Annotated in this window: 111 protein-coding genes, 3 pseudogenes and 1 CRISPR repeat array (1 of these 115 running past the window's edge); of the genes and pseudogenes, 74 read left to right on the forward strand and 40 right to left on the reverse strand. The window is 43.1% G+C overall.

Annotated elements, in window-relative coordinates; translation table 11 throughout:
* A partial coding sequence (locus tag OKC24_RS08575) for a hypothetical protein (protein WP_265464971.1) occupies positions 1–347 on the reverse strand: 347 nt, incomplete at its 3' end.
* A gap of 16 nt (positions 348–363) precedes the next feature.
* Positions 364–558, reverse strand: a complete 195-nt coding sequence (locus tag OKC24_RS08580; protein WP_125281773.1) for a hypothetical protein — start codon at positions 556–558, stop codon at positions 364–366.
* A gap of 571 nt (positions 559–1,129) precedes the next feature.
* On the opposite strand from OKC24_RS08580, the gene cas1f reads away from it, so the two are divergent.
* The 10 genes from cas1f to OKC24_RS08630 all read left to right on the forward strand — a co-directional run bounded on the left by cas1f (position 1,130) and on the right by OKC24_RS08630 (position 14,438).
* The gene (gene cas1f, locus OKC24_RS08585; RefSeq protein ID WP_131276430.1) at positions 1,130–2,098 is read left to right on the forward strand and encodes a type I-F CRISPR-associated endonuclease Cas1f; all 969 of its coding nucleotides are present in this window, start codon (positions 1,130–1,132) and stop codon (positions 2,096–2,098) included.
* Positions 2,095–5,487 carry a type I-F CRISPR-associated helicase Cas3f gene (gene cas3f, locus OKC24_RS08590; protein WP_131276428.1) on the forward strand — a complete coding sequence of 1,131 codons (3,393 nt, stop codon included), beginning with the start codon at positions 2,095–2,097 and terminating at the stop codon, positions 5,485–5,487. Before cas1f ends, cas3f begins: the two co-directional genes overlap by 4 nt.
* 9 nt (positions 5,488–5,496) lie before the next feature.
* The gene (locus tag OKC24_RS08595; protein ID WP_130145891.1) at positions 5,497–6,804 is read left to right on the forward strand and encodes a type I-F CRISPR-associated protein Csy1; all 1,308 of its coding nucleotides are present in this window, start codon (positions 5,497–5,499) and stop codon (positions 6,802–6,804) included.
* A complete protein-coding gene (gene csy2 / locus OKC24_RS08600; RefSeq protein ID WP_130145893.1) occupies positions 6,804–7,688 on the forward strand; it encodes a type I-F CRISPR-associated protein Csy2 in 885 nt (294 codons plus the stop codon). The genes OKC24_RS08595 and csy2 overlap by 1 nt, the downstream gene beginning before the upstream one ends.
* A gap of 27 nt (positions 7,689–7,715) precedes the next feature.
* Positions 7,716–8,732: a type I-F CRISPR-associated protein Csy3 gene (gene csy3, locus OKC24_RS08605; protein ID WP_265464972.1), complete on the forward strand. Its 1,017-nt coding sequence runs from the start codon at positions 7,716–7,718 to the stop codon at positions 8,730–8,732.
* A 2-nt stretch (positions 8,733–8,734) separates the two neighbouring features.
* Positions 8,735–9,352, forward strand: a complete 618-nt coding sequence (cas6f, locus tag OKC24_RS08610; protein WP_130145897.1) for a type I-F CRISPR-associated endoribonuclease Cas6/Csy4 — start codon at positions 8,735–8,737, stop codon at positions 9,350–9,352.
* A 131-nt stretch (positions 9,353–9,483) separates the two neighbouring features.
* Positions 9,484–10,208: a CRISPR direct-repeat array (repeat unit 28 nt; unit sequence GTTCACTGCCATGTAGGCAGCTTAGAAA).
* A gap of 576 nt (positions 10,209–10,784) precedes the next feature.
* A complete protein-coding gene (locus OKC24_RS08615; protein WP_130145899.1) occupies positions 10,785–11,783 on the forward strand; it encodes a putative oxygenase MesX in 999 nt (332 codons plus the stop codon).
* 72 nt (positions 11,784–11,855) lie between these two features.
* On the forward strand, positions 11,856–12,884 hold the full coding sequence (locus OKC24_RS08620) for a methionine synthase (protein ID WP_131276426.1): 1,029 nt from the start codon (positions 11,856–11,858) through the stop codon (positions 12,882–12,884).
* 205 nt (positions 12,885–13,089) lie between these two features.
* Positions 13,090–13,581 carry a flavin reductase gene (locus OKC24_RS08625; RefSeq protein ID WP_130145903.1) on the forward strand — a complete coding sequence of 164 codons (492 nt, stop codon included), beginning with the start codon at positions 13,090–13,092 and terminating at the stop codon, positions 13,579–13,581.
* 44 nt (positions 13,582–13,625) lie between these two features.
* Positions 13,626–14,438, forward strand: a complete 813-nt coding sequence (locus tag OKC24_RS08630; RefSeq protein WP_130145905.1) for a sulfite exporter TauE/SafE family protein — start codon at positions 13,626–13,628, stop codon at positions 14,436–14,438.
* 328 nt (positions 14,439–14,766) lie between these two features.
* On the opposite strand, the gene OKC24_RS08635 is transcribed toward OKC24_RS08630, so the two are convergent.
* Positions 14,767–15,228, reverse strand: coding sequence for a DUF441 domain-containing protein (locus OKC24_RS08635; RefSeq protein ID WP_035361800.1), 462 nt, complete (start codon positions 15,226–15,228; stop codon positions 14,767–14,769).
* Between the two features lie 269 nt (positions 15,229–15,497).
* Here OKC24_RS08635 and OKC24_RS08640 point away from each other — a divergent pair, with 269 nt between their 5' ends.
* Entirely contained in the window at positions 15,498–16,214 is a 717-nt protein-coding gene (locus OKC24_RS08640) for a pseudouridine synthase (protein ID WP_130145907.1), read from the forward strand.
* Positions 16,215–16,279: 65 nt separating this feature from the next.
* On the opposite strand, the gene OKC24_RS08645 is transcribed toward OKC24_RS08640, so the two are convergent.
* From OKC24_RS08645 to OKC24_RS08655, 3 genes are all read right to left on the reverse strand, one after another.
* A complete protein-coding gene (locus OKC24_RS08645) occupies positions 16,280–16,723 on the reverse strand; it encodes a GNAT family N-acetyltransferase (protein WP_130145909.1) in 444 nt (147 codons plus the stop codon).
* 93 nt (positions 16,724–16,816) lie between these two features.
* A complete protein-coding gene (locus OKC24_RS08650; RefSeq protein WP_005008965.1) occupies positions 16,817–17,164 on the reverse strand; it encodes a type II toxin-antitoxin system RelB/DinJ family antitoxin in 348 nt (115 codons plus the stop codon).
* Positions 17,165–17,286: 122 nt separating this feature from the next.
* Positions 17,287–18,192 carry a pseudouridine synthase gene (locus OKC24_RS08655; RefSeq protein WP_131276548.1) on the reverse strand — a complete coding sequence of 302 codons (906 nt, stop codon included), beginning with the start codon at positions 18,190–18,192 and terminating at the stop codon, positions 17,287–17,289.
* Between the two features lie 138 nt (positions 18,193–18,330).
* Here OKC24_RS08655 and tsaE point away from each other — a divergent pair, with 138 nt between their 5' ends.
* The 4 genes from tsaE (at position 18,331) to hfq (ending at position 22,341) form a co-directional block, all read left to right on the forward strand.
* Entirely contained in the window at positions 18,331–18,801 is a 471-nt protein-coding gene (gene tsaE, locus OKC24_RS08660) for a tRNA (adenosine(37)-N6)-threonylcarbamoyltransferase complex ATPase subunit type 1 TsaE (protein ID WP_130145911.1), read from the forward strand.
* Positions 18,798–20,786, forward strand: a complete 1,989-nt coding sequence (gene mutL, locus OKC24_RS08665) for a DNA mismatch repair endonuclease MutL (protein WP_265464973.1) — start codon at positions 18,798–18,800, stop codon at positions 20,784–20,786. Before tsaE ends, mutL begins: the two co-directional genes overlap by 4 nt.
* A gap of 6 nt (positions 20,787–20,792) precedes the next feature.
* Positions 20,793–21,737: a tRNA (adenosine(37)-N6)-dimethylallyltransferase MiaA gene (gene miaA / locus OKC24_RS08670; protein WP_005008976.1), complete on the forward strand. Its 945-nt coding sequence runs from the start codon at positions 20,793–20,795 to the stop codon at positions 21,735–21,737.
* Between the two features lie 94 nt (positions 21,738–21,831).
* Positions 21,832–22,341 carry an RNA chaperone Hfq gene (gene hfq / locus OKC24_RS08675; protein WP_265464974.1) on the forward strand — a complete coding sequence of 170 codons (510 nt, stop codon included), beginning with the start codon at positions 21,832–21,834 and terminating at the stop codon, positions 22,339–22,341.
* Between the two features lie 99 nt (positions 22,342–22,440).
* On the opposite strand, the gene OKC24_RS08680 is transcribed toward hfq, so the two are convergent.
* Together OKC24_RS08680 and OKC24_RS08685 are read right to left on the reverse strand one after the other, a co-directional pair.
* Positions 22,441–23,754, reverse strand: coding sequence for a peptidylprolyl isomerase (locus tag OKC24_RS08680; protein WP_130145919.1), 1,314 nt, complete (start codon positions 23,752–23,754; stop codon positions 22,441–22,443).
* Positions 23,754–26,198, reverse strand: a complete 2,445-nt coding sequence (locus OKC24_RS08685; protein WP_130145921.1) for an LPS-assembly protein LptD — start codon at positions 26,196–26,198, stop codon at positions 23,754–23,756. The genes OKC24_RS08680 and OKC24_RS08685 overlap by 1 nt, the downstream gene beginning before the upstream one ends.
* Before the next feature lie 120 nt (positions 26,199–26,318).
* On the opposite strand from OKC24_RS08685, the gene OKC24_RS08690 reads away from it, so the two are divergent.
* The 28 genes from OKC24_RS08690 (at position 26,319) to pyrF (ending at position 48,411) form a co-directional block, all read left to right on the forward strand.
* On the forward strand, positions 26,319–27,332 hold the full coding sequence (locus OKC24_RS08690) for an aminoglycoside phosphotransferase family protein (RefSeq protein ID WP_265464975.1): 1,014 nt from the start codon (positions 26,319–26,321) through the stop codon (positions 27,330–27,332).
* Complete coding sequence (murU, locus tag OKC24_RS08695; protein ID WP_130145925.1) at positions 27,332–28,021, forward strand: N-acetylmuramate alpha-1-phosphate uridylyltransferase MurU; 690 nt, start codon at positions 27,332–27,334, stop codon at positions 28,019–28,021. Before OKC24_RS08690 ends, murU begins: the two co-directional genes overlap by 1 nt.
* An 83-nt stretch (positions 28,022–28,104) precedes the next feature.
* Positions 28,105–28,737, forward strand: a complete 633-nt coding sequence (gene rsmG, locus OKC24_RS08700; protein ID WP_130145927.1) for a 16S rRNA (guanine(527)-N(7))-methyltransferase RsmG — start codon at positions 28,105–28,107, stop codon at positions 28,735–28,737.
* A gap of 25 nt (positions 28,738–28,762) precedes the next feature.
* Positions 28,763–29,545 (forward strand): ParA family protein, encoded by a 783-nt coding sequence (locus OKC24_RS08705; RefSeq protein ID WP_130145929.1) that lies wholly within the window; start codon positions 28,763–28,765, stop codon positions 29,543–29,545.
* Positions 29,542–30,429, forward strand: coding sequence for a ParB/RepB/Spo0J family partition protein (locus tag OKC24_RS08710; protein ID WP_131277670.1), 888 nt, complete (start codon positions 29,542–29,544; stop codon positions 30,427–30,429). The genes OKC24_RS08705 and OKC24_RS08710 overlap by 4 nt, the downstream gene beginning before the upstream one ends.
* 31 nt (positions 30,430–30,460) lie before the next feature.
* Positions 30,461–31,102: a MotA/TolQ/ExbB proton channel family protein gene (locus OKC24_RS08715; RefSeq protein ID WP_131277668.1), complete on the forward strand. Its 642-nt coding sequence runs from the start codon at positions 30,461–30,463 to the stop codon at positions 31,100–31,102.
* 9 nt (positions 31,103–31,111) lie between these two features.
* A complete protein-coding gene (locus OKC24_RS08720) occupies positions 31,112–31,534 on the forward strand; it encodes an ExbD/TolR family protein (RefSeq protein ID WP_005009001.1) in 423 nt (140 codons plus the stop codon).
* Complete coding sequence (gene msbA / locus OKC24_RS08725; RefSeq protein ID WP_130145933.1) at positions 31,534–33,261, forward strand: lipid A export permease/ATP-binding protein MsbA; 1,728 nt, start codon at positions 31,534–31,536, stop codon at positions 33,259–33,261. The genes OKC24_RS08720 and msbA overlap by 1 nt, the downstream gene beginning before the upstream one ends.
* Complete coding sequence (lpxK, locus tag OKC24_RS08730; RefSeq protein WP_130145935.1) at positions 33,262–34,278, forward strand: tetraacyldisaccharide 4'-kinase; 1,017 nt, start codon at positions 33,262–33,264, stop codon at positions 34,276–34,278. It abuts the gene before it with no gap.
* On the forward strand, positions 34,278–35,039 hold the full coding sequence (gene kdsB, locus OKC24_RS08735) for a 3-deoxy-manno-octulosonate cytidylyltransferase (RefSeq protein ID WP_130145937.1): 762 nt from the start codon (positions 34,278–34,280) through the stop codon (positions 35,037–35,039). Before lpxK ends, kdsB begins: the two co-directional genes overlap by 1 nt.
* Before the next feature lie 17 nt (positions 35,040–35,056).
* Complete coding sequence (locus OKC24_RS08740; protein WP_130145939.1) at positions 35,057–36,040, forward strand: DNA polymerase III delta subunit-related protein; 984 nt, start codon at positions 35,057–35,059, stop codon at positions 36,038–36,040.
* A 17-nt stretch (positions 36,041–36,057) separates the two neighbouring features.
* Positions 36,058–36,399 carry a PilZ domain-containing protein gene (locus OKC24_RS08745; RefSeq protein ID WP_130145941.1) on the forward strand — a complete coding sequence of 114 codons (342 nt, stop codon included), beginning with the start codon at positions 36,058–36,060 and terminating at the stop codon, positions 36,397–36,399.
* Between the two features lie 31 nt (positions 36,400–36,430).
* Positions 36,431–37,204, forward strand: a complete 774-nt coding sequence (locus OKC24_RS08750; RefSeq protein ID WP_131277664.1) for a TatD family hydrolase — start codon at positions 36,431–36,433, stop codon at positions 37,202–37,204.
* 44 nt (positions 37,205–37,248) lie between these two features.
* On the forward strand, positions 37,249–37,863 hold the full coding sequence (locus OKC24_RS08755) for a TetR/AcrR family transcriptional regulator (protein ID WP_005009016.1): 615 nt from the start codon (positions 37,249–37,251) through the stop codon (positions 37,861–37,863).
* Positions 37,864–37,872: 9 nt separating this feature from the next.
* Entirely contained in the window at positions 37,873–38,421 is a 549-nt protein-coding gene (locus tag OKC24_RS08760; RefSeq protein WP_130145945.1) for a pilus assembly FimT family protein, read from the forward strand.
* Positions 38,411–38,851 (forward strand): type II secretion system minor pseudopilin GspI, encoded by a 441-nt coding sequence (gene gspI / locus OKC24_RS08765; RefSeq protein ID WP_131277662.1) that lies wholly within the window; start codon positions 38,411–38,413, stop codon positions 38,849–38,851. The genes OKC24_RS08760 and gspI overlap by 11 nt, the downstream gene beginning before the upstream one ends.
* Entirely contained in the window at positions 38,851–39,573 is a 723-nt protein-coding gene (locus OKC24_RS08770; RefSeq protein ID WP_130145949.1) for a type II secretion system protein GspJ, read from the forward strand. Before gspI ends, OKC24_RS08770 begins: the two co-directional genes overlap by 1 nt.
* The gene (gspK, locus tag OKC24_RS08775) at positions 39,570–40,547 is read left to right on the forward strand and encodes a type II secretion system minor pseudopilin GspK (protein WP_130145951.1); all 978 of its coding nucleotides are present in this window, start codon (positions 39,570–39,572) and stop codon (positions 40,545–40,547) included. Before OKC24_RS08770 ends, gspK begins: the two co-directional genes overlap by 4 nt.
* 121 nt (positions 40,548–40,668) lie before the next feature.
* On the forward strand, positions 40,669–41,265 hold the full coding sequence (locus OKC24_RS08780; RefSeq protein WP_130145953.1) for a 6-pyruvoyl trahydropterin synthase family protein: 597 nt from the start codon (positions 40,669–40,671) through the stop codon (positions 41,263–41,265).
* Between the two features lie 45 nt (positions 41,266–41,310).
* The gene (gene ung, locus OKC24_RS08785; protein WP_130145955.1) at positions 41,311–42,024 is read left to right on the forward strand and encodes a uracil-DNA glycosylase; all 714 of its coding nucleotides are present in this window, start codon (positions 41,311–41,313) and stop codon (positions 42,022–42,024) included.
* Positions 42,021–43,145, forward strand: a complete 1,125-nt coding sequence (locus OKC24_RS08790; protein WP_130145957.1) for an enoyl-CoA hydratase/isomerase family protein — start codon at positions 42,021–42,023, stop codon at positions 43,143–43,145. The genes ung and OKC24_RS08790 overlap by 4 nt, the downstream gene beginning before the upstream one ends.
* Before the next feature lie 7 nt (positions 43,146–43,152).
* Positions 43,153–43,677, forward strand: coding sequence for a tRNA adenosine(34) deaminase TadA (gene tadA, locus OKC24_RS08795; RefSeq protein WP_130145959.1), 525 nt, complete (start codon positions 43,153–43,155; stop codon positions 43,675–43,677).
* A gap of 55 nt (positions 43,678–43,732) precedes the next feature.
* Complete coding sequence (locus OKC24_RS08800) at positions 43,733–44,167, forward strand: SRPBCC family protein (protein ID WP_130145961.1); 435 nt, start codon at positions 43,733–43,735, stop codon at positions 44,165–44,167.
* 14 nt (positions 44,168–44,181) lie between these two features.
* Entirely contained in the window at positions 44,182–44,865 is a 684-nt protein-coding gene (cmk, locus tag OKC24_RS08805) for a (d)CMP kinase (protein ID WP_131277660.1), read from the forward strand.
* A 108-nt stretch (positions 44,866–44,973) separates the two neighbouring features.
* Positions 44,974–46,650 (forward strand): 30S ribosomal protein S1, encoded by a 1,677-nt coding sequence (gene rpsA / locus OKC24_RS08810; protein WP_005009040.1) that lies wholly within the window; start codon positions 44,974–44,976, stop codon positions 46,648–46,650.
* Positions 46,651–46,813: 163 nt separating this feature from the next.
* A complete protein-coding gene (locus tag OKC24_RS08815; RefSeq protein ID WP_005009041.1) occupies positions 46,814–47,116 on the forward strand; it encodes an integration host factor subunit beta in 303 nt (100 codons plus the stop codon).
* A 24-nt stretch (positions 47,117–47,140) separates the two neighbouring features.
* On the forward strand, positions 47,141–47,506 hold the full coding sequence (locus tag OKC24_RS08820; RefSeq protein ID WP_005009043.1) for a lipopolysaccharide assembly protein LapA domain-containing protein: 366 nt from the start codon (positions 47,141–47,143) through the stop codon (positions 47,504–47,506).
* Between the two features lie 224 nt (positions 47,507–47,730).
* The gene (gene pyrF / locus OKC24_RS08825; protein ID WP_005009045.1) at positions 47,731–48,411 is read left to right on the forward strand and encodes an orotidine-5'-phosphate decarboxylase; all 681 of its coding nucleotides are present in this window, start codon (positions 47,731–47,733) and stop codon (positions 48,409–48,411) included.
* Positions 48,412–48,783: 372 nt separating this feature from the next.
* On the opposite strand, the gene OKC24_RS08830 is transcribed toward pyrF, so the two are convergent.
* On the reverse strand, positions 48,784–49,692 hold the full coding sequence (locus OKC24_RS08830; protein ID WP_130145965.1) for a LysO family transporter: 909 nt from the start codon (positions 49,690–49,692) through the stop codon (positions 48,784–48,786).
* Positions 49,693–49,741: 49 nt separating this feature from the next.
* Positions 49,742–51,247 carry a flavin-containing monooxygenase gene (locus OKC24_RS08835; protein WP_131277658.1) on the reverse strand — a complete coding sequence of 502 codons (1,506 nt, stop codon included), beginning with the start codon at positions 51,245–51,247 and terminating at the stop codon, positions 49,742–49,744.
* Positions 51,248–51,403: 156 nt separating this feature from the next.
* Here OKC24_RS08835 and OKC24_RS08840 point away from each other — a divergent pair, with 156 nt between their 5' ends.
* The 5 genes from OKC24_RS08840 (at position 51,404) to OKC24_RS08860 (ending at position 57,675) form a co-directional block, all read left to right on the forward strand.
* A complete protein-coding gene (locus OKC24_RS08840) occupies positions 51,404–52,411 on the forward strand; it encodes a helix-turn-helix domain-containing protein (RefSeq protein WP_005009055.1) in 1,008 nt (335 codons plus the stop codon).
* An 85-nt stretch (positions 52,412–52,496) separates the two neighbouring features.
* Positions 52,497–53,642, forward strand: coding sequence for a cell division protein ZapE (gene zapE, locus OKC24_RS08845; RefSeq protein ID WP_005009056.1), 1,146 nt, complete (start codon positions 52,497–52,499; stop codon positions 53,640–53,642).
* Between the two features lie 378 nt (positions 53,643–54,020).
* Positions 54,021–56,183 carry a malate synthase G gene (locus tag OKC24_RS08850; RefSeq protein WP_131277656.1) on the forward strand — a complete coding sequence of 721 codons (2,163 nt, stop codon included), beginning with the start codon at positions 54,021–54,023 and terminating at the stop codon, positions 56,181–56,183.
* Between the two features lie 78 nt (positions 56,184–56,261).
* Positions 56,262–56,753 carry a hypothetical protein gene (locus OKC24_RS08855; protein ID WP_131277654.1) on the forward strand — a complete coding sequence of 164 codons (492 nt, stop codon included), beginning with the start codon at positions 56,262–56,264 and terminating at the stop codon, positions 56,751–56,753.
* Between the two features lie 262 nt (positions 56,754–57,015).
* Positions 57,016–57,675 (forward strand): SOS response-associated peptidase, encoded by a 660-nt coding sequence (locus tag OKC24_RS08860; RefSeq protein ID WP_131277674.1) that lies wholly within the window; start codon positions 57,016–57,018, stop codon positions 57,673–57,675.
* Between the two features lie 15 nt (positions 57,676–57,690).
* Here OKC24_RS08860 and OKC24_RS08865 read toward each other — a convergent pair whose 3' ends face one another.
* The gene (locus tag OKC24_RS08865) at positions 57,691–58,155 is read right to left on the reverse strand and encodes a MarR family winged helix-turn-helix transcriptional regulator (protein WP_130145975.1); all 465 of its coding nucleotides are present in this window, start codon (positions 58,153–58,155) and stop codon (positions 57,691–57,693) included.
* Between the two features lie 473 nt (positions 58,156–58,628).
* On the opposite strand from OKC24_RS08865, the gene OKC24_RS08870 reads away from it, so the two are divergent.
* Complete coding sequence (locus OKC24_RS08870; RefSeq protein WP_131277652.1) at positions 58,629–60,149, forward strand: TerC family protein; 1,521 nt, start codon at positions 58,629–58,631, stop codon at positions 60,147–60,149.
* Positions 60,150–60,475: 326 nt separating this feature from the next.
* Positions 60,476–61,207, forward strand: coding sequence for a hypothetical protein (locus tag OKC24_RS08875; RefSeq protein ID WP_130145979.1), 732 nt, complete (start codon positions 60,476–60,478; stop codon positions 61,205–61,207).
* A 1-nt stretch (position 61,208) separates the two neighbouring features.
* On the opposite strand, the gene thiM is transcribed toward OKC24_RS08875, so the two are convergent.
* The 3 genes from thiM to OKC24_RS08890 all read right to left on the reverse strand — a co-directional run bounded on the left by thiM (position 61,209) and on the right by OKC24_RS08890 (position 63,786).
* Entirely contained in the window at positions 61,209–62,096 is an 888-nt protein-coding gene (gene thiM, locus OKC24_RS08880; protein ID WP_130145981.1) for a hydroxyethylthiazole kinase, read from the reverse strand.
* A 70-nt stretch (positions 62,097–62,166) separates the two neighbouring features.
* Positions 62,167–63,333, reverse strand: a complete 1,167-nt coding sequence (locus OKC24_RS08885; protein ID WP_131277650.1) for a hypothetical protein — start codon at positions 63,331–63,333, stop codon at positions 62,167–62,169.
* Positions 63,334–63,522: 189 nt separating this feature from the next.
* The gene (locus OKC24_RS08890) at positions 63,523–63,786 is read right to left on the reverse strand and encodes a hypothetical protein (protein ID WP_131277648.1); all 264 of its coding nucleotides are present in this window, start codon (positions 63,784–63,786) and stop codon (positions 63,523–63,525) included.
* A 669-nt stretch (positions 63,787–64,455) separates the two neighbouring features.
* Between OKC24_RS08890 and pepN the strand changes: the two genes are divergently transcribed.
* From pepN to OKC24_RS08905, 3 genes are all read left to right on the forward strand, one after another.
* On the forward strand, positions 64,456–67,065 hold the full coding sequence (pepN, locus tag OKC24_RS08895; RefSeq protein ID WP_131277646.1) for an aminopeptidase N: 2,610 nt from the start codon (positions 64,456–64,458) through the stop codon (positions 67,063–67,065).
* A 312-nt stretch (positions 67,066–67,377) separates the two neighbouring features.
* Positions 67,378–67,593 (forward strand): hypothetical protein, encoded by a 216-nt coding sequence (locus OKC24_RS08900; RefSeq protein WP_130145988.1) that lies wholly within the window; start codon positions 67,378–67,380, stop codon positions 67,591–67,593.
* Between the two features lie 117 nt (positions 67,594–67,710).
* Positions 67,711–68,160 carry an RDD family protein gene (locus OKC24_RS08905; RefSeq protein WP_131277644.1) on the forward strand — a complete coding sequence of 150 codons (450 nt, stop codon included), beginning with the start codon at positions 67,711–67,713 and terminating at the stop codon, positions 68,158–68,160.
* A gap of 54 nt (positions 68,161–68,214) precedes the next feature.
* On the opposite strand, the gene OKC24_RS08910 is transcribed toward OKC24_RS08905, so the two are convergent.
* Entirely contained in the window at positions 68,215–68,661 is a 447-nt protein-coding gene (locus OKC24_RS08910) for a universal stress protein (RefSeq protein ID WP_005009096.1), read from the reverse strand.
* Between the two features lie 91 nt (positions 68,662–68,752).
* Positions 68,753–69,196, reverse strand: coding sequence for a universal stress protein (locus OKC24_RS08915; protein ID WP_130145992.1), 444 nt, complete (start codon positions 69,194–69,196; stop codon positions 68,753–68,755).
* A 263-nt stretch (positions 69,197–69,459) separates the two neighbouring features.
* Here OKC24_RS08915 and OKC24_RS08920 point away from each other — a divergent pair, with 263 nt between their 5' ends.
* The 3 genes from OKC24_RS08920 to OKC24_RS08930 are packed head-to-tail and all read left to right on the forward strand — an operon-like array spanning position 69,460 to position 71,446.
* Entirely contained in the window at positions 69,460–70,455 is a 996-nt protein-coding gene (locus OKC24_RS08920; protein WP_131277642.1) for an alpha/beta hydrolase, read from the forward strand.
* 59 nt (positions 70,456–70,514) lie between these two features.
* A complete protein-coding gene (locus OKC24_RS08925; RefSeq protein ID WP_353682827.1) occupies positions 70,515–70,886 on the forward strand; it encodes a DMT family transporter in 372 nt (123 codons plus the stop codon).
* Positions 70,886–71,446, forward strand: a complete 561-nt coding sequence (locus tag OKC24_RS08930) for a TetR/AcrR family transcriptional regulator (protein WP_131277638.1) — start codon at positions 70,886–70,888, stop codon at positions 71,444–71,446. The genes OKC24_RS08925 and OKC24_RS08930 overlap by 1 nt, the downstream gene beginning before the upstream one ends.
* A 60-nt stretch (positions 71,447–71,506) precedes the next feature.
* Here OKC24_RS08930 and OKC24_RS08935 read toward each other — a convergent pair.
* The 4 genes and pseudogenes from OKC24_RS08935 to aceR form a co-directional block, all read right to left on the reverse strand.
* Positions 71,507–72,679 (reverse strand): annotated as a pseudogene (locus OKC24_RS08935) (benzoate/H(+) symporter BenE family transporter); the annotation flags it as partial.
* A 132-nt stretch (positions 72,680–72,811) separates the two neighbouring features.
* Entirely contained in the window at positions 72,812–73,462 is a 651-nt protein-coding gene (gene leuE, locus OKC24_RS08940) for a leucine efflux protein LeuE (protein WP_131277634.1), read from the reverse strand.
* A gap of 69 nt (positions 73,463–73,531) precedes the next feature.
* On the reverse strand, positions 73,532–74,521 hold the full coding sequence (tal, locus tag OKC24_RS08945; RefSeq protein ID WP_131277632.1) for a transaldolase: 990 nt from the start codon (positions 74,519–74,521) through the stop codon (positions 73,532–73,534).
* An 89-nt stretch (positions 74,522–74,610) separates the two neighbouring features.
* Positions 74,611–75,501 carry an HTH-type transcriptional regulator AceR gene (gene aceR / locus OKC24_RS08950; RefSeq protein ID WP_265464976.1) on the reverse strand — a complete coding sequence of 297 codons (891 nt, stop codon included), beginning with the start codon at positions 75,499–75,501 and terminating at the stop codon, positions 74,611–74,613.
* Positions 75,502–75,631: 130 nt separating this feature from the next.
* Between aceR and aceI the strand changes: the two genes are divergently transcribed.
* Both aceI and OKC24_RS08960 read left to right on the forward strand, forming a co-directional pair.
* Positions 75,632–76,057 carry a chlorhexidine efflux PACE transporter AceI gene (gene aceI / locus OKC24_RS08955; protein ID WP_265464977.1) on the forward strand — a complete coding sequence of 142 codons (426 nt, stop codon included), beginning with the start codon at positions 75,632–75,634 and terminating at the stop codon, positions 76,055–76,057.
* A 268-nt stretch (positions 76,058–76,325) separates the two neighbouring features.
* Positions 76,326–77,366 (forward strand): annotated as a pseudogene (locus OKC24_RS08960) (OmpW/AlkL family protein); the annotation flags it as partial.
* 59 nt (positions 77,367–77,425) lie between these two features.
* Here the strand turns inward: OKC24_RS08960 and OKC24_RS08965 are convergent.
* A complete protein-coding gene (locus tag OKC24_RS08965) occupies positions 77,426–78,967 on the reverse strand; it encodes an acetyl-CoA C-acetyltransferase (RefSeq protein WP_265464978.1) in 1,542 nt (513 codons plus the stop codon).
* Positions 78,968–79,207: 240 nt separating this feature from the next.
* Here OKC24_RS08965 and OKC24_RS08970 point away from each other — a divergent pair, with 240 nt between their 5' ends.
* The 6 genes from OKC24_RS08970 to dnaX all read left to right on the forward strand — a co-directional run bounded on the left by OKC24_RS08970 (position 79,208) and on the right by dnaX (position 86,613).
* Positions 79,208–80,599 carry a 3-oxoacyl-ACP reductase gene (locus tag OKC24_RS08970; RefSeq protein ID WP_265464979.1) on the forward strand — a complete coding sequence of 464 codons (1,392 nt, stop codon included), beginning with the start codon at positions 79,208–79,210 and terminating at the stop codon, positions 80,597–80,599.
* A 196-nt stretch (positions 80,600–80,795) separates the two neighbouring features.
* A complete protein-coding gene (locus tag OKC24_RS08975) occupies positions 80,796–81,650 on the forward strand; it encodes a MaoC family dehydratase (RefSeq protein ID WP_130146016.1) in 855 nt (284 codons plus the stop codon).
* 79 nt (positions 81,651–81,729) lie between these two features.
* Positions 81,730–82,989 (forward strand): serine hydrolase domain-containing protein, encoded by a 1,260-nt coding sequence (locus OKC24_RS08980; protein ID WP_130146018.1) that lies wholly within the window; start codon positions 81,730–81,732, stop codon positions 82,987–82,989.
* 107 nt (positions 82,990–83,096) lie between these two features.
* Complete coding sequence (locus tag OKC24_RS08985; protein ID WP_130146020.1) at positions 83,097–83,543, forward strand: copper resistance protein NlpE N-terminal domain-containing protein; 447 nt, start codon at positions 83,097–83,099, stop codon at positions 83,541–83,543.
* A 164-nt stretch (positions 83,544–83,707) separates the two neighbouring features.
* Complete coding sequence (locus OKC24_RS08990) at positions 83,708–84,313, forward strand: hypothetical protein (RefSeq protein WP_130146022.1); 606 nt, start codon at positions 83,708–83,710, stop codon at positions 84,311–84,313.
* A 182-nt stretch (positions 84,314–84,495) separates the two neighbouring features.
* Positions 84,496–86,613, forward strand: a complete 2,118-nt coding sequence (dnaX, locus tag OKC24_RS08995) for a DNA polymerase III subunit gamma/tau (protein ID WP_265464980.1) — start codon at positions 84,496–84,498, stop codon at positions 86,611–86,613.
* Here dnaX and OKC24_RS09000 read toward each other — a convergent pair.
* The 3 genes from OKC24_RS09000 to OKC24_RS09010 form a co-directional block, all read right to left on the reverse strand.
* Positions 86,606–87,055 carry an acyl-CoA thioesterase gene (locus tag OKC24_RS09000; protein WP_130146026.1) on the reverse strand — a complete coding sequence of 150 codons (450 nt, stop codon included), beginning with the start codon at positions 87,053–87,055 and terminating at the stop codon, positions 86,606–86,608. The genes dnaX and OKC24_RS09000 overlap by 8 nt on opposite strands.
* A 259-nt stretch (positions 87,056–87,314) precedes the next feature.
* Entirely contained in the window at positions 87,315–87,524 is a 210-nt protein-coding gene (locus tag OKC24_RS09005) for a hypothetical protein (protein ID WP_130146028.1), read from the reverse strand.
* Between the two features lie 21 nt (positions 87,525–87,545).
* Entirely contained in the window at positions 87,546–88,706 is a 1,161-nt protein-coding gene (locus OKC24_RS09010; RefSeq protein WP_130146030.1) for an iron-containing alcohol dehydrogenase, read from the reverse strand.
* A gap of 117 nt (positions 88,707–88,823) precedes the next feature.
* Between OKC24_RS09010 and OKC24_RS09015 the strand changes: the two genes are divergently transcribed.
* From OKC24_RS09015 to OKC24_RS09030, 4 genes are read left to right on the forward strand one after another with little or no spacing between them, the layout of a single operon-like run.
* On the forward strand, positions 88,824–89,345 hold the full coding sequence (locus OKC24_RS09015) for a low molecular weight protein-tyrosine-phosphatase (RefSeq protein ID WP_130146032.1): 522 nt from the start codon (positions 88,824–88,826) through the stop codon (positions 89,343–89,345).
* A 10-nt stretch (positions 89,346–89,355) separates the two neighbouring features.
* Entirely contained in the window at positions 89,356–90,384 is a 1,029-nt protein-coding gene (gene murB, locus OKC24_RS09020; RefSeq protein ID WP_130146034.1) for a UDP-N-acetylmuramate dehydrogenase, read from the forward strand.
* 26 nt (positions 90,385–90,410) lie between these two features.
* On the forward strand, positions 90,411–91,535 hold the full coding sequence (locus OKC24_RS09025) for a YdcF family protein (protein ID WP_130146036.1): 1,125 nt from the start codon (positions 90,411–90,413) through the stop codon (positions 91,533–91,535).
* Positions 91,535–92,575: an alpha/beta hydrolase gene (locus OKC24_RS09030; RefSeq protein ID WP_130146038.1), complete on the forward strand. Its 1,041-nt coding sequence runs from the start codon at positions 91,535–91,537 to the stop codon at positions 92,573–92,575. The genes OKC24_RS09025 and OKC24_RS09030 overlap by 1 nt, the downstream gene beginning before the upstream one ends.
* 70 nt (positions 92,576–92,645) lie before the next feature.
* Here the strand turns inward: OKC24_RS09030 and OKC24_RS09035 are convergent, their stop codons facing one another.
* The gene (locus OKC24_RS09035) at positions 92,646–94,316 is read right to left on the reverse strand and encodes an FMN-binding glutamate synthase family protein (RefSeq protein ID WP_131277622.1); all 1,671 of its coding nucleotides are present in this window, start codon (positions 94,314–94,316) and stop codon (positions 92,646–92,648) included.
* A 533-nt stretch (positions 94,317–94,849) separates the two neighbouring features.
* The gene (locus tag OKC24_RS09040) at positions 94,850–95,851 is read right to left on the reverse strand and encodes a helix-turn-helix transcriptional regulator (protein WP_026253414.1); all 1,002 of its coding nucleotides are present in this window, start codon (positions 95,849–95,851) and stop codon (positions 94,850–94,852) included.
* A gap of 237 nt (positions 95,852–96,088) precedes the next feature.
* Between OKC24_RS09040 and OKC24_RS09045 the strand changes: the two genes are divergently transcribed.
* Genes OKC24_RS09045 through OKC24_RS09060 form a run of 4 tightly spaced genes read left to right on the forward strand, consistent with a single transcriptional unit; the run spans position 96,089 to position 99,802 of the window.
* Positions 96,089–97,651 (forward strand): circularly permuted type 2 ATP-grasp protein, encoded by a 1,563-nt coding sequence (locus tag OKC24_RS09045; RefSeq protein ID WP_265464981.1) that lies wholly within the window; start codon positions 96,089–96,091, stop codon positions 97,649–97,651.
* Between the two features lie 21 nt (positions 97,652–97,672).
* On the forward strand, positions 97,673–98,275 hold the full coding sequence (locus OKC24_RS09050; RefSeq protein WP_265464982.1) for an alpha-E domain-containing protein: 603 nt from the start codon (positions 97,673–97,675) through the stop codon (positions 98,273–98,275).
* The gene (locus tag OKC24_RS09055; RefSeq protein ID WP_265464983.1) at positions 98,272–99,051 is read left to right on the forward strand and encodes a transglutaminase family protein; all 780 of its coding nucleotides are present in this window, start codon (positions 98,272–98,274) and stop codon (positions 99,049–99,051) included. Before OKC24_RS09050 ends, OKC24_RS09055 begins: the two co-directional genes overlap by 4 nt.
* A 16-nt stretch (positions 99,052–99,067) precedes the next feature.
* Positions 99,068–99,802, forward strand: coding sequence for a proteasome-type protease (locus OKC24_RS09060; RefSeq protein ID WP_130146048.1), 735 nt, complete (start codon positions 99,068–99,070; stop codon positions 99,800–99,802).
* A 59-nt stretch (positions 99,803–99,861) separates the two neighbouring features.
* On the opposite strand, the gene alr is transcribed toward OKC24_RS09060, so the two are convergent.
* Entirely contained in the window at positions 99,862–100,935 is a 1,074-nt protein-coding gene (gene alr, locus OKC24_RS09065; protein WP_130146050.1) for an alanine racemase, read from the reverse strand.
* A gap of 318 nt (positions 100,936–101,253) precedes the next feature.
* Between alr and OKC24_RS09070 the strand changes: the two genes are divergently transcribed.
* Entirely contained in the window at positions 101,254–101,664 is a 411-nt protein-coding gene (locus OKC24_RS09070; protein WP_130146052.1) for a DUF4259 domain-containing protein, read from the forward strand.
* Positions 101,665–101,794: 130 nt separating this feature from the next.
* A complete protein-coding gene (locus OKC24_RS09075; RefSeq protein ID WP_228257592.1) occupies positions 101,795–102,445 on the forward strand; it encodes a hypothetical protein in 651 nt (216 codons plus the stop codon).
* 32 nt (positions 102,446–102,477) lie between these two features.
* On the opposite strand, the gene dnaB is transcribed toward OKC24_RS09075, so the two are convergent.
* From dnaB to ppsA, 13 genes and pseudogenes are all read right to left on the reverse strand, one after another.
* Complete coding sequence (dnaB, locus tag OKC24_RS09080) at positions 102,478–103,908, reverse strand: replicative DNA helicase (protein WP_130146054.1); 1,431 nt, start codon at positions 103,906–103,908, stop codon at positions 102,478–102,480.
* Between the two features lie 245 nt (positions 103,909–104,153).
* A complete protein-coding gene (gene rplI / locus OKC24_RS09085) occupies positions 104,154–104,600 on the reverse strand; it encodes a 50S ribosomal protein L9 (RefSeq protein ID WP_130146056.1) in 447 nt (148 codons plus the stop codon).
* Positions 104,601–104,609: 9 nt separating this feature from the next.
* Complete coding sequence (rpsR, locus tag OKC24_RS09090; RefSeq protein WP_004278792.1) at positions 104,610–104,837, reverse strand: 30S ribosomal protein S18; 228 nt, start codon at positions 104,835–104,837, stop codon at positions 104,610–104,612.
* Positions 104,838–104,849: 12 nt separating this feature from the next.
* A complete protein-coding gene (gene rpsF, locus OKC24_RS09095; protein WP_005009159.1) occupies positions 104,850–105,236 on the reverse strand; it encodes a 30S ribosomal protein S6 in 387 nt (128 codons plus the stop codon).
* A gap of 160 nt (positions 105,237–105,396) precedes the next feature.
* Positions 105,397–106,149: a DUF3142 domain-containing protein gene (locus OKC24_RS09100; RefSeq protein ID WP_130146058.1), complete on the reverse strand. Its 753-nt coding sequence runs from the start codon at positions 106,147–106,149 to the stop codon at positions 105,397–105,399.
* A 7-nt stretch (positions 106,150–106,156) separates the two neighbouring features.
* Positions 106,157–108,269 (reverse strand): annotated as a pseudogene (locus tag OKC24_RS20030) (PA5441 family protein).
* A gap of 105 nt (positions 108,270–108,374) precedes the next feature.
* On the reverse strand, positions 108,375–109,253 hold the full coding sequence (gene cyoE / locus OKC24_RS09120) for a heme o synthase (RefSeq protein WP_130146060.1): 879 nt from the start codon (positions 109,251–109,253) through the stop codon (positions 108,375–108,377).
* Between the two features lie 10 nt (positions 109,254–109,263).
* The gene (locus OKC24_RS09125) at positions 109,264–109,593 is read right to left on the reverse strand and encodes a cytochrome o ubiquinol oxidase subunit IV (protein ID WP_171457730.1); all 330 of its coding nucleotides are present in this window, start codon (positions 109,591–109,593) and stop codon (positions 109,264–109,266) included.
* The gene (cyoC, locus tag OKC24_RS09130) at positions 109,590–110,210 is read right to left on the reverse strand and encodes a cytochrome o ubiquinol oxidase subunit III (RefSeq protein WP_131277616.1); all 621 of its coding nucleotides are present in this window, start codon (positions 110,208–110,210) and stop codon (positions 109,590–109,592) included. The genes OKC24_RS09125 and cyoC overlap by 4 nt, the downstream gene beginning before the upstream one ends.
* A 4-nt stretch (positions 110,211–110,214) precedes the next feature.
* Positions 110,215–112,203: a cytochrome o ubiquinol oxidase subunit I gene (gene cyoB / locus OKC24_RS09135; protein ID WP_131277614.1), complete on the reverse strand. Its 1,989-nt coding sequence runs from the start codon at positions 112,201–112,203 to the stop codon at positions 110,215–110,217.
* Between the two features lie 3 nt (positions 112,204–112,206).
* Entirely contained in the window at positions 112,207–113,283 is a 1,077-nt protein-coding gene (gene cyoA / locus OKC24_RS09140) for a ubiquinol oxidase subunit II (RefSeq protein WP_005009172.1), read from the reverse strand.
* Between the two features lie 304 nt (positions 113,284–113,587).
* Positions 113,588–114,361, reverse strand: coding sequence for an RDD family protein (locus tag OKC24_RS09145; RefSeq protein ID WP_131277612.1), 774 nt, complete (start codon positions 114,359–114,361; stop codon positions 113,588–113,590).
* Between the two features lie 82 nt (positions 114,362–114,443).
* Positions 114,444–115,343, reverse strand: the end of a protein-coding gene (ppsA, locus tag OKC24_RS09150; protein ID WP_131277610.1) for a phosphoenolpyruvate synthase. The gene runs 1,479 nt beyond the window's last position; only the last 900 of its 2,379 coding nucleotides appear in the window; its start codon lies beyond the right edge, outside the window; its stop codon occupies positions 114,444–114,446.

Genomic DNA, 115,343 nt, shown 5'->3' on the forward strand with positions numbered 1-115,343 from the left:
TGGATTGGGGAGAACTCAGCTTTTGAATGTTTATGCAACAAAGCCTCTCTAGATTCAACCGTTCTAATATTTAATGTAATACTTGGATAAAGTTTTTTTAGTTTTACCTCTACATGTTTTAGAAGCTTTTCAGCTAAAGCCTTATTTTGAATAAAGTCGCATTTTGTCTTTTTCAGCCTACCGTTTAGGCTGATATAGGCATGAGTTTTATCGTCATCTTTAATACCATATTTGCCTTGTTCAATCCCAAAACTAGGTGTCCAATCATCACGCATAGTTTTGGGTAGATCACCATGTTTTAAAAATGCTTCAATTGTATAAAGTTTTCTTAATTCTTCGTCTTTCATCACTACTCCACGATCATTAGACTGATTCAATGATGTAATCTACACCTAGTACCATTTGTCCAGACCAGTATTCTGCTGTTTCTTTTGCTTCTTCATAGTGTGTAAATTGCCCATTAGCTACAGCTTCTTCTCTAGAAGGAGTAGTATCCATGTCATCTTCACCTGCGGTAAAGTAATTTCCTGAATCAAGTAGTTTTACGATGAATCCCATCAGACGCCTTATATAATTTAGGATTAGTATCTTTAAGTTACAGTATTTTATGAAATTGCACTATTCTTATTTGACTAAAATTTTTACTAAAAATTATGTTTACCTGTGTAAGTACTCTTTGTAATATTAATAGTCAAATGTATTTAAAAGTATATAAGTTATATATTATACTTGATTAGGGTTCTAATAATTGAATTGTTTATAGCATGTGGTTTTTTGTATCACAGCGTGTATCATATTGATTTAAATGTTTTAAATATATTAAAAAACAGTGTGTTATGAATTTGTTTGGTATCGGATATACCTACCAAGATTCGTTGATATTTCAACACATTAAAACCCACTTAAAAAGTGGGTTTTTTGTTTTTTTGGAATTAATTGTTGTAAGTTTTTCGGCTTATTTTGCACTAAATATTTTGCAGTTATTCTACTAAAGCCTTTACTAGGAATTCTAAAGCGATACATTGCAAAAATGTATGCGTCATAAATTGACGTGATACTGTTTTAGTGGAATTGCATAAGTCGTTGAATTTCTTATAATGAAAAAAACAACTTCCGAATATAAATAAAAATGGAACAACTGAATCCGTCTGACTTAAAAGCCATTCTTTATTCTAAAAGAGCCAATCTTTATTATCTTGAGCATTGCCGTGTCATGCAAAAAGATGGGCGGGTCTTATATTTCACCGAAGCAAAAAATGAAAATCAATACTGGAATATTCCGATAGCCAATACTACTGTAATCATGCTTGGAACAGGTACATCCATTACTCAAGCTGCAATGCGGATGCTTGCAAGTGCTGGGGTTTTGGTGGGCTTTACAGGTGGTGGTGGAACGCCCTTATTTATGGGAAGTGAAATTGAATGGTTGACACCGCAAAGTGAGTACCGACCTACTGAATATATGCAGGGGTGGATGCAATTTTGGTTTGATGATGCCAAACGGTTGGAGGTCGCAAAGCAATTTCAGTTGGCTCGAATCGAATTTATCCGCAAAATTTGGGCGAAGGATCGTGATTTAAAAGAATATGGTTTTCATAGCGATGATTTGGATATTCAAAATGCTTTAGAAGGTTTTGAAAATAAAATTCCGCATTTAAAACAAGTCGGTGATCTACTGCTTGCCGAAGCTGCTACGACCAAACAACTCTATAGAATTGCATTCACGCGAACAGGTTTGAAGGATTTCAGCCGTAACCCTGAACAAGGCGATTTAGCCAATGATTTTCTCAATCATGGTAACTATTTGGCTTATGGGCTTGGTGCAACAACCCTTTGGGTTTTAGGGATTCCGCATGGTTTTGCTGTGATGCATGGTAAAACCCGTCGTGGGGCTTTAGTTTTTGATATTGCTGATTTAATTAAGGATGCTGTGGTTCTGCCTTATGCTTTTATTTGCGCAAAGGAAAAGATGTCTGAGCAAGAGTTTCGTCAGCAGATTTTGCAGAAATTTACCGAGCATAAATGTCTCGATGAGATGTTTGATAATGTCAAATTGCAAGCTTGCAAAAATCATGATGTAGATGGAGAAGCATTATGATTGTGACCTTCGTGAGCCAATGTGAAAAGAAAGCCATTCCTCGTACACGCCGTGTTTTAGATGCATTTGCTGATCGTATTGGGGATAACACTTGGCAGACTGTGATCACGGAAGATGGTTTGATTGCGGTGAAAAAGCTACTACGTAAAACCGTGACTAAGAGTACGGCAGTGAGTTGTCATTGGATACGAGGACGACGTAGAAGTGAGTTGTTGTGGGTGGTTGGGAATAGGAATAAGTTTAATAGTGTGGGTGTTGTTCCTGTAAACAGTACAAAGAAAAAATTAGATCAGAATAAGTGGGAAAATGATTGGCACTATTTACCTTTGATTAAAGCATTGGTTGCCGTGTCTGCTTTATTGCATGATTGGGGCAAAGCAACTGTTTTATTTCAGCAAAAGTTATTAGATAAAAATAATCAATTCAAAGGTGACCCAATTCGACATGAGTGGATTTCCTGTTTATTGCTCAATGCCCTAGTACAATCATCAGGCAATATTGAGTCTGATGATGCATGGTTAAACCTGTTGAATCAACAAAAGTGGGATGAAAATACCTTAAAGCAAACCGTTAACCAAAATCTTGATCAATCCAAAGCTTTAGATCAACTTCCACCTTTAGCACAATTGGTGGCTTGGCTAATCGTTTCACATCATCGACTGCCTGATTTACGAGAAGAACCCCGCCGTAAAGAATATGCGAGTATCAATAAAGATACGCTGTCGAGTTTATTAAAAAGTATAAAAATCGATTGGGGCTATCAAAATAAGTTCGATGAAAAAGAATATCAGCAACGCTTAAAACTGTGTTTTCAGTTTGAACAAGGCTTATTGACCAAGTCCTTAAAATGGACAAAGGAAATCAAGAAATGGGCGACACGCTTACAGCAACAATCTGAACATGTTCCACAAATTATTGCGGACGGCAGTTGGCGAGTCATTTTACATCATGCTCGCCTATGTTTAATGCTGGGTGATCATTATTATTCATCATGTAATGCTGATAAAGATTGGAAAACTGATTTAACGCTGATTGCAAATACCGATCCCAAAACCAAGCTAGCTAAGCAATATTTGGATGAACATTTGGTGCATGTGAGTGATACAGCATTGCGTGTAGCGCAATCATTAAGCCGATTGGCTGATGAGATGGAGCCTGCTTATGATATCCAGAAACTGAAAAAGAAAAGTTCTGATGGATTTGAATGGCAAGATCAAGCCGTTAAAGGTATTCAAAATTTTATTCAAAAGCATGATGGTGCATCTGAACAAGGTTGGTTTATTGTCAATATGGCAAGTACAGGCAAGGGAAAAACCATTGCCAATGCCAAAATTATGCAAGCCTTGTCTAAAGATCAGTCCTTACGTTATGTGTTAGCTTTGGGTTTACGCACGCTCACGCTTCAAACAGGTGATTCATATCGCAATGATACAGGTTTGGGCAATGATGAACTTACGGTATTGATCGGTTCGAAAGCCGTACAAGAGTTGCACCATAAAAATAATATGAAACAGCAAGAAGACGAAATAAATATTGAAGAGATCGGTTCAGAATCTTTAGAGGAACTTTTGGGAAATGAATTGGATTATGAGTCCATGCCTCAAGCAGATTTTATGAATGTCCTGTTTCCTGAAAATCAGGCAGAGCGCAACAAAGCATTTTTATATAAGCCTGTTTTAGCTTGTACGATAGACCATATCATTTCTGCAACTGAAACTAAGCGTGGTGGAAAATATATTTTACCTAGCTTGAGATTGTCATCTTCAGATTTGGTCATTGATGAAGTAGATGATTTTGGGGGGCAGGATTTAATTGCAATCGCTCGTTTAGTGCATTTAGCAGGGATGTTGGGTCGCAAAGTGATGATTTCTTCTGCCACCATTCCACCTGCATTGGCTGAAGGTTTTTTTAATGCATATCAACATGGTTGGGCGCTGTATAGTGCTTTTAAAAAATTAAAACACGCTGATGTCGTTTCAATGTGGGTGGATGAGTTCAAAACGCAAATTCAGATGATTGAAGTGAATGATAAAACACAAATTATTCCGAGTTATCATTATGCACATGATAAATTTGTGAAAACCCGTGCTTATGCTTTGGCACAACAAGTCATTAAACATAAGACCTATATTATTGAATGTGAAGATTTAGTTTCCTCCAAGCCTGTAGATCGTTTAGATGAAAGTTTGCAAAATCAATATTTTGAAAGAATTAAGCAACATATTGAACAGTTACACTTAGATCACCACACAGTGGATGCTAAAACAGGTAAGAAAGTTTCTTTTGGCGTGATTCGAGTAGCCAATATTCCGCCATGTGTCGGTTTAACTCGTTATTTGCTCAACGCTGAATGGTCTGAAAATATTTCACCACGAGTGATGGCATATCATAGCCGTCAGGTATTGTTATTACGAAGTGAACAAGAGCGACATTTAGATGAAGTGTTAAAACGTAAAGAAAAACAAGGTGAACAGCCCAAGTCATTTTTAGATAAAGACAATCATGGCATTATTCGTCAGCATTTAGATTCAACCGATGATGAACATGTCATCTTTATTTTAGTTGCGACACCTGTAGAAGAAGTTGGGCGAGATCACGATTTTGATTGGGCGATTGTCGAGCCATCATCTTATCGCTCTATTATTCAGTTAGCAGGTCGTGTGTTACGTCATCGAAAATTGACACAAGATATTGAAAAACCCAATATTGCTTTGATGCAATATAATTTAAGGGGTTTAAAAAATGCCAAAGTGGCTTTTGAAAAACCCGGTTTTGAAGTGAATTCTGATAAAGGTAATTTTAGGTTAGAAAGCAAAGATTTAAAGCAATTATTAGATCAAAATATTTTAGATGTTGGAATTAATGCAATTCCACGTATTCAAGCTAATCAACCTTTGCAAGCAACTAAGAAACTTGCAGATTTAGAACATGCTGTCATGGCAGATGCATTGACTGCATATTCGAATAAAGGCGCAAAACCGTTAAATGCTTGGTTGACACAATATTGGTTTTTAACGGCTTTGCCACAACGCTTTAACCCGTTCAGGCAAAGTTCCCCAAATATTCAACTCTTTGCAACTTGGCGAAATGACAAGCTTACATTTTGTGAAAAAAATAATTTGGGCGATTATATCGACCGTAGTGGTTTTTATCAGATCACACCTGTGGAATTAAATGAACTTGAAACGCAAAGATTGTGGTTAGATCGGAATTATTACGACATTCTGCGTCGTATGGCAGTTGAAAAACTTGCTGAAAATGAAGATATTGAAGCAAAGATAGAAAAACTTTCAAAGCGTTATGGGGAAATAATGTTGCCTGAATATGATGAGAATAAACATTTGATATATTCAGAACAATTTGGCTTAGTGGTTTTAAATAAAGGCTAAGAGGGATAAATGAGAGATTTTATTGTTAATTTCTTAGAAGCAAAAAAAGAAGATTTTTTGCAAGCTAAAATCAACTCAAAATTAAGTAAAAAGAAGGAAGTTACAGACGAGGATCGTTTAAAAGTAAGAGCAGAAAATCAATTTGAAGCGGATGAAAAGTATAATTTAGACACTTGGCTTGAAAATATTATTCGCAAAATAAAACCGAATGTTACGACTCATCCTGCAAAATTTACCAATGCAAAAATTGATACAGATACAGCTCAAATATTTTTGGGTCATTTTAGAAATGATGGATATTTGCGAACGGGGAATGTGCATTTAAAAAATAAAGTAGATGTATCTGGTAATTCTGCGACCAATACCATCGTTTTCGAATTGTATGAGTTATTAGATAGTGTTGTGGAAGCTGATCAAAAACTTATCCATAAATTTGAAAGCAATGATGAATCTTTGAAAAAACTTATACATCAATTGAATGGTGACTTTGATTATGTCCAAGAAAAATGCTTAAAAGTTTATTATGGTGAGAAATCTGTAAATCAAACACATGGTTCTATTCGACAAGTTTATTTTCCAATTCAGCAAGATCAATACCATTTATTGTCTGTAAAAACAGCATCAATGCTGATGTATGAATTAAAGAATCGTATTGATGATATGGATATATGGATAGATAAACAACATGCAAGAACATTTAAAAAAGATAATAAATTTTTAGAAGGTGGTTTTAGTGAGATTTTTGGAATCACTGAAATAGGGTTTAGTCATGGCGACTTCCTAAAAATGGGAAATTATAGTTACTTAAATGTAAGAAATAAGGGGATTTCTTATTTGTTACCAAGTTATCCACCCATTTTGGAGAAGCGTTCAATTCGACTACCGAAAACTGATTATTTCACACAAAGTTTATACCGAAAGAATTTTCAGGAAAGTTTTGTTCAATTGCACAAGTTTATGCAGTTGGATTTGAATAATATTGATATTCGAAATGCAATTCAAAATATTATCAAATATGTTATTGATCAAGTGCTATTAAAAGCTTTAACAATCCGCGAATATTACGAAGATGGTTGGTCAAATCAGGATTACTACATCGGGTTACCCAAATTACAACGTATTTGGTTAGATCAAATTTATATGAAACAACGTGAAGATGATGAATGGCGCAACGATGTGAGTCGAGAGATCGCACGATGGATTCTATTGAGTTATGAAAAAGTCATTGCCGATGCTTTTAAACTTGGAACAGATGAATTGATTGATGTTAAACAGCATGTAGAAAAATCATTACAACAAGCGAAGGAGTTTTTTTAATGCGATTTTTTTTATTGATTCCGCATCTTAAAATTCACAATGCAAATGCAATGAGTAGTCCTTATACCATTGGATTTCCTGCAATGACCGCTTGGTTGGGTGCTATCCATGCTATTCAACGTAAATTAAATGCGAAAAATTATGATATTGAGCTAACTAAAGTTGCGATTAGTTGCCATGAGTTTGATTTACAAACTTATAAAGGGCAAGGAGATTTTGTACATTCGATTGTTGGCACAGCCAATCCTTTAGATAAAGATGGCAATCGTCCCGCATTTATTGAAGAAGCGCGTTGTCATTTGGAAGTTTCTCTTTTAATTGAAATTGAAAATACAGACCCTGATGAAAAAGAAGCCTTTTTAAATTTGGTGAATCAATGTGTAAACAGTATGAAGTTTGCAAGCGGAGATGTACTGTCAGTCAAAAAATGTGAAATTTTGGTTTTTGATGAAGATGGAAATGTAGATAAGGAACTACGTCCAATTCTCAATAAACTGATGCTTGGGCATGTCCTAATTGAACGTCGTGATCTCGTCATTGAAAGTATGAATGAAGGCAAAGATGCCTTAGACGCGGTATTGGATTATTTAAAAGTGACGCATCGTTCAGTGGTCGATAATGATGACAAGGTTACATGGACTTCTCAACGAAAAATTCAAGGTTGGCTAGTTCCAATTGCAGTGGGATTTCAAGGCATTTCAGAGTTGGCACAAGCAAAAAATCAGCGTGACTCAGTTACACCACATCGCTTTGCTGAAAGTGTGTTGACGTTGGGCGAATTTAAAATGCCATACCGTATAGAAAGTATTGATCAACTTTTATGGCAATATCATGTTGATCTTGAAAATAATTTGTATCTTTGCCAAAACTTTAAAACAAACTAACTTGATATTGAAAAGGGAATAAAACTCATGGCTAAAAATGAAAAAGCAGTTGCAAGTGTACTTGCATTTGAAAAGAAACTCGTTCCATCTGATGGATATTTTTATGGGACAAGCTGGGAAAACCGCGCTGAAAAGGCTGCTTTAAAACTGATTGCAAAATCTGTTCGCGGTACGATTTCAAACCGTCTAAAACCAGCAGTCGCAGGTGATCCACTTAAATTAAATGCTGAAGTTGAAAAAGCAAATTTACAAACGGTAGATGCATGTGCTTTAGCTAAAAATCAGGATACTTTAAAAGTAGCATTCACGTTGAAAGTCTTAGGCGGAATAGAGAATCTATCTGCTTGTAATAATGAAACCTTTTTAGATTCTTATCAAACTACTGCTAAAAACTACATTGAAAAATATGGTTTTACAGAACTCGCAAAACGCTATGCATTCAATATTGCCAATGCACGTTTTTTATGGCGCAACCGTGTAGGTGCTGAAAAAATTGAAGTTGTGGTGCAAGTGAATGGTCAAGAAACGATAACTTTTAATGCCTTAGATTACCCATTACACCAATTTGAAAATGCAGATGAAAAAGTACAAGGTTTAGCTGATCAAATCGCACAAGCACTTAGAGGCGAAATGCCTTATCTTTTGATCAAGATAGAAGCTTATGCCTTGGTCGGTAAAGCTCAAGAAGTTTATCCAAGTGAAGAATTGGTACTAGATAAAGGTAAGGGTGCAAAGAGTAAAATTCTTTATCAGGTTAATGAAGTCGCCGCAATGCACTCGCAAAAAATAGGTAATGCTTTGCGTACAATTGATACTTGGTATCCTGAATTTGATAATAAAAATACTGCAATCGCCATAGAACCTTATGGTGCTGTAACGAATTTAGGGAAAGCTTATCGCACACCTAAAGATAAAAAGGATTTTTTCACTTTATTTGATAAATACGCTCTAGGTGAAACTTTAGAAAATGCTGAACAGGAACATTATGTCATGGCTGTTTTAGTACGGGGTGGCGTCTTTGGGCAAAGTGGAAAGGATGCTTAAGTATGAAATTTTATCAGGAAATTACGCTGATTGATCAAGCTGAAATTTCCCCGTATTTCATTTGGACAAAGCTTTATACACAGTTGCATATTGCTTTAGCTGAACTTAAAGATGCCAATAATAAGGTCAATATTGGTGTTGCTTTTCCTCAGTATATTTTTGAAGAAAAAGTAGGAAACCAAAAAGCAAACATTAATTTAGGGAAGAAATTACGCTTATTTGCATCGTCTGAATCTGATTTGAAAAAATTAGATATACGAAAATGGCTAGAACGTTTAGAAGATTATGTACATATTACTTCTTCTATTCGAGAAGTACCTAAAGAGATTAAAGGCTATGCAATCTATAAACGTAAACAAGTGAAAACCAATGCTCAACGTTTAGCGCGCCATCGTGTAAAACGTGGTGATATTGGTTTTGATGAAGCATTGGCTCGTTATAGCAATGTAGTGACTACAACGGCACTACCTTATATAGAGCTGAAAAGTTTAAGCAATTCGACAGCTGAGGATGAAAAGCGTTTTAAATTGTTTATTGAAAAGCAATCTGCGACAAAATCTGAATCTCAGGTTTTTAGCACTTATGGTTTAAGTTTGACCTCATCTGTACCCGAATTTTAACCCAATATTTTTCTACTCTTTAACAGTATAATAAAATCAATAGGTTATGATGGTGGTTTGAAACTTGGGTCTTTTATAGATTTTAAGGGTTAAGCCACTGTTATAGCTTTATTTTTTTGCTATGAACTAACGTTCACTGCCATGTAGGCAGCTTAGAAATGCTGGATTGATGACGGTTTGCTTTCCCCACCGTTCACTGCCATGTAGGCAGCTTAGAAAACTGCTGAGTCATACGGTGTAAATCAGGTGGTGTTCACTGCCATGTAGGCAGCTTAGAAAGATCCAAATTTTAATAATGACACTGTAAATACGTTCACTGCCATGTAGGCAGCTTAGAAAACAAATGCTTTACATGCAGAAGATGCCGAAGGGTTCACTGCCATGTAGGCAGCTTAGAAAAGTTAAACGTTTCACTGCCATGTAGGCAGCTTAGAAAAATAACAAAGGTTCTGTTTCAGATTCAGGTGTGTTCACTGCCATGTAGGCAGCTTAGAAATTTTGAGGCGAAATTCATTTTTTAAACTTTCAGTTCACTGCCATGTAGGCAGCTTAGAAAATCACCCGAAGACTGGCGCAAAGCACCGCTTGGTTCACTGCCATGTAGGCAGCTTAGAAAGATGATCCTGGTCAGGGTGAAGAAAATGATATGTTCACTGCCATGTAGGCAGCTTAGAAAACTGGAGATAACAATGAAATATTTTCTTGCTTGTTCACTGCCATGTAGGCAGCTTAGAAAGAAATATAGTGTATTTTTAAATGTCGCGTCTTGTTCACTGCCATGTAGGCAGCTTAGAAAAACAACTGAAGAATCTACAGGGACTGGTGAAAGTTCACTGCCATGTAGGCAGCTTAGAAATTTTTAGCTAGGATCCTCAACGGTTTAGTTAGGATGGGCGTCTATCAGTAAATGTTAGCCTTAGATCTCTCATGTTTTCACCATTTAGGTAGAATGAATAAGGATGAATATCTTGAGATTTTCTAAGTTTAAAATGAGTTTCATTCATTTTGAGCACTTCACAGGTTTTATAAAATAACTGATGTTCTTGCCCCAATAGCAAAATAAAATGCCTTAGTGATGAATTTTTAAGCCAAATATAGAATTTGATTGAGGCGCTTAACTGTCAAATTTCTACAGGAATTATTTAATTATTACTCAGTTTTATTTTTTATAAATTGTTGTATTTTATGTATATAAAAAGAAATTAGAAAAGTATTCTCAATAATTTTATTTAGGGTTATTAGAATTAATGTATCAAAGATCTGCTAGCCAGCTTTCCTAATGAATATCCAGCGTTGATGCGATGAAATTCAATTAGTGAATTTTATTCATCTTAACTTTAGATTAAATCATTTTTATTCATCTAGTTGTTCGGCTATAAATATATGCATTCAGAAATTTTAACTTCTCTCAAAAAATTTAGGGTGCATCACAATGAGTCAGGAATTTACTTGTTCGATTAAAAGCGTGCGTTTCGATGAAAACTATCAACCTGCTGACAACACACGCCTTACAACAAACTTTGCCAATTTGGCACGTGGTGAACATCGCCAAGAAAACTTACGCAGAACTTTGGCGATGATTAACAACCGCTTTAACACTTTGGCGAGTTGTGACAATCCAAATGCTGACCGCTATTCACTTGAAATTGACATCATTTCAGCAGAGCTTGATGTCGAAGGAAATGGCAAGACCTTTCCTTTTATTGAAACCTTGAAAAGTACCATTATTGATCATAAAACCAATGAACGCATAGAAGGCATGATCGGCAACAGCTTTTCTTCTTATGTACGTGATTATGATTTCAGCGTGGTATTGCCAGAGCTTGGTTTTAAAACCAATGAAAAGCCTGAAAACTTTGGTGATTTACATGGCAAGCTCTATCAGCATTTAGTCAATTCAGAAGTTTTTAAAGCGGAATTTAAAAAACAACCTGTGATTTGCCTGAGCGTTTCGACTTCAAAAACCTATTACCGTACAGCAAATGTTCACCCAGTGCTTGGTGTGGAATATAAAAATGATGAATATTCACGTACCGATGACTATTTCAAAAAAATGGGTCTAAGCGTCCGCTATTTCAAACCTGAAAATGCAACTGCGCCATTGGCATTCTATTCAGCAAACAACTTACTGACTGACTATACCGATTTTGAATTGATCAGTGCGATCAGCACCATGGAAAGCTTCCAAAAAATTTACCGTCCTGAAATTTACAATACCAATTCAGTTGCAGGTTTGGTTTACCAGCCAAGCTTGAATTTTCAGGATTTTTCATTGACCCGTATTGTTTACGACCGTGTAGAACGCAGTCAATTGGCGGTAAAACAAGGCAAATGGACGGAAGAAAACTTTATCAAGCCGTACAAAGACATCCTTGAACAATGGGCCGCAAATTTTGCTGCTGAAAATACAAAGCAAGAACACGCTGCTTGATTCACCGAATAGATTAAAGAACACCGTTTTAAAGCATATCGTTTTACAAAAGATTGAGATAGAAGATTAGACATGGCCATTTTACTCCCAACATCAACAGCAGGCAGCTTACCGAAACCATCTTGGCTGGCAGAACCGGAAAAACTTTGGTCACCTTGGAAACTGGAAGGTGAGCAACTGCTTGAAGCGAAGCAAGATGCTTTGCGTTTATCTTTGCAAGAACAGCAGCACGCCGGCATTGATATTGTCAGCGATGGTGAGCAAACCCGCCAGCATTTCGTAACAACATTCATTGAGCATTTGGATGGTGTTGATTTTGAAAAGCGTGAAACGGTGCGTATCCGTAACCGTTATGATGCGAGTGTGCCGAGTGTGGTGGGGGCAGTCAGCCGTCAAAAGCCTGTCTTTGTTGAAGATGCGGAGTTTTTACGCAGCCAGACTACACAGCCGATCAAATGGGCGTTGCCTGGCCCAATGACTATGATTGACACTTTATATGACGGTCATTACAAAAGCCGTGAAAAATTGGCCTGGGAATTTGCCAAAATTCTTAATCAGGAAGCCTTGGAATTAGAAGCCGCTGGTGTAGACATTATCCAGTTTGATGAGCCTGCCTTTAATGTGTTTTTTGATGAAGTGAATGACTGGGGCGTTGCAACTTTGGAGCGGGCGCTTGAAGGTCTGAAATGTGAAACTGCGGTGCATATCTGCTATGGCTACGGTATCAAAGCCAATACAGACTGGAAAAAGACCTTAGGTTCAGAATGGCGCCAATACGAAGAAGCTTTCCCTAAACTGCAGCAATCCAAGATTGATATCATTTCACTTGAATGTCAAAATTCACGTGTGCCTATGGATTTGATTGAACTGATTCGCGGTAAAAAAGTTATGGTCGGTGCAATTGACGTTGCAACTAATCAGATTGAAACCGCTGAAGAGGTGGCCAATACTTTGCGCAAAGCGCTTCAGTTTGTCGATGCCGATAAGCTTTATCCTTCGACCAACTGCGGTATGGCGCCCTTGTCACGCGAAGTGGCAAGAGGCAAACTGAATGCCTTGAGTGCGGGCGCAAAAATTATTCGTCAAGAACTAACCGCCTAACTTTAGGATTAGTACGCACCACTCTTAAAATGTGCAGGGTTGCATTGGATTTAATTGAATTGATTAAATTTACAGTAACCCTGACTTCAAATCTGAAGTTGCCTCATTTTCTACTCGGAACACATTCAGGTGATATGCCTGTGTGATGAACTTGCATAATCAGGTGATATCACAAAAAACGACGCTTTAATTTTGGAACAGCATCATGATTCAATCAACAGACTTTAAAAACGCAATGTCTTTGCTCACCAGCGCAGTCAATGTTGTGACGACAGCAGGAAAGTCTGGCCGTTATGGATTCACTGCCTCTGCTGTGTGCAGTGTTACCGATACGCCGCCGACCTTGCTGGTCTGTATGAATCAAGCATCGAGTTCCCATGCGCATTTTGTTGAAAATAAGATTCTCACCGTGAATGTTTTGGGCGCACAGCATGAAGACCTGTCCAAAGCATTTTCATCGAAAATGACGGCTGAAGAGCGCTTTAACCATGCCGCTTGGACTGAATTAGAAACGGGAGCGCCTATTTTAAAGGATGCTTTGGTGAGTTTTGATTGTCAGATTGAGCAAATTCAAGCAGTCGGCACACATAGTGTTTTTATGTGCCGTGTGGTCGCAATTCAGCAAAGTCAACAGGATGAAAGTTTGGTGTATTTCAATCGCGCTTACCATTCGGTAGGTCAAGTGGAAATCGCTTAACCGTATTTTGTTCAATATCAAATTCTTTAATAAGTAAGTATGCCGTGGAATTAATTATTTTTTTAGCAATAGGGGCATTGGCGGGATTTGCTGCCGGGCTCTTTGGTGTGGGCGGCGGGCTGATCATCGTGCCGCTCTTGTATGTGGTGTTTACACAGATGGGCTATGGTCCTGAAATTGTAATGCATTTAGCTTTAGGCACTTCGCTCGCAACGATTATCGTGACCTCGATCAGTTCATTGATGGCACATAATAAAAACGGCGCCGTACTTTGGCCAGTATTCAAAAATTTAACGCCGGGTTTGGCGGTGGGTTCATTTTTAGGAGCGGGTATTGCCGGATTGCTGTCGAGTGCAAAGCTGCAGTTAATTATTGGCATATTCGCCCTTTGGGTGGCATATGGCATGTTCATGGGGGCCAAAAAAATGGTCGAGCAGATTCGAGTCCTGCCCTCAGCAGCTAAGCAAGTCTGTGCCGGTACAGGAATTGGCATTGCATCTGCAATTTTTGGCATCGGCGGCGGCAGTTTAACAGTCCCTTATCTCAATCATTATGGCGTGCTCATGCAAAAAGCTGTTGGCACATCAGCCGCATGCGGTTTATCCATAGCAATTGCCGGAGCAGCGGGCTTTATGTTTTTTGGCGCGCAAGAGAAAGTTGAGATCGCAAACAGTATTGGCTATGTTCATATTTATGCGTTCTTAGGGATTAGCAGCATGAGTTTCTTTACGGCAAAGTTAGGCGCTAAAGCGGCACATGCGCTATCACCGCAAATGCTGAAAAAATGTTTTGCGGGCTTATTAACTGCAGTCGGCTGCTACTTTATCTTTCAAGGCGTGCTGACGGTGAGCGTATAGAAGCAGTAGCTCTAAGGGACAGTCTTAGCGCCAAGTTCAGCTGCCTGTAAAAGCAGATTGGCGCTTTGCGCACACTAAAACTGTGTTCATTCATCATCACTATAAGCTTGAGGCGTTTGTACAGGCATCATTGCTAGAAATCCTGCTTCTGCATACAGCGTGCGAAAAAATATTCGAATACAGCACGCTGTATTTCTAATGCTTCGATAGCTGGCTTTGGCAATGCCGTTCAGCCGTTCTCAGCCACTATTATGGCCAATTCAATTTTTAGGCGCTGCTTATTTTATGGCCGAAAAATAAGTTGTGAATAGTGTGCTTTACGGCTTTATTATTGCCCTGAACCAATCAGTAGGGATAATATTCCGGCAGCAATCAAAGGGCCAACAGGTACGCCGCGCAATACGGCTACGCCAGCCACAGTGCCAATCAGCAAGCCCGCTACAATATCGGGCTGATTCGACATCAGCTTCACGCCGCGTCCGCCCAGCCAAGCCACCAATAAGCCAATAGCAATGGCCAGCAGCGACTTCCAGCTGAGAAAGGATTTCAATATGGCGTCACCTGGGATTTTGCCGCTGGCAATGGGGGTGAGCACGCCAATGGTTAAAATAATGATGCCAATATTTAAGCCATGCTGCTGCAGATAAGGGAAAAATTCATTTAAAGGGGTGATGCGGAACACGATCAGCACCCCCGCGGCAATGGATACGGCAGAATTATGGCTGAATATCCCGCAGGCCAATAAAATCAATAGAACAATCAGGTTTAAATCCAGGCTGGACAGGTTCATCACGCGTACTAAATTTTGCATTATTGATGGGATTATAGCGGATTTCACCGCTTTAAGCTGATGCATTGGTGAGCCGGGCCAGAAGTTCAGGTATACAGTGATCAGGCCATGCATTCATCCAGATTGCGCTTTATATATTTTTTATTGCACAAATTAAGGGTTCGCCAGCCATTTCCAAGCTTATTCACAGCATAGATAAATATGGCCCAAGATTGGGTTTCTGATCACGATACATTAGAATGAGCTGTGATTTTTTGAGATGTGCTTTTATGTTGTTGGAAAAAATGCTGCAATCGCAAGGTTTTGGTTCACGGAAATATTGCCAGCAGCTGATTAAAAGCGGCGCAGTTCAAATCCATGGCGAGGTGGTCGATAATCTGAAATATAAAGCTGATCTGAAGCAGCTGGAATTTTCGGTATATGGCGAAAGCTTTGAATACCGTGAAAAAGTTTATATCGCCTTAAATAAACCGCAAGGCTATGAATGCTCACATCAGGCCACACACCATTTCAGCGTATTTGAATTGTTTGATGATGTGCTGATGAACCGCGGCTTGCAGTGTGTAGGCCGTTTAGATCAAGATACAACGGGCCTGCTGTTGCTGACGGATGACGGGCAGTTTTTGCAGGCGCTGACGCATCCCAAAAAGCATGTGGCAAAGGTTTATCAGATGCATACTGCAGATCCAGTCACCGCAGCGCAAATCGAGCAGCTGGAACAGGGCGTAGAACTGCGTAATGAAGCGGGTGTATTTGCTGCGACAGATGTGCAGAGTCTGGCTGAACGGCAGCTGCAAATGACCGTTCATCAAGGTGTTTATCACCAAGTTAAGCGCATGCTGGCAGCGGTAGGCAATAAAGTTGAACAGCTGCGCCGTGTGCAAGTTGGCCAGCTGAATTTAAGTCATTTGGATAATTTGCCGCAAGGCGAATGGATGTATCTGTCATCAGAACAAATTGAGTTGGCCAAAATCCGAGAGAATTGATTCAAATATGAACAGTGCGGCTGCATTTTCAGCTGAGCTTTTCATAGCGGGCGGAAGGGGCCGGTTTACTTTAAAAAGCAGTGGTAAGTTTGAAATTCATCATCTTTCACAAAGCCCATGGCTTCATACAACTGATGGGATTGATAATTGCTTTTTTGGGTTTCTAAGGTAATGCGCAGCGCATTTTCATGGCGCGCAAATAAAATCGCGGTATCAATCAGCTGTTTGGCGGAGCCTTGGCGGCGGTAAACCGGCCGCACATAAACATCATCTAAAATATAGTAAGTTGAACAGGCGACAGAAGAAAAGCCAAGGTAAAGAAGGATAAAGCCGGTAAATACATCATCTTTGATATGGATGAAAAACACACTTTGCTGATTGTCGAAGCGCTGTTTTAAAAATTTATAGGATAAATCCAGATTGGAAGATGCGCCGTAAAATTGGCGGTATTCATCAAATAATACGGCCAGCTGGGTCAAATCCTGTTCTGATGCGCGTCTTACAATCATTGTTGTCTCCATGCATTTTATTATCTCTTTGCATGAAGCATAACCAAAATTCAGAAGTTGATGATTTTTAAATTGTTTGTAAATGCGACAGTGTTAACTTTTGTCACTTTCACCTAAAATGGCATTCAGCTCTTCAAACAAATCGATATGTTCATCATCTAGCAGCAGGTCAGTTTCTGATGCATCTGCCTGTTCAGTATCAATCAGATCGGGCTGTACAGATTTGGCATCCTGCTGCTTAAGTTTTCGTAGCCGAATCAGCTGTTCTAAATTAATGTTCTGATTTTCAATCGAGAAGGGGATAGACTTTGTCAGTACAACTTGTTTAAAAAAAAGGCGAACTGCTTGGGCAGGCGTAATCCCTAATTGCTTAAATACAGCAAAAGCTTGTTTTTTCTCTTGGGAGTCCAGACGGATTTGATAAACTTCGGTTTTTCTCATAATTTTAGAAAGCTTTAAATTACTTAACTTTTCGCATTTATTCTAATCAAAACTCATCGAATTTCAATAGCTAAACGCAGAAAATCTAAAAAAATGTAATGACATCCATATTACAGTGTAATTTAGAGGGTCAATTCCATTTTTGAGCTGAATTGCAGTGCTTTCAAAGTGATAGGATCTTTAAATTCAAGATGTTTTGCCAATAACTGCAATGGTGACGTGAAATCATCATCCACTTTATGTGCAATTTTTGGATAGAATGGATCATTTTTGATTGGTAAGCCCAAATGGCTGAGATGGACTCTCAGCTGATGCTGCTTGCCTGTATGCGGCTTTAGCAGGTATTTGGCCCACAGCTGATTGTGCTCCAGCAGCTGTATTTCTGTTTCACTGTTGGGGGTGCCTTCACATACCTGCATGGTGTAAAATGGCTGCCCCTTGTCCATATTCAGGCGAACCGTCTGCGGAAATTGAAGGCCCGAATCGTAGGTTGCAACCGCATGATAGGTTTTTTGCACTTGCCGGTCTGCGAACATTTGCTGGTAAATGCCGCGTGTTTCAGGCCGTTTGGAAAATAAGACCACTCCAGCAGTTTCACGGTCTAAACGGTGAATTGGGCTCAGCTGTTCATTGCCCATTTGGTTCTTCAGCCTGACCAGAAGAGTTTCTTGCACATATTGCCCAGTCGGACTGATGGTCAGAAAATGCGGTTTATCAATCACCAGCAAATCATCATTTTCAAATAAAATGGCATGTTCGAAGGGCACATGAATTTCGCGCTTCAGAAAACGGTAATAAAATACGTGGCTGCCAGCCTGAAATGTGCTGTCTATCCGCAGCTGTTGCCCTTTGGCATCATAGATCAAACCATCCATAAAACGCTGCTGCCATTCGGCTGTTTCAATATGCGGGAACTGCAGGCACATGTAAGCGAAAACCGTCTGAATGGAAGACGGCGAAGGCTTTAGGAAAACTTTACTGGCGCTGACGCCATGCAGCATGGGTGGTGTAAAGTCGGCAGGGTGCATAGCAGGCATTGGATCACTTTGACTGGATGGATTGAAGCCGCCAGATTGTAAAAAATACACAATCTAACGCCAAGAAATAGGCTTTTCAAGCTGTGCGATGCTATCATATTTGCTCTTTAAGTACATGTCGTGAGCAGTATGCAGCACTCATTTAATCTGACTTTAAATAATGAAGAAGATACCAAAAACCTGGCTGAAATTTTGTCAAAGAATTTCACAGCGGGTGTCATTTATTTAATTGGCGATTTAGGTGCAGGAAAAACCACGCTCACGCGTTATTGGCTGCAGGCTATGGGCCACAAGGGCGCGGTAAAAAGCCCAACCTATACCTTGGTAGAGCCGTATAATATTCAAGGCAAAGATATTTTTCATTTCGATTTATACCGACTCAATGATCCTTATGAGTTGGAATTGATGGGCATCCGTGATTATTTGGAAACTGCCGATGCGCTGTTTTTGTTTGAGTGGCCATCCAAAGGCGGTGAAGAAATACCGGAAGCGGATTTAATTATCAATATTGAAAAATCAGACGATAATTTAGTCCGCCATGCCACATTAACGTGGTCTTCAACAAATTTACAGCAGGCTTTAGAGAAGCATTTTGTATGATGAATGATGTCAGCGCTCGCCGCATCCGGACGCTCGATCCTGCCTTAGCCAATCAGATTGCTGCCGGTGAAGTGATTGAGCGCCCAGCTTCTGTGGTAAAAGAGCTGCTGGAAAATGCCATTGATGCAGGTGCAACCGAACTGATTATTCGGGTTGAGCAAGGCGGCAGCACGCTGATTGAAATCATTGATAATGGCCGGGGGATACATGCAGAAGATTTGCCCTTGGCAGTGATGCGCCATGCCACCAGCAAAATACAAACAGCTGATGATCTGCAGGCCATTGTCAGCTTAGGTTTCCGCGGTGAAGCTTTGGCATCCATCGCTGCTGTATCGCGCTTAACCTTAATCAGCAGTCAGGATGAAGACGGCGTGGGTTATCAGGTCGAAGTTAACGGTACTGCATTTGATCATCAGGAAATTCAAGCCGTTGCTTCTGCCAAAGGCACGCAGATTCGAGTTCAGGATTTATTTTTTAATGTCCCGGCGCGCCGTAAATTTTTAAAGAAGCCGGGTACAGAATTTGGCCATATTGAAGAAATCGTCCGCCGTCTGGCGCTGACGCATTTTGATATCCGCTTTGTTTTAGAGCATAACAGCAGCATTAAGCTGAATTTACCTGTTGCTGACAGCGGCGAGCTGCGGTTCCAGCGTGTTCAGCAGATGCTGGGCCGTCAATTCACTCAAAATGCCTATTGGATCGATGCAGACAGCATCAATATGCGTTTAAACGGCTGGCTGGGACATCCTTCAGATGCGCGTGCACAGGCCGATTTGCAGTATGTTTATGTGAATGGCCGGATTGTTAAAGATAAAACGATTTCGCATGCGCTGCGGATGGCTTATGAGGGAATTTTGCACGGCCATCAGCATGCAGGCTATTTACTGTTTTTGGAAGTCGATCCAGAAAATATTGATGTCAATGTGCATCCGACCAAACATGAAATCCGCTTTTTGAATCAGCGCGAAGTACATGAATTTGTACGCCACTATGCAAAAGCGACTTTATCACAGTTCCAGACCGCCTCGGCTGAATTGGCATCTGCAATGAAGCAGGATGATCAAGCGCCTGTACAAGACGCATTTCAGCCGCAGCCGCGCTATCAGGAGCAGTTCCTGCTGCATAAGGCTGCGGAATCTGCCGCAGCGCCAGCTCAAGAAGCAGCTCTACCGGACGGCTTAAGTGATTTTAATTCGGTGCAGCCGCAATCTGTGTCTTATCTGCAGCCTTCCGCTTCAAATCATGCGGCTGGCTATGCATCCGGCTATTCTTCACAGTATGCCGGTTCGCAAAAACTGAATAATGCGCTGCAAAGCTACTTGGCGCCGCTGCGGGATGCCTCGGCAGATAGCCTTCAAACCGAGTCATTAGAAAATCACATCGCAGCGAAAGTGGATGAGCATCCTTTAGGCATCGCGATCGCTCAGCTGCATGGCATTTATATATTGGCGCAAAACACCGAAGGCCTGATTATTGTTGATATGCATGCGGCGCATGAGCGGATTGTTCTGCAGCAGATGAAAGCGGCATGGGATAAGCCGGAATTTTGGACTTCACAGCAGCTGCTGATTCCGAAAGTGGTGCCGATCAGCCGCATGCGGGCTGCGCGCATTGACGATTTAAAAGAGCAGCTGGCGCGCTTAGGGCTGGACATAGATCAGTATGGCGATGAGCAGGTGATCGTGCGAGGAGTGCCCGCTATTCTGCATAAGGCGGATTTTGATGCCTTGATTCCTGAATTGCTGCATGATTTAGATCCGAATGATCAGGCGCAGGGCTTGCTGCAAAAACGCGACCAGATTTTGGCAGGCATGGCCTGCCATGGCGCTGTGCGCGCGCACCGCATTTTAAGCCTTTCAGAAATGAATGCTTTGCTCCGGCAAATGGAGCAAACCGAATTTGCCAGCCAATGCAATCATGGGCGCCCAACATGGCGCGCCTTTCCATTGGCACAGCTTGATAAATTATTTGCTCGGGGAGAGTAGCGTTACATGTCAAATCAACTGCCGGTCATCAATTTAATGGGGCCTACTGCGAGCGGGAAAACCGCTTTGGCATGTCAACTTTATGAACAGGGCAATTTTGAACTGATTTCCGTCGATTCTGCACTGGTATTCAAAGATATGGATATTGGCACAGCAAAGCCCACGCAAGAGGAACAGGCGCGTTACCCGCATCATCTGATTGACCTTATCAGTCCATTGGAGGTGTATTCGGCTTCACAATTTGTCGATGATGCCAGTGCGCTGATTGAGGATATGCATTCGCGCGGTAAAACCCCTATTTTAGTCGGCGGAACAATGCTGTATTTCAAAGCATTGCTGGAAGGATTGTCTTCCAATCTGCCTGGCACAGATTACGCGGTACGGGCCGAGATTGAGGAAAAAGCGGCGCGGGAAGGCTGGGAGGCTGTGTATGCTGAACTTTGTCAAGTCGATCCTTTGGCGGGCCAAAGGTTTAAGATGAGTGATAAACAGCGGATCACCCGAGCTTTGGAGGTCTTTAAGCTCACAGGCGAACCAATTACAAAACTGCAGGCAGAGCAGCCTAAAAATTTACCATATAAGTACAATTTTCATAATTATGCTTTGATGCCTGATCGATTAGAATTGCATAAGCGCATAGAAAAACGATTAGAAATTATGTGGGAAATCGGATTTTTAAATGAAGTGAAAGGCTTGATGAAAAAATACGATTTAGATGAGAATCTTCCTTCCATGCGCTCCGTTGGCTATCGGCAAGCACTCGATTTTTTGAAAAAAAGTGATCAAACTGGTGAAAAACAGCGGGAAATGGAGGATAGAGCGCTCTTTGCAACACGACAACTTGCTAAACGTCAATATACTTGGTTAAGATCTTTGCAAGAAAAGCATAAATTTACTACATATTTTACTATCGAGCAGGCTCAAGAAGACTTGCGAAACTGCCACGGATAAAGCAAAATTTAGCTACTGCCTTTTTTATAATTTTTAATTGAAAAATAAAGGTAGTTTTGCGCTGATTTTTTAATTTTTTTTTTGGAGTTATAACATGTCTAAAGGTCAAACTTTACAAGATCCGTTCTTAAATTCTCTCCGTAAAGAACGTATTCCAGTTTCTATTTTCCTTGTGAACGGTATTAAATTACAAGGTCACATTGAATCTTTTGACCAATATGTGGTTTTACTGAAAAACACTGTAAGTCAAATGGTTTATAAACACGCCATTTCTACTGTTGTTCCAGCGCGTAATCCGCGTCCTGCCGGCGCTCCTGCTGGTGCTCAAGGTGCAGGCGGCTTCGGCGGTGCTCAAGGTCAAGGCGGCGGCTTCGGCGGCGGTCAAGGCGGCGGCTTCGGCGGTCAAGGCGGCTTCGGCGGTCAAGGCGGCTTTGGCGGTCAAGGCGGCGGCTTCGGCGGTCAAGGCGGCGGCTTCGGCGGTCAAGGCGGCTTCGGCGGTCAAGGCGGCGGCTTCGGCGGTCAAGGCGGCTTCGGCGGTCAAGCTTCTGGTTTTGACGGCGAAACTAAATTTGAAGATTCTCAAGATGACGAAAATAATCGTTAATTAAGAATTTTTTAAAAAGCCTCTTTTTATAAAGAGGCTTTTTTGCTTTTGAGAAGATGATAAAAAACCAGCTGATCAGCTGGTTTTTTATCAATCACCTTAAGGCTTATTCTTTTTGCGGTCTAGGCTGGCATCTTTAATGTCTACAAATGCATTGTTGCGGATTTCCCGCAGCCAGCTGTCCAATTCCGCATCAAATTGACGTTCACCCAGCAGCTGCCGCGCCATGCGCTCTTGATATTCTTTGGTCATATCCTGCTGGCGGGTATCGGTCACTTGAAGAATGTGCCAGCCAAACTGTGATTGGAATGGTTCGCTGATTTGACCTTTCGGTGTATTTTTCATTTTATCATCAAACTCTGGAACCATCATGCCCGGTGTAACCCAGCCCAAGCTGCCGCCATCACGGGCAGAGCCGGGATCATTTGAATATGTCGATGCCAATACAGCAAAATCTTCACCTTTTTGCAGGCGGCTGTACAGGCTGTCAATCATTTGCTTCGCATTTTCAGGGCTAACAACTTCAGAGGGCTGAATCAGGATATGGCGCGTTTGATATTGCGGAACGATGGCTTTCTGGTCACCGCCTTTACGCTCTACCAGTTTTAAGATATGAATGCCGTCACGCACAGGAATCAGCTCAGTCGTTTGACCATCCTGCAGCGGGCTTACACGGGCAGCCAGCTCGGCAGGAATGTCAGATAAGCTGCGGAATCCCATGTCTGCACCTTCAACTTTGATAGTGCCGGTAGAGAATTTTTTGCCGATTGCCGCGACATCATTGCTGTTCGCAAGCTCAGCTTTTACCTCTTTTGCCACTTTCTGAGCGGCGGCTTCATTACCTGAAATGCGGATGTGCAGAACATGCGCTTGATTGCCAATCGCTGCTTGGCCTTGCGGTGAATTTAAGAAGTTTTTGACATCTGCATCACTGATTTGAATGCGTGATGTTACGATTTGCTGGCGCAGGCGTTTTATGGCTAAATCTTCGGCAATCTGGCTGCGTAATGATGCATAAGTATTGGGCGCAATTTTATCCAGTTTTTGCTGGAAAGCTTCCAGGCTTGGTGAGCCCGAGTCTTTTGCAACTTTTAATACCGCCTCATTTAAGCTTTTTTCATCGGGCTTAATGTTGTAGCGCTTGACTTGTTCGAGCTGCGCCTGGCGGATAATGAGCTGTTCTAGCGCTTGCTGCTGCAAATACTGTTCTGGCGGTACTGTTTTCTTTTGCACTTCAAGCTGGTGTTTGAGTTCGGCAATGCTCTGTTCTAAATCACTGCGCAGAATTACGCTATTGTCCACAACAGCAATAACTTCATCTTTAGGTTGAGCAGCAAAGGCTGGTAATGATGCAGATAGGCAAAGAGCAAGTGCTGTCGCTTTAAAAACGCGTTTTAACTGTAGTGTGTTCATTAACGTTCTGTCCAATTTTGATTGATATTATTAAAGCCTAATACTCGGGTTTCCAATAAAGATGCAAGTTTATTGTTGAAACCGCCTAAGCCCTTCAGAGTAAATTCTGCCATGATCGCGCGTTTTGGCTTTACGCTGTCATCGTTGACATTGTCCAAATCATTATAATAAGAGCGGCCATAGACTGATACGCCCCAGCAGCACGATTCATAGTTGACGCCAAGCAGGTATTCACGGGCGACATTGTTGTCCAGGTCGTACTGTGCATGACCCACCAGCCGCCAATTGTTGTGTACGGGCTGAATGAAGGATGCAACCGCTTGATCGTAGCTGTCTTGACGGTTTGGCAAGTACCGGCGGTTAAAATAACCGATATTGTAGAGGTTGCCCTTATCGCCTGTGTAGTACAGCTGTACATCACGCTGCGCATTATCGCCGTTGGACATCCATGCGCCATTTGCACTGACTCTGAAACGTTCAGACAGCTGGCTGGATACGTTAACCACAGGGCCTGTGCGGCGCTCGCGGTCAAATTCATCGGACGTATTATTGAGTGTTACGCGGCGGTCTTCAAAGTAGAAGCTTTGCCCCACGCTGGCTTTCAGGCGTTCCAGTCCAATGCTGTCAAATAGGCTGTAGCTGAGGCCTAGAGATGCAAAGTTGTTGTCTTCTAAGCGGTCATGGCCGTAGAAACGGTTCGGGCTGAACAGCTGGTCATAGTTGATGGACGCTGTGGTTGTATCAAAGTTTGGGCTGCTGTCCTGATTTTTATAAGGCGCATAGGCGTAGAACAGCCGAGGGGTTAAGGTCTGCAGGAATTTTCCATCTTTTTCAAATGTCAGGCCGGTATCCAACGTGAACTGCGGCACAATCGTGGATTTGCGCTCATTTGAAGAGTTGATGTTCTGCGCATTAATGGTGTCCTGATCATAGAAGGTGTTGATGCTGCGGACAGAGACTTCAGGAATGACAAAAGACCACGGCGTCAGGTAATTGTAGCGCACTGCGAAATCATTGTAGATGCGCGTGCCGCTAGGTTCAGCGCTTGTGCTGTTGAAGTCGGAAATGTCTTTCTTAAAATAGGCGGTATCGTGATTAAACTCGTACTGCAGGCCTAAGGGGCTGCCATGCTTATAGTTCAGCAGGAATTGCGGCAAACGGGCATAAGGGCGGTCTTCGTCTTTGACCGTATTATCCAGCGTTTGAAAATTTTCAACTTTCAGCTGCGCTTTAAGGCCGGGGATGCCGTTTTTATAATTGAGTTCCCACGCGCGGCGCAGGTTCAAGTCGGTTTTTGAGTTCGGGTTATTGTTTAAGTCGGTAAAATAATCTTTATCCGATGCGTAGTTGAAATCTACATTGGTGCTGAACTGCTGGTTAAGATCCCATTTATGCAAAATGTGCAAATCTTTACGGTCTTGGTCGTCATATTTTTTATCTGAAGGCAGGTAGCCGCCCCAGATCATGCCTTCACCGTAGTTTTCCGTTAAGTAGCGGAATTCGCCTTCCAGCATTGGGCCGCGGGCACTGATATAGCGCGGTGTAAGGGTGGCATCATAATTCGGCGCAAGATTCAGATACACCGGTACGCCAAGTTCGATACCGCCGTCATTGGTGAAGCCGAAGCTTGGCGTTAAAATGCCTGTAGTCCGGCGGTCATCAATAGGGAAGTTGAAATACGGCACAGCCATCACAGGAACATCTTTTACATACAGTTTTGTTCCTGTAGTCTCACCGCGGCCGGTTTCCTGATTAAGCTTAATGGTGTTGGCTTGAATTTTCCAAGTCGGCTTTTCATCCGGAGGGCAGGTGCTGTAAGTGGCATTTTTTAGCTCGACCGTCTGTGCTGACGTGCGTGAAATTTTTTCTGCGCTGCCATGCGCATGGGTTTGTTCAGCAATGTATAAGCTGTTGCTTAAATCGCCTTGCTGTGTTTTTAGATTGTAATTAATCGAGTCGCTTTGCGAGAGCAGGCCAGCTTGCGCCATTTGAACGTGGCCTGATGCATTGGCGTAAGTTTGGGTCTTATCAATTTTAATTTGGTCAGCGCGGATTTGACGGCCTTCTTGATCAATGATGACATTGCCTTCAAGAATAGAGTCGCCGTTGGGGTCAAAGTGGCCATAATCTGCAGTGATGGTGGACGTCGCCTGATCTGAAGGCACGGCTTTAATATCCGATGCGATGGGAGTGACCCATGCGCCTTGGCAATACGCTGAACTGAGCTGATGTCCTGCACGCTGCTGCGCTTCGGGTGCGGATTTGTCTACATAATATTGTTCAAAAAAGCTTTGACCTGGATAAGCTTCCGAAATCGTTTGTTTTAATTGCTCTGCGTCATTTTCCGCAGAAGCTGGCGATGCCGCATAGCTTGATACTGAGCTGCCGCAAAGAAGGGTTAAGATCGCAGTCGCTAAAGGATTAAATTTAAACTGATGCTTCATTTGTCTCATTAACCAAGAATGCTTTATCGCAATTAATTATTGTCGCATCATAGAGAAAAAGTTGATAAGTAGCTACACTTAGCACTTTAAAAACTCAGCCTGTATTAGAATTTATTGCAAATGAATACACAACGTGAACAATCGATACAATCATGGATTGCGTCTGTACTTGGTTCAGATCAATTTGAAACTCATTTTTTAGCAGGCGATGCAAGCTTCCGTCGTTATGCACGAATCAAATTGAATAATAAAACATTTATGCTCATGGATGCACCACCAGAAAAAGAAGATTGTGTGCCTTTTGTGACGATTGACGAATTTTTTGATGCCCATGGCATGCGCGTGCCGCATATCGTGGCCAAAGATTTAGAGCAAGGCTTTCTTTTGCTGGAAGATTTTGGCGATGTTTTGCTCTCTGTGCTGTTAACTGATGAAACTGTAGACGGCTACTATGCGCAAAGTTTTGCGCAGTTGATTCAATTGCAGTCAATTGATGGGCTAAAGCATTTTCCTGAATATTCCTATGAAAAGCTGATGTCTGAAATGGCGCTGCTGACCGACTGGATGCTGCCATCATTGCAGATCAAGCCATCGGATGAGGAAAACGCTTTAATTAAGCGTACTTTTGCCATCCTTGCGAATGCGGCATTGGCGCAGCCGCAGGTGATAGTGCACCGTGACTTCCACAGCCGCAATTTAATGGTGCTGGCAGATGAAAAAGAGCAGGGTGTCATCGATTTTCAGGATGCTGTGATTGGCGCAGATACTTATGACCTGATTTCCATTACCCGTGACGCCTATGTGCAATGGAATCCTGAACGTGTCTACAGCTGGTTCCAGACGTTCTATAATTTGATGCCTGCATCTGCCAAAGAAGGCCGTGATTTTGAGCAGTTCAAAAAAGATGCAGACTTTATGGCGATTCAGCGCCATATTAAAATTTTAGGCATTTTTGTTCGTCTGTTTGAGCGTGACGGCAAGTCGGGCTATTTGAAAGATTTGCCGCGCGTGATGTGGTATCTGCTGGAAGAAAGCAAGCCGTATGCAGAATTACAACCGTTTATGCAGTTTATCCAAGCTAAAGTATTGCCAAAATTTGAAGCCAAATATGGCGCTTACGAGGTTGCAGTATAATGAAAGCGATGATTTTAGCGGCGGGGCTGGGCAATCGCATGCGTCCGCTAACATTGTATAAACCGAAGCCTTTATTGGAAGTGGGCGGCAAGCCGCTGATTATCTGGCATATCGAAAAGCTGAAAGACATTGGCGTGACTGAAATTGTGATTAATTCGGCTTGGCTGGCGGATGTGCTGATTGGCGCATTAGGCGATGGCTCTCAGTTTGGCGTGAATATCCGCTGGACGCGTGAAGCGGAAGGCTTGGAAACGGCTGGCGGCATTATTAATGCATTGCCGCTGCTGGGAACTGAGCCTTTTATTTTGGTCAATGGCGATGTATGGACAACGTTTGATTTCGCCTCGCTGCTGGATGTGCGGCTGGAGCAGGATCTAGCGCACTTGGTTTTTGTTAAGAATCCGCCGCAGCATGAAAAAGGCGATTTCATCTTATCTGCGGGGCGCGCTTATACCTTCGATCAAGAGCACGCGGGCGAGCCTTTAACTTATAGCGGCGTCGCCGTGATTCATCCAAAAATGTTTGACGGGCTGGAACAGGGCAAGCGTCCATTGGCGCCGCTTTTAAAGCAAGGCATGCTGGATGGGAAAATTTCAGCGGAAAAAATGCAGGCTGCCTGGGTGGATGTTGGCACTCCTGAGCGATTAAGTGCGCTGGATCTCCAGATTCGTGAAGGGATGTATGCTTAAGTGCATATTCGCTAAACACATCCTGCTGTGACAGGCAGGATAAATCGGTATACTTCCATCTAAATTTTTCGAGACGTTATTGTATGCACACGTTTTTTAAAGAACTTAAGCAAGGCAGTCAAGCGTTAGGTTTAGAACTCAGTGATGAGGTTTTAAATTTATTGCTCAAGTATCAAGATGCTTTGGTGCTGTGGAATAAAGCCTATAATTTGACAGCCATTCGTGATCCGAAAGAAATGCTGGTAAAGCACCTTTTGGACAGCTTGAGTATTTTAAAAGACTTGCCGCCAGGCCGTCTTTTAGATATTGGCACAGGCGGCGGCATGCCAGGCATGATCATTGCGCTATGCCAGCCGGAACGCCAATGTGTTTTGCTGGATTCGAACGGCAAAAAGATCCGGTTTTTGAAGCAGTTTATTGCTGACTTAAAATTAGAAAATGTTGTTGCTGTGCAAACGCGTGTCGAAAATGAAGACAGCATTAATGAGCTGGGCAAGTTTGATGTAATTACCAGCCGCGCTTTCGCCTCTTTGACGGACTTTATCAACGCATCCATTCCATTTATGCATGATCAGAGCATTATTGCATCAATGAAAGGGCTGATTCCAAGTGAAGAAGTTGATGCATTTAAAGATCAATTCAGCTGCGATATTATCGAGCTGAGCGTTCCGCGCTTAGATGAACAGCGTCATTTGCTTTTGTTGAAACGTATTTAATTATTTCTAAGGATTGGGGTTTACCATGGCACAAATTATTGCGATTGCGAACCAGAAAGGTGGTGTCGGTAAAACTACAACCGCAGTAAATTTGGCTGCATCTTTAGCAGTGCTGAAAAAACGCGTGTTGCTTGTGGATATGGATTCACAAGGCAATGCCACGATGGGTTCAGGCATTCAGAAGAATGAGCTGCTGTACTCCGTCACAGATGTACTATTGGGCGAGATGCCGATTGAAACAGCCATTACCCGTGCGGAAGTTGGCTATAAAGTTTTAGGCGCCAACCGCGAATTGGCGGGCGTTGAATTGGCGATTGCAGAGCAGGAAGGCCGCGAGTTCATTATGCGTGAAGCGCTGCAGCAGATTGAAGATAAGTTTGACTATATTATTGTGGACTGCGCGCCGAGCTTAAGCTTGATTACAGTCAATGCCTTGGCTGCTGTAGACAGTGTGCTGATTCCAATGCAATGCGAGTATTATGCGCTGGAAGGCTTGGCGGATTTAACCCAAACCATTGACCGCATTCAGCAAGCACTGAATCCTGATTTGCAGATTATGGGCGTGCTGAGGACGATGTTTGATGCGCGCAATGCGTTAACGCGCGATGTGTCTTCAGAGCTTGAACAATACTTTGGCAAAAAATTGTACGACACCGTCATTCCGCGCAATGTGCGGCTGGCGGAAGCGCCTGCGCATGGCTTGCCGGTGATTTATTTTGAAAAAAGTTCAAAGGGTGCAGTTGCCTATCTAAATTTAGCGGCTGAGATGTTAAAAAAAAGCAAGGGAAAGAAAGGAAGTAACGCATGACCACAAAAAAACGCGGATTAGCAAAAGGCCGTGGTTTGGATGCCTTACTTGGTTCCATCCAAAAAGAAAAATTACAATTGGAAGCGCAAGCCTTAGATCATGGTCAGCTGAAGCAAATTGATGTGCATTTACTGCAACGCGGTGAATATCAGCCGCGCCGCTTTATTCATGAGCAAGATTTACAGGAATTGGCGGCATCGATTGAAAAGCATGGCGTGATGCAGCCCATTGTCATCCGCCCAATCGATGATGAAAAGCATCCCTATGAAATCATTGCCGGTGAACGCCGCTGGCGCGCTGCGCAATTGGCGGGCTTAACCGAAGTTCCAGCCATAGTCCGCGATTTGAGCGATCAGGTCGCCATTGCATTGGCGTTGATTGAAAATATTCAGCGTCAAGATCTGAATCCAATAGATCAGGCGATGGCGCTGCAACGCTTTCATGAAGAGTTTGGCTTAAGCCATCAGGAAATTGCCGATACCGTTGGAAAAGCGCGCACCACCATCAGCAACTTATTGCGCTTATTATCCCTGGCTGAGCCAGTTAAAGATTTTATGCAGCAAAGTTTGCTGGATATGGGGCATGCCCGGGCAATTTTGACGCTCAAAGCAAAAGATCAGCTGAAAGTTGCTGAGCATGTCATCGAAAAAAGCCTGTCAGTGCGTCAAACAGAACAGCTGGTGCGTGATTTGAATGCGCCCAAGCAAACTAAAGAAAAACAAGCAGTATCTGCAGATATTCAGCAATTGTCACAGCGCCTGTCTGACCGTTTCGGTGCAGATGTCAAAATAGACCATAATAAGCAAGGCAAAGGTAAATTGGTGATTAATTACCATTCTTTGGAAGAGCTGGATGGTATTTTAAATATTTGCTTAGCTGATTAATTTTAAATTTCGATTTATTGGGGAAAATCAAATGTGGGAATTAGTCAAAGCTGGCGGGTGGCTTATGCTGCCGCTGGTTTTATGTTCAATCTTTACCATCGCGATTTCAATTGAGCGCTTTATCCGCTTGAAAAAAGCGATGGTGCTGCCAGCCGCTTTGCTGATGAATCAAAATCAAACAGCAGAGCAGGTTGTAGAAAAGCTGAAGCAAGATCAAAACTTGCAGCGCAGTACTTTGGGGCGTGTTTTCGCCGCAGGTTACCGCAGTAAAAATCAGCCTGGGCAGTTTGCCCGTGCGCAAATGGAAGTCACAGCATCGCAAGAGATTGGCTATTTGGAAAAGAATATCAATTTCTTAGGTACGCTCAGTGCAGCCGCGCCGCTGCTGGGTCTGCTGGGTACGGTTATGGGCATTATCGAATCATTTCTAATGATTGATGTCGGGACGAACAGCGATCCGGTATTGATGATGCCGGGTATTTCTAAAGCGCTGATTACAACAGCTGCAGGGATGTTTATTGCGATTCCAGCCCTGTTTGCTCACCGCTATTTTCAGCGTTTGGTGCAAGAGTATGTTGCAGAATTGGAACAGCAGGCGACACTGTTTCATGCTGCGCTGTATTACCAAAACAAGACTGATGAAGCATTACAAGATTTGCAAAAAGCAAGCTGAGGCGGTCGAATGAAATTTAAGCGCAGGCAGGTTGAAGATATACATATTAACTTAACGCCAATGATCGACTGCTTATTGTTTATCTTGGTGTTTTTGCTTCTTTCGACCACTTTTAGCCAAATGAGCCGAATGAACCTGACACTGCCGGATGCACAAGGTGTGCCGCCAAAGCAGTTTGATCAGAAAATAGAGGTTGTTGTCGATTCTTCTGGGCATTATTCTGTAAATGGCCAGTCGCTTTCCAGTAAAGAGGCATCCGATTTAAATACGGCAATTAAACAGATTTCCAATGATCGCCGTGATTTAATGTTTATTATTGCCGCTGATGCGAAAGCAACCCATCAGGATGTGATCCGTGTTATGGATGTAGCAGGCCAGCTGGGCTTTGTGAATGTAAATATCAGTACGAAAGTACCGACTCGAGGTTATTAGTGAAGCACGATGTAAAAGTTTATCTGCGCCTGCTGGGTTATTTAAAACCTTTTTGGGGCTTGGCGATATTTGTTGTAATTGGTTTTGCAATCAATGCGGCAACAGAAGTATCCGTCGCTAAGCTGCTTGAAAAGATTATTAATGCGATTCAGCACCGTGATCAGGGTTTTACATCGTTATTTCCTATATTGGTTATCCTCTTAATGTTCTTCCGCGGGCTGGGAACATTTATTGGCGGTTACTATACAGCGGTGATTTCACGGAATTTAATTTTTAATATCCGTCAAGAAGTCTTTGCAAAGCTGATGCGCCTGCCTTCTCAATATTATCTGGATAATTCCAGCGGCCATATCACCGCGAAGATTATGTACAACGTTGAGCAGCTGACAGCGGCCTCGACCGAATCACTGCGGACCATTGTTCAGCAGGGTTTAATTACCTGTGGTTTGGTGGGTTATCTGATTTACAGCAATTGGCGCTTAACTTTAATTATTCTGATTTTTGCGCCTTTGATTGGTTTGCTGATTCGCAAAGCGTCTAAGCGCATGCGCAAGCTGTCGAGCCAAGTACAGGACACCATGGGGGATGTCAACCATGTGGTGCAGGAAACTGTCAATGGCAATGTCGTCGTTAAGGGTTTTTCGGGACAGGATTATGAGCAAAAGCGCTTCTATGACAGTTCAATGGAAAATTTGCGCCGCGGCATGAAAATGGTGGTGGTGCAGCAGCTGAATAGCCCGATCGTGCAGCTGATTATGTCGATCCCTTTGGCAATTGTCATGTACATCGCGCTGCGTCCTGAAATTATGCAGGATACTTCAGCAGGGCAGTTTGTCGCATATATTACGGCTGCAGGCATGCTGAGCAAGCCGATTAAAGCCTTGACCGATGTGAATGAAAAGATTCAGCGCGGCATGGCAGCAGCGCATTCCGTGTTTGAGCTGCTGGATATGCCTGAAGAGCGAAATTCAGGGGCATTGACGCCTGTGCTGAAAGGCAATATTGAATTTAAGGCTGTCAATCTGGTTTATGCGGATGGCTATCACGCATTGCATGATTTTAATTTGATTGTGAATGCGGGCGAAACCGTGGCATTGGTTGGACGTTCCGGCGCAGGCAAAACTTCTTTGGTGAATTTGCTGCTGCGCTATCAGGACATCAGCAGCGGCCAGCTGACACTGGATAATATCGATATTTATGATATTGAAATCAATAATCTGCGTCAGCAAATTTCTATGGTGAACCAGCAGGTTGTGCTGTTTAACCGAACGGTCCGCGAAAATATTGCTTACGGTCAGCTGGAAAATGCCACTGATGAACAGATTATAGCGGCGGCTAAATCTGCTTATGCGCATGAATTTATTATGAATCTTCCTCTGGGTTATGATACGCCGCTGGGTGCGCAAGGGCTGAATTTGTCGGGCGGCCAGCGCCAGCGCATCGCTATTGCGCGGGCAATTTTAAAAGATGCGCCAATTTTAATTTTGGATGAAGCCACCAGTGCGCTGGATAATGAATCTGAATACTATATTCAGCAGGCTTTTGATGCGGCAATGCGAAATCGCACTACGGTTGTAATTGCGCACCGTTTGTCAACAATTGAAAATGCAGACCGCATTGTGGTGATGGATAAAGGCAGAATCGTGGAGCAGGGCTCGCATGCGGAGCTGATGGAAAATCGCGGCGCCTATTATCAGCTGCATCAGCGCAATTTTGAGGAACAGTAAATGTCTGCGGCGCAATTAATTCAAAATGCTTGGAATAATCAGGCTAAGTGGTTAATTGTGCTTCGTCCATTATCATGGCTGTACCGCGTCGGGTTTATCTTGAATAAAAGCCTTTATAAGGCTGGTTTAAAGCAAAGCTATACCGCCCCTGTGCCGGTCATGGTAATAGGCAATATCACCGTGGGCGGCAGCGGTAAAACGCCGCTGCTGATTCATCTGGTCAGATATCTGCAGAACCGCAATGTGCGTGTGGGAGTGATCAGCCGGGGCTACGGCGGCAAAGGCCCATTTCCAGCTTACGTTGGCTTGGATTCGGATGCAGACACTGCAGGCGATGAGCCTGTGCTGATTGTTCAATCCACAGGCGTGCCTATGGCCGTTGGGCCAAATCGGCAAAAAAGTATAGAGCTGCTGCTGTCTAAGCATGCTTTGGATTTAATCATCTGCGATGACGGCTTGCAGCATTGGGCGCTTGAGCGTCAGCTGGAATGGATCGTGCTGGACAATAACCGGGGCTTAGGCAATGAAAAAATACTGCCTGAAGGGTATTTGCGTGAACCGAAAACCCGCCTGCAAGGCAGTACGGTGATTGAGCATGCCGCGCAGCCGAAGATGCCATTAAATATGCATCTGACTGCGTCGGCGCCGTATTTGCTGAATGAAGGCATAATCAAAAACTTTGATGCAAACTCGGATTTTTATGCCGTTGCGGGCATCGGCTTTCCACAGCGGTTTTACAATACATTAGAAAAAATGGGGATTCAGCATTTTCAATGTCATGAATTTCCAGATCATTTTGAATACGAAATTGAAGATTTGCAGTTTGAAGACAGCAATCCGATTATTACCACAGAAAAAGATGCGGTAAAAATTTTACCGCTGCTCAAGAAGAATCCAGACTTTCAGCGTGAAATTTGGGTTGTACCTGTCGATGCAGTGCTGTCATCAGCATGTTATGAAACATTGCATCAGCAGCTGAAACAGTTGGGCATCCAATTTGATGAAGGCTTAAATTGATGAAACATATTGTTATTCCAGCACGTTTTTCCAGTTCCCGTTTGCCAGGTAAGCCTTTGCTGGCAATTCATGGACGCCCGATGATTTTGCGTGTCGTCGATCAGGCGAAGAAAGTGCAGGGTTTTGATGATCTTTGTGTCGCAACGGATGATGAGCGTATTGCTGAGGTTTGCCGTGCAGAAGGCGTTGATGTTGTTTTGACATCGTCTGACCATCCATCAGGCACAGACCGCTTAAGCGAAGTTGCCCGGATTAAAGGCTGGGATGCTGACGACATTATTGTCAATGTACAGGGTGATGAACCTTTACTGCCTTCATTATTGGTGAAACAGGTCGCCCAATTGCTTGAGGATCAGCCAGCTTCATCGATGTCGACTTTATGTGAGCCAATACATAGCTTAGATGAGTTTTTGCGTGACAGCATTGTCAAAGTGGTGATGTCTAAGCACAATCAAGCGTTGTATTTTAGCCGCGCAACCATTCCTTATGACCGCGATGGCGTCAAGTTAACGGAGCGTAAGCTGCATGATCAGGCGTACCGTCATCTCGGCTTATATGCCTACCGCGTGAAGCTTCTGCAGGAATATGTCACCTGGGATATGGGGCTGTTGGAAAAGCTGGAAAGTTTGGAACAGTTGCGTGTTTTAGAAAATGGCCATCAAATTGCCATTGCGGTGGCGGAAGCGAATTTGCCGCCGGGCGTAGATACGCAGGCTGATTTAGACCGGTTGAATCAAATGGATGTTTCTAACTTCGAATAAAAGGGCGGCTTCCATCCATGGCAAATGAAATTAAAGCGCAAGTTTACCCTTGGCAGCAAACGGTCTGGGATACACTGACCGGCCGTTTCCCTAAATTGGGCCATGGCTTGCTGTTTTATGGCAAAAAAGGCTGCGGCAAGCATGCATTTGCGCACTACTTTTTGGCCTGGGTGCTGTGTTTAAACCGTCATGAAAAAAATCAGCCTTGCGGCGTCTGCGGCAGCTGTCTGTGGCTGAAGTCAGATACGCATCCGAATTATGTGCATATCACGACAGATGAAGACAATAAAAAGCAGAATGCTAAAATAAAAATTGAGAAAATCCGCGATTTGCTGCCTTTTGTACAGCAAACGGTTGATGGCTGGCGTGTGGTGGTGATTGAGCCTGCAGAAGCATTAAATACCGCTTCTGCCAATGCGCTGCTGAAGACGCTGGAAGAACCGGGTGACCGCACTGTCATTATTCTGTTGGCGGATCATTATTTGAAATTGCCTGCAACCATCCGCAGCCGCCTGCAGCACTTTGCTTTAGACCGGATCAGCGCTGAGCAAGCAGAAGCCTATTTGCATCACAATTTGCCGGATAATAATTTGCAAATGCATCAGCTGCTGATGAACCTGTCGAATCAAATGCCGCTTCAGGCGGTAGAATTGGCGCAAAGTGAATGGCTTAATTTGCGGCAGGATTTTGTGAATGACTGGCTTAAACTGGCGCGGCAGAAAAATATGCCGGTGGCGATTGCGACCAAGTGGAATAAAGCGCTGAATTTTAGTGATTTCAGTCAAATGTTTGAATACTTGTTGTCTGATTTGATTTGTGTCAAGCTAAATCAGGCAATAAAAAATATTGATTTGAATTTTAATGATCTGCCGGATCAGTATGATTTAGAATCATTATTTGGCATTTATGCCGAGCTGCAGCAGTCCAAAAAGTTTATCGAACAAAACGTACAAACTAACTTAGTTCTGGATCAGCTGTGCATTAAATTGATGAATCTTTAAAAATAAGGGGAACGACAATGCAGCCACGTATGGGCGGAATTATTCAAGCGAACATTCCAGATGTGGAAACATTATTTGCCAGCTATATGCCCTATGTGGTCGGCGGCGGCCTTTTCATTCCTTCTAAGCAGGCGGTAAAAATGGGGGATGAAGTCTTTGTGCTGACGACTCTGCCTGAACAATCTCAAAAAGTTCCTTTGACAGGTAAAGTCATTTGGATTTCTCAAAAGCAAAATGGCATTAAACCTCAAGGCTTTGGCATTCAGCTTGCCGGCGAAAAAGGCATTTATTTCAAATCTGAAGCAGAACGCATACTGACAGGGCTTAAAACTGAAAGCCGCAGAAGTTACACTATGTAGAGTTACACCTTACTCAGCATAGGTACTTATTGTGTTTACAGATACTCATTGTCATTTAACATTGCTTGATCTAGCGCCTTATGGCGGCGATTTGGATCTAGCGCTGGAACAGGCTCGCAAAGCGGGTGTCTCTCGGTTTATGAGTATCTCAGTGGATTTGGATGATCATATCCAGCTGGCGACGATCGCTGCCCGCCATGCAGATGTGGGATATTCTGTTGGAGTGCACCCTTGTGAAGATCCTGCCACTATGGCGCGGGCAACGACTGATTATTTGGTGGAGCTGGCGCAGCCTGAAAAAGTTTGGGCTTTAGGTGAAACGGGGCTGGACTATTTTCACAGCACGGATTTTATTCAAGAGCAGAAAGAATGTTTTGCCCGCCATATTCATGCTTCGCAGACTGTCAAAAAGCCTGTCGTTGTGCATACCCGCGCAGCAAAGCAGGATACGGTAGATATTATCCGCGCGGAAAAATCGACCCACGGCATTTTGCACTGCTTTACGGAAGATTGGGAAACTGCAAAAGCCGTGCTGGATTGCGGCTATTACATTTCTTTTTCAGGCATTGTGTCCTTTAAAAATGCGCAAGACTTGCGTGATGTTGCCAAGCAGGTGCCGCTGGACCGTGTGTTGATTGAAACGGACAGCCCTTATTTGGCGCCCATGCCTTATAGAGGAAAGTCTAATGAACCAAAATATGTTCCCTATGTAGCCAAAGCCTTAAGTGATGTATATGATAAGTCACTAGAAGAGATGGCTTTAATCACAAAGCAAAACTTTGAAAACCTTCTCAATTTAAAGTGAATCATTTGAATTGATATAAGCGCAGAAGAGAGTATAGGGTGAAGATGGATCGTCAGGCTCAGTTTCGAGCACGAGAAGCGTTAATTTTTCAAGTTGCAGAGCAGCTTCTTTTGGAAAATGGTGAATCTGGAATGACGCTGGATGCACTAGCTGCAGAGCTGGATCTGGCTAAAGGAACTCTCTATAAGCATTTTCAGAGTAAAGATGAGCTGTATATGCTGCTGATCATCCGCAATGAACGCATGCTGCTGGAAATGATTAAAGATACCGACAAGCAGTTTCCTGAGCACTTGGCTTTCTTCATGCTGCATCATTTGCATCATCCGGAGCGTACAGTGCTGTTTCACCAAATTGAAGAACGCCTTGCGACAACGGGTGTGGGCATACAGATGCTGTTCAGCGAGCTGTATCAAGTGCGCAAGCACCGGCTGCGTTTGATTATCCGCATGACAGAAAGCTATTTGGAATCTATTCACAGTTCGATGTCGGTACGTGACTATTTGGCTTCGATCTGGTCGCTGACGCATGGCGCTGCGGCTATTTTAAACTCGAGTTTTTATCAGCGCTATCTGGGGTCGCGGGATACCCTAAGAGTGGCTTATATCGATCAAGCTTTGGCATTGCCTAAGCAGATCAGCGCCGCGGCACAATTTGCTTAAAGGCATGCTATGAATACTCAGCCATCATCAATGCGGGGCTTCACTTTAGTCGAATTGATGGTGGTTATTGTAATTATGGGCATCATGGCATCATTGGTCATGATGAATATTGGCGGTACAGATCAGCGCAAGGCGATGCAGGCGCGTGAAGTATTTCTTATGGATGTGCAGAAAATTCTGCGTGAATCCAATGATCAGTCCCGAATTTTGGCGCTTAATGTACAAGCGGCAACAGATGTAGCCGATTTTCAATATGATGTAATGGAATATCTGCCCAAGCAGAACACAGAAAGCTTATTGAATCAGAATAATAATTGGCAAAATTACAAAGATTTTTCTATGCGGGTATTGCCTGAGCATGTCACTTTCAGTATTCAGTCTTTAGAACGCCGTTATGAAAATGCCAATAACAGTGAACTCTTGAATCAGAACGCGCCAAAGCTGATTTGGCTGGGCAATGGAGAGGTTAAACCTGTACGCATTCAGTTTTATTTTGAAGAGCGTCCTGTGGGCAATGAAATTGAGATTGACCATCTGGGAAAAATAAATGAAAGCTGAATGTGCAAAGCAAGATTTTTTGACCTGTGCCGCGGTACAGCAGCGCAGTGCGAAAAGCTGTACAGGCTTTACACTGCTGGAAGTGATGGTCGCGCTGGCAATTTTTGCAACTGCGGCTATGGCTTTAACCAATGTCGCAATGCAATACACGCAAGCCACTGCAAATGCTGTTTTAAGAACCAAGGCGCAGTTTGTTGCACTCAATGAAATTGCAAATATGGAAATAAACCGCGATTGGATGACTGGAACATCTTCCAAGCAAGTCACACAGCAGGGAGAAAAGTGGCAAATTGATAAATCTGCACAGGCGACCATCAGCCCTAATGTGCAGCGCATTGATGTGCAAATCAGTTTAATGAATGCAGAAACGAACAAAGTTGAGTCAGGTGTTGCCACTTTGGTGTTCTTTAATCAGAAGGTTAAAACTTGATGCAGCCGAAAAATAAAATAAATCAAACCCTATCTTCAGGTTTTACATTGGTTGAGCTGCTGGTGGCGGTTGCGATTTTTGCAGTGCTGTCTGCATTGGGCTGGAAAGTTTTTGACTACATTGCCAAAGTCAAAGAGCGCAATACAATGCATGAGGTGCAGCTGTCGCAGCTGCAGGAAGCTTATCAGCAGATTTTGCGGGATACTGTACAGGCTGTGCCGCTGACGGCCAATATTAATGGCAATATTCAGCCAGCGCTGGTACTGCAAAATGGCCGTTTGAGTTTTAGTAAAACCGGTGTGACTGATCCTTTAAATCAAGGTATTGCACCTGATGAACGTATTGAATATGCATACCGCGCAGAAGAAAAAAAGCTCTATCGGCTCAAGTACAGCAATTTAAATCAGACAGGGCATGATCAGCCAGATTCCAGTGTGCTTTTGGCAGATGCAGAGCAGTTTGAAATAACCGCGCTGAACCCGAATGAACTCAATAATTGGCCTGATCCATTGGCGGATTTGTCTCAAGTCAGCGCACAGCAGCGTTTTCCTCGGGGCTTGAAAATTAAGCTCAAGGTGAATAATGTGGAATATGAGTGGCTATTTAGCCTGCTGAATACGGATTTTCTTCAGAAAAGTAATGTGGGGCAGGAGAGTGGCAATAGTGGCAGCACTGACGATTCAAGTCACTCAGGCGGTACTCAAGGAGTGTCTGCGCAATGAAGCTCGGCTGCAGAAAGGCATCCAGTCCGCATCAGCAAAGCGGCATTGCCTTATTGACAATTTTGGTCATGGTGGCCTTGGCGACAATTTTGGCGGCCGGCATTGCAAAGCATCAAAGCAATACAGCAGAAGCGACCGCTTATTTAATGCGGCAAAATCAATCGCTGCTGTATGCGAAAAGCGCAGAAGTTTTTTTTGCAGAAATGCTGAAAGATGATGCTGAAAATGCAGGCGATGTCGATTCTCTGCAGGAGAATTGGGCAAAACCGATGCCTGCTTTTCCTGTGGATGATGGCTATGTTTCCGGCGTGCTGGAAGATGAATCCGGTAAGTTCAACTTGAATAGCCTGCTTAAGTCGGATGGCAGTGTGAATGAAAGCGCCAAAAAATGGTTTGAAAAAATATTGGTAAAAGCGGGATTGCCTGCACAGCTCAGTGAAGCAGTGATAGATTGGCAGGATGCTGATGATGAGCAGATTGGCTCCATGGGCGCTGAATTGAATGTTTACCGTGGCATCCCAAATGCTGCGGTGCCGCCGAATGCAAAATTTCACAGCGTTGATGAATTAAAACAAGTCCGCGGCTTTGAGGGTGGCAAATATAAGTTAATAGCTGCCTACATTAGCGCCTTGCCAAGCAATGAAACCAAGGTGAACATCAATACTGCGCCTGCCCTTATATTGGCGAGCATGGATGAGAAGCTGGATGTGCATGCTGTTCAGCAGTTGCTTGATAAGAAAAATGCAGCCTTGGAAAAATTTAATAACACAGCTGAGCTGTGGCAAGCCGAGCCTTTTACATCAGTATCGGCGGAAAATAAGGCGATTGTCGGTGACTTGCTGGGTGTGCAGTCCAATTACTTTACAGCTAAAATAGAAATTGAACTCAGCGGCCGGAAACGCCAATTCAGTTCAGAACTGGTGAGAAAAGATAAAGATGTTTATGTGGCTTACCGGAGCATGGCGCCATTCTAAAATAGGCTTTAAAAGCCTCATGCATTTTACCAATTGCATTGAACTGTAAAATTAATGCTCAAGGTTTTAGTTTTGCTTTATAATCCCGATAAATTCACAAGTTTTAATTGAATTACGGCATATGTTAATTCGTAAGTTATTTAAGTTTGAAAATGCTCATATTGTGCGTAACTGCACTTCAGACCGCTGCAAGCGTTCAATTCACGGGCACAGCTATAAAGTTGAGTTATTGCTTAAAGCTTCGAAATTAGATCATGGTCAAATGGTTTACGATTTTGGACTGTTGAAAGGTGTAATTAAAGACCTTTACGACAGTTTTGATCATGCAATCTGTTTTTGGAAGCAAGACAATGCAGACTATATTGAGGCGTGCAAAAACTTCAGTGCGCGCTGGGTATCTTTGCCTGTATCTCCATCGGCAGAACAGTTTTCAAGAATTTTCTTTTATTTGGCGCAGCAAGTGCTGGCATCGACCGAAACCCAAAATGGCGAAGGTGATGTAGAAGTTTATTCAGTGATTGTGCACGAAACCGATACGGGTTATGCGCAAAGCTTTGCTGAAGACATTGAAAATGAACAAATGGGTCTTTTAAGTTTAGATCAAATTGAATTTTCAGAGCAGGTGAAAGCTGAATGGGCTGATCCTGAAATGTTTGATAAATTAATCCGCGGCATTAAATTTCAAAATCCAAGCGTGGATTTGCAAGTTAAACTTTAATGCAGCATTGCATGATTAAGCTAGAAAAGGAATTAGGTAGCAAGTATGTCTTTATCTGAACAGCAGCAGGCTCAACTGGAAAAGGTGCAGCTTGAGGCGAGTTGGAAATACGGTTTAAGTGATTTTTTGCTTAGCCCGAAAATGGATGAATTAAAAGACTTTCTTGTTCAGGAAAAAAATGCGGAGAAAGTAATTTATCCGCCAAGCGCATTGATATTCAATGCGCTGAATACTACGCCCATGCCGCATGTGAAAGTGGTGATTTTAGGCCAAGACCCTTATCATGGCCCAAATCAAGCGCATGGCTTAAGCTTTTCGGTGCAGAAGGGGGTTGCATTGCCTCCATCTTTACGTAATATTTTTCATGAACTGCATAATGATTTAGGCATTGAAATTCCTAAGCACGGCAACTTAACGCATTGGGCAGAACAAGGTGTTTTGCTGCTGAATGCTGTTTTGACTGTTGAAGCTGGTCAGCCGACGTCGCATCAAAAGCGCGGTTGGGAAGATTTTACTGACTATGTTATTGATGTGCTGAATGAGCAGCGAGAACATATTGTTTTTATCCTTTGGGGCGCATATGCGCAGCGTAAAGGGCAGCGGATTGACTCCAGTAAGCACTTGGTGCTGAAAGCAGCGCATCCATCACCGTTGGCGGCCAACCGAGGCGGTTTTTTTGGCTGCAAGGTGTTCTCAAAATCAAATAATTATCTTAAACAACATGGCATTGAGCCTATAGATTGGCAGCTGGACGCATGACATATTCTCCCATTTCTAAACACTATCATCCGGATTTGATTGTAGAAGAAGCACAAAACGGCTGGCGCATTGTCCGCCTGAACCGTCCTAAATCTTTACATGCTTTGGATGAGTCTATCGCTTCTGCACTTTTGCAAGTATTTCAGGATCTTCATGCAGATGATGCTGTCAAGGCAATTTGGCTGGATTCAACTACACCTAAAGCCTTCTGCGCAGGCGGCGATGTGCGTAAGCTTCGTCAGCTGGTGATTAATGATGAAGTTGAAACAGCCAATAAATTCTTTGAACAGGAATATGCTTTAGACCTTTTATTGCATAATTATGCAAAACCAGTCTTAGTCTGGGGTGAAGGCTATGTGATGGGCGGCGGCCTAGGCTTGTTTATGGCGGCGCCGTTCCGTTTAGTTACGCCATACTCACGCCTTGCCATGCCGGAAATTAATATCGGTCTATACCCAGATGTGGGAGCAACCCGTTTCTTGGCAGACCGCGGCGCTATTGGATTATTCACGGGGCTAACCGGTTCAATCATGACGGCTGCTGGCGCTTACGGCATTGGCTGGGCAACGCATATTTGTGATGCGCAGCGCGACACTGTTTTAGAAAAAGTGATCAATATTGACTGGGAGCATTATCCAGCAGGCGATTTCCGCGCTATTGATGACACCTTAAACAGCATGCACCGTCCAGTAGGCCCAGGCCCGCTGCAAAACTCATTAGATGTTATTCAGAGTGTTTGCCGCGGTTTGCATTTCGAGCATGACTATGAATCGATCATCGGTTTGAGTGATGCGCGCAGCGACTGGCTGCGCCAAGCCAGCGAAAATTTGCAAAAAGGTTCTCCAGCAACTGCGGCGCTGACTTGGCTGCTTTGGCAGTGGGGTAAGAAAGTACATTCATGGAATGAAGTTTTTGAGCTTGAAACCCAAATTTCAGACTGGAAAATCCGCCATCCTGATTTTGTGGAAGGGGTGCGCGCGCGTTTGGTGGATAAAGACCTGTCTCCTGAATGGAAAATGGGCGCAGATTTATCACTGAAAGGTATTTTGGCGGACAATCCCCCAGTCACTAAGATTGAAAGCTGGAATGCGCTGTTAAAGCAATACGGTATTATTGACTGATACATACATGAGTGCAGAAATACAATTTAGTGATGAATACTGGATGCAGCAAGCTTGCGAGCAGGCTGCATCTGCTGCGTTAATCGGAGAAATTCCTGTAGGCGCAATTATTGTCAGCAATCATCAAATCATTGGCGCAGGTTTTAATGCGCCTATCAGTTTAAATGACCCGACAGCGCATGCTGAAATTCAAGCTATCCGTCAGGCTTGCCAATCCCTTCAAAACTACCGCCTGCCTGATGATGCAACACTGTATGTAACATTAGAACCGTGCACAATGTGTGTCGGCGCTTTGGTGCATGCGCGGATTAAGCGTGTGGTTTTTGGCGCGGTAGAGCCAAAAGCAGGTTCGCTGGTCAGTGTGCGCCAGCTGCTGCAAAGCGGTTACTATAATCACGTATTTGAATTTGAACAGGGCTGTCTGCAGGAGCAGTGTTCTGCGCAGCTCAGTGCTTTTTTTAAAATGAGGCGTGAGCAAAGAAAGCAGATGAAATTACTGGAAAAAACGAAAAATACAGATCAGTCTGAATAAATTCAGGTAAAATAAAATGACAATATGAATTGTCAAATAACAAAGGGTTATTTTTATGAACGCGATGCAAGTCAAAAAAGAATTCAATGCACCGGTAGAAAAGGTTTTCGAATTACTGTCTAAACACGCAACTTATAATGTTGCTTTTGCACCCGTGCAGGTGGTGCGGGTAAAAAATTCCGCTGATCCTCAGCGTCCAGACGGAGTGGGCTCAGTGCGCCGTTTAGGCTTAGGGCCGGTAAAACCGATTCAGGAGGAAATTACTGTATTGGTTCCGAATCAGCGCATTGAATATAAGATTATTAAAAATCCGCTGGTGAAGCATCATTTGGGAATTATTGAATTTGAGCCAGCAGCTGAAAATAAAACATTGGTGACATACACCATCGAGTTTCAGGCCAGAGCGCCATTTGTCAGCAAATTAGTGCTTGCACAGCTGAAATCTGCGATTAAACTGGGCTTTTCAAAACTCGCAAAACTGTATAGGTAATGGCGGAAAAGGCAATGACAGTCAAGATTATTACAATTGATGGGCCAAGCGGTTCAGGTAAAGGCACACTGGCGGCAAAACTGGCAGCGCATTATCAATTCCACCTGTTGGATTCGGGCGCGCTGTACCGGTTGCTGGGTTTATCATTGCATAATCAGAATTTGCTGGAAAAGCTGGATTCGGAATTGACAAAATGCGCCGAAATTGCAGCAAATTTAGACATAAAATTTGTTACAACTGAATCGGGCGTTCAAGTCTTGCTGGATGGCCAAGATGTTACGCAGACCATCCGTACAGAGCGTGTTGGCGAGTTCGCGTCAAAAGTGGCTGCAATTCCTGCACTTAGAACGGCATTGCTGGCGCGTCAGCATGCTTTTGCTCAAGCTCCAGGCTTGGTTGCAGACGGCCGGGATATGGCTACATCAATCTTTCCGAATGCCCAAGCCAAGATTTATCTGACCGCTTCTGCGCAGTCACGGGCAGCGCGCCGTGTAAAGCAGTTGCAGGGTATGGGGCTAGATGCTAAAATAAACGACATTTTAGCTAATATTGAAGCTCGGGATAAACGAGATATGGAGCGCGCTGTTGCTCCGCTCAAGCCGGCAGAAGACGCTTATATCATTGATAGCTCAGCATTGAGCATTGATGAGGTGTTCAGTCTGATGACAGCATATATCGACAAGCAATTAGCGAATTAAAGAATTTTACAGCAGAAGCATAGCTTGATCAGTTCTATATGGACTATGTAGACGCTTTATTAAACCGGCCTTGTCTGATCCAAGACCGCTGACTTTATCAGGTATATCATGACCGAATCTTTTGCAGCCCTCTTTGAAGAAAGCGAATTAAACCTCAACGTTGAAAAGGGTGCTGTCATCCAAGGCGTTGTAGTAAGCATTGACTCTGACTGGGTAACAGTTGACACTGGCCTTAAATCAGAAGGTATTGTTGACCGCGCTGAATTCTTAAATGAACAACGTGAACTTGAAGTTCAAGTTGGGGACACTGTAGACGTTGTTGTTGAAGCTCTTGACAACGGTATGGGTCAAACAGTTCTGTCTCGTGAAAAAGCGAAACGCGCTGAAACTTGGACTAAACTTGAAAAAATCTTTGAAGACGGCGAAATCGTTACTGGTGTTATCTCTGGTAAAGTTAAAGGCGGCTTCACTGTTGACATCGGTCCAGTACGTGCGTTCCTTCCAGGTTCTTTAGTTGATACTCGCCCTATTCGTGATACTACTCACTTAGAAGGCAAAGAGTTAGAATTTAAAGTAATCAAGCTTGACGCTAAACGTAACAACGTTGTTGTTTCTCGCCGCGCTGTTATGGAAGCTGAATCTTCAGCTGACCGTGAAGCTCTTCTTGCTCAGCTTGAAGAAGGTCAAACAGTTACTGGTACTATCAAAAACCTTACTGACTACGGCGCATTCGTTGACCTTGGCGGTATTGACGGTCTTCTTCACATCACTGACATGGCTTGGAAACGCATCAAGCACCCTTCAGAAGTTGTTGAAGTGGGTCAAGAAGTTACTGTTAAAGTACTTAAATTTGACAAAGAGCGTAACCGTGTTTCACTAGGCCTTAAACAGCTTGGCGAAGATCCATGGTTAGCGATCATGAACCGTTACCCTAAAGGTTCTATCGTTAAAGCTCGCGTAACTAACTTAACTGACTACGGCTGTTTCGCAGAAATCGCTGAAGGCGTTGAAGGTTTAGTACACGTGTCTGAAATGGACCACACTAACAAAAACATCCACCCGTCTAAAGTAGTTCAGATTGGTGACGAAGTTGATGTTATGGTTCTTGAAGTTGATGAAGAACGCCGCCGTATTTCTCTTGGTATCAAACAAACTCGTGCTAACCCATGGGAAGAGTTTGCTAAAGACCACGACAAAGGCGAAAAAGTTTCTGGTACGATCAAATCTATCACTGACTTCGGTATCTTCATTGGTTTGCCAGGCGGTATTGATGGCCTAGTTCACTTGTCTGATATCTCTTGGAACGAACAAGGCGAAGAAGCTATCCGTCGTTACAAGAAAGGTGACACTGTTGAAGCGGTTATCCTGTCTGTAGACGCTGAAGGCAACCGTATCAGCCTTGGCATCAAGCAATTGAACAACGATCCGTTCAATGACTTCTTGGCTGCTAACGAACGCGGTGCGCTTGTTAAAGGTACTGTAACTGCAGTTGACGCTAAAGGCGCTACTGTTAAGTTAGCTGACGAAGTTGAAGCTTCTTTGAAAGCATCTGAAATCAACCGCGACCGCGTTGAAGATGCAACTAAATTCTTAGAAGTTGGTCAAGAAGTTGAAGCGAAAATCATCAACGTAGACCGCAAGTCACGCTCTATCAACTTGTCTATCAAAGCGAAAGACGAAGCTGAAGAGAAAGAAGCTGTAGCTAACTTGCGTCAAGCGTCTGCTTCTCAAGACAATGGTCCTAAGACTATTGGTGATTTGATCAAAGCTCAAATGAACCACTAAGTAAGTGCTTGAATCGTATTGTTAATGTAAGTTAATTAATACTTTTTACACAATTACTGTAAACGGTAGCGTAGTAAGTCATTATTACGCTACCGTTTTGTATTTAAACAGGTTATTATCAGGAAATAGATTCCGAGTCGCTTGATAATTAAAGAGGTCGCAGATGACTACTGAAGCACTTAATAAGTCAGATTTAATAGAGCGTATTTCTCTTAAAAACCCGCACTTAGCTGAACCGCTGGTTGAAGAAGCTGTTAAGATTATGATTGATCAAATGATCGAAGCTTTATCGACAGATAACCGTATTGAAATTCGCGGCTTTGGCAGTTTTGCCTTGCATCACCGTGAACCGCGTGTAGGCCGTAACCCGAAAACTGGCAAATCAGTTGAAGTTGCAGCGAAAGCAGTACCGCACTTCAAGCCAGGTAAAGCACTCCGTGATGCGGTAAATGAGTCTGCTGTATAATTTTAGATTCTTTCAGGAGTGTTTATGCGTTACGTCTTAGTTATCTTACTGATTGTTCTATTTGGGTATTCACTATTTTTGGTGCTCCAGAACGGGACTGAATTGTCTGTAGATTTACTGTTCACTCAGGTTCCGGCAATGCGTCTAGGGCTTTTGCTTCTGCTTACTTTGGCCTTGGGTATTGTGCTGGGTTTGCTGATAGGTGTTCAGATCTTTCGAGTATTCCAGAACAATTGGGAAATTAAGCGTTTGCGTAAAGATATTGACCGCTTGCGTAAAGAGCAAATTCAAGCTGCGCAAGCGGCTGCTGCGGAAGCTGCGGCATATGCAAGACATGAAAAGACAGTCTTGGATATTCAGCCGGATGAGCAAAAATCAACTCCTTTATAAATTTGATTTTTCTTGAAGCTGAAACAGCTTAAAGAAAATGGTTGCAGCATTTTTGAAATTTTAAGCACTCTGGATGAAAATTCAGGGTGTTTTTTTATGGCATAAAATCTGTGGCTTAAATAAAAGTTTTCACATTTGCATGATCTTGGTAATTGGGACTTTGAGTGAACATGGTTAGCCTCTATAATGTGCTTTCTTTTTTGTCTGTTTAAAAGGGTAGTCTCTTGAGTATCATTGTTGCATTAGATGCTAAAAGCCAATTTGACGCGTTAAAAATGGCAGAGCAGTTAGACCCTGCATTATGCCGAGTAAAAGTTGGTAAAGAGCTGTTTACCCATGAAGGCTCTTCTATTGTTAAAGCTTTACATGGTGAAGGCTTTGAAGTTTTTTTAGATCTAAAATTCCATGATATTCCCAATACTACTGCGCAAGCGGTATGTGCTGCTGCGGATATGGGGGTGTGGATGGTGAATGTCCATGCTTCAGGCGGCCGTAAAATGATGGAAACCTGTGTTGAGCGTTTAAAGGCGGGCAACTATAACACTCAGCTGATTGCAGTAACGGTGTTAACTTCGATGGGCCGTGAAGATTTAGCCGACATTGGTCTGGATATAGAGCCATTTGAACAAGTTAAGCGCTTAGCAAAACTGACTAAAGACAGCGGTTTGGATGGGGTGGTGTGTTCAGCACAAGAAGCAAAAATGCTGCGTGAGGCTTTGGGTTCAGAGTTTGCATTGGTGACACCGGGTATTCGCCCTGAGGGTTCAAGTGCAGATGACCAAAAGCGTATCGTAACGCCAAAACAGGCAATGTTGGATGGTGCAACACACTTGGTGATTGGCCGTCCAATTACCAAATCTGAAAACCCTCGTCAAACTTTAAAAGATATTCTAGCGACACTGTAAGTTGGGTTAATGATAAAAAAGCCTTTCAAATGAGAGGCTTTTTTATGCATTTTGGATTAGCCTTAAAATAGCAAAGCAAGAAAAGATTAAGGGCGGTGACCGCTGTTAAAAATAGTTTAGAATTATAAGTGAATAGAATTTCCATTAAACTGAATCCAATAGAACAAAATAGCAAAAAGAAGAACAGCAGCAAGCCAATTCGGCAGACGGTGCATCTGGATTTGATAGAATTGAAATTGGGTCGCTCATTATGGAAGCTACAGGAGGGCTTGTCAGCAGGATCGAGTTGGATTTTTAATTGCTGTGATACTTTGTTTTACAGGATTTGTCTCCAGAGGAATATGCTCCTCTGGAGAAATTTGAATCAATCAATTAAAGCGCAGCCAGTATGCTGACCACAATGGGCGCTAAAACAGATAATATGAAACCGCTGACCATGGCATGCGGAATAAAGTCATTGCCGCAAGACTGTTTGACCATAGGCAGGGTCACATCCATCGCGGTTGCGCCGGCAGCTGAAATAGCAGAGCGGGGGTAGCGCCAGCCAATCAAATACATAAACAGGATAGAAAAAATTTCTCTGAATAAATCGTTAATGAGTGCAATGCTGCCTAAATGCGCATCTTTCAATTGAGTAATGACAATCCCGGTCATTGAGTAAAAACCGTAGCCTTGCGACAGCATGATTAAATCTTTTAAGCTGATCTCGCTAATGGCAAATGAAACAGCCAGCGCGCCTAAAATTGAGCCAATAATGCAGGCCAGCGGCACCAGCAGGATTTTCCAATTCAGCCATGAGCGGTCTAATGGTGAGTAGGCTAAATCCAAGCCGATTAAGAACATAAAGCCCAGCAGCAGATTCCATGTGCTGATATGCAGGCCTATATTAAGATGGCTGAACAGTTCTGCTGCGCCATAACCGAATGCGAGGGCAAAAAAAGCATAGCTGATATTCAATAGGGAGTTGAGCAGCAGGTCGGCAGAAACTTTGCCTTGCATTGGCTGATAGCCAATGGCTTTGAATAATAAATAGCAGCAGATAAATGCTCCGACCGATGTGGCCAGTGCAATGCTGACAGCTGTGGTTAAAATCTGTGCAGGACTGCTGATGCTTTGTAAAGTCTGTGAAAACTCAATGGCAATGGCAATTAGCAGGAGGTAGGAAAAATAAGGCAGTATTTTGAAGCCAAATTGTTCTAATTTAGTCGGTAAGCGGCGGGCAAGCATGAAGCCTAAAAATAGGCAAAATAGCAGCTGAAAAATCAACCAAAAGGATTGCATAAAAAATCAAGCAGGTGAAGAACACCTGCTTATTATGACCATTAAATATTTATGCTGCACGTGTTCCCTTAGATTTTGTGAGCAGAAGATAATCTGCGGGATTCATTTTTTTGGTATTGAGCCAATATTTCCATGTATAGGTTGGCCACAAGGCAAAGTTTTTCCCGCCATCCTGCTGATACCAGCTGACACAGCCGGATTGCCATACTGTACCGCCCATCATGGTTTGCACATGCTGATTAAACTGATCCTGCACGTGACCTTTCACTGCAATTGCTTGGCTGTGTGTCTTAGCTACAAGATCCATCATTTGCAGAATATATTCAACTTGCGATTCAATCATAAAAACCACAGAGTTGTGAGCTAAAACGGTATTTGGCCCCAGCAGCTGGAAAAGGTTTGGAAAGCCTTTGGTGCTGATGCCATAAAAACTTTCTGCGCCATCTTTCCATGCATCTTTTAATTCTATGCCATTTAAACCCGTACAGCTGAATGACTTGAGGTAAATGCGGGGGTCGGTAATAAAGCCTGTCCCATATATGAGGCAGTCAATTTTACGAATTTTTCCATCCTGCGTGATGATGCTGTCGGCAGTCAACTCTTGAATGCCGTCTGTGATCAGCTCAACATTTTTTCGGTTGAATGCAGGAAAATATTTATTAGAAACTAAAATCCGCTTGCAGCCCATAATGTAGTCAGGGGTGAGTTTTTTAGCAATGGTTTTGTCTTTAACTTGGTAGCGGATAAAAACTTCAGCTAGCTTCTGCGCATATTTCATGGTCAGAGGTTTTACAATCGGTACCACCCGTGATTCGTTTGACCAATATAAGCGTGCACGGTGCAATTTTCTGAACCAGTCGAATTTTGCAAAAAGCTTTTTTTCTAGACCTTTGTACAGGCGCTCATCTCGGGGAATTACCCATGCGGCAGTGCGCTGAAAAACATAAAGCCGTTCCGTTTGCGGCGCAATTTCAGGAATATATTGAATTGCGCTGCCGCCAGTGCCGATTGAGGCCACCGTTTTTCCGTGCAAGCTGTAGCCATGATCCCACTGTGATGAATGAAAAACTTTACCTTTGAATTTCTCGATACCAGCAATATGCGGAATTTGCGGAACATGCAGCGGGCCAGAGGCAAAAATGACATATTGTGCAATCAGTGTGCTTTGATCATTTAGAGTCAGCTGCCATTGACACTCATCTTCAAGATATACGGCTGAAAGAACTTCGCATTGCAAGCGTGCATACTGTGCAAGTTTAAATCTGGCAATTAATCCTTGAATATAATCAAAGATTTCAGGCGCTTCGGCATAGCGTTTCGTCCAGTCTGTTTTTGGTGCAAAGGAGAGCGAATACATATGCGACTGTACATCACAGGCTGCGCCCGGGTAGCGGTTTTCACGCCAAGTGCCACCAAAGTCACTGGCTTTTTCCAGAATGATGAAATCTTGAATGCCGTTTTGCAGCAAGCGTATAGCCATTGCAATGCCGCCAAAGCCGCCGCCAATAATCGCGATTTGTGCTTTGCTAATCTTGTGATTTTCCGTATTTTCCATATAAATAGCTCTTTTTATTCCTTATGATGCACAGCATAAATGAAATAGATATGCTGACACTATGATTGGGCTGACAGTTAAATTGATCAAAACGGCAATTTTCAAAGCTGAATATTTATAGTACAAAAGAAAGAACTTTTATGGATTAATACTGCAATGAAGCGATCTATTCTCAGCTTGATGTACTTGGTGCAGGGCATGCGCAAAGCGGGGATAGATGTGGATGCAAAACTGCAAACGATTGGCCTGCGCATTGATGCGCTGGATGCAACATCGGTCATTCATCCAAGTCTGGAATGGGATGTGCTGAAAGTCATAGGACAGGATGTTGCGCCGGAACAGGGCTTATTTATTGGACAGCATTATACGCTGGCGGGTTATGGGCCGTTATTGATGCTTTTGGTCACAAGCCCAACGTTACGCACCGTGCTGGATCAAGGCATTCGGTTTCAGCAGCTCACGCATTTGACCGGGCGTTTGGCGCTGGACATTGCTGATCATAAAATAGCGCTATGCTACCGGCCGCAAAATATCCATACGGAATTGGGCCTGCTGCTGGCGCAATGTGAAATATCGGGCACTTATAAATTTATCCGTGATTTATACAAAATGATGGGGCTGGCGTCTCCGCAGGTGCTGATTGATTTGCCATTTAAGCAGCCGCAAGATCCGCAGCAGTTGGCGATTTATCATGATTACTATGGTCCGCAGGTCAGGTTTGGCGCGCCATATGCCAGTTTTTGGTTTGATGAATCGGTATTTGATGTGAAAATTCCGTCAGCTGATCCGATTACCTTCCGATTGTATGAAGCAAAATGCATCGCAGAATTGGAGCGTTTAATGGCCGATGAGCAGGCGCCGTCATTGATTCAGCGTGTACAGGATTATTTAGAGCTGCAGACCGGAGCTATGCCCAGCATGGCGGAAACCGCGCAAGCGCTGAATTTGCCTGAGCGGACATTGAGGCATCAATTGCAGCAGCTGAATACCAGCTATAAGCAAATCCGCGAAGATATCATTAAGGACAAAGCTTTGCGGCTGATGGAATACAAGGAGTATTCAATTGAGATGATTGCAGAATTATTAGGCTATTCAGAGCCTGCAGCATTTAATCATGCGTTTAAGCGCTGGTTCGGGCAAAGCCCGCGTCAATATACAAAATAGCCTAAGTTTATTAATGCCAAAGTGTTATATATTACGGTTCAATCTTCGCTATAATTTTATATAGCCCCAAATAGTATTTAATGATATGTCTGAATTACAAACTCACCACAGTACGGCTTTTACTCCAATTTCTCCCGCAGAGCGTTATGCGCAAGCGCTGGCATCTGGCCAATTTTTGCCAGATGAGGCTCAGGCTGTTGCGGTGCATGAACTGGACCGCGTATGGCAAGAGCTGATTCAGCGTTTTAAAGCTTCAAAAAAGGCCTTCCGCCGTTTCCGCCGCCAAACATCACCGCATGGCGTTTATATGTGGGGTGGTGTCGGCCGCGGTAAAACATGGCTGATGGATCAGTTTTATGAATCTGTGCCGTTCCGCCGTAAGACCCGCATGCATTTTCATCATTTTATGCAGCATGTGCACCGTGAGCTGAATAAGCTTTCGGGGCAGCGCAATCCTTTAGAGTTGGTTGCAGATCAAATTTATAAAGAAGCGGTTGTCATTTGCTTTGATGAATTCTTTGTTTCAAATGTCACCGATGCCATGATTCTGAGTGACTTGTTTCAAAAATTGTTTGCCCGCGGTGTGACTTTGGTCGCCACCTCAAACATTGCGCCAGACGGCTTATATAAGAATGGCATTCATCGGGACCGTTTTATTCCCACTATTGAAATGGTGAAAAAGAACTGTGTCGTCCTGAATGTGGATGCAGGCGTAGACTACCGCTTGCGCGTATTGAAACAGGCACAGCTGTTTAAAAGCCCTTTAACGCATGAAAATAAATTGTGGATGGCGCAGCGTTTCGGCGCTTTGACGCAAACTCAAACCGTGTCTCAGGAACCGATTATCATTAATAAACGGATAGTCGAAACCATTGGCCATACAGAAGATGTGCTGTGGTGTGAATATTCTGAACTGTGCTTAAAGCCGCGCAGCCCTGCGGACTTTATCGAAATCGCCAATATTTATAATACGGTATTGGTCAGCAATGTGCCGCACATGACGGATTACCTCTCTGAAGGCACACGCCGTTTTATTTATTTGGTTGATGAGTTTTATGACCGCGGCGTAAAGCTTCTTTTAACTTCGGAGGATTCAATTATTGACCTTTATCAAGGTGAAAAACTGGCCTTTGAAATTGAACGCACGCGTTCACGCTTATTGGAAATGCAATCCGATGACTATTTGAATTCTGCGCATCGTCAAATTAATGCACCGGAAAATGCAGAATAATGGCTGATGAAGCACAGCAAGGAGCGCCAAGAACTGGCGCTTTTTTTATGCAAATATGACTGGCGATTTTATCGACATTTGGTGTTTTTCATGGCTTAATCAAGCATTCGAGTGACTGAAAAAGCCAATTTTGTTCGGTTTTAAAACAAAATTCTGCACTTAAGTCTAATTTCGGCATTTCAAAAACTTTATACACTATAAAAGAGCATTCAAGCTGATGATGATGTTGCATTTCTGATCGTTATTTTGTCAAGTCATGAGGGTATTTGCTTAATAAAAAATGATCGTTATTTAGTAATGTGATAGTGCTATTCAGCTAAGTATAAATAGGTATACTGGAATCTCTTGTTATAAAAAGTAGCAATATCAGGAAAGACAATGACTGCACGTATTCAAAAAGGCAAGTTAGCGATTGCTAAAGAACTTTACGATTTCATCGAAAATGAAGCACTTCCAGGTTCAGGTTTGGACAGTGAAACTTACTGGAAAAACTTTGAACAAGTCGTTGTCGATCTTAGCCCAAAGAACAAAGCACTATTGGCTAAGCGTGACGACATTCAAGCAAAAATTGATGAATGGCACCGCAACAACAAATTTGAACTCGAAGCTTACAAAGCTTTCCTTGCTGAAATTGGCTACTTATTACCAGAAGTAGAAGATTTTCAAATCAGCACAGAAAATGTCGACGAAGAGATCGCATTGCTGGCTGGTTCACAATTGGTGGTGCCTGTGCGTAATGCTCGTTACTGCTTAAATGCTGCAAACGCGCGCTGGGGCTCTTTATATGACGCGCTTTACGGCTTTGACGTCATTTCAGAAGAAGGCGGCGCAGAAAAAGGCAAGGGCTATAACCCTGTCCGCGGCGAAAAAGTAATTGCATTTGCTAAGAATTTCTTAAATGAAACCTTCCCATTGGCAAGCGGTTCACATGCTGATGCGACAAAATATGCGGTAGAAGGCAAGAAACTTGCGGTAACGCTGAAAGACGGTTCAACAACCACTTTAGCGAAAGAAGCGCAGTTCGTTGGTTTCAATGGTGAAGAATCTGCACCTGTTGAAATTGTACTTCTTAACAATGGTCTCCACGTGATCATTGAAGTTGATGCGACTAGCCCTATCGGTAAAACTGATGCGGCGGGTGTAAAAGACCTTGTTCTTGAAGCAGCGCTTACCACGATTCAGGATTTAGAAGATTCGATTGCAGCAGTTGATGCTGAAGAAAAAGTGGAAGGCTACCGCAACTGGTTAGGTTTGATGAAAGGCACACTTTCAGAATCTATCGAGAAAAACGGCAAAACTGTGACGCGTACTTTGAATAAAGACCGTACGCACAAAAACTTGATTGGCGGTGAAACGAAACTTCATGGCCGCTCATTGATGCTGCTGCGCAACGTGGGTCATTTGATGACCAACCCTGCGATCCTGGTAGATGGCGCTGAAATCTACGAAGGCATCATGGATGCATTGGTTACGCCATTGCTGACTTTTGCAGACATTAAAGGTGAAAACGAAAACAAGAACTCACGTAAAGGTTCTATGTATATCGTGAAACCAAAAATGCATGGCCCAGAAGAAGTTGCATTTGCAGTTGAATTGTTTGAGCGTTCAGAACAAGCGCTAGGTCTGCCTGCAAAAACTTTAAAAATCGGGATCATGGACGAAGAACGCCGTACATCTGTAAACTTGAAAAACTGTATCGCTCAAGCGAAAGACCGTACTATTTTCATCAACACGGGCTTCATGGACCGTACTGGTGATGAAATCCATACCTTTATGGAAGCAGGTCCATTCGTTCGCAAAGGCGAAGTGAAAGCACAGATCTGGTTCCCAGCTTATGAAAACCGCAACGTGATGATTGGCCTTCAAACAGGCCTTCGCGGTAAAGCGCAGATTGGTAAAGGCATGTGGCCTAAACCGGATATGCTTTTAGACATGTACAAAACCAAGATTGAGCATCCAGAAGCGGGCGCAAGCTGTGCATGGGTTCCATCTCCATCTGGCGCAGTCATTCACGCGATTCACTACCATCAGTGCAATGTATCGGCTCGTCAGCAAGAGCTGTTGAAAACGGAAGCATTGCCGCTAGATGACTTGTTAACTCCTCCTTTAGCAACCGATACAAACTGGACTGAAGAAGAGAAAACTAAAGAGCTGGAAAATAACCTTCAAGGGATCTTGGGTTATGTCGTACGCTGGGTTGACTTGGGTGTGGGCTGTTCTAAAGTGCCAGACATCAATAACGTCGGCTTAATGGAAGACCGTGCAACATTGCGTATTTCATCTCAGCACGTTGCAAACTGGCTGCGTCATGGCATCGTATCTGCAGCGCAAGTTGAAGAAGTGATGCAGCGTATGGCGAAAATTGTGGATGAGCAAAATGCAAACGATCCGCTTTACACACCTATGGCGCCAGCATTCAACGGTTATGCATACCAAGCGGCGTATGATCTAGTGTTTAAAGGCGGCGAACAGCCATCGGGCTACACAGAGCCATTGCTTCATGCAGCGCGTTTAAAGTTAAAAGGTTATACCGGTGATTAATCTTCACCTTGTCTAATCAAAAAAGCCTCTTCGGAGGCTTTTTTTATATATGATGGAAATATACAAATGGAGTAAAGCATGTATTTTTGGCGCACAGATAAGCTGATTGAAGATTTAAAGCAAAATAGAGTGAGTCAAAACGAGTTTAAAAATTATTATTTGGCCAGCAGTATTATTGTGCTATTGGGCATTTTTGCTTCCAGTCAAATTGAACCGGAAGAGCTGAAAATCAGTTTTGCACTTTTCTTGATTAATTTAGGCCTATTGATCAGCTGGACCAATGCCATATTTAAAGCCAATGGCGGTGCGCAGGGGCATGCTTTTTTAAACCGCATTATTGCCCTTTATTTACCGATCATGCTGAAAACCACAGCATTTGTCATTGTTCTATATTCACTCATTTTATCTATTTTTAACCGGTTTGAAGCTGATTTTGATAAAGCGCAATTTGCACATATCAAAACACTCATCAGTATGGCGGTTGATATTTTTTCTTCTTTTTTGGTGTATTGGCGTATCTGTGCAGCCGTTAAGAAAATAAACTGCCCGCAGGCGGCGGTAAAAAGTTAAGTCTGTTTTATAGAGGTTTATGAAGAATGGTTTTGGGGCCATTTGACTGCCCTTAAAAGAATAGACTGTATGCACTGAAGCGATTGCACCCAAAAGAATGACATTGCCGTGGCGGTGTATGCAATGCTAAGCTCGGCCGTTTAACAAGGTGGGCTTTTGAAGTTTAAAATTGAGCAGGATATTGTAGTGGCTTGAAGTCCGCCAGATACGGAATCCTAATATCCGTCTTATAATGCAAATCCCCAAATCAATTATTTTCATCATGTGTGCAAATTTCAAACCGCTGACATTGGCGCAGCTTGAAGCGTTAGGACTAACCGAAATTCCGTTTGAATATTCAGATGAAGTCTACCCGAATTATGAAATGCCTTTGCTGTTTAGATCCCAGCAAGGGCTCGAGTGGCGCAAAGTATGCTTTGGCATGATTCCTAAATGGGCCGATGATCTGTCGATTGCACTGAAGACTTATAATGCGCGCAATGAAACATTGATGCAAAAGCCGACATTTCAAAATTCGATTCAGAAGTGTAAATTCGGTGTCATCCCAGTTTCCGAATTTTATGAATCAAAATATATTGATAATAAACCTCAGCGCTGGAGTGTCCGGCGTAAAGACGGTAAAGCCTTCTATATTGCGGCGCTATATGAAATTTGCCAAAAGGGCGAAGATATTATTCGATCGGCAACGATGATTACGATGGACGCTATAGGCCATGCCATGATGAAAGAGTTTCATGAGCCGGGTAATGTAAAACGTTCAGTTATCGTGATTCCGCATGACCGGCTGGAGCAGTGGCTCAGCTGGAAATCATCCAATATTCAGAGTTTTGTAGACGGGTTTCCCGTAGAAGAATTTGAGTGTTCTTTTGCGCCTAAAATAAAAATCGAAAAAATCAGCCCCCAACTGAATTTTTTCGATTGATATATCGACTGTATATTAACGTGAAAGATTTTTAAAAATGTGTTTTAAACTTTCAATCATTTTTTCAATTTGAAGCGGTGTCAGGCCTTCAAAAGACTGTTCCAGCACAATATTCATTAAGTCGTTAATTTTTTGCGTCATGAGGTGGCCCTTTTCAGTCAGCACCACACGAGTAATGCGCGCATCGTCTTCACAAGAGTAGGTGTTGACGAAACCTTCATCTTTGAGGCGGTAGACAATTTTTGTCGTAGTCGACATTTTGGATACCACCATTTCAGAAAGATCTGAAACACTTGCATTTGGTTTGGATTTCAGCGCAAGCAATATGCGCCGTCTTGAGTTGTCTACACCGTATTTCTTCAACGCGTGATCGACATTTAATACGTATTGAGCATGCACTTGCGTGACCCAATAATATGGAAAGTCTTCTAAGTTAAAGTCGTCACCGGATGGTAAGAATTTTGCATATTTTTTCGTCATTTAAAGTCCCCAATTTTCTTGTAATTTTATTTTAACGAGTCGACATTTTATGAAAAATAATGGTGCAATATCAATAGATTTTTATCAAATATAATCAAAGAAAGAAAATCTATCATTGGGATTTCCTTTTGTAATATTTTAAATAAATCAAAACTGCTGTGAATCATTGATCATGACGGTCTCTATTAATCTGTTTTATCTGAGAATCTTCCTCTAATTTTATGATGAAATCAAAAAAACCTTGCAAGCTGCAGATTCTGAGATAATTGGAATAAGCGCCTCTAGGCACAGATCTAAAAATAAAGGAAGGCGTTGAGGAAAAAACACAAAAAAACGATACAAAAATCAAAGTTTGTGCATAATGAAGTATCTTTAGTTGAAAAGGTTTTTTTTATGGATCCCTCGCCGAGCGTAGGTCTATCTGTTTTTCTTCAAAAAAGTTGTTCAATGCACTGTTTTGGAGATGTTTTTTAATGGAATTCTTAATGGACCCAGGTTTATGGGTCGGCTTAATTACTTTAATTATCCTTGAAATTGTTTTAGGTATCGATAATCTGGTATTTATTGCAATTTTGGCTGAAAAACTCCCGCCAGAGCAGCGCGATAAGGCGCGTGTTGTTGGTCTTTCCCTTGCGCTCTTTATGCGATTGGGCTTATTATTTGCTATCTCTTGGTTAGTCACATTGACAAAACCGCTTATTACTGTCTTTGATTGGACATTCTCAGGCCGAGACCTCATTTTACTATTCGGCGGCTTATTCTTGGTCTATAAAGCTGTCACTGAATTGCATGAAAAAATAGAAGGAAAGCCTGAGCTTAAAGTTGCGACAAACGTTGTATATGCTGGCTTTACAGCAGTCGTTGCGCAAATTGTGGTTTTGGATGCGGTATTTTCTCTAGATTCGGTCATTACCGCCATTGGTATGGTGGATAATATTTATGTGATGATGGCTGCGATGATTGTCGCTATGGCCGTGATGCTGCTTGCCTCAAAACCGCTGACAAGTTTTGTCAACCGTCATCCAACTGTCGTTATTCTGTGTCTGAGTTTCCTGCTTTTAATCGGGATCAGCCTCATTGCGGAAGGTTTTGGGTTCCATATTCCAAAAGGCTATATTTACTCAGGTATTGGCGTGGCCATTGTAATTGAAGCCTTTAATCAATTTACCCAGCGTAATGTGGCAAAGCATGAGTCAAAAATTCCGCTGCGTCACCGTACTGCCGACAGTATTTTAAAGCTGATGGGCGGTAAAATTGAAACCGCAGACAATCCTGAGCATCAGCAGGCTCAAGAAGCTTTTGCCGCAGAAGAGCGCTATATGATTGGCGGTGTTTTAACCTTAGCAGAGCGTTCAGTGGCGTCAATTATGACCCCGCGCAGTCAGATTTCTTGGGTCGATCTGAATGATTCGCCAGAGAAAATCCGTGAACAGGTGCTTTCAGTGCCGCATAGCTTATTTCCAGTGTGCCGCGGCAGTTTGGACAAAGTCATCAGCATTGTCCGCGCTAAAGAGCTGCTGGATGTTTTAGATGATGAAGATGAGCTGAAAAACTTGATCAAAAAGCACCGTCCAATTTATATCTTCGAAAAGATGAAAGTGATTGATGCAATTAATACACTGCGCACGTCGAAGGGTTCTTTGGTCATGGTCTCTGATGAATTTGGCAATGTTCAGGGCTTGATTTCACCGCTGGATGTTTTTGAGGCAATTGCAGGCGAGTTTCCTGATGCAGATGAACAGCTGGATTTGGTCAAGCTGGGCGAGAAGGAATGGAAAGCCTCCGGGATGCTGGATCTATACCAGCTGGAATTGGAACTGGGCATGCTGGATTTAGTCGAAGATGATGCTGGCTATATAAGCGTATCTGGCTTGATTTTAGATAAGATGCAGGGCCATGTCGAACTTGGTACTGTGCTGAATTATCAAGGCATTCAATTCAAAGTGACCGAAATGGAAGGCAACCGGATTAAATCGGTGCATATCCAAGCTTAATACTTAAATACGCCTTTTCGCGCGTATGAATTTGCAGATGCCAGCTTATTCAAGAATAGGCTGGTATTCTAATGGCTAAATTGCATTGACCTGAAAATTGAATTTTATTCAAAGGCGGCCGTTTACTTTTTGATGCAGATTCGAGTATAAAGTTTGCATCAATCTGAATATATGCATTTAATTATAAAATTGGGTTGAGTTGCCGCGCGCATTTCAGGTGCTCATCTTCTTGGCGTAAGCGTGCGGAATAAAGCCGCTAGATGAAATAAAATGCTGTGCTGATGCATTGCGGATAATGAATAAAATAATAATTTGGAATTTCTCTAATGAAAATTAAAGAAAGTGTGATTGATTTCGTTCAATTGGCACAAGAAGAACAGCATCTTCAATTTCAGAAAATTTGGGCATTAGAGCAGCTCATATTTCCAACCTCCACCCTTGAACAGCTATACAGCTGTCTCTACGATTCAACTGCAGTCTCTATTCCAATTGTGCAGTATTTTCATCGCGGAAAACTGGTGGGGCAGAATATTATTTCCATTTTAAAACTGGAACTGAATGGGCAAGCCATTTTCATTATCAGTTCAAGAGCGGGCTTTTTAACTGAATACCGAGGCCGCAGCCGCAGTTTGAATTCAGCTATACGCGTTGCGCTGAATTACCGTATGCGCAATCCATTCATGCCCTTGTGGTTTGTGACGACGCTTATGCAGCCAAAAATCTACACCTTATTTACATCGCGTTCAGTTAATTTCTTTCCGCGCGCGGGCCGGAAAATGCCCAAAGCGCATGCCGATATATTGAATTTGATGCAAAGCCGCCATTCCGGGGCAGAGGTTCGAGGTGAGAACATTATTGTTCATCCTTGCAATATGCCTAAAGTCACGCCTGAACAATTGGTTCGGCTGCGCAACCGTGCAAATTCCCATAATCAGTTTTTTTTGCAGCATGTGCCTGATTATTTTGATGGCAAGGGGCTGATGTGTGTTTGCCGTTTAGACTTCAGCACGATTTGCGAAACCATTTTCAATTTGGCTGCCGACCGTAAAGTCAAGTGAGTCAGCCTGCTAAGGGCAATATGTTGAAATCACTGTATTGCACTAAATCTTCCTCATCCAAGGCATAAATTTCATCTAAAAAGGCCACATTGAAACTGCCGACAGTGTTGGCGCGTTCATATGCTTTTTGGCCTGCAATGGCAAAGTGAATATGGGCAGCCATGGCGCCTGCAGTAATGGTGTTGCTCACTGCGCAATAGGCTGCTGTTAAGGCGCCTAAGGCGCAGCCGGAAGCGGTGATTTTAGGCTGCAGATAGGAGCCGCCATTGATTTGAATCACGGCATTCAATTCTTTAGACAAAATAAAATCGGCTTCGCCAGAAATAGCAATACATTCGGCATGTTCAAATAAAGGCTGCGCCTGCAAATAAATTGATTCACTACTGATGGTGCTGTCTACGCCTTTAGACTGAATATGATTGCCTGCCAGCGCGCCAATTTCTGATGCATTACCGCGTATGACTGAAGGCTGGTACTGCAGTAAATTATCGACCATATCTGAACGCCATCTTAAGACAGGGCCGTAGCCTACAGGGTCAAGCACCCAAATTTTCCCGAGGCTTTGCGCAGTTTTCGCTGCAATTTGCATAGCCTGCATTTGCTCTGAGGTGGGCGTGCCCAAGTTGAGATTAATCGCGCTGGCAATGCTGGCAAAACTTTCGGCTTCAAAAGGGTTGTCGATCATTGCGGGTGATGCGCCAGCAGCTAATAAGACATTGGCGACATAATTATTAGCGACGCCATTGGTCATAATATGCACTAAGGGCTGCTGTGTTTTCAGTTCAGTCCATGCATCAATGACTTGCTGCAGCAGGGGAGCCGTTAAGTTCAGAAGGCTGCTGTGCGCTGTTGCGAGAATGGTGCTGTTCAGCTGTTCAGATCGGTTCATTTGGCGTTCTCCCTTTCACGGCTGAAAGATGAAATATCTAAATCGTCAGTTTTGCGCAAAAGCGCGGCAGTTAGAGGGTAAAATAATGGTCTTGATGCTTGCAGCTGCGGCAAAACAGCGTTACATGATTATCTGCATCATAATCCACGTCTAATTCATCTGATCCGCAATGCATGCAGCGTTTTAATGCATAAAATTTAAGGCGCGGCTCAACTTTTTCCCAAATTTTCCAAATCGGCTGCACAAATACAGATTCATCGCAGTTTAAAAAGCGGAAGAATAAAACTTCAGCCATTTTGGACATCTGCAGCTGCGGCGGATGAGGCAGGGTCGATGTCACCCATTTTTCTTCCAAGCTGCGTTCGCGGTATTGCTGGACTGTCTTCTTTAATAAATTGGTGTTGATGAACTTTTCATTGCGCGGCTGCAGCAGTTTTTGCTGATGCAGGTAATCCAGCGCTGTTTGCATTAAATAAAAAACTTGACCGACGGCAAGCCTGTCCAGCAAGCGGTAGCACAATGTTCTTAAGCTGTTATTGCCAGAAATTTGCACTTGCCAAAGTTTGCAGTAAAACTGAATGAACTGCACAATTTTTTCATACAGCACTTCATAGATGGCATCTTTAACTTCATCTGAACTTTTGAAAGGAATCCCTTGCGATAAATTTTCATAAAACCATAAGCGCAAACGGTGCGTGATGCTGTATAAGCTGGGTTCAGAGTAGCCGTCTAAACGCACATTAATATAATATTGGCCAGATTCAGAGGCATCATCTTTCAGTGTCAATACATGCTGATCAATCATGCGCTTCATGAGGCTTTTTTGATACAGATAATTGGGCGAAATCGGGGCATATTTGATTTTTTCCCAATCTATAAACTCGTCATGCCGCGAATTTTCAAAAACCTGATCATCTAAAATGGATAATAAAAACAGCTTCTGGATAAAACTCAATTGCGTCAGTTCAAATTCTATAAAGTCTTTATCTTTGCCCTTGATTTTCTGCTTGTAGCTTTCCTGATGCAGCGCTTCTTTGATCAGTTTTTTACGGTTGCTTTGGCAGGCGGCGCAATGGCAATTCAGCGTTTTATCCTGATAGACCTTGTGTTCGCAATAGCTGCATTCATGGTAGTTCAGCTCTTGGTCAAACTGTTCTGCTTCCACCCAATACATAGATGCGCGGCACAAAGGGCACTGTGTACTTTCATCTAATTTCTTTTGGAGAATTTGAAGCATATGCGCAGCATCTTTTAACGGGATAGCATTTTATTATACACAGCAAATCTATTTCAGCGGGCTGATTCATCTCTGAGAAGTGATGCCGCATAAAAAAGAGCTGAATGCATCAGCTCTTGGGTGGGTTGAATGAGGGCAACTTCTGTACAGCAGGCTAGCCGCTATGTGTAAAGGCGGCTAGTTAAAAGCTCAGTATGCGGCTGGGCATGGTAAAGATTCGTCCTCCTGTCCGATAAGCTTTGCATTGATTAAAGCTCGCGCCTTTTTACTCGTGACTTTTTTTGAGCCTAAGGCATCATAGCCGTTGATGATGGCGCTGACTTCAAAGGCCTGCAGGGGAATGCCTTCACATGTCATAAACATTGCGATGACTTTGTGATCGATATTTGCAGCATCAAGCGCTTGCAGGGTCTTGATGTTTTCAACGCGGACGATATGGTCTTTTAAATACATCTTACACCTCTTTTTATACTGATTAGTTTTATAGTGAACTTGGTACATTTATATACAAGCAATAATCGTGCACAAAATGTATGGCTTTGGAAAGATTTGTAGGAATTTAATAAAATGTGAAAATATGACTGCGCAAGCAGAGTTTTATTAAAGCCGGGAAATGGCTTTGGCTGCCATAGGAATTCGTTGAGTGTGAATGCTGAAAACTCTTGAAAATTGCGGCATCTTTGGATTTTTTCAGCTGTGCAGACGATGCAGTGGAACTGTGCGCCTAATAGCATCCGCTGGCTTAGCCTGATTCAGCTGATTAAAAATGGATGAAGTTCGAATGGCCTGTGATCTGCCAGTACGATGCTTTTATTTATATTGCTTTAAGGTGATGGCTGGAAAAATGGGACGTCTGAAAATCACAATACATAGTATGCCCTAATGTTTAAAAATAGTGCAGTGGCGGCGTAAAAGCGGGCATGTATCGAATGAGTTCTTGGGTAAATTATAAGCCAGAAGAAACAATTAACTGGTCCGGTGAATTGAAAATTACGGTTTTAGTCCCATATAAAAAACAAAGTAAATGCGCAGACAGCTTGAAAAACTTGTCGTATGATCAAGTCATTCACAATTTTTGATAAGAAATAGCTGTCTCGGCTGAGCAAAGGATCAGGACATTATATGAATATTGCAGCAAACCCTGTGGTCGAAGCAGACCAAACTGTTTATCTAAAAGATTATCAAAAACCGTCTTTTCTGGTTGACTCGATTGAGCTGGATATTCAAGCCTTTGATGACCGCACTCAGGTAAATGCAAAATTGGCCATGCAGCGTCAGGCTGCAGGTGATTTGATTCTGCTGGGCCGGGATCTGGAGTTGAAGTCTATCGCAGTCAATGGAAGGGTTCTTTCAGAAACTGAGTATTCCTTAGATACCGAACAGCTGGTGATTGCCAATGCGCCAGATCAGGCCGTGATTGAAACGCAGGTCATTATTCACCCCGAATCCAATACTCAGCTGGAAGGCTTATACAAAGCCAGCAGTGATTTGTTTGTCACGCAAAATGAGCCTGAAGGTTTCCGTAAAATTACGTTCTATCCTGACCGCCCAGATGTTTTGTCTGTGTTCACAACACGTGTAGAAGCCGATAAAAAATTCCCTGTGCTTTTGGCCAACGGCAACCTGATTGAAGCCGGCGAAGCGGGCGAAGGCCGCCACTATACAGTTTGGCAAGATCCAACAAAGAAACCCAGCTATTTATTTGCCTGCGTAATCGGCGATTTGGCCGTGATGAAAGATCACTATGTGACTTCGGAAGGCCGCAATGTTGCTTTAGAAATTTATGCCGAAGAAAAAGATATTCCAAAATGCCGCATTGCAATGGATGCTTTGAAGCACTCGATGCAATGGGATGAAGAGCACTATGGCCGCGCTTATGATCTAGACAATTATATGATTGTGGCGACCAGTGCATTCAATATGGGCGCAATGGAAAATAAAGGCCTGAACATTTTTAATACTTCCTGCGTACTGGCTGATGAAGAATACACTACAGATGCTGCAATCATGCGCGTGCAGTCTGTGATTGCGCACGAATACTTCCATAACTGGACAGGCAACCGCATTACCTGCCGCGACTGGTTCCAGCTGTGCCTTAAAGAGGGCCTGACGGTTTTCCGCGACCAGTCTTTCTCAGAAGATTTGCAGTCGGCAGCCGTACAGCGTATTGATGATGTTGCCGTGCTGAAAGCGCATCAATTTCCAGAAGATTCAGGCCCGCTTTCACATCCGCCGCGTCCTGACCACTTTGTCGAAATCAACAATTTCTATACAGCAACAGTCTATGAAAAAGGCGCAGAAATTAACCGCATGATGTCTACTTTGCTGGGCAAAGAAAAATTTAGACTCGGGACTGATGAATACTTTAAGCGTCATGACGGTCAGGCGGTTACGGTAGAAGACTGGGTGGCTGCTTTAACAGCAGGCTCAGGCGTAAACCTTGCAAGCTTCCTGATCTGGTATAACCAGCCGGGCACGCCAAAACTTGAGGCGCAAGGTGAATATGATGCAGCAACTCAAACGTACCGTTTAAGCTTCAAGCAAAGTTTAAAAGCGCATCCGAAATATCCGAACTTAAAAGCTGTGCCAATTCCTGTCGCTTTGGCGCTGTTTAATGCCGAAACTGGCGAGCAGCTGACACTGAACGCTGCCGCGCTGTTTGAAAATGGCGTGAAAGATGGCGTATATCTCTTTGATCAAGATCAGGCCGAGATTGAATTTACCGGTGTCACTGTGAAACCGGTTGTTTCATTGCTGCGCAATTTCTCTGCGCCAGTGAATCTGGATTTCAATTATTCAGATGATGAGCTTGCATTCCTCATGCAGTATGAAACCAATGGCTTTAACCAATGGCAGGCCGCGCAGACATTGCTGGACCGTATTCTGCTGAATGACCATGCCGCTGAAATTTATATTCAGGCCATGAAAAATACCGTGCCTGACTTAATTCAAAAAGATCCATTATTGGCATCGCGTATCTTTGATGTGCCTTCAGAAGGTTATTTGGGCAGTCGCATTGATGAAAACTACAATCCGGCAGAGATTCAAGAAAAGCGCAATGCCTTGCTGGAACTGCTGGCGCGTGAATTTGGTTCATTCTGCAAAGAAGCTTATTTAGAACTTGATCCGGATACTCAGAAAGAATTTTCTCAGGCAATGGGCGTGCGCGCGCTGAAAAATATCATGCTGAGCATGATGGCGCGTCTAGGCGATACAGAGGCATTTGATCTGGCGCATCAGCAGTATCAATTGACTGGCAATATGTCTGAGCGCTTAGGCGCATTGCGCGTATTGGTGTGGAATGATGCGCCGCAGGCAAAAGAGACTTTGGCAGACTTTTACGACCGCTTTAAAGATGAAGCGTTGTCTTTGGACCAATGGTTTATGGTGCAGGCTGCACATCCAAAAGCGACGGCAGCAACATTAGCATATCTGACTGCGCATGCAGACTATGATTTGGGTGTGCCAAACCGCATCCGTTCAGTCAGTGGCGGTTTAAATGCCAATCCTGTGAATACCTGGAGCTTTGGCGTCCAGCACTTTATTAATTTGGCGAAATATTTAGACGAAAAAAATCCGATTGTCGGATCGCGTCTGCTGCAGGCATTGTCACGCTGGTATACCTTGGCAGAACCGCAGCGCAGCGCAGTAAAAGCGGAACTTGAGGCGCTTAAACCGCAAGTGAAATCTAAAAACGTTTCTGAAACTTTAAACAGCATGCTTAACGTCTAAGCTGTTTATGCAAAAAAAGCCCTTCAGCCTGTTGTATGGTGAAGGGCTTTTTTATTTGACAGTGTCCGCCGCAGCGGATGATTCGATTTGGCCATGCATACGGAAGCTGAGCCTTTACAGCAATCGGTTTAAGTGCCGGAAGTGTTAATCACAACTAACGAAATAATCCTGAATTATGTGAAAAGTGTTAAATAAATCACAGAAATGGGGTAAAATCATTGCTCCGGTTTTTAATTATTTAGATTATTAACAGATAGGCTGATTGATGCATGGTGTGCAGCAGGCAGTCCATGTTATTAAGCTGAGGCAGTCATGTTAGTTAAAGTTGAAGATGGTTTTTATTTAAACTCTCAACATATTATTGCAGTTCGAATTTCTAAAAGTGCGCAAGACGGCGCATTTGTCGTGGCTGTGGAATACACGCCAAATAGCGCGCAGCATACAGGACTCTATGAAAAGCATTTTACGAATGGCATAGAGGCGGAAGTATATCTGCAAAACTTGCATCAAACGATCAGCAAATCATAACTGCACGGCAGTTTAAATCCCTCTGCAGAGGGATTTTTGCTTTCAGCGCTGTGAATAGCTCGAGTATTTAAGCAAATTCGGGTAGATTGGAAAAATAACAAAAACAGGATTAAAAAAATGCTGGATTCAGATGTTGAATATGCAGGATTTTGGTCGCGTGTCGGCGCTTCACTGATTGATACGGTCATTGTGCTGACAGCAACATATCCTTTGCTGTGGCTGGTTTACGGTGGGGATTGGGACCGTATTTTTGCTACGGGCCTGTCGGAACAGCCGCAAATGCTGTGGATGGATATTTTTATCAATTATGTTTTGCCTTTTGCCTATACGGTTGCAGTTTGGCTGCTGTGGTCAGCGTCGCCGGGAAAAATTCTGATGAGAATGAAAATTGTTGATGCTCAGAGCGGCAAGGACATTAATCTAAAGCAGTCGATTATCCGTTATATCGGGTATTTCCCCGCGATAATGGTTTTTATGATCGGCATTTTTTGGATTGCCTTTGATAAAAGAAAGCAGGGCTGGCATGACAAAATGGCCAATACGGTTGTCATCCGTAGCAATGAGTAGCATGTCTGCACTATAAAAAATCCCTCCAGAGAGGGATTTTTAGCATTCAAGCCATTAGATTTTGACAATCAAGACAGGAATAGGGGATTGAGTCAGTACATTTTGCGCGACACTTCCCAGCATCATCTTTTTGATGCCTGTACGGCCATGTGAACCCATAATAATGAGATCGGCGCTGACTTCATCTGCAATTTGAATAATGCCTTCAGATGGAGAAACTCCATGAATCAGTTTGACATCGACTTCAATGTTATCGCGGACAAAGGATTGCTTGATTTCTTCTAAGCGCTCTTTGGCCGTTTTTTCAGCCTGCATAAAATAGTCGGTGATCGCTGGAGCGACTTTGTAAAAGTCGACGCCTACAAAAGGGTCTACCGCAATCACACTCATAATCGTGACTTGGCTATTCAAAGATTTTGCTAAAGCCAGAGCTTGTTCTACGGCAGCGTAGGAAATTGGAGATTCATCTATAGGGACAAGAATATGTTGATAAGTTGTCATGCGCTGCTCCTCATGATTTAAGTTTTTTGGTAAATTTTTAGAGATAATTTTTTGCATAGTAAAAGCCCGCCAAAAAGGCGGGCTATGATCATTAAGACTTAATGATCAGAACAGGCAATTCGGTATTGCGCAGAACGTCTTGTGCAAAACTGCCAAGCAGCATTTTTTGGAAGCCTTTACGGCCATGTGAACCCATCACAATTAAATCGGCTTTAAGTTCAGATGCAGTTTCTGCAATGCCTTCAGCAGATACTTGGCCTTTAATGACTTGAGTTTCAGCATCTACGTCTTCAGCCTTTGCAATTTCCAGCGCATCTGCAAGTGATTTCGTTGCATTTTCATGCGCCTGCACAAAATATTCTTTCATAATGGCCGAAGAATAATAGAAATCTGCATCAGTAAATGGGTCTTCAGCCACCAAACTGATTAAAGTCAGTTTGCTGTTAAAGGCTTTCGCAATTTGAGCTGCTGTTTTGACTGCAGAAAAAGAGATTTGAGAACCGTCAACTGGCACTAAAATTTGATTATATGACATGGGAGAAGCTCCAAAGATATTGTTATGACCTTATGCTTAATTGATAGCATATTGTTTGGCTGGGTTCAATTTAATATTATGAAAAAGATTGTAAATTCATTAAATTAGAATTAATTTTTGGATGGAAATGCCAAAAAACTGTCAAATAAAATTGACTGCGGCGATTGGTTTTAATAAGTTTTTCATGAAAATATAAACTTGTATTTTTTAGCAGATTCAGGCAAATAGCATATCAAAATCGATTTATTTTTGAGGATGGGCTGATGCATTCAAAAATCGTGATCGCGCTGTTTAGCAGCAGTTTAATGCTGAATTTAGCGGCATGCCAAAACACCCAAAGCGGTACAAAAGTCATTGCCAGTGTTTTTAATGCATCCACCAATATTCAGAAAAAATTTATTGATAAGCATGCTCCGAAAGATGTGCGGGTCTACAACAATATTCAGTATATGGCTAATCCGAATTTGCATATGGACGTATACCAGCCTGAATATATTGCAGAAATTGGCGCGCGTCCAACCGTTGTGTGGATTCATGGCGGCGGCTGGATTTCCGGTTCAAAAGAGCATGCAAGAGGATATTTTAAATTTTTAGCATCAAAGGGTTACAATGTTGTCGCTGTTGAATATCAGTTTGCGCCCGATGCGGTTTATCCAACTCAGCTGCATCAAATTAATCAGGCTTTATCTTATCTTCAAATGAATGCTGCTCAATACCATATTGATGCCAGTAAGCTGTATTTGGCAGGTGATTCAGCAGGCGCCAATATGGCCAGCCATTATGCGGCTTTTGTTTCGAATTCAGACTATGCTCAATCACAGAATTTTCAGCCAGCAATCACGAGAAAACAGCTGCAGGGCTTGATTTTGCATTGCGGCATTTATGATTTAAATCATTTTGTAGAGACGGCGCCAGATGAAATTCGATTGCTGGAATGGGGCATTAATAATTTAGTGCAAGCATATACGGGTGAACGTAAAAATGATGCGGAATTTTTATCCAGCATATCTCCGCGCCAGCATGTTAATCAGAATTATCCGCCTGTATTTATCAGCGGGGGCAATAAAGACTTTTTAACCGCCTCGCAATCGCTCCCTTTTGTTGAAACACTGAAAGCCAATCAAGTGCCAGTTACCGAAGCTTTTTATCCGGACTCGAAAGAACTGCTGGTGCATGAGTATCAATTCATGATGAGTAAAAAAGCCAGTCAGCAAACGTTTGATAGGACCGTTGAATTTTTAAATCAGCTGACGCCGTGATTGGCAGATAAGCAAGATGCGCTTGCATAAATTCTATAAATGCGTAACATACCTACCAAATGGTATGTTTTCTTGGTCGAAGGTTTATGAATTCTGTGTACATGGCTTATGGCATGTTGGCTTTGGCAATTATTTCGGAAGTTACAGGCTCAACATTTTTAGTAAAGTCCGAAGGCTTTAGCAAAATAGGGCCTTCAATCGTGGTGGTGATTACATTTTGCATCGCCTTTTATTTGCTGTCTCAGGTCATTAAAGTGATTCCTCTGGGCATTGCCTATGCAATTTGGGCGGGTGTCGGCATTGTATTAACAGCGCTCATTGGCTACTTTGTTTTCCGCCAAAGTCTGGATACGGCCGCGCTGATTGGCATTGGCTTAATTGTCTCTGGGGTTATGGTTATTAATCTTTTTTCTAATGCAGCAGGTCACTAATGGAAAATGCCCATCAGCGTAAAAAGGCGCCTGAATTAATCCGGCAAAAAATTTTGGAACATGCGATTCAGTTGGCCTCTGAAAAGGGGGTATCGGGTGTGTCTATTCAGGCGGTTGCTGATCTGGCTGGCGTAACCAAAGGCGGGGTGTTTCACCATTTTTCCAATAAGCAAAAATTGCTGGATGCGATGGTGCATGAAGTTTTATTTCGGCTGGATCAAACCATAGATGCATATATGCAGAATGATCCAGAAGCTATCGGCAGCTTTACCCGGGCTTATATTTATTTTACGCTGCAGGATGACCATTCAGGGATCGGTGCGCTCTGGTCTGCAATATCCATGACTATGCTGACAGATCATGCCTTTAACACGAATTGGCTGCAGTGGCTGCATGGGCGCTTGGCGCGCCATCAGCAGACAGACAGCGGCAAGGAGCTTCAAATATTGCGTTATGCTGCGGATGGGGTGTGGCTGAACGTTTTTGCCTGTTCAGAAAGCACGCAGGAGATGCTGCGCATGCGGCAAGAGCTGCTGCACCGCACTTATATAAAACAGTAAAATAAAAAAGCATCGCTTAGCGATGCTTTTTTATTTGAAGCTTTGCGGATTGACTGCGGTTTATTTCTTGAATTTTAAAATGTAATGTACGGCAAAGCCGAAAATCAATCCCCAGAATGCGGCGCCAATCCCAAAAAATTGAATGCCTGATGCGCTGAATAAGAAGGTAAGCAGCGCGGCTTCACGTTCAGACGGCTCATGAAAAGCAATGGCAATGTTGTGGCTGATGGTTCCCAGCAGGGCTATGCCTGCCAGCGCTGTAATAAAAACAGCGGGAAAAGACATTAAAAAGCTGGTGAGTGTCGCCGCGAAGATGCCCATGACAATATAAAAAAACCCGCAGCTCATGCCGGCTATGTAGCGTTTAGCCGGATCAGGATGCACTTGATCATCCAGGCTGATGGCTGCGCTGATGGCCGCAATGTTGACGCTGTAGCTACCGAAAGGGGAAAAGATGGCCTGCGCCGTACCTGTCCAGCCGATCAACTGATTCACATTGGGCTGATAGCCGTAGCTTTTGATCATTGCGAGGCCCGGCAGATACTGTGACGCCATATTAATAACGAATAAAGGCAAGGCCAGTCCCAAAATGGCTGAGCTGCTGAAGGCAGGAGAAACCCAAACTGGTTTTGCCATGGCGATTTGAATGGCCGGCATGCTGAATTTCAAAAATAATGGACACAGCGCAATGCCTGCGATCACGGTAATAACAATGCTGTAGCGTGGCCAAAAGCGTTTAGACAGAATGTAGGCTGCCAGCAATGAAAGAATAAAGGCCCATTCATTTTGCATACTGGCAAATAAGGAAATGCCGAATTTCAGCAGTACACCCGCCAGCATGGCGCTGGTTAGGCTTTGCGGGATGTAAGACAGAACTCTTTGGAAAATGCCTAAAAAGCCTAGCGCTGCCGTTAATACGCCGCAAACTAAAAATGCGCCAATTGCTTCATTCAGGCTGTAGCCGCTGCCAGTCGCTAAAATTAAAGCCAGCCCTGCGGTAGACCATGAGGTCGCTACTGGGTATTTAAATTTCCACGATAAAAGTAAGCCGCTTAAACCTATGGCTAAGCCGAGCGCCCAAAACCAGGAGGTGATCTGTTCAGTGGAAGCGCCCAAGGTCTGTGCGGCTTCAATCACCAAAACCGCAGAAACACTGATACCGACCAAAAAGGTAATAAAACCTGCAAAGACTGCAGGCACAGAAAAGTCATTTAGAATTTTTTGCATAATCCATTGCTGCTGAAGCGCCTACTATTGGTTGAAAAGCGTAATAATCATACGCGATTCATATTTTTGCTGAAAGGCTGAAAGATTATTCCGGCGCTTATATTAATTGAGTATTTCTATAAAAACAGAATCATTGATTTAGAGAGAAGATGTTGCAAGCTTTAACCCAAAACCGCAAAACAGCAATCCGACGGAAGCGACACAGCATGCGGTCAGTTTCAAGCGGTTGCTGAAGTAAGAAGCAAGTTTGGCGCCAGAAAAAATCAGCACGGTTAAATAACTCATGCTGATGATTTGCAGCACAATGGCTAAAGCCGTAAAGGTAAGTGCTGGATATGGATAAGCCGGGTCAACAAACTGCACAAAGAATGACAAGTAAAATAAAATCGCTTTAGGATTTAAAATGCTGATGGTGAGCGCGGTACGGAATGGGTGCAGCTGTTCCAGAGATTCCTGCTTCAGCAAAATCTGCTCAGGCGCGGCAGTGGCCATCCATGTTTTATAGGATGCCAGCAGCAGTTTAATGCCCAGATAGCTTAAATAGGCCGCGCCAATCACTTTCAGCAAAATAAATAGCCATGGAAATGCGTGCAGCAATGAGGCCGCACCCAGTGCTGTCAAAATGATCAGAATCATATCGCCAGTATAGACGCCAAAAGCGCTGATATAGCCTGCCTTAATGCCATAGCGTGAGGCAATGGTCATGACATAAATTGAATTTGGACCTGGCAGCAGCACAATTAAAATTGTCCCAATAATATAGGTGGTTAAATCTGTAATGCCGAACACACCAAACTCGCATAAAAAAGCTGATGGGGCATTATAGCCGCATCAGCTTATAGAAAAAGATGAAATTTATTAAGCTTGAATTTCGGCATCAAGGCCGAAAGATTGGCGCAGCAGTGTACTTAATTGTTCACGGGCTTTAATAAAGCCATCAATGCCGCCTTGCAGCAGCTGAAAAGACATTAAGTCATGTTCCAGCTGCGCTTTAAATGATGCCTTATCTAGCAAAGCAATAGGGTGATCTGTATGCGGCTGCGCGTGATCATCAGAGAGCTGCAAATCAACTTGCTGCTGATCTTGCTCCAGCTCGGCAAGCAAGTTCGGCGATACGGTCAATAAATCACATCCGGCAAGACCCAGCACCTGTGCTGTGCTGCGGAAGCTGGCTCCCATAATTTCCGTTTTAATGCCGTTTTGCTTGTAGTAATGATAAATCTGTTTGACTGAGAGTACGCCAGGGTCTTTATCAATCGGATAGCTGTCCACATTTTCAGCTTTTTTATACCAGTCTAAAATACGGCCCACAAAAGGTGAGATCAGCGTGACGTTGGCTTCTGCACAGGCCTGCGCCTGATGCAGGCCGAACAGCAGGGTTAAATTGCAGTTAATGCCTTCCGCTTGCAAGGTCTTGGCGGCTTGAATGCCTTCCCATGTTGAAGCGATTTTAATTAAAATGCGCTTTTGATCGATACCGTACTGTTTATAAAGCGCAAGCAATTCTTTCGCTTTGGCAATGGTTGCCTCTGTATCATATGACAGGGCCGCATCGACTTCAGTGGAAACCCGGCCTTCAATCAATTTTAAAATTTCAACGCCAAATTTGACGGTTAAAATATCAATAGTGCGTTCAATTAATTCATCGCCTGCATAACCTTCTTCTTTGGCTTGAGCAAAAGCATTTTCAATCAGTTCTTTATTTTCAGTCTGATTGGCTGCCGCGGTAATAAGCGAAGGGTTCGTGGTTGCATCCAAAGGACGAAATTTTTCAATTGCAGATAAGTCACTGCTGTCTGCAACTATCGTCGTCATGCTTTTTAATTGGTTTAATGCAGATTGTGTCATTGATATCTAATTCTTAAAGTTATTGCCTGTACATTCTTTTATATCACAAACTTGATTTAACCCAAGCGCCTTGCATAAATCCATCGCTGCTAAAATGTATTTTTTCGCAGATTTCTGATGTGATTAATCAAAAAACGAGCAGCTGCGCCTTGCTGGCTTTCGCGATTCCAGACTAAATCGACAAAGTATTCAAATTTTGGAGTGAAGTCTGCGAAGTTTAAGATTTTCAGCTGCTGTTTCAGCAAGGGGTTTTCATTCAGCATGGCTTCGGGCAGCACACCCCAGCCTAAATTTTGCAAAATCATGGCGCAGGCAGAATGATGATTATCTGTACGCCAGTAATTTTTTGAATAAAGCAGTTCTGGCTTAATGCTGCGGTCGCGGCTGGCCACCACAATTTGACGGCTCTGCAGAATTTGCTCAAAACTGATTTTTGGATATTGTGCGAGTAAATAATCTTTGGATGCAACCGGAACCAAAGCCTGGCGCTTCAGCTCGATAAACTGCTCATTGCTTTCCAGCTGTTCTCGTTCAAACATCAAGGCAAATTGAGCTGTTCCATTAACCAGCATTTTTTGTGCATCTTCCTGCGGCGCGGTGAAAATATTGATTTGCAGCTCAGGAAATTGCTTTTCCAGCGCCGCGATATAATCGGTCCAATGGGTGTGCAGCAGTTCAGAAACCACCACAATGTTTAACGCAGACTCCAGGCCGGAACTAAGCGCCAAAGCATGCTGTTTCCATTGGTTCATTTCAATCAGCAATTGTTCAGTCTTTTCAAATAGCGTGATGGCCTGTGCAGTTGGGACAGGTTCACGGCCAGCACGGTTGAAAAGCTGGAGGTTTAAATCAATTTCTAAATTGGCGATGGACATGCTGACGGCAGAAGGGACTTTTCCCAGTTTGCGCGCGGCGGCTGAAAAAGATCCTGTCTGCATGACTGTTTTGAAAATAAGAAGCTGTTCTTGATTGATGTTCATGGGCACCCTGCAGTGGCTATGCATTCATGTGCATCTAATCTATCAAATATATTGAAAGAATCTAACTGGATTAATCAATTTAATGAAAATAAAATGCACCACATATTAATGATTTAGAAGAGAGTCTAAAATGTTGATTTCCAAGAGAAGGATTATTCATGCGCTAAGCTATGAGATCATCCTGTTGGTGATCATTGCTATCGCGCTCAGTTTTATTTTTGAAGTTCCGATGGAAGTGACTGGCACATTGGGAATTGCAATGGCGCTTACTTCTGTGATTTGGAACATGATTTTCAATAATTTTTTTGAAAAATTTGAAGCAAAAAGAAAGTTAAAAAGAACTGTTGGCGTGCGTATGCTACATGCTATTGGTTTTGAAGGCGGGTTAATGCTGGCGACGATTCCGATGGTGGCGTATGCCATGGAAATGAGTATTTGGCAGGCTATTCTGCTGGATTTCAGCATGACCATGTGCATTTTAGTTTATACATTTATTTTCCAATGGTGTTATGACCATTTAGAAGCACGCTTAGGATATCAGCCTAAATATCAATAAATTTCATGTAAAAGCAACACAATGGCCCAAAATGACATGCTTGGGTTTTTGTGGATATAAAAACCATTCCTTTTTTAACATAAGATAAAAAATGTAAACAAAAAATAAGCGTAATTATCCACTTAGTGTGATGGTTATTCTAAAAATAAATTTGTTTATGAATTCATCATGTCGAAAAAGGAATGAGACAATGAAATTAGGCTTAGTTGCTGTGCCATTAATTTTAATGGGTGTAACACAGGCAGGGGTCGCAGCCACACAGGGGAATTTTAAACGCTTTTCGGTTTCTGCAGGCTGGCTGCATGTCATGCCGCAAGGAAAAGCCAATCCATTTAATATTAATACAGCGGTGAAAAAAGGTACTGTAGCCACAGTTGGATCGATCAGCGAAGGTGCTTTCGTAAATTCTATAGATCCGAATGCTACTAGTATGGATTATGGAACAAATACTCCTTTTAATACCAAAACAGTTCTACAAGATTTAATTGATCAAGATGCTTTAAGAATGTTTGGTGTATCTGATGCTGATAGAAATGTTTTAGCTAGTGAGTCTGGCAGTGCAGTAATTAATGGCTTAGATTCCTGGCAATCGGGTGGCACAGGCCTTGAAGCTGATGATGTTGATACTTTGGGTTTAACTTTTAATTATTATTTAAATGATAATGTATCTTTACAGCTGATTGGCGGTATTCCGCCGAAAGTAGATATTAAAGGCAAAGGTGAAATTACAGCACCATTATCAGGCCATGCTACACCAACAGGTACGTCTGATATGTTATTTCCTGATGGTTTAGACCTTAAGCAAGATATTCCTATTACAAATCTTGGCAATAAATCTAAAGCGGCGACTGCACGCGCTTGGACACCTGCGTTAGAAGCACAGTATCAATTTGGTAAGAGTGGTATCAATAAGTTTAGACCCTATATTGGTGCAGGATTGATGTATGCCTATTTTAATGACATTAAGCTCAACTCAGAAATTCGATCAGATTTGGAAGCTGCGGGTCATATGATTCAAAATGTTTTAGATAATAAAGCAGGGGCAGCGCTAGATGGCAAAGTATCCTCTGGTGTAATGCGTGTAGACGTTGATGCTGATGATGCAATTGCACCAATTATTACCGCTGGTTTTACCTACGATTTGAATGACCATTGGTACGGAGTAGCTTCAGTTTCTTATGCTAAATTGAATAACAAAACTACGATTAATGTTGTGAATGAATCTACAGGCCAACAGTTAATTCATGCCACAACTAAAATTGATATTGATCCTTTAATTACTTATTTGGGTGTCGGATACCGCTTCTAAATATCAATACGTAAAAAAACCGCTCATCAGAGCGGTTTTTTACTTTCAAGCGTAAAGGATTATTTTTCTACAATCGCAGTCACACCTTGACCGCCAGCCGCACAGATCGAGATTAATACGCGGCCTGAACCTTTTTGGTTAATCAGTTTTGCAGCTGTAGCTAAAATACGTCCGCCAGTCGCCGCAAATGGATGGCCTGCCGCTAAAGACGAACCATTAACATTCAGCTTAGTACGGTCAATTGAACCTAAAGGTGCATCCAAACCTAAACGGTCTTTACAGAATTTAGGGTCTTCCCACGCTTTAAGGGTAGACAATACTTGAGAAGCAAATGCTTCGTGAATTTCATAGAAATCGAAATCTTGAAGTTTAATGCCGGCACGGTTAAGCATGAGCGGAACTGCATAAGCAGGCGCCATCAGCAAACCTTCTTTTTTACCTACAAAATCTACCGCCGCTGTTTCTTGGAAGCTTAAGTAAGCCAAAATTTCATGGCCATTTGCTTTCGCCCATTCTTCAGAGGCTAAAAGCACGCAAGAAGCGCCGTCAGTTAAAGGCGTAGAGTTGCCGGCAGTCATTGTGCGGCCGTCGCCTTTACCGAAAACAGGCTTTAATTTCGCCAGTTTTTCGACTGAAGATTCAGGGCGCAAATTATTGTCACGCTCTAAACCAAGGAATGGCGTAATCAAATCATCGAAGAAGCCTTCTTCGTAGGCTTTAGCCATTTTTTGGTGAGAAGTCGCAGCCAGCTCGTCTTGCGCTTCGCGTGGAATACCCCATTCAAGCGCTGTAATGGCTTGATGGTCACCCATTGAAAGACCTGTGCGTGGTTCGCCATTTTTAGGCGCATCCATTAAATCTTTAAGATTGATTTTGGTTAAAGCTTTTAAACGGTCTTTACCAGTTTTCGCAATGTTCAATTCAAGCAAAGCTTTACGCAGGCCGTCACCGAAAGCGATTGGCGCATCAGAAGTGGTATCTACACCGCCAGCAACACCGACTTCAATTTGACCCAAGGCAATTTTGTTGGCAACAAGGAAGGCCGCTTGTAAACCGGTGCCGCAAGCTTGCTGAATATCGTAAGCAGGTGTTTCAGGAGCAAGTTCAGTATTTAATACACACTCGCGAGTCATGTTAAAGTCACGGCTATGCTTTAAAACTGCGCCAGCAACCACTTCGTCTAAACGCTGGCCTTGCAGGTTAAAGCGTTCTACCAAACCATTTAATGCTGCAGTAAACATATCGGTGTTTGATGCAGTGAAATAAGCGCCATTAGAGCGGGCGAATGGAATGCGGTTGCCACCAATGATAGCAACGCGGCGGACAGTGTTTTGGCTCATGGTTTTATCCTGTTGAACAGAAGTTTGAGTTGTTTGTTTTAAAGCTGTATTTGATGGCGCTGCAGTTGTCGAAGCGGGGCTCTTGCTGGCGCTGCGTGCAGACGCTGCGCGAGGGCGGGCCGGCTTAGCTGCAGCAGCTGCTGACTTTGCCGCAGGCGCTGTTTTTTTTGCTGTGCGCGGAGCTGTGGTTTTTGATGGTTTTGACACAGCGGGTTCAGCAGAGTTTTCGGCTGCTGGATTTTCTTGAGTTGTTTTGCTCATAAGGCTTTTCCAAGCATGTAAAAGTATTTCTGGACAGTACATTAACATATTCAATGAGGGGCTGAATTGACTAGAATGACATTGCAGAAAGCTTTCAGGTCAAGTCATCAAAACTGCAACTCAAGTATTATTCTAACGACACTGATGGATCTGTTGAAATATAAGTCACTGACATCATATTGAAGTTAAAAGGATATCTTCAAAGCCATCAAAAAATTAATTTATTCGAGAGATACAAACATGACTGACCAATACCAAGCTTTCTCAAAATCTCCAATTGGTAAATTTGTCATCAAAAATTTAGGTTTGCCTGCACCGACTTTCCTAGAGCGTTTTGAGTCTGCTACTCCTGTGGTAAAAGGTGCGGTACTTGTAGGCGCAGCGTCAAACAGTCCGCTGTCTGCATCTATTGCGCAAGTGTTGGCCAACATTCATGCAAATGCCTATGCAGGAAACAATCCTGAACTTCAGCAAGCCGCGGCCAAAGCAGGTTTAAACCTTGGCGCCTTCAATGAAGGCGACAAAGAATCAAAATTTAAAGTCGTGGTTTTTGATGCGTCTGGTATTGAAAACTCTGAGCAGCTGCATGAGCTGTATGCATTTTTTAATCCGATTGCGCGTCAAATTCAAGCGTCTGGCCGTGTTGTGGTTGTCGGCACAACGCCAGAAACAGCGCCTACGGTAAAACAGGCCATTGCACAGCGTGCATTAGAAGGCTTTGTGAAGTCGGTTGGTAAAGAGTTCAAAAAAGGCATCGCTGCTAACTTAATTTATGTGGATGCCGGTGCTGAAGCGAACCTCGAATCTGCACTTCGTTTTACGGTATCTCCGCGTTCAGCCTATGTTTCAGGTCAAGTCATCCGTGTCTCTAAAGCAAATACTGTAGATGTGGATTGGGCAAAACCGCTTGCGGGTAAAACAGCTGTAGTCACTGGCGCAAGCCGCGGTATTGGCGAGGCGATTGCGCATGTGCTTTCACGTGACGGCGCGCATGTCATTTGCTTAGACGTTCCGCAGCAGCAGGCAGACCTTGACCGTGTCGCAGGTGAAATTGGCGGTTCTACTTTGGCAATTGATATTACGGCAGCAGACGCAGGTCAAAAAATTAAAGATGCTACGGCAGCGCAGGGCGGTTTAGACATCATCGTGCATAACGCTGGCATTACCCGTGACAAAACTTTGGCCAATATGAAGCCGGAACTTTGGGACTTGGTGATTAACATTAACTTGTCTGCCATTGAGCGTGTAAATGATTATTTACTGGCTAACGATGGTTTCAATGTCAATGGCCGTATTGTTTGCGTATCATCAATTTCAGGCATTGCAGGCAACTTGGGTCAAACTAACTATGCAGCCTCTAAAGCCGGCGTGATTGGTGTGGTGAAGTTTACTGCGCCATTGCTTAAAAATGGTGTAACCATTAATGCTGTAGCGCCAGGCTTTATTGAAACACAAATGACGGCAGCAATTCCTTTTGCGATCCGCGAAGCGGGCCGCCGTATGAACTCAATGAGCCAAGGTGGCTTGCCAGTAGATGTTGCTGAAACGATCGCTATGTTTGCATCTACAGCATCCACCGGTTTGAACGGCAACGTGGTGCGCGTTTGCGGTCAAAGCTTGTTAGGGGCTTAAGTTAGAATCCCCCTAAATCCCCCTTTTTTAAAGGGGGACTTCTCCTCCCTTTTTCAAAGGGAGGGTGGGAGGGATTTCTTAATTTGGGAGAGTGTGTATCTTATACTTCTCCCTTGCGAACTCAGAATATATTCTGGGGATTCTCATCTCCTTAAAGGAGAGGGAACTTTATAAAGATAATTTTCAAAGGTTCAGTATGAATACTCGCCATTTCAGTCAGCTGCCAAAACCTTATTTGGCTTATCCGAAAGTCATTCAGGGCTTAATTTTTAAAAAGCCGAAGGGTGAAAAAGTTTTGCCACAGGTTGAATATGTGGTGGATTCATTTCAAGTCGATGCAAAACATCTCAAAGCTTATAACGAAGTGTGCGGTTTTAAAAATAATGGCTATATTCCTGCCATTTATTTAGCTGTGCTGTCACAAAGCCTGCAAATGCACATGATGACACAGGAAGCGTTTCCGTTTGCTGTTTTAGGTTTGGTGCATATCCGCAATCAAATAAAGCAGCACCGTAAAGTGGGTGTGAATGAGCAGCTGAGTCTATCCTGCAAATTCGGTGAATTGAAACCGCATGATAAAGGCGTGCAGTTTGATTTTATTACGACAGCAAAAGTAGGCAATGAGGTTGTTGTAGAAGCTTTAACAACTTATTTAGCGCGTCAAAAAACCAATGGCGGCGCTGGCGCCAAACCTGCGGAAAGCAAAGCGCCTGAATATCAATTGGCTGCAACTTGGGATGTGTCTGAAAATACCGGCCGCCGCTATGCGATGACCTCAGGTGATTTCAACTTAATCCACATTCATGCCGTGACGGCAAAAGCCTTTGGTTTTAAACAGGCCATTGCACATGGCATGTGGAGCAAGGCAAAAGCCCTATCTAATTTAAATTTGCCAGAGGCGTATGAAGCAGACGTTTGGTTTAAATTGCCGATGTATTTACCGTCTAAAGTTGAATTTTTAACGGCGGAACAAGGCAAAGATACCGCATTTCTGATTCGCAATTCCAAAAATCAGAAACCGCATGTGACTGGTTCAGTCAAAGCGCTGTAAGAGAAGAAACTAAGCCTAAACCAGAGATGATTTAGGCTTTTTAAATGCGATAATGCGGAAAATAAATGAGGCCAAGGATATGGATATTCAGCAGATCAAACAGTTCTTTTCAGCAGATGCCAGCAACTATACAGGTACTGCTGATGAGCGTTTTACCGGCTTGACGCAGTTGTTCAGCAAATTGCAGGATTCCAGAACCGCATATGGCGGGGCCGCATTAGCCGTTTATTTCCAAGGCCAAAAAGTTGTCGATATTTATACGGGTCAAAAGTCTGCAAGTGAACTTTGGCAGGCGGATACACTGTCGATTTGCTATTCGACAGGCAAAGGTGTATTAGCCACTTTGGCGCATATTATGGTGAGTCAAGGACTTGTGGAATATGACCTGCCGATTGCGCATTACTGGCCTGAGTTTGCGCAAAATGGCAAGGCGCAAATGACTTTGCGGCACATTTTAAGCCATCAAAGCGGTTTATATGATGTGCGCAATAATATTGCTGAAGCAACGGAAATGGCAGACTGGCACCATATGCTGGATATCATGGCAAAAGCCAAACCGCGTTTCAGCTTTGGGGAAGACTTGGCTTATCAGCCTTTAACCTTTGGCTGGCTGGTCGGCGGGGTGTTGGAGAAAGCATCAGGGCAGACTTTAGCGCATTTAATGCAGCTGTATCTGGTAGATCCTTTGGCATTAGATGGCGCATATTTTGGCGTACCCAGCGATCAGCTGCAGCGGGTTGCGCGGCCATTGCTAAAACTTAAGAATGATGCACACCAAGCGGCTGACAAAAAGCAGGCTGCAGTCCGTAAAATGTCGGCATTCGACAAGCTGATTGAACTGAGCGGACAAAATCCTCAAGACTTTCAAGATGCCATGATCCCCAAAGGCATGAAGAAGTTCAGTTTTTTCAGTGATGAAGGCATTCAGGCGGTGATTCCAGCAGCGAATGGGGCTTTTACGGCAAATAGCTTGGCTAAAATTTATGCCATGCTGGCGAATCGCGGCGTTTGGGGTGGTCAGCAGCTGATTGATGCGGAAACTTTTGCCAAGCTGAGTGAAGTGCAAAGCCGCAAGCGCGACCGGATTATGCCAATCCCGATGCATTGGCGTTTGGGCTATCACCGTGTTTTGAGTTTGGGTAAATTTTCTCAAGGTTTTGGTCATATTGGCTTTAATGGTTCAGGCGCTTGGTGTGATCCTGAACGCCAGTTGAGTTTTGCCTATACGCATAATTTTCCGACAGGGTCACTCACAGGTGATTATCGATTGTGGGCCCTTACACAAGAGACATTGCGCTGCGCAGATAAAATATTGAAAGGTCAAAAGGGATGGTTTTAATTCAATATTAAATTGCTGAATGACAGTAATCGTTCACAAAGTTCGGATTAATTTGTGCTATTTTAGCGCCTAATTTTGAATGCAGTACTGTTTTGGAAAAGGGTGTTATGAAAAAAGTGATTTTGATTCCGTTAATAGCGACTGGCGCATTATTCGGCTGTCAGGATACGAATCAGTCACAAGCCAAAGACAAAACAACTCTCGAACATGAAATGCAAAAACCGATTTGGGCCGGTTCATATAGCGGTACTACACCTTGTCTGGGGTGTTCATCCCGCTGTGAAGATTGCCCAGGTATGGCGGTGGATTTAGTTCTAAAGGCTAATCAATCTTATGAGCTGCGCCGTGAAAGTTTAAGCGGCCATAATGAAGTGGAAGTATTAAAGGGGCAGTTCAAGTTTAAAGATACGGATGATACGCAGCTTGAATTACTGAATGTCAAAACCCGCAACATGATTTTTGTGGACTTGGAAAATCAACTGCTGGAAATTCGTATGGATCAAACAGCGCAGCCTTATGCTGTACAGGATGATTTTTTGCTAGAGCTTAGTTAAGCTTAGAACAGGTCCAGAAACTTCACTATATGCTTGACCACTTATGGCTCTTAACGAAAGTATAAATATGATGGGAGTTGCTTTCTTGCAGTTAATAAGGTATTGATAAAATAGTAGTTAATTAAAAAGCTGAGCATATAGTGAGTTTTAATAGAAATAAAAAAATGGGTTCGCAATTTTCTGGTTTTATCATTGCGGCAGTAATTGTCGGAAGTTTGTATTTTCTTTTCGCTGATAAAAATGTTAACCATTCTGTTGCATTAGAAAAATCATATTCATCTGTTGAAAATAACGATCAGCCAAATGCTTTAGAAAATATAGAAAAAGACAATGAAAGACATAAGGCTGAATTGAACGAAAATGCCCAACCTTTTGTCGCTAAAGTTATGCTCCGTTATTCAGATGATGGTTCAGTTTTGGGGCCAGTGCAATTGAAAGCATCTAACAATAAAGATGCTGTTTTTATTGTTAGAAATAAATTGAATAATACGATTATGGCGATTGTGCAAGTTCCAAGACAAAGCATTGAAAAAATTATGTTGCCAATTGGTAATTATTCAATTGAATTTGCACAAGGTGATAGCTTTTGGCAGGGACTTGGTGAGTTTTGGGGGCCAAGTACAAAATTTCATAAAAGTAAATTGGACCATTATGTAACCCAAGAATTTACTCAAACTGGTTCTAAGATAAGAGGTATTGGAATACAAATAGGTACGGATGAGGGAACAGTGTCGGAAAGAATTTCAAAAAAACAATTCGTTAGTGAATAAATTATTTTCTAATAAACTTATCTTACAATTTGCAAAACAGCTAAATCAGAATGTTAAAAAACAAATCCAATATTAAAGTCGTTAAATTTGAAAAAATCGATCGAATTACTTCCACAGACTGAGATCTTCATTCACTCTTAGCCAAAAAAACAGTATCCTTATGCATGTGAAAAGGAGCATACATGTATCAAGTACTTGCGCGAAAATACCGTCCCCGCAATTTTAATGAATTGGTTGGTCAAAACCATGTGTCCCGTGCCTTAACCAGCGCACTGGACCGCGGGCGCCTGCACCATGCCTATTTATTTACGGGTACACGCGGTGTCGGCAAAACCACAATTGCGCGTATTTTGGCGAAGTGCTTGAACTGTGAAACCGGTGTAACCTCTACGCCGTGTGAAGTATGCGCAACGTGCAAAGCAGTCAATGAAGGCCGTTTTATCGATTTGATCGAGATTGATGCGGCATCGCGCACCAAAGTTGAAGATACACGTGAATTACTGGATAACGTCCCGTATGCGCCGACGCAAGGCCGCTTCAAAGTCTATCTGATTGATGAAGTGCATATGCTATCCACGCATTCTTTCAATGCCTTGCTCAAGACGCTGGAAGAGCCGCCAGAACATGTGAAGTTTCTGTTTGCGACGACTGATCCACAAAAGCTCCCAATTACTGTAATTTCGCGCTGTCTGCAATTTACACTGCGTCCATTGGCCGTAGATGAAATTACATCGCACCTGACGGCAATTTTAGAAAAAGAAAGCATTTCAGCAGAGCAAGATGCCATTTGGCAAATTGCTGAATCTGCACAAGGCTCTTTACGTGATGCATTGTCATTGACGGATCAGGCAATTGCGTATGGACAGGGCGAAGTTCATCATCAAGATGTCAAAGAAATGCTGGGTCTGATTGACCGAACCATTATTTATGATTTGATCGCAGCCATTCAGCAAAATCAAAAAGAACGCATCAGCGAATTATTGCTGCAATTTAGACAGCAAGCTTTAGATGTATCTTTAGTATTGGATCAGCTGATTTCGACCTTGCATGAATTGGCGATGCTGCAATATCTGCCGAATTTAAGCCTAAAATACAGCGCAGAAATCAATGCCAAAATTATGCAGCTTTCGCAACTGGTCGTTGCGCAGGATTTACAGCTGTATTATCAAATTGCCTGCAAAGGCCGTGCAGAACTGCAAATTGCGGTGACGCAAGAGCAAGGGTTTGAGATGTGTGTGCTGCGCATGCTGGCATTCCGCCCTATGCAGTCCAATGAGCGCTTAGTGTCGGCACCGCAGGCTGTACAGCAAAATAATGCTCCAGCAGTTCAAGCGCCTGTTCAGAACAGTATGCAGGCGCCTGTGCCTGCCGCATTGAATCAGACTGAACAGCTGTCATCTCATCAAAATGTACAGATCGAAGATCCGCTATCAGCAGCTTCAGTAGCGCCAGCAGTTTCAGAAATCGATGAAGAATATTATTCAGATGACGATGAATTTGATGGCCAGCATCATCAAACTGCATCTGATGATCCATCTTCAGATGATTTTTTAGATGAACCTGTGCCGCCGGAGACGCCAGCTGCTGCAGCTGAGCCGCAGCCAGCAGCAGATCAAATTGTTTTTGATGCCGGCAATGGTGATGCACTGTTTGGATTGGAACCTGAACAAGACGCAAAAGATCAGCGCGTTAATGCGCAAGAAAGCTCAGATTTACTGTTTGAGGCCATTGCGCCTTTAGATGATATAACGCTGCATGTTACAGATACATCTGCACCCGAAAACGCAGAGGATGTGACTGAACAGCATTTGCAAGGCGCTGAGGCCGTTACTGAGCCTCATGCAGCAGCGCTGGATCCTGAACTGTCAGAATCATCCAACCTTATGCCGCAGGATATTTTGAAGCTGCAGCCTCAGCAGCTCGAAGGCGAGTGGACCGTCGATAAGTGGGAGTATTGGTTCAGAAGCAGTGAATTATCGCCAGCGTTGCAGGAGCTTGCACAGCATGGCTTGATGACGGGTGAAATTGGCGGTGTTTCAACTTTCCATGTTCCAACGCAATATGAGCGTTTGGTGACGCAAATGCAGCATTTGCTTGAGCAGGCGCTGCATACGCAATGGCCGTCAACGCGTTTTGATGTGAAATATGAAGAGCTGGAGCAGCTGACGCCTTATGCACTGCAGCATGAACGCAAGGGGAAAGCTTTTCAGCGCGCTTCAGAACTTTTACATCATGAGCCGGTGGTGGATTCGCTGCTCGCGGCCTTTGACGGCAAGCTGGAGAATATTCAGCTTAAATAAGCTCGGCAGCTGGCGATAAATATTCATGCAACGCATCCCGCATTTCGTTTGGAATCGGGGTGCTTTTTCGTGTTTGGCGGTCTACGAAAACATGTACAAAATTCCCTTGTGCCGCGGCATCATTTTGTCCTTGTTTAAAAATGGCGAGGTCATAAGTTAAAGATGAATTGCCAATTTTAGCGATGCTGACACCCACTTCAATCACTTCTGGGTAGCTCAATTCCTGCATAAAATTACAGGATGAATTGACCACTAAGCCAATAATCGGTGAGTTTTGAAGCTGAAAGCCGGCTTTTTGAATGAGCAGGGCATTGGCCGCAGTATCAAAAAAGCTGTAATACATAATATTGTTCACATGGCTGTACATGTCATTGTCTGACCAGCGGGTTTGGATCGGAAAAATGAACTTAAAGAGATGTTTATTTTTTACAGGCGGTTTCATATTTTTAGCTAAGTTGCGCTCTTCATTCAGTTGTACTGAATTTTATGCAGCCATTCAATAGCAAGATTGAGGTGTTCGTCATAAAAAAAGCTATTCAAATAAATTGAATGCCTGTAAGGAGCAAAGGGTTAAAGTATTGATTAAAAACGATAGCGAGTACCTAGATAAATGAAACCAGATTGATCTCTATTTTACTGCGGCCTTCTAAAAGAATATCCCATGGCGCCGTTGAGGTTAGTCCAGTTTGACCAAGGACATTTCATTGGGCTGCAGTGCAAAGGTGGGCATAGCTGACAGAGGCTGTTCCAAAGCAGTTTTTATTAATATTGACATCAACGCCAGCAATTGCAGTTGGCGCGAATGCATCCTCTACTTTCATTTTTCCAAGTTCAGGCTTAAGTAAATTTCCTATAAGGTTTCTGATTTTTATAAAATAGTAATGAATAATTAAGTGTTTTAAAACAATCAAAACTCATCTAATAATTACACACTATTCATATATCGATGAATAAATATGCAAAGCATCCTCTTTTTCTAAGGCCCGCGGGTTATTTTGCAGCAGGCGGGTTTGCAGCAGCGCATCATCCGCAAGCTGTTCCAGCGTATTTTTAGGCACATTGAGCTGATTCAGCTTCAGTGTTAAGCCGCTGCGGTCTAAATGATTCTGCATATGATCAATAAATAAATCACATAGGCCATCGGTACAGCCAGTGCTGTGCGGGTCAAGCCATTGCATCAGTTCTGCATAATGCTGTTTAGCCGCAGGCGCATTGAATTTCATGACTTCTGTCAGTACCAGTGCATTGGTATGGCCATGCGAAAGGTGGAAGTGCCCGCCTAAAGGATAAGCCAAAGCATGCACAGCGCCTACAGGCGCATTGGCAAAGGCTTGGCCTGCCAGCATGGAACCGACCAGCATGTTCTGGCGGGCTTCCATATCGCTCTTGTTTTTCAGCACCAGCGGCAAGTTTTTGTTCAGCAGGCGAAGCGCCTGTTTAGCCAGCATATCAGCATAGGGGTTTTTCTTGATTTTTGAGGTGTAGGCCTCTATGGCATGCACCATGGCGTCAATGCCTGTCGCTGCAGTAATGTGTGCGGGCAAATCTTCAGTAAAGCTGGCATCTAAAATGGCGACATCGGCATAGAGCACTGGTGAAACAATGCCAGTTTTGGTGGTTTCACCAGTCGTTACAATTGAAATTGGCGTGACTTCAGAGCCCGTGCCAGCCGTTGTCGGGACTAAAATCAGCGGCAAGCGCGGATGTTTGACATTGCCGACGCCGTATAAATCCTGAATTTGCTGTTTTTGCTCAGGATGGCTTAAAACGGCAATGATCTTTGCCACATCCAGAGAGCTGCCTCCGCCAAAGCCGAGAACCAAATCTATTTTTTCTTTTTTGGCAAATTGCACTGCATTCAGCACGATAGGTTCTGCAGGGTCAGCCTGTACATTGGAATAAATAGAGTAGTCCTGTTGATGCGATTCTAAAATTTCTAGAATAGGCAAATGCAGCTGATGCTGAATCATGCCGGGATCGGTGATCAGCAATACGCGTTTGGGGCTAAATTCATTGAGTAAGGCTTTCAGTTCAATAATTGAACCAAGTCCTGAAATAATGCTGCTGACGGTCTGAAACTGAAAATTACTCATGCGGCTATCCTTAATTTTTTATACCTAAATGAACATTATTCTTGAGTCTTGATATAGGATTCATTTGCTAAATAACTTAACATAAGATGCTTGAAATAAAAGTACATTGAGGTTGTTATGTCATCCGAAACGCCCTATAAGGTGTTGTGTGTGTGTTTAGGCAATATTTGCCGTTCTCCGACAGCGGAGATCGTACTCAGACATTATTGTGATGAAGCAAACTTAAATGTGATGATCGATTCTGCTGGAACCAGCAATTACCATCCGAATAAAGCGCCTGACAGCCGCAGTCAGCTGCATGCAAAACAACGCGGCTATGATTTATCTGCTTTGCGCGCCCGTCAGCTTGTTCACCGTGATTTTGTTGAATTTGATTTAATTCTTGCGATGGATTATGAAAATTTAGAGAACATCCAGCACTTGATGCGTCAGGCACAGCAGGAGTTTGGCGCCTCAAGGATTCGCGCTGAAATTTCACTGATGAGCCAGCATGATTCAAATTACCCTCAGCAAGCCGTGCCTGACCCGTATTATGGCGGTCAAGAGGGATTTGAGCATGTGCTGAATCAATGCGAATCCAGCAGTCAGGCTTGGGTGCAAGTCTTTCAAAAACAATTTAACCCGCAATCGGAGCAATAAGGTTTAAGTTATGAAGATTCAAACACAGGTACAGCTTAAGCCTTTTAATACGCTCAGTTTAAATTCGGTGGCATCACACTATACCCAAATTAAAAATACAGATGATTTGCTCGGCGCTATTGATTACGCTGAACAGCAGAGTCTAAATCTATTGATTTTGTCTGGCGGCAGCAACATGCTCTTGCCAGAGCATATCCATGCGCTGGTGATGCATATGGATATTCAGGGCATTGACGTTGCAACGGAAGATGCTCTGAGTACAACGGTGCGTGTGGGCGCAGGGCAAGTTTGGCATGACTTTGTATTATGGACGACAGCGCATGATATGTTTGGCTTGCAGAATTTAGCTTTGATTCCGGGCTTAGTCGGCGCATCTCCTGTGCAGAATATTGGCGCTTATGGGGTAGAAGCTGGCGAGTTCATTCAGTCTGTGCATGTGTATGACCGTAATGAGCAGACTTTTATCGATATAGATGCATCTGACTGTAAATTCAGCTACCGCCACAGTATTTTTAAAGATGACCCAAACCGCTATATCATTACGCATGTGTCGTTCAAGCTGCTGAAAAAAGCGGATTTGAAGCTGAATTATGGCGATTTGAAAACTGCTGTAGGAGATAATTTGACGGCTGAAAACTTGCAGAATCAGGTTATTCGTATCCGCCAAAGCAAATTGCCGGATCCTGCAGAATACCCAAATGCAGGCAGTTTCTTTAAAAATCCAATCATCAGTCAAAAGGCATATGACCAAATTGCGCTGCAATTTCCAAGTTTGCCCCATTATCCTCAGCCAAATGATCAGGTTAAGATCGCGGCTGGCTGGCTGATTGATCAGGCGGGCTGGAAGGGCAAAAAGCTGAATATGGTGGGCATGTTTCATAAACAGGCGCTGGTTCTGGTGAATTATGATAACGCTGCGCTGCATGATGTGCGCGCCGTGTACCATGCGGTACAGCAAGATGTATTTGCAAAATTTAATATCGCACTCGAGCCAGAACCTGTACAGTTTGATGAAAATGGTATGATTTGCTCACACTAAAACGGCGGATGGCATCAGGACAAATGATGAAAAAAAAACATTGGATGGTTCGATTGGTGCAAATAGCCGCTGTGCTGTTTGTGCTGTTGGCCTGCCTGATGGTTTTTATCTATACCCCGTTTTATTCTCAGCTGATTGTGAAAGGCCTGAATTATTTTGTTCCAGTTGAAGTGAATGAAGTTGCTGCAAAAAGTCAAAAATTGGCGGCGCTGAGTGATCAGGACAGCTATGAACCGGGTTCTGACATGTGGATTGCGCGTCAATCCTACTTAACAGTCATGGAAGAAGCGATCCAGTCGGATAATTCTCAGAATTTGACTTTAATTCAAGCACGCTATAAAGCGCTGCAAGCTTTAATTGAAGATGACCAGCAAAAAGAATCGGATGAAAAAGAGAAGCCAGCTGTGCCGCTGCTAGCGAGTTCTGCATCAGAAGCAAACATAGAAGATCCTCCAGACGCTGCGCAAAAAGTGAAAGAGCTGCTGGAACTGAACAGTTCTGCAAATCAAGAATTGATGGCGCAATATGTTGATTTTTTGAAAACACACAAAGTAGAACAGCCTGCATCTGAACCGGTTGATGAGCAAATTTTTAAAGACATTGCTCTAATTCATGATCAAAACCAGCAAAAGACAGAAGTGAAGTCTGCACCTTATGCCATAGTTGTATTGGGCGGCGGTTTGACTTTAGATAAAAATGGCAAAGATATTGTAGTCAACAACTATACCCGGCTGCGTTTGGAAACCACACTGGCCGTAGAAAAAGATTATCAATTGCCGATTGTATTGAGCGGTGTAGAAGCTCCTTATATGCAAAGCTGGTTAAAGCAGCATAATGTTGATGCAAAATTATTAGAAGACCGCAGCATGAATACCTGTGAAAACACCCGCTTCAGTTCATTGCTCTTGCAGAAGAAAGGCGGTGCGCCGACGGTGATCTTAATTACAGATCAATACCATATGCCGCGAACTCGCCGTTTATTTGCTTTGAATGGCATTGAAACGATTCCTATTGAAGCGCCGATGCCATCTGAAATGACCCGCTGGCAGCCCAGTGAGAAAAATTATGATCATAGCCGACGCGCAAATTATGAAATGCTGGCAACCATGCGCGATATGTGGTTTGGCTCTGAATGCCGTGAGGTGCCTTAATGGCTGATATCCCGTTTTTGAATCCATCCATTTTAAAGCAGCTGGATCTGCCTGTTCCCAGCCGAGAAACCACCCCCTTATTGCTGGAAGCGCTGAACCTGAATCAGCCTTATTCACCTTCTTTGGAAATACAGTCATACCGCCGTCTGTATGCATTAGACGGCCTAAACTGCGAGCATTGGCAAGGCTATATAGAAATGCCGATGTTTAAGCTGCATGTGCAGGTTTTTCAGCCGAAATTTGAATCTGCGGATGAAAAAATAAAAGGGACGGTATTTCTGCTGCATGGCTATTTAGAACATAGCGGCATTTATCAGCCGATTATCCGTGAAATTTTAGAACAGGGCTTTAGTGTACTGACCTATGATTTGCCGGGGCATGGCTTAAGCAATGGCTCGCCTGCCAGTATTCAAAATTTTGACCACTATCAGCAAGTCTTGCATGCTGTGCACCAATATGTCCGCCTTGCGGATCAATTGCCGCAGCCTTGGCTGGGAATTGGCCAAAGTACGGGAGGCGCTATTTGGCTGCATCATTTGCTGGAATTTGCGGAACGCCGTGAAAATCCGTATGTGAATCGTGTGCTGCTGCTGTCACCGTTAATCCGTCCGGCGAAAACAGCTTGGTGGCATAATTCGGTTGGCCTTGGCATTATCCGCAGAATTAAACGGGAAGTGCCGCGTCATTTTAGGCGCAATAATCATAACCCTGAATTTTTACGCTTTGTCCGCTTAAAAGATCCGCTGCAGCCGAGAATGATGGGGATGGATTGGATTCTGGCCATGTCTAAATGGATGCAGGAGATGGAAGAGCGCCCCGCTTGCCGCATTCCAGTATGGCTGGCACAGGGTGCGCAGGATCAGACCGTGGATTGGCGCTATAACATTGAGTTTATCCGCCGCAAATTCCGTTTGCAGACGCTGTTGATGCTGGAAGAAGGTTCTCATCAGCTGATTAATGAGCGGGCGGATATCCGGGCTGCGCTCACGGGCTTAATTCCTGCATTTTTGCATGCGCACAGCGGCAAAGGCTATTATTGATCTGCCTGCTGTGGCGTTAAGCAATCAAAAGCAGCCTATTGTCTGCTTTTGATTGCTTGGTGATAATGCCTCAAAACTTATCTGCAGAAGCTAAATTCCACATGCGGAAATAAAAATTCTCTGCATCTTTATTTTCACAATCCAGCAGTTCGCGGGGCTTTAACCAAAAATGCAGCTGCGCATAGTTTTTAATTTCGCGGTCGTTAATCCGCTGCGCCAACTGATGGGCTTTGATATCGGCAGGGTGTTTAAGTCCCGAAGAGGCTATCAATTCAGATAAGCCATGCATGGTGTTGCGGTGGAAGTTAAAGACCCGCATCGCCTTAGACGGCACATCAATGGCTTTTTGGCGGTCTTTGTCTTGGGTGGCGACGCCTACAGGGCACTGGTTGGTGTGGCAGCTTTGCGCCTGAATGCAGCCGACGGCAAACATGAAGCCGCGTGCAGAATTGACCCAATCTGCGCCGATGGCCATGGTGCTGGCGATGTCAAAAGCGCTGATGATCTTGCCGCTGGCGCCGACTTTAATTTGATCACGCAATCCAGCCCCAACTAAAGTATTGTGTACAAATAGCAGGCCTTCACGCAATGGCGTACCGACATGATTGATCAATTCAATGGGCGCAGCGCCAGTGCCGCCTTCGGAACCATCGACTACAATAAAATCAGGCACAATTTGGGTGTCAAGCATGGCTTTAACAATGCCCATGAATTGCCAAGGCTGACCAATGCAGAGTTTAAAACCGACGGGTTTGCCTAAGGATAATTCACGCAGCTTTTGAATAAAGTGCATCATTTCAATTGGCGTAGTGAAGGCGGAATGGCTGGAAGGGGAAATGCAGTCATGTTCGCGGCTGACGCCTCGAATTTTTGCAATTTCAGCGGAAATTTTATTTTTAGGCAAAATGCCGCCATGGCCGGGTTTCGCGCCTTGCGACATTTTAATTTCAATCATTTTGACCTGCGGAAGTTTAGCCTGTTCTGCGAAACGTACAGGATCGAACTTTCCATCGAGGGTGCGGCAGCCAAAATAGCCGCTGCCGAGTTCCCAGACGATATCGCCGCCATGTTCTAAATGATAAGGGCTGATGCTGCCTTCGCCAGTGTCATGATAAAAGTTGCCCAGCTTGGCGCCCTTGTTTAAAGCACGGATGGCATTGGCGCTTAAACTGCCGAAACTCATCGCGGAAATATTAAAGATGGATGCGCTGTACGGCTGACTGCATTGGGAATTGCCAATGGTGATGCGGAAGGTATCGGTGTTTGCAGGCGGGCAAGGGGTAATTGAGTGGGTCATGAAGCGGTAATCTTCCTGATACACATCAATGATTGAACCAAAGGGTTTGTCGGCATTTTCATTTTTTGCGCGCTGATAGACAAGGCTGCGCTGCATGCGCGAAAATGGCAGGGCATCTTGATCTGATTCGATAAAGTATTGGCGGATTTCTGGACGGAATTCTTCAAAAATAAAGCGGAAATGCCCGATGATGGGGTAATTTTTTAAAATAGAATGCTTATTTTGCAGGACATCGTATAAGCCTAACAGGCTGAGCAGTGCAGTAATGACCCAGATGCTGTTGAGCAGTGTTTCAGGGAGGAAATAATAAATATAGTGCGGCTGATAGCCAACATGAAAGGTGGTGATCAGCAGTGCAATAAAAATACAGGCGAACCAAATAGAATGGCGGGAAAAAAATGTATTCAGCAATTTATGGCGAATAGCTTGTGATGTATCTGGCATTATTATCTAACTTTCTGACGCTGATGATCAGACTATAAATGCGCCAAGATAAAAAATGAAGCAGAAGCATCCGCTTGTTAACGCAATGCAACAATTTTCAAGGTAAACCATGTGTTTAGCTTAAAAATTGATCCGAGTGCTTTATGGTTAATTTGAATGATAAAATGAGTTAATCTGCTAATAAAAAAAATTGTTAAATAATGCAAATCTTATGATTTCACAGCCGCAGGAAAATCTCTTACATTAAAAATACTTTCATAGTTAAGAGGATTCCAAGATGACGAAAAAATCCATTCGCTATAACAATGCAGAATTGGCTTGCCGATGCATGCAATGAACATAGCGGCTGAACTTAGCATGCAGACGGCAGTGCGGGTACACGCGCTGTTGCTGCATTTCACAAGGCGCACTGTAAAAAAATCATAAAAACTACTCTAAGAAATTATCGTCCCGCACTGTTGGGACTTTTCTTATTTCTGCTGCGCAAATCAAGGCATTTGCAGTTCTAGGACGGCATTTCTTCCAGCTGCATATTAATGAGGTTCAATTTGGCGGACTGCATCTGAGACCTCTATAGGCTCAATCTGAAGAATTCGGTTGCCAAAGCTGCGCAGCCACCATACCAGCTGTGAAGTATAGGGGACTGTGGCAGAGACACTGCTAAGGCCCTCTTCACGCTTTTCTATAATCTGATCTTTGCTGAGCTGCGTTTCCTCAAAATAATAAGCTTCTTGATCTTTCATCAGCAGTTTCAAATGCACGTTTTCTGTCGGCTTGCTGAAATCGACGCGAAAGCCTAAGGCTCCGGATTCAATATACGCATCAATATCAAAATTAACAGGGTGCAAGGCGCGTGAATTCAGTACATTTGCTGATTTAAAACGGTGCAAGGCAAAAGTTTGAATATCTGTTTTGTCATGCCTTGTGCAGACTAAATAAATAATTGCACCTTTTTGCACCAATGCCAGCGGGTTTAAAATATAAGTTTTTTCTTCACTGGCTGGACCGCGCCCCTGATAAATGCATTCCAGCTGCTTGTCTTGAAGCAGGCCTTCGTAAATGGCCTGTTGCGCATTTTTTTCTACCAGCGGCGGTATTAAAGGTTGTGTTGCAGGCACAATCCGGACACGGTTAATCCATTGGCGGACATTATTCTGTGTCGAAAGGCTGTGGCGCGCCAAATCAAACCATGGGTTCATTTCTTCAATGAGGCTGGGCGGCAGCAAATGCTTTAAATGCTCTTCCACCATCATAAAGGTGACGGCCTGTGAGCTGGTCATGTGCGGCAAGCTCTGAATCGGCGCATCAGAACGCCAGCGCCAGCCCTGAGGCGACGTTTTGCTGCTTTCAATTGGAAAACGCTGCGAGATTTGATTTAAATCACGCTGAATAGTGCGCAGGCTGATGTCGATGCCTTCACGGACTAAAATTTCCTGCAATTCACGGGTACCCATCCATTTTCCAATGGAGAGGCGTGAAAGAATTTGCCACTGTCGATAGAGGCTATTAGATGTTTCTTTTTCTTGTGAGGGCATAGTCGATGAAAGCGTTCAGGTAATTTGAAAATTGGTCGTTATACACAATATGAAATCTATAAATCCAGCGCAAGTATTTCATCAATTTTTAGGTCTATATTTTGAAACATGTTGGTACAGCAATGCACTTGCAGCGCAAATTGATTTGATTAATAAATAGACGAAGCGCCAGCCAGTTTGAGTGGCATGCTAATTGCTTTATCTAACTTACAATTAAGAACAATGAATGAGGTTGGTATGCTGAAAGAAAATCAAGATACAACTTCCAGCGCTGCATTAGAGGTGTATGCAGCCGATACAGCCACAGGCCGTATAGGGGGGGATTTAACTTTAACCCAAGACTCTGCGGCTGCAAAATCATACGCGCTGTTTGAGCATTTAAAATCCAGTTTTTTTAATGAAATGCGCGATGATCAGGCAATTTGCGGCGAAGCTTGCAGCCGAATTGAACATTGGCTGTCTCAGCATACGATAGATGAATTAAATGAACTGAATTTGCGCGCTAAAGAACATTTTTTATATGAGGGGATTACATTTACTGTTTATGGGGATGAACAGGGTGCGGCGCGCACCATTCCTTTTGATTTAATTCCGCGGGTGATTGCAAAAAAGCAATGGAATACAATTGCAGCGGGCAGCGCCCAGCGCGTGAAAGCTTTAAACCTGTTTTTACATGATATTTATCATCAGCAGGATATTTTAAAAGCAGGCATTGTGCCTGAATTGCAGGTGTTGACTCATGAGGCTTATCAGCCGCATATGTATCAGCATGCGCTGAAAGGAAATATTTACAGTCAAATTAGCGGAATAGATATCATTCGGGACAACCGCGGTGAGTTTTATGTGCTGGAGGATAATCTAAGAACGCCGTCCGGCGTATCTTATATGCTGGAAAGCCGCAAAATCAGCCAAAAATTAATGCCGGATTTATGCAGGCAAAGCAAAATTCTAGGCATTGAGCAGTATCCGAAATTACTCAAGGAAGTGCTGGCGGAAAATGCCTATAGCGATCATCCCTTTATTGTATTGCTGACGCCTGGCCGCTATAACAGCGCATATTATGAACATGCCTTTTTGGCAAGGGAAATGGATGTACCCTTGGTGACATCACGTGACCTTTTTGTAGAAAACGATAAAGTTTATGTGAAAACCATCAAAGGCCGGCAGCAGGTTGATGTAATTTATAGACGGGTCGACGATGCATTTTTAGACCCGCTGTGCTTTAAGCCAGACAGCACACTTGGGGTTGCCGGACTGATGTCCGCTTACTTAAGCCGCAATGTTGTATTGGCGAATGCACCCGGGACTGGCGTAGCAGACGACAAATCGATTTATCCTTATGTCGATAAGATGATCCGCTTTTATTTGGCTGAACAGCCTATTTTAAAGAATGTTCCAACCTATCAATGCCGCGAGCAGCAGGACCTTGATTATGTGATTGCCCATTTGGATCAGCTTGTCGTGAAAGAAGCGCAAGGTTCAGGCGGCTACGGCATGCTGATTGGTCCGCAGGCGTCACGGCAGCAGATTGCGTCTTTCAAAGAGAAAGTGCTTGCGTCGCCGCATCTTTACATTGCTCAGCCGACTTTAGACTTGTCGGTATGCCCTACGCTGACGAATTTTGGCGCTGCAGAGCGTCATATCGATTTGCGGCCATTTGTGCTGAGTTCACCATACCGCACGGAGATTGTTCCGGGCGGGTTAACCCGCGTAGCCATGCAGGCCGGCTCGCTGGTGGTGAATTCCTCTCAAGGCGGCGGCATTAAGGACACTTGGATTGTCGACAATCTGCATTCTTAGAACTTCATACAAGGGGCGGAAATGATTTTATTAAACAGCAATGCTGAACATATTTTTTGGCTAGGCCGTTATTTAACACGCACACAGTATTTATGCAGCATTTTTCCATTTCAGGAGGACGAGGCCGCCCGTGATTATGCACATGCCTTTTGCCTGCCGGCATTTGATGCCAGTTCTTTGAATGAATTGGTTTTAGACCCGCAGCAGTCCATCTCCTTTATTTCACAGTTTCAGTATGCGCAGAACAATATTTTAGATTTGCGCGGGGTCCTGTCTGCGCAAGGCTATGCGGAATTGAATAAGCTGATTCAAAATGCAAGTGAAAATGCAGGCTATATCTGTGATGTGGCGGCAGACTGCCATGAGGTGCTTTCAGCTGAATCGGAGGCGGTCTTCCTGTTTTTCAGTTTAGGGCAATGCGTGGAGGATTTAGACCGTCAATTCCGCCTGAATCAAGATGCACGGCTGACAATGGATAAAATTAAGCATCTGGCCGCCGCTTTAACAGCAGTTGGCTGGAATGGTTTGATAGAGGCCTTGTCAGAGTTGGAAACGGCGCCTTGCAGCGTGCAGCTGTATCAATTTAGCGACCACATCCAAACCATGTTTGAGGCGGATGCATGAAATTAATGGTGAATCACCAAACGCATTATTCCTACAGTGCGCCTGTGCAGAGCAGCATTCAATACATTAAGATGATTCCATCGACGAATACGCATCAGCACGTGCATCATTGGGATATCAGCATTCCTGGGCAGAAGGGAACTCAGAAGGATGCATTCAGCAATATTTGGCTGACCAGCTCGCAGCGGGAGCCTTATAGCCAAATGACCATCATGGCGCAAGGGCTGGTGGAAATGAATCCAGATAGCCAATTTGGCGCTTTGAATCCGCTGAATCCCCATCTGTTTTTGCAGCCGACCGCAAGCACTTTATGCAATGAGGAAATGAAGCAATTTGCGCTGTCGCATGTGTCCGCGCTTCGGCATGAATGCCTCATCCGCTTAGCGCGCGCGGTACTGGATTATATTCCCTATATGCCGCACACAACATCGGTCAATACTTCAGCAATTCAGGCATTCAGCTGCAGGCAGGGGGTATGTCAGGATCATAGCCATGTGTTTATTGCAATGTGCAAATATCTAGGATTGCCCGCCCGTTATGTGTCAGGTTATTTGTTTGTGCCTCAGACGATGCATTTGGCAAGCCATGCCTGGGCAGAAGTATTTTTACAGAATGCGTGGTATTGTTTTGATGTCAGTAATCAGCTGTTTACACCCAATTCACATATTTATGTGGCAATCGGGCGGGATTACTGGGATGTCGCGCCAGTTCGCGGCGTACGTGAAAAAGGAGGCTTTGAGTCCATGAACTCTATAGTTCAGGTACTCAGCTGTTAGGAAGAAAGGATAGGAAATGACTTATTGCTGTGCATTGCGCTTAAAAGATGGAATGGTGTTTATCAGTGACACCAGAACCAATGCTGGGGTAGACCATATTTCCGTTTTCCGCAAGCTCTATACTTTTGGCATAGAGGGCGAGCGTATGATTGTGATTCAAACTTCTGGAAATTTAGCGACGACACAGGCCGTTATCGGGCACTTGCAAAATCAGCTGGAAACCAAGCAGGAACCGAATTTGTACAGTTTAAATACTATGTTTGAAATTGCAGAACTGGTCGGCCACACTTTGCGTAAAGTCATTGCGGATGTCACGTCAGATACCGTGGAACAAAGCAATTACTACTGCAGTCTGCTGGTCGGGGGGCAAATTCAAGGCGCAGTCATGCAGCTGTATAATGTCTATCCGCAAGGGAATTTTATTTCTGCAACCTCAGATACGCCATTCTTTCAAATAGGTGAAAGTAAATATGGCAAACCGATTTTAGACCGGGCGCTGCATTATGATATGCCGATGGATGAAGCTTTGCGCTGCGCCTTAATTTCATTTGATTCAACGCTGCGCTCCAATGTATCTGTGGGCTTGCCTTTAGATGCGCTGGTCTATGATAAAGACAGTCTAAAAGTTCCCATTGGCAAACGTATTTATGAAGAAGATCCGTATTTTTCAAATATCAGTAAACAATGGTCTGCATTATTAAAACGCGGTTTGCAGGAGCTTCCTGTGCCGACGCAAGATTATTTTGAATAATTTATAAAAGCATAAATAAAAAAGCCCAGACACATGCTGGGCTTTTTTATTATATAGGATTATTTAAGCTTACGAACAGGACGTGCGCTTAAACGGCAAAGCAGTTCATAGCCAATAGTGCCATTGGCTTCTGCTACATCGTCCACTAAACGGTTTTTGCCCCAAAGTTCAACTTCAGTGCCTAAATTTATTTTTAAACCAGTTGCATCAATAGCGATCATATCCATCGCGACACGGCCTATGACACGAGTTGGCTGACCATTGACCGCTACATAATTTTGTTTTGGAAATGCGCGTGGATAGCCATCGCCATAACCAATAGAAACAATAGCAAGGTCCATAGCTTGATCTGCAACAAAGGTTGAACCATAGCCCACAGATTCACCAGCTTGAATTGTATTGAGTGCAATAACTTCTGCTGTAAATGTCATGACTGGTTTTATGTCTAGGTCATGTACAGTTTTATCGGCAAAAGGCGATGCGCCGTAAAGCATAATGCCAGGACGAACAAAATCAAAATTCAGTTCAGGCCATTTGAAAATAGCGGCAGAGTTGCAGCAAGAACCCATGATTGGAGCACAGGCTTCTTTAACATCTAAAAATTGGTTTTTTTGCTGTTCATTTAAAGGATGATTTTCCGCATCAGCATTGGCAAAGTGCATAGCCAAAACACACGTAAAACCTTCTGCTTTCAGTGAATTAATCACGTCAATAATTTCAGGGACTTTAAAGCCTAAACGGTTCATGCCGCTATTCAGTTTTACCCAAACTTTCAAGCCCTGAGCAATATAGGCATCTTTATGTGCAAGCAGCCAATCCAGCTGCTGCTGGTGATGTACGACACATTCTATTTTTTTCTCAATGATGATTTGCATTTCATCGTCAGAGAAAATACCTTCAATTAATGTAATAGGCTGTTCATAACCCAATTCACGAATTTCTAGGGCTTCTTCAAGGCAAGCAACACCAAAGGCATCGGATGAACTTAAGGCGGCTAAGCAAGCTTCGACTCCATGTCCGTAGGCATTGGCTTTCACCATGCTGACGATTTTAGCGGTTGGGGCAAGTTGTTTGACACGGTTTAAATTATATTGAAGCGCTTCTTGATCAATATAAACTGTTGCTTGACGCACCCTTGTTACTCCTTGGGAATGACAAATAGAGATTTGTACCATTTGGTAAAAGATATCGGTTTGATTCACAGCTATTGCTATATGCAGCGCTTTAAATCAAGCAATATTGTAGACCTATCAAATCTAAATAGACATGCGCATTTGTGTTTTTCATCAATATTTGTAAATAAATCGGGAAAATAAAATAAGCATTTATAAATGCTTTGAATACTTAAAATGTTGTAACAACGGACATAAATTTAGACGATGAAGCTAGCAAATTGTTGTGTATGATCATTTATCATATTGAAAATTGACTATAAAGAAAGAGGCAGGATTATGGGTGCTTGGTCACACGAACCATTTGGAAATGATGACGCAGCTGATTGGGTCTACGAATTAGAAAATGCACAGGATGATGCAGTACTCGCAAAAGTTTTTGAGTCTGCTATAGAAAATAAAGACGAGTATCTTGAAGCTGATGACGCTTCAGTTATCATTGCTGCAGTTGAAGTTATCGCAAAATTATTGGGTAAAGGAACTCAGGCAGATGCCTATACCGCTCAAATTGATGAATGGGTAAATACAGTAAAAATTGAGCCTTCACCAGAATTGTTAGAAAAAGCTCGAACAGCTTTAGATTTGGTTTTAAGTGATGATTCAGAGCTAAATGAGCTTTGGGGTGAAACTGAGTATTATGATGATTGGCGTGCAAATATTGCAGCTTTAAAAACTGCGTTAGCGAAATAACATTTAAAAAGGTAAGTTATTGAATTTATAAAAATAGTTAAGAGGTTTTAGAAAATAATTTAGATTCAATAACTTCCTTATAGTTGCATGTTGATATCAGATGAAAAGTATTCCATTGAGAAATTAAATTTTGAAAATTGAATCTGACTACCTTTTTGTTCGAAAATTTCTTTATTTTTCTATGGTACTCTTATTTTCGATAGAACGGAGTTTTGCGTGTGCACCACATACGCCACAAGACGTATTTATTGCGCGCTTTCAATCGGCTACAGAAAAACAGCTCAATACGCCCAACACTGTGGTTGATCTAAGTGCTGAAAAATTTATTTTTAGATCGGGCTTAGATGCATTTCGCTATTCGAAACCTAAGCAATGGCACAGTTCATTTGCAATTCAACATATTCCAAAAGAGCAAATCATTATTGGCTTGGCCTATACGCCAGATGGAAACAATGCTGACGAATATCAAATCGTTTCATTTGCGAAATTAAATTGTGAAAATGATCGAGTAAGCATTTCCAAGCCTATAGCGCCATTTTTAGCTTGGAATAAAGAAACATCGAATTGTATGCATAGGAATAATGAAACGGTAGGCATCTTGGATGGTTTTATTGAGCATGACCAAAAATATTATTTAGCCAAAATCCAAAAACAATATCCAACCTGTAAAAAACTCAGAGAAGCTTTCCCAGCATCATCTGTTGAAAATAATGATCATGTACGACCAGTGTTTAAAAGTATGTGGGAAAGGCTGATCAAGTGGATTAAGTTTTGGTTATAAGCCATAGTTTCACAGTAATCGAATTTTAAGTTTTACTCTTCATCATCATACTGAGCATAAAACTCAGGTGATAAGTTGCTAAATTTCGTATATTGACCTTCAAAGGCAAGTCGTACCGTACCAATCGGGCCGTTACGCTGTTTACCAATGATAATTTCTGCTGTACCTGCTTCTTTTGACTCTTTGTTATAAACCTCATCACGGTAAATAAACATAATCAAATCGGCATCCTGCTCGATTGCGCCGGATTCACGTAAATCCGACATCACGGGGCGTTTATTTGGACGGTTTTCCAGCGCACGGTTAAGCTGGGACAGGGCAATGACAGGGCATTGCATTTCTTTGGCCAATGCTTTGAGGCTTCGAGAAATTTCCGAAATCTCGCCGACACGGTTATCGCCCATGCCAGGCACTTTCATTAATTGCAAGTAGTCGACCATGATGCAGCCCAGCTTGCCGCCGTGCATTTTGGCAATCCGGCGCGCGCGGGAACGCAATTCTGTCGGCGGCAGGGCGGATGAATCGTCAATATACAGGTTTTTTTCCTGCAAATGCACAATGGTGCTGGTCACTTTGGACCATTCATCCGCATCCATTTTACCGGCACGCAGATGGCCTTGATGAACGCGGCCAAAAGAAGAGATCAAACGCATGGCAATAGAGTCTGCCGGCATTTCCATTGAATAAACCAGTGCGGGCAAATTATTATTAAACAGCACGCTTTCAACCAAATTCATGGCAAAGGTGGTTTTACCCATCGATGGACGGGCAGCGACAATAATCAAGTCACCTGCCTGCATGCCTGAGGTCTTATTATCCAGCTCTACAAAGCCGGTGGTTAAACCGGTGATACTGCCTTCCATTTGAGACAGTTCGTTTAATTTATCAAATACATCAGCGACAACGCTGTTAATGGGTTTTGGGCCTTGCGCTTTCGCGTTATTGTTATGCTGCTCGGCAATGGAAAAAATATTGGTTTCGGCCAGATCTAAAATTTCACTGACTGTGCGGCCTTTGGTGTCATAGGCATTTTGCAGAATTTCTGAGCTGACTTTAATCATGCTTCTTAAAGTAGAAAATTCTTTAATTTTATTGGCATAGGTTTCTAAATTGTAGAAACTGGAAGGGGAGTCAGACATCAGCTGCATGAGGTATTCCTCACCGCCAATGGCATCCAGCAGGTTTTGCTTGGTCAGCCAGTCATGCACCAAAACGGCATCATAAGGAGAGCTGTCTTTAGAAAGCTGATCAATCGCGCGGAAGATATATTTATGGCGTGTGGCATAAAAATCATTTTCTGTCAGCACATCGCCGACTTGTTCGAATGACTCAGCAACGGTCATTAGCGCTGCCAATACCGCCTGTTCGATTGCAAGGTTATGCGGAGGCGTGCGGAATTCTTTCAGCTGGCCTGATTCGCTATTTTTAAGTTCTGCTTTCGTGCTGGCAATCGCCTGTGACATATAAATCCCTGATTTTTAATACAGTCAGTGCTTAAATGAAAATGGGGTATGGAAGCGTAATTTCAATCATCATTGCAAGGCAAATCATACCCGCTATTGGGGTTGAAATGCGAATAGATATTTTCGCTCAAGCAGAAATGAATGATTAAGCTCAGCATCAAGCTGAACAGCTTTAAATGAAAAATATGCAAAAATTAAAGATAAAAAAAGAGCATGCAAAAGCATGCTCTTTTTTTTGCAGAAAATTACTCAGCTACGATAGTAACGAGAACTTCAGCAGCAACATCATGATGCAATTGGATTGCGATGTTGAATTCACCAGTGTTGCGAAGCGCACCATTTGGCAAACGAACTTCTGCGCGGTCTACAGCTAGACCAGCATTAGTTAACGCGTCAGCGATGTCACGAGTACCGATAGAACCGAATAGTTTACCTTCGTCACCAGCTTTCGCAGTGATCACGATGTTAACTTCGTCTAATTGGCTAGCACGTGCTTGAGCAGCAGCTAAAACATCAGCTTCAGCTTTCTCAAGTTCAGCGCGGCGAGCTTCAAAAGCGGCAGTGTTAGCTTCAGTAGCTGCTACTGCTTGACCTTGAGGGATAAGGTAGTTGCGGCCGTAACCAGCTTTAACTGAAACTTTATCGCCTAATTTACCAAGGTTTTTAATGCGTTGTAATAAGATAATATCCACAGCTCAACCTCACTTATGATTGTCAGTGTAAGGGATCAAAGACAAGTAGCGAGCTTGTTTGATAGCAAGCGCCAATTGACGTTGGTAACGAGCTTTAGTACCTGTAATACGGCTAGGAACAATCTTGCCGTTTTCAGTGATGTACTGTTTTAAAGTGTCGATATCTTTGTAGTCGATATATGTAACGTTCTCAGCTGTAAAGCGGCAGAACTTGCGACGACGGTAGAAACGTGCCATGTTATGTTCTCCTTATGCTTCAGCAGAGTCTTGAGCTTGTTGTGCTTCTTCACGTTGAGCTTTACGCGCACGTTTTTCTTCAGCACTCTTAGCCAATAGTGACTCTTCAGTGATAGCGTTTTCACGACGGATGATTAAGCTGCGAATGATTGCATCGTTGTAACGGAACAATTCTTCAAGCTCATCAAGCGTAGTTTGACCACATTCAACGTTCATTAAAATGTAGTGCGCTTTATGAATTTTGTTAATTGGGTAAGCCAATTGACGACGGCCCCAATCTTCAAGACGGTGAATTTGACCTTCAGCATCTTTGATGTGAGAGATATAGCGTTCTACCATACCAACCACTTGATCGCTTTGATCTGGGTGTACTAAAAGTACGATTTCGTAATGACGCATTGTCAGCTCCTTACGGATTATACAGCCCATAACGTAATTATTAAGGGCAAGGAGTCACAACCGGAGTTGTGCCGCAATATTTGCGAAGCGTGAATTTTAGAGCGTTTAGGGTATAAATACAAGGCATTCATTTAAAAAGCCTCCTATTTTTTAATGGTATTTACGGTGTAGGTGAATTGCGTAAAAGAAAAACAACATAACCTTGAAAGTTTGGATCTTCTTTGAAATTCAATTTGGGATACCACTCTCCGCGCTGTACTACGCCAATTTTATACGGCAGATTCAGTTTGGAAATTTTATGCAGATAGGCTTCATAATTCGGAATGGTCGTTGAGCCTTGATAAGTTTGAATGATCATTTCATTGATGTTATTGCGGAATAATAGAAGCGTTTTGGCATCCTGCATATTGCTCCAGTCCATCAAGCCGGTGATGCTGAGTTTGTATTTTGCAGGAAGCTGCTGTCTTAATTGAGCTAGAAACAGGGCATAAGCGTGAAGATTTTGTGTCTTGGCATCAAAATCAATTTGTATGCCTTGAAGATAATTGCCTTTTTTTTCCCATTGTCGAATGCGTTTTGAAATAATATCAATTTCGTTTTTTGACCAATTTAAATGATGATTGCGGAACACAAGCCAGACTTTTTGATGGGGGATATTGAGCACTGATACCCCTTGGTAAAGGTGTTGGGGCTGATGCGTGCGCCGGTCAAGCCTAAACTCACCCTGTAAAATATACAGTTCTTTGGCTTTTGCTAAATACGGTGCAGATGAAATATTGCCCCAAATCCAAAATGCATCATAGTCTTCTGCATCTACCTGACCAGATGTTGACGCTGACAGACTCGGCTGACAAGCCATGATGCTCAGCATACAGATCAATGTCATAACAACTGAAAAAAACTGCTTCAACATATACGTCTTACCAGTAATACTTTAAAGATTGTGCCCAAGAGGTACTTGGATAGTCGCGTTTAATGTGGTCGAACCATTGTTTACGGGTGGATTTTTCAACTTCTGCATCCTGACAGTCATTCATCCCGCTTGGTGAATAACACATGATTGAACGATAAAGAGCATAAGCTTCTAAATCGGGTACAGAATTGGATTTGATGATGTCTTTATATACTTGGCCACGGGCAAAAATTGCACCTTGGAAGCGAGCGGTTTCTTTTTCTAAAGCGGTGACATAGCTTATGTTGTAGCCCTGAGGCGAGCGCGCATATTCTCCCAAACAAAGTCGGAGTTTTAAATCTTGAGGTGAATTCTCAAGTTTTTGAGTCAGGCTGAATAAGTCAGGGCATTGCATTTGCGGCGTAATTTTTGTTCCTGCCCAAATGAAATCACTGAAGGGCGGTTGATTTTTATAGTTTTGATATGTTTCTGAGTCATATTTATACTTCGCGGCATCTTGTGGCAGCAGTACGAAGGCTTGATTAAACAGTTTAAAGTTTTGATGTACCAATGACTTTTGCAGAGTTTTATATAATGCTAAATTTTTTTGATCGGTACTTGAAGCTTTGCTCTGTACTATTTGCATTAAGCTTTTTTCATTGGCTTCATTTTCAATAAAGCTTTTTTGCAATGAAGCTTGTTTGATTTTAGCATCTGAACCGATGAATAGGTTTGCGCTTTGCTGTTGGGCATAATGTGGATATAACATCAGCTCAAATAAGCCACGTTGTTCAACTCCTTTCGAGTGACTAAGCCAGCCTTCCCAATACTGCTGCGCATTTTGAGTTTGTCCGAGTTCTTCTAAAATACGACCTTTTAACAATATTTGACTGAGTTGAAGTAACTATTGATTGAATTAGAGGAATGTTCTGGCAAATATTTTAAAGCTTCGGCTGGCTTATTCTGCACAAAGAATAAGTGATTGGCTTGTAGGTATTGGAACAGTTCTGGCTGACTCTTAAATAGTGTTTTTTGGTTGTTGAGTTCAGACCAGCTTAAGACTTTATCTTCTGCCGAGGTTGCCTGACGCATTTGCATTAAATCTGAAATGGCCAGAAAGAAGGGATCTTTTAGATTTTTTGGATTGAATGAGCGGCTTTGAAAAACATGGCGATCCATTTCAAAGGCTAGATTATCGAGCTCTAAATTATAGTATTTGGATTCAGGATGATTGATTTGCCATGCGAGTTCGCTGGTCAGAAGTTCGGTATTTCCACTCAGCCAAAACAACGACGTAGTAAACCGCGTGCACTTGCTGCATATTTTCCCTCAGGGAAGCGTTTGAAGTAGGTAGTGATATGCTCATAGGTATTTTTGAGTAAAGTCTGATTTACTTTATCGATTTTTAAATCACCATATTCACCGACACCCGACTGATAGCTTTCATTGAGGCTGCTGCGGATCAACATATATTGCGATGTTTCTTTGATCCAAGACTGATCAATCGTAGTTAATACTGAGTAAATTTTAGTAGCTATGGAAAAGTTACTATTATAAAAGGCAATGGTTGCTTTTAAATAAGACGCATACTGACGTGCTTGTATAGACCAGTTGGGATTGACTTGGATGAGGGCAAGATCACGGTCACAGGCCGAGATATTTTGTCTTTCTTGAATCAGTAAATCTTTTTCCACTTTGCTGAGATTTTTGTCTGCTTTCACCTGCTGGCTAAATTGATCCGCACCATTGTCTAGACTACTGCAATGTTCTTGGTAAGGAGTCTTTTGATTGTTTGGTTTTAATCGGGCATTCGGTCGCTTATTGGTTGCGCTTTCAAACAATGTTTTAGCCGCAAATGGTACGTTGCTATATTCAGTTTCCCAAAGCGGACTATTTGGCTGATTAAAATTCAATTTGGCCAAGCCCATGTCGCTCAGAAGTAGGAGTATATTGGTTTGATTGTCATTGGCAGGTGTCAATGCGGGTAAATTGTCACAGGCTGTATAGGCATTGGTTTGAATGTTAGTCGATGGATAGCAAGAAACATCTATACCTGCAAAGCTTGTGGCGCTAAAGCCAAAATTGAGTGGCAGCAGGATTGCGGCAAGTAAAGTTTTAGGCCATTGGAAATAATTTTTCATGATGTGCGCGGTCTTATTATTGTGCGCGCAATCTTAGCAAGTGTTGGTTGTAAATTAAAGAATGTGAAGCGGAAATAAAAAAAGATAGAGAGAACTCTATCTTTTTTAAAACAGCGGCAAATGCGGAGCAGGTGAGACGTAACTGAAACTGAAGCTGAAACTTAATGCAGTAATTAAAATGACTGAATATAAGAAATAGCTTTTCGCCCAAACCTGATCGTTTTCAGCTTTAAATCCAATAATTGATAAATACACCCAATATGCGCATAAAGCGTTAAAGGTGATTAAGAAAAACATATTGGTATAGCCAAAACAATACAAACCATTTAACACTGCAGCGAACAGCAAGACATAAATCAAGCTTTCAACTTTCGTGCGGAAAATTGAACGCGCTACAGGCAAAATTGGAATGCCGGCATTTTTATAGTCATCAAAACGGTAGACGGCAATTCCCCATGAATGCGGCATTTGCCAAAGCGCATATGCTAAGAAAATCAGCAGCGCGGCAACATCAAACTCATTTGAAACAGCAGTGTAGCCAATCACAGGAGGGCTTGCGCCAGAAATACTGCCAATCACAGTTTGGTGAATGGAAGTGCGTTTGCTCCAAAGACTATAAAAAATAACATAAACCACAAAACCAAGTACAGCAAAGCCAAAAGCATAGGCATTGACAAAGAACCACAGCAGGGAAAATCCTGCAATTCCAAGCACAGCAGAAAATGCCAGAGCAACGGAAGGGCTGATGGTTTTTTTGACCAATGCGCGGTTCATCGTCCGTTCCATCTTTTGATCAATATCTTGATCAATGACGTTATTGACGACACAGCCAGAAGCGACAACTAATGTTGTACCAAGCAGGGTGATGAGAAGGAGGAGGAAATCTACAGATCCCTGAGCGGCTAAAAAGAAGCCGCCCAGAGTGGTAACGAAGTTACCAAAGAGAATTCCTGGCTTAGTCAGGAATAAATACTTTTTCAGCATGATGACCAGTTTAGATCATCATGTTGTAGTGCAAGTAGTTCATAATCCAAACAGAACCTACAAGCAGAATAGCAACGGTTAGAATCGTATACACGAATGCAATAACGTTCCAGCGCTGTTCTGATGAAGAGTTCATGTGCAGGAAGTAAATTAACTGCACAAGGATCTGAGCTACAGCTGTAATTGCAATCACGGTAACCAGTAGACCGCGGCCAAATCCGCCAGTCATAACCATACCGAAAGGAATAATGGTTAGAACAACTGACAGGATGAAACCGATAGTATACTGTTTAGTGTTGCCGTGAGCTGCGCCAGCAGAATTATGATCGTGACTCATTATAGAACTCCCATTAAGTAAACTACGCTGAATACACAGATCCAAACGATGTCTAGGAAGTGCCAGAACAAGCTTAGGCAAGCAAGACGGCGAGTGTTTGGAAGTGTCAAACCATTTTTCTTGATTTGGAACATCAACACAAGCATCCATACCAAACCAGATGTTACGTGAATACCATGCGTACCTACTAGAGTAAAGAACGATGATAAGAACGCGCTGGTGCTTGGACCATAACCTTCATGTACAAGGTGATTGAACTCATAAAGCTCCATGCCGATGAAGGCAGCACCAAATACCCAAGTAATCGCCAACCAAGTCAGAACTTGGCCAACGTTTTTCTTGTATGCAGCAAGAACAGCAAAGCCGAACGTTACAGAAGAAATCAACAGGGCAAAAGTTTCAGTTAAAACGAAGCTTAAAGATTCGCCAAACAATTCTTTTGCACTTGGAGTTCCCATTGGAACGTGGCTGCTTAATACAGCGAACGCGATGAAGAGTGTACCGAATAGGATCAAGTCACTCATCAAGTAAGTCCAGAAACCAAAGACAGTGATGTCAGTATCATCATGGTGGTGATGATCATCATGCTCATGGTTGTCGTGATGAAGTACTTCAGCCATCGTCTTAATCCTTCTTCAAGTGTTTTTCAAGGATCGCATAGCGTTCATTTTCAATACGCTCAACTTCAGCAGCTGGAACATAGTAGTCAACATCCTTAGTGAATGAAGATACGATGAAGCTGATAATTGCGGATACGAAAGTAATCGCCACTAACCACCAAATGTGCCAGATTAAAGCGAAGCCCATAACTGTAATAAACATTGCAATTACAAAGCCTGCAGCACGGTTTGTTGGCATATGAATGTCTTCATACTTGGTAGGTTTCGCATATGCGATACCGTTCTCTTTGTCAGTCCAGAAAGTATCAATACCATTGATCTTAGGAACATAAGCAAAGTTATAGAACGGAGCAGGAGACGAAGTAGACCATTCAAGTACACGGCCATCCCATGGGTCACCAGTAAGGTCCATATTGTCATTGCGTTGAAGGAAGCCGACAACGATTTGCATAACAAAACAGAAGATACCGATAGCAACTAGGACAGAACCGAAGAACGCGATTGCCAAGTACGGATCCCATTCAGGGTTGTCATATGTATTCAAACGGCGAGTCATACCCATGAAGCCAAGGATATAAAGCGGCATGAATGCAAAGTAGAAACCGAAGAACCAGAACCAGAACGATGCTTTACCCCAAGCTTCATTAAGCTTCCAGCCGAACATTTTAGGCCAGTAGAAAATGATGCCCGCAAACATTGCGAACACTACACCGCCGATAATTACGTTATGGAAGTGAGCGATAAGGAATAAAGAATTGTGCACCAGGAAGTCCGCTGGCGGAACTGCCATCAACACGCCTGTTAAACCGCCAATACCGAAAGTCACAAGGAAGCCAAGTGTCCAAAGCATTGGAGTTGTAAAGGTGATGCGGCCCTTGTACATGGTGAATAACCAAGAGAAGATTTTCACACCAGTCGGGATCGCAATGATCATGGTCATGATGCCGAAGAACGCGTTAACGTTGGCGCCAGCACCCATGGTAAAGAAGTGGTGAACCCATACAACGAATGACAATACTGTGATTGCGATAGTTGCATACACCATTGATTTGTAGCCGAACAAAGTTTTGCGGGCAAATGTAGATGTAACTTCTGAGTAAATACCGAAAGCAGGCAATACAAGAATGTATACTTCTGGGTGGCCCCAAGTCCAAATCAAGTTCACATACAGCATTGGACTTCCGCCCATGTCGTTTGTGAAGAAATGGAAACCGAAGTAACGGTCAAGTGAAAGCATTGCAATAGTTGCAGTCAACACAGGGAAGGCAGCGATGATTAGTACAGCTGTACAAAGCGCAGTCCAAGTGAAAATAGGCATATCCATAAGCTTCATGCCAGGCGCACGCATTTTAATGATGGTAACAAAGAAGTTAACACCCGTTAAAAGTGTACCTAGGCCAGAAATCTGAAGTGCCCAAATATAGTAGTCCACACCTACGCCTGGAGAGTATTCAATACCAGACAGTGGAGGGTAAGCCATCCAGCCTGTCGCAGCGAATTCACCAATTGCAAGAGAAGCCATCATTAAACCAGCAGCGCCAGCAAACAGCCAGAAGCTTAAAGAGTTCAATAATGGGAAGGCTACGTCACGCGCACCGATTTGAAGCGGTACAGCAACGTTCATTAAGCCGACAACCAGACCCATTGCTACGAAGAAAATCATGATCACGCCATGGGCAGTGAAGATTTGGTCGTAATGTTCTGGGTGTAAATAGCCTTCGCCGCCGCCTTTTGCAAGGAACAGCTGAAGACGCATCATGATCGCATCAGCAAAGCCACGCACCAGCATGACAATAGATACGAAGATATACATGATACCGATTTTTTTATGGTCTACAGAAGTGAACCATTCAGTCCACAGGTAGTTCCATTTTTTGAAGTAGGTGATACCCGCAAAAACTGCGAGACCGCCTAGGACCATCATTGCAACAGTAACCAGCACGATTGGATCGTGTGGAATTGCATCTGGACCTAACTTACCTAATAAGCTCATGTCTTATTCCCCTACAGAAGCAGTCGCATGACCAGCATTTGCATGAGCTTCTGAAGCAGCAGCTTCATGACCGGCAGCTGAATGATCAGCGCCATGGTAGTTGCTCATGTATTTGTTAATCACAGATTCGAACAATTTAGGTTCTACTGAAGAATAATAAGTCACAGGGTGTGGCTTAGTAGGATAAGGACCTTCTGCTTCAGCTAGAGCAGCTGCTTCTTTTTGCTTGTCAGTTTCAGCGTGTGCAAGCATCGCTTCAATTTGATGCTTAGAGCGGTTGCCATCACGTAAGGTTGCAAATTCAGCTTGGTCTAAAACAGTTTTTTGAACTGCTTCAGGGTTAATTGAAGTACCGTTACCAGCCTTAACTGCATTTACCCATTCAGCGAACTGAGCATCTGTCACAGAGTGAGCGCGGAAGCGCATTTGTGAGAAGCCATAGCCTGAATAGTTAGACGAGAAACCGCGGTAGCCTTCGGCTGGGCTAGTTTCATTTGCTAAGAAATTCAGGTGAGTCTGCATACCCGCCATTGCATAAATCTGACCAGACAATGCAGGGATAAAGAACGAGTTCATTGTAAAGTTAGATGTTAAACGAAGGCTAACCGGAGTTTTTTCTGGGAAGCGTAATTCGTTAACAGTCGCAATGTTCTGTTCTGGGTAGATAAAGATCCATTTGAATTGTTCAGCGATAACTTGAACAGTCAAAGGAGCCTTGTCTGACTCGATTGGGCGGTATGGGTCATACTTGTGGGAACCCCACCAAGTTAACCAAGCTAAAATACCAATAATGATTACAGGGATGCCCCATACTACAACTTCAATCGCAGTAGAGTGTGCCCATGTAGGTTTATAGTCTGCATCTTTATTCGATGCGCGATATTTCCAGCCAAACCAAACTGCCATAAGTGCTGATGGAATCACCACTAGAAGCATTAAATAGATCGCAGTCATCATGAGGTCTGATTGACCTTGTGCGACTGGACCTTTTGAGTTTAGAAGTACCATATCACCGCCGCACCCAGTCAAGAGTGCAGCCATCGCAGATAAAGACAATACAGCTAAAATTGTTTGTCTCATTTTACAACCTCGGTGAAGAGTCCCATTCCCTAATTAAATTATGGGATAGCGATTATAGTGCCGCATGATTAAGAACTTTTCTTTTAGACATAGAAAATCCTTCTCAATCATGAGACACCGCTACGTTGTAGGGCATTATGCCTCATATCATTCAACTAAGCTATACATAAAGATGCTTTAAATCACTGTTATAAAAACCGATTTTACTGGTCGGAATTGCAGATTTATTATAAGAATTTTATTTTAATTTCAATATGCTGGAAAAAAAGGGATGAAAAAATCATCCCTTTTGAATTTCAATAAATTATTGTTTTATAACCTTGGTTTTGGCGATTCTGTCGTGCAAAGTTTGACGCTTTGCGCCAAGTCCGAAGGCCAGATCAATAATTGCAATGAATAAAAAAACAAAATTCAAGAAAATGAACAATACGCTGCGCAGTGTGAATGCGCGCATCAGCGAGGTTTTTTCACCAGTTTCAGCATCGACAATCTTAATTTTAGTCAGCTTTTTTCCGATGGATTGCCCTGTTTTTGCAATCAGAAAGGCTTGTGCAGCGAGCATAATAAAAATGTATGCGCCCATCGCAATCCAGGCTTGCTGTGAAAACATCTCAATCATTTTGGTTTGCAGCTCTTGCGCCAAAACCGGATTGGCTGCTGTGCCAAACACCGCGTCCATAAATTGAATATTTAATGCATTGAATTGCTGTGCTTCTTCTTTAGAAAAGAAACCTGTCAGAATGTATGTGGCAGGCACCCAAAGCAGTAAATCGGCGATTTTGGCCAAAACACGGCTAGGGATAGAGGCCAGCACCTGCTGAGGAGCCTGTTTTTCAGTGTTGCGCATTTGCTGACTGCTTTGAGCGGATGAGCTTTGCTCGCTGGCTGGTGCGATATAGCCTTCAGGCTGGTATACGGTTTTACCTTGAGTGAGTTCACCTAAAGCTTTCCATTCAGTCATGCCTTGGTGCCAGGCCAGATCTGTCAGTAGAACCTGCTGATCGGCAAGCATCTGATTGACTTGCTCGAGGCTGTATGGACCGGCTTGTTGATTATTTCGCGCCAAGTAAATTTGCATAAAACTAAAATCTCAAAAACGTATATAAAAAGTATAGATGAAAAAAAAGACCCACATGTGGGTCTTTTTTTAACACAGATTGTTAAGCTTGTTGAGCTTTTTCTTCAGAGAGGAAGAACCATGTTTCTAAAACTGAGTCTGGATTCAGTGAAACAGATTCAATACCTTGCTCCATCAGCCATTTTGCAAGGTCTGGATGGTCTGAAGGGCCTTGGCCGCAAATGCCGACATATTTGCCTGCTTTACGGCATGCGTGAATCGCCATGGAAAGCAATGCTTTTACTGCTGCATCACGCTCATCAAACAGGTGGGAAACAATACCAGAGTCACGGTCAAGACCCAATGTTAACTGAGTCAAGTCGTTAGAGCCGATAGAGAAACCGTCGAAGTGCTCAAGGAACTGTTCAGCCAACAAAGCATTCGTTGGCAATTCGCACATCATGATCACTTTAAGGCCGTTTTCACCGCGCTTAAGGCCGTTTAATGCCAGTAACTCAATAACACGTTTCGCTTCTGAAACTGTACGGACAAATGGAATCATGATTTGAATGTTGGTTAAGCCCATTTCGTCACGCGCTTTTTTCAATGCGCGGCATTCAAGTTCAAAGCAGTCACGGAAGTTGTCAGACACGTAACGGCTCGCACCACGGAAGCCTAACATTGGGTTTTCTTCTTCTGGCTCGTACAGTTTGCCGCCAATCAAGTTTGCATATTCGTTAGACTTGAAGTCAGACATGCGCACAATCACTGGTTTGTCTGCAAATGCAGCAGCAAGAGTAGAAATACCTTCAACCAATTTTTCTACATAGAATTCAATTGGAGAAGAATAGCCAGCTGTACGCGCCATGACTGCTGCGCGGGTTTCACGCGGAAGGCTGTCAATATTCAGCAGCGCTTTAGGATGCACGCCAATCATGCGGTTGATGATGAATTCTAAGCGCGCAAGGCCAATACCTTCGTTCGGAATTTGAGCGAAGTCAAA

This window comes from Acinetobacter entericus (assembly GCF_026168575.1).
In the GTDB taxonomy this organism is placed as follows: Bacteria; Pseudomonadota; Gammaproteobacteria; order Pseudomonadales; family Moraxellaceae; genus Acinetobacter; species Acinetobacter bouvetii.

Bases quoted from the DNA above. Each gene is read 5' to 3' on its own strand.
- OKC24_RS08580 (WP_125281773.1), bottom strand. From the start codon at position 558: ATGGGATTCATCGTAAAACTACTTGATTCAGGAAATTACTTTACCGCA.
- cas1f (WP_131276430.1), top strand. From the start codon at position 1,130: ATGGAACAACTGAATCCGTCTGACTTAAAAGCCATTCTTTATTCTAAA.
- cas3f (WP_131276428.1), top strand. From the start codon at position 2,095: ATGATTGTGACCTTCGTGAGCCAATGTGAAAAGAAAGCCATTCCTCGT.
- OKC24_RS08595 (WP_130145891.1), top strand. From the start codon at position 5,497: ATGAGAGATTTTATTGTTAATTTCTTAGAAGCAAAAAAAGAAGATTTT.
- csy2 (WP_130145893.1), top strand. From the start codon at position 6,804: ATGCGATTTTTTTTATTGATTCCGCATCTTAAAATTCACAATGCAAAT.
- csy3 (WP_265464972.1), top strand. From the start codon at position 7,716: ATGGCTAAAAATGAAAAAGCAGTTGCAAGTGTACTTGCATTTGAAAAG.
- cas6f (WP_130145897.1), top strand. From the start codon at position 8,735: ATGAAATTTTATCAGGAAATTACGCTGATTGATCAAGCTGAAATTTCC.
- OKC24_RS08615 (WP_130145899.1), top strand. From the start codon at position 10,785: ATGAGTCAGGAATTTACTTGTTCGATTAAAAGCGTGCGTTTCGATGAA.
- OKC24_RS08620 (WP_131276426.1), top strand. From the start codon at position 11,856: ATGGCCATTTTACTCCCAACATCAACAGCAGGCAGCTTACCGAAACCA.
- OKC24_RS08625 (WP_130145903.1), top strand. From the start codon at position 13,090: ATGATTCAATCAACAGACTTTAAAAACGCAATGTCTTTGCTCACCAGC.
- OKC24_RS08635 (WP_035361800.1), bottom strand. From the start codon at position 15,228: ATGAACCTGTCCAGCCTGGATTTAAACCTGATTGTTCTATTGATTTTA.
- OKC24_RS08640 (WP_130145907.1), top strand. From the start codon at position 15,498: ATGTTGTTGGAAAAAATGCTGCAATCGCAAGGTTTTGGTTCACGGAAA.
- OKC24_RS08645 (WP_130145909.1), bottom strand. From the start codon at position 16,723: ATGATTGTAAGACGCGCATCAGAACAGGATTTGACCCAGCTGGCCGTA.
- OKC24_RS08650 (WP_005008965.1), bottom strand. From the start codon at position 17,164: ATGAGAAAAACCGAAGTTTATCAAATCCGTCTGGACTCCCAAGAGAAA.
- OKC24_RS08655 (WP_131276548.1), bottom strand. From the start codon at position 18,192: ATGCACCCTGCCGACTTTACACCACCCATGCTGCATGGCGTCAGCGCC.
- tsaE (WP_130145911.1), top strand. From the start codon at position 18,331: ATGCAGCACTCATTTAATCTGACTTTAAATAATGAAGAAGATACCAAA.
- mutL (WP_265464973.1), top strand. From the start codon at position 18,798: ATGATGAATGATGTCAGCGCTCGCCGCATCCGGACGCTCGATCCTGCC.
- miaA (WP_005008976.1), top strand. From the start codon at position 20,793: ATGTCAAATCAACTGCCGGTCATCAATTTAATGGGGCCTACTGCGAGC.
- hfq (WP_265464974.1), top strand. From the start codon at position 21,832: ATGTCTAAAGGTCAAACTTTACAAGATCCGTTCTTAAATTCTCTCCGT.
- OKC24_RS08680 (WP_130145919.1), bottom strand. From the start codon at position 23,754: ATGAACACACTACAGTTAAAACGCGTTTTTAAAGCGACAGCACTTGCT.
- OKC24_RS08685 (WP_130145921.1), bottom strand. From the start codon at position 26,198: ATGAAGCATCAGTTTAAATTTAATCCTTTAGCGACTGCGATCTTAACC.
- OKC24_RS08690 (WP_265464975.1), top strand. From the start codon at position 26,319: ATGAATACACAACGTGAACAATCGATACAATCATGGATTGCGTCTGTA.
- murU (WP_130145925.1), top strand. From the start codon at position 27,332: ATGAAAGCGATGATTTTAGCGGCGGGGCTGGGCAATCGCATGCGTCCG.
- rsmG (WP_130145927.1), top strand. From the start codon at position 28,105: ATGCACACGTTTTTTAAAGAACTTAAGCAAGGCAGTCAAGCGTTAGGT.
- OKC24_RS08705 (WP_130145929.1), top strand. From the start codon at position 28,763: ATGGCACAAATTATTGCGATTGCGAACCAGAAAGGTGGTGTCGGTAAA.
- OKC24_RS08710 (WP_131277670.1), top strand. From the start codon at position 29,542: ATGACCACAAAAAAACGCGGATTAGCAAAAGGCCGTGGTTTGGATGCC.
- OKC24_RS08715 (WP_131277668.1), top strand. From the start codon at position 30,461: ATGTGGGAATTAGTCAAAGCTGGCGGGTGGCTTATGCTGCCGCTGGTT.
- OKC24_RS08720 (WP_005009001.1), top strand. From the start codon at position 31,112: ATGAAATTTAAGCGCAGGCAGGTTGAAGATATACATATTAACTTAACG.
- lpxK (WP_130145935.1), top strand. From the start codon at position 33,262: ATGTCTGCGGCGCAATTAATTCAAAATGCTTGGAATAATCAGGCTAAG.
- kdsB (WP_130145937.1), top strand. From the start codon at position 34,278: ATGAAACATATTGTTATTCCAGCACGTTTTTCCAGTTCCCGTTTGCCA.
- OKC24_RS08740 (WP_130145939.1), top strand. From the start codon at position 35,057: ATGGCAAATGAAATTAAAGCGCAAGTTTACCCTTGGCAGCAAACGGTC.
- OKC24_RS08745 (WP_130145941.1), top strand. From the start codon at position 36,058: ATGCAGCCACGTATGGGCGGAATTATTCAAGCGAACATTCCAGATGTG.
- OKC24_RS08755 (WP_005009016.1), top strand. From the start codon at position 37,249: ATGGATCGTCAGGCTCAGTTTCGAGCACGAGAAGCGTTAATTTTTCAA.
- OKC24_RS08760 (WP_130145945.1), top strand. From the start codon at position 37,873: ATGAATACTCAGCCATCATCAATGCGGGGCTTCACTTTAGTCGAATTG.
- gspI (WP_131277662.1), top strand. From the start codon at position 38,411: ATGAAAGCTGAATGTGCAAAGCAAGATTTTTTGACCTGTGCCGCGGTA.
- OKC24_RS08770 (WP_130145949.1), top strand. From the start codon at position 38,851: ATGCAGCCGAAAAATAAAATAAATCAAACCCTATCTTCAGGTTTTACA.
- gspK (WP_130145951.1), top strand. From the start codon at position 39,570: ATGAAGCTCGGCTGCAGAAAGGCATCCAGTCCGCATCAGCAAAGCGGC.
- OKC24_RS08780 (WP_130145953.1), top strand. From the start codon at position 40,669: ATGTTAATTCGTAAGTTATTTAAGTTTGAAAATGCTCATATTGTGCGT.
- ung (WP_130145955.1), top strand. From the start codon at position 41,311: ATGTCTTTATCTGAACAGCAGCAGGCTCAACTGGAAAAGGTGCAGCTT.
- OKC24_RS08790 (WP_130145957.1), top strand. From the start codon at position 42,021: ATGACATATTCTCCCATTTCTAAACACTATCATCCGGATTTGATTGTA.
- tadA (WP_130145959.1), top strand. From the start codon at position 43,153: ATGAGTGCAGAAATACAATTTAGTGATGAATACTGGATGCAGCAAGCT.
- OKC24_RS08800 (WP_130145961.1), top strand. From the start codon at position 43,733: ATGAACGCGATGCAAGTCAAAAAAGAATTCAATGCACCGGTAGAAAAG.
- cmk (WP_131277660.1), top strand. From the start codon at position 44,182: ATGACAGTCAAGATTATTACAATTGATGGGCCAAGCGGTTCAGGTAAA.
- rpsA (WP_005009040.1), top strand. From the start codon at position 44,974: ATGACCGAATCTTTTGCAGCCCTCTTTGAAGAAAGCGAATTAAACCTC.
- OKC24_RS08815 (WP_005009041.1), top strand. From the start codon at position 46,814: ATGACTACTGAAGCACTTAATAAGTCAGATTTAATAGAGCGTATTTCT.
- OKC24_RS08820 (WP_005009043.1), top strand. From the start codon at position 47,141: ATGCGTTACGTCTTAGTTATCTTACTGATTGTTCTATTTGGGTATTCA.
- OKC24_RS08830 (WP_130145965.1), bottom strand. From the start codon at position 49,692: ATGCAATCCTTTTGGTTGATTTTTCAGCTGCTATTTTGCCTATTTTTA.
- OKC24_RS08835 (WP_131277658.1), bottom strand. From the start codon at position 51,247: ATGGAAAATACGGAAAATCACAAGATTAGCAAAGCACAAATCGCGATT.
- OKC24_RS08840 (WP_005009055.1), top strand. From the start codon at position 51,404: ATGAAGCGATCTATTCTCAGCTTGATGTACTTGGTGCAGGGCATGCGC.
- zapE (WP_005009056.1), top strand. From the start codon at position 52,497: ATGTCTGAATTACAAACTCACCACAGTACGGCTTTTACTCCAATTTCT.
- OKC24_RS08850 (WP_131277656.1), top strand. From the start codon at position 54,021: ATGACTGCACGTATTCAAAAAGGCAAGTTAGCGATTGCTAAAGAACTT.
- OKC24_RS08855 (WP_131277654.1), top strand. From the start codon at position 56,262: ATGTATTTTTGGCGCACAGATAAGCTGATTGAAGATTTAAAGCAAAAT.
- OKC24_RS08860 (WP_131277674.1), top strand. From the start codon at position 57,016: ATGTGTGCAAATTTCAAACCGCTGACATTGGCGCAGCTTGAAGCGTTA.
- OKC24_RS08865 (WP_130145975.1), bottom strand. From the start codon at position 58,155: ATGACGAAAAAATATGCAAAATTCTTACCATCCGGTGACGACTTTAAC.
- OKC24_RS08870 (WP_131277652.1), top strand. From the start codon at position 58,629: ATGGAATTCTTAATGGACCCAGGTTTATGGGTCGGCTTAATTACTTTA.
- OKC24_RS08875 (WP_130145979.1), top strand. From the start codon at position 60,476: ATGAAAATTAAAGAAAGTGTGATTGATTTCGTTCAATTGGCACAAGAA.
- thiM (WP_130145981.1), bottom strand. From the start codon at position 62,096: ATGAACCGATCTGAACAGCTGAACAGCACCATTCTCGCAACAGCGCAC.
- OKC24_RS08885 (WP_131277650.1), bottom strand. From the start codon at position 63,333: ATGCTTCAAATTCTCCAAAAGAAATTAGATGAAAGTACACAGTGCCCT.
- OKC24_RS08890 (WP_131277648.1), bottom strand. From the start codon at position 63,786: ATGTATTTAAAAGACCATATCGTCCGCGTTGAAAACATCAAGACCCTG.
- pepN (WP_131277646.1), top strand. From the start codon at position 64,456: ATGAATATTGCAGCAAACCCTGTGGTCGAAGCAGACCAAACTGTTTAT.
- OKC24_RS08900 (WP_130145988.1), top strand. From the start codon at position 67,378: ATGTTAGTTAAAGTTGAAGATGGTTTTTATTTAAACTCTCAACATATT.
- OKC24_RS08905 (WP_131277644.1), top strand. From the start codon at position 67,711: ATGCTGGATTCAGATGTTGAATATGCAGGATTTTGGTCGCGTGTCGGC.
- OKC24_RS08910 (WP_005009096.1), bottom strand. From the start codon at position 68,661: ATGACAACTTATCAACATATTCTTGTCCCTATAGATGAATCTCCAATT.
- OKC24_RS08915 (WP_130145992.1), bottom strand. From the start codon at position 69,196: ATGTCATATAATCAAATTTTAGTGCCAGTTGACGGTTCTCAAATCTCT.
- OKC24_RS08920 (WP_131277642.1), top strand. From the start codon at position 69,460: ATGCATTCAAAAATCGTGATCGCGCTGTTTAGCAGCAGTTTAATGCTG.
- OKC24_RS08925 (WP_353682827.1), top strand. From the start codon at position 70,515: ATGGTATGTTTTCTTGGTCGAAGGTTTATGAATTCTGTGTACATGGCT.
- OKC24_RS08930 (WP_131277638.1), top strand. From the start codon at position 70,886: ATGGAAAATGCCCATCAGCGTAAAAAGGCGCCTGAATTAATCCGGCAA.
- tal (WP_131277632.1), bottom strand. From the start codon at position 74,521: ATGACACAATCTGCATTAAACCAATTAAAAAGCATGACGACGATAGTT.
- aceR (WP_265464976.1), bottom strand. From the start codon at position 75,501: ATGAACATCAATCAAGAACAGCTTCTTATTTTCAAAACAGTCATGCAG.
- aceI (WP_265464977.1), top strand. From the start codon at position 75,632: ATGTTGATTTCCAAGAGAAGGATTATTCATGCGCTAAGCTATGAGATC.
- OKC24_RS08965 (WP_265464978.1), bottom strand. From the start codon at position 78,967: ATGAGCAAAACAACTCAAGAAAATCCAGCAGCCGAAAACTCTGCTGAA.
- OKC24_RS08970 (WP_265464979.1), top strand. From the start codon at position 79,208: ATGACTGACCAATACCAAGCTTTCTCAAAATCTCCAATTGGTAAATTT.
- OKC24_RS08975 (WP_130146016.1), top strand. From the start codon at position 80,796: ATGAATACTCGCCATTTCAGTCAGCTGCCAAAACCTTATTTGGCTTAT.
- OKC24_RS08980 (WP_130146018.1), top strand. From the start codon at position 81,730: ATGGATATTCAGCAGATCAAACAGTTCTTTTCAGCAGATGCCAGCAAC.
- OKC24_RS08985 (WP_130146020.1), top strand. From the start codon at position 83,097: ATGAAAAAAGTGATTTTGATTCCGTTAATAGCGACTGGCGCATTATTC.
- OKC24_RS08990 (WP_130146022.1), top strand. From the start codon at position 83,708: ATGGGTTCGCAATTTTCTGGTTTTATCATTGCGGCAGTAATTGTCGGA.
- dnaX (WP_265464980.1), top strand. From the start codon at position 84,496: ATGTATCAAGTACTTGCGCGAAAATACCGTCCCCGCAATTTTAATGAA.
- OKC24_RS09000 (WP_130146026.1), bottom strand. From the start codon at position 87,055: ATGAAACCGCCTGTAAAAAATAAACATCTCTTTAAGTTCATTTTTCCG.
- OKC24_RS09010 (WP_130146030.1), bottom strand. From the start codon at position 88,706: ATGAGTAATTTTCAGTTTCAGACCGTCAGCAGCATTATTTCAGGACTT.
- OKC24_RS09015 (WP_130146032.1), top strand. From the start codon at position 88,824: ATGTCATCCGAAACGCCCTATAAGGTGTTGTGTGTGTGTTTAGGCAAT.
- murB (WP_130146034.1), top strand. From the start codon at position 89,356: ATGAAGATTCAAACACAGGTACAGCTTAAGCCTTTTAATACGCTCAGT.
- OKC24_RS09025 (WP_130146036.1), top strand. From the start codon at position 90,411: ATGAAAAAAAAACATTGGATGGTTCGATTGGTGCAAATAGCCGCTGTG.
- OKC24_RS09030 (WP_130146038.1), top strand. From the start codon at position 91,535: ATGGCTGATATCCCGTTTTTGAATCCATCCATTTTAAAGCAGCTGGAT.
- OKC24_RS09035 (WP_131277622.1), bottom strand. From the start codon at position 94,316: ATGCCAGATACATCACAAGCTATTCGCCATAAATTGCTGAATACATTT.
- OKC24_RS09040 (WP_026253414.1), bottom strand. From the start codon at position 95,851: ATGCCCTCACAAGAAAAAGAAACATCTAATAGCCTCTATCGACAGTGG.
- OKC24_RS09045 (WP_265464981.1), top strand. From the start codon at position 96,089: ATGCTGAAAGAAAATCAAGATACAACTTCCAGCGCTGCATTAGAGGTG.
- OKC24_RS09050 (WP_265464982.1), top strand. From the start codon at position 97,673: ATGATTTTATTAAACAGCAATGCTGAACATATTTTTTGGCTAGGCCGT.
- OKC24_RS09055 (WP_265464983.1), top strand. From the start codon at position 98,272: ATGAAATTAATGGTGAATCACCAAACGCATTATTCCTACAGTGCGCCT.
- OKC24_RS09060 (WP_130146048.1), top strand. From the start codon at position 99,068: ATGACTTATTGCTGTGCATTGCGCTTAAAAGATGGAATGGTGTTTATC.
- OKC24_RS09070 (WP_130146052.1), top strand. From the start codon at position 101,254: ATGGGTGCTTGGTCACACGAACCATTTGGAAATGATGACGCAGCTGAT.
- dnaB (WP_130146054.1), bottom strand. From the start codon at position 103,908: ATGTCACAGGCGATTGCCAGCACGAAAGCAGAACTTAAAAATAGCGAA.
- rpsR (WP_004278792.1), bottom strand. From the start codon at position 104,837: ATGGCACGTTTCTACCGTCGTCGCAAGTTCTGCCGCTTTACAGCTGAG.
- rpsF (WP_005009159.1), bottom strand. From the start codon at position 105,236: ATGCGTCATTACGAAATCGTACTTTTAGTACACCCAGATCAAAGCGAT.
- OKC24_RS09100 (WP_130146058.1), bottom strand. From the start codon at position 106,149: ATGTTGAAGCAGTTTTTTTCAGTTGTTATGACATTGATCTGTATGCTG.
- cyoE (WP_130146060.1), bottom strand. From the start codon at position 109,253: ATGCTGAAAAAGTATTTATTCCTGACTAAGCCAGGAATTCTCTTTGGT.
- cyoC (WP_131277616.1), bottom strand. From the start codon at position 110,210: ATGGCTGAAGTACTTCATCACGACAACCATGAGCATGATGATCATCAC.
- cyoB (WP_131277614.1), bottom strand. From the start codon at position 112,203: ATGAGCTTATTAGGTAAGTTAGGTCCAGATGCAATTCCACACGATCCA.
- cyoA (WP_005009172.1), bottom strand. From the start codon at position 113,283: ATGAGACAAACAATTTTAGCTGTATTGTCTTTATCTGCGATGGCTGCA.
- OKC24_RS09145 (WP_131277612.1), bottom strand. From the start codon at position 114,361: ATGCAAATTTACTTGGCGCGAAATAATCAACAAGCCGGTCCATACAGC.